Origin of the sequence: Methylobacterium sp. NPDC097929 (assembly GCF_049543375.1) — a bacterium.
In the GTDB taxonomy this organism is placed as follows: Bacteria; Pseudomonadota; Alphaproteobacteria; order Rhizobiales; family Beijerinckiaceae; genus Methylobacterium.
Window position 1 is genome coordinate 1 of record NZ_JBMVEP010000010.1, and the last position, 111,764, is coordinate 111,764.

The 111,764-nt window shown below is 69.8% G+C and carries 104 protein-coding genes, 1 pseudogene and 2 riboswitches (1 of these 107 running past the window's edge); of the genes and pseudogenes, 63 read left to right on the plus strand and 42 right to left on the minus strand.

The features are described from left to right. Positions 1 to 464: 464 nt before the first annotated feature. The 5 genes from nikR to ACPCJR_RS19800 all read left to right on the plus strand — a co-directional run bounded on the left by nikR (position 465) and on the right by ACPCJR_RS19800 (position 4,784). Positions 465 to 938, plus strand: coding sequence for a nickel-responsive transcriptional regulator NikR (gene nikR / locus ACPCJR_RS19780; RefSeq protein ID WP_391514619.1), 474 nt, complete (start codon positions 465 to 467; stop codon positions 936 to 938). A 128-nt stretch (positions 939 to 1,066) separates the two neighbouring features. Beyond that, entirely contained in the window at positions 1,067 to 1,549 is a 483-nt protein-coding gene (locus ACPCJR_RS19785; RefSeq protein WP_391514617.1) for a MarR family winged helix-turn-helix transcriptional regulator, read from the plus strand. Continuing rightward, positions 1,546 to 3,585 (plus strand): FUSC family protein, encoded by a 2,040-nt coding sequence (locus ACPCJR_RS19790; protein WP_391514615.1) that lies wholly within the window; start codon positions 1,546 to 1,548, stop codon positions 3,583 to 3,585. Before ACPCJR_RS19785 ends, ACPCJR_RS19790 begins: the two co-directional genes overlap by 4 nt. Next, positions 3,582 to 3,791 carry a DUF1656 domain-containing protein gene (locus ACPCJR_RS19795; RefSeq protein WP_110353597.1) on the plus strand — a complete coding sequence of 70 codons (210 nt, stop codon included), beginning with the start codon at positions 3,582 to 3,584 and terminating at the stop codon, positions 3,789 to 3,791. The genes ACPCJR_RS19790 and ACPCJR_RS19795 overlap by 4 nt, the downstream gene beginning before the upstream one ends. A 48-nt stretch (positions 3,792 to 3,839) precedes the next feature. Next, positions 3,840 to 4,784, plus strand: coding sequence for an efflux RND transporter periplasmic adaptor subunit (locus tag ACPCJR_RS19800; RefSeq protein ID WP_391514613.1), 945 nt, complete (start codon positions 3,840 to 3,842; stop codon positions 4,782 to 4,784). Positions 4,785 to 4,937: 153 nt separating this feature from the next. Here ACPCJR_RS19800 and ACPCJR_RS19805 read toward each other — a convergent pair whose 3' ends face one another. Both ACPCJR_RS19805 and ACPCJR_RS19810 read right to left on the minus strand, forming a co-directional pair. Next, positions 4,938 to 5,567: a trimeric intracellular cation channel family protein gene (locus ACPCJR_RS19805; protein WP_391514612.1), complete on the minus strand. Its 630-nt coding sequence runs from the start codon at positions 5,565 to 5,567 to the stop codon at positions 4,938 to 4,940. 12 nt (positions 5,568 to 5,579) lie between these two features. Next, entirely contained in the window at positions 5,580 to 6,314 is a 735-nt protein-coding gene (locus tag ACPCJR_RS19810) for a L,D-transpeptidase (RefSeq protein WP_391514610.1), read from the minus strand. A gap of 348 nt (positions 6,315 to 6,662) precedes the next feature. Continuing rightward, positions 6,663 to 6,752: riboswitch (glycine riboswitch) on the minus strand. 109 nt (positions 6,753 to 6,861) lie between these two features. Between ACPCJR_RS19810 and ACPCJR_RS19815 the strand changes: the two are divergent. The 10 genes and pseudogenes from ACPCJR_RS19815 to ACPCJR_RS19860 all read left to right on the plus strand — a co-directional run. Continuing rightward, positions 6,862 to 7,131: pseudogene (locus tag ACPCJR_RS19815) on the plus strand (putative sulfate exporter family transporter); the annotation flags it as partial. A 294-nt stretch (positions 7,132 to 7,425) separates the two neighbouring features. Continuing rightward, positions 7,426 to 8,886, plus strand: coding sequence for a helix-turn-helix transcriptional regulator (locus ACPCJR_RS19820; protein WP_391514608.1), 1,461 nt, complete (start codon positions 7,426 to 7,428; stop codon positions 8,884 to 8,886). A gap of 97 nt (positions 8,887 to 8,983) precedes the next feature. Next, complete coding sequence (locus tag ACPCJR_RS19825; RefSeq protein WP_391514606.1) at positions 8,984 to 9,148, plus strand: CsbD family protein; 165 nt, start codon at positions 8,984 to 8,986, stop codon at positions 9,146 to 9,148. A gap of 64 nt (positions 9,149 to 9,212) precedes the next feature. Beyond that, the gene (locus tag ACPCJR_RS19830) at positions 9,213 to 9,560 is read left to right on the plus strand and encodes a CsbD family protein (protein WP_391514604.1); all 348 of its coding nucleotides are present in this window, start codon (positions 9,213 to 9,215) and stop codon (positions 9,558 to 9,560) included. Positions 9,561 to 9,607: 47 nt separating this feature from the next. Beyond that, on the plus strand, positions 9,608 to 10,528 hold the full coding sequence (locus tag ACPCJR_RS19835) for a PhnA-like protein (protein ID WP_391514602.1): 921 nt from the start codon (positions 9,608 to 9,610) through the stop codon (positions 10,526 to 10,528). A 101-nt stretch (positions 10,529 to 10,629) separates the two neighbouring features. Beyond that, positions 10,630 to 10,833 carry a CsbD family protein gene (locus ACPCJR_RS19840; RefSeq protein ID WP_391514600.1) on the plus strand — a complete coding sequence of 68 codons (204 nt, stop codon included), beginning with the start codon at positions 10,630 to 10,632 and terminating at the stop codon, positions 10,831 to 10,833. Between the two features lie 75 nt (positions 10,834 to 10,908). Then, positions 10,909 to 11,292: a CsbD family protein gene (locus tag ACPCJR_RS19845; protein WP_391514598.1), complete on the plus strand. Its 384-nt coding sequence runs from the start codon at positions 10,909 to 10,911 to the stop codon at positions 11,290 to 11,292. Between the two features lie 328 nt (positions 11,293 to 11,620). Beyond that, positions 11,621 to 13,900 carry an ATP-binding protein gene (locus ACPCJR_RS19850; RefSeq protein WP_391514596.1) on the plus strand — a complete coding sequence of 760 codons (2,280 nt, stop codon included), beginning with the start codon at positions 11,621 to 11,623 and terminating at the stop codon, positions 13,898 to 13,900. Between the two features lies 1 nt (position 13,901). Next, entirely contained in the window at positions 13,902 to 14,363 is a 462-nt protein-coding gene (locus tag ACPCJR_RS19855) for a response regulator (RefSeq protein WP_391514595.1), read from the plus strand. Further along, positions 14,360 to 16,084: a response regulator gene (locus ACPCJR_RS19860; RefSeq protein ID WP_391514593.1), complete on the plus strand. Its 1,725-nt coding sequence runs from the start codon at positions 14,360 to 14,362 to the stop codon at positions 16,082 to 16,084. The genes ACPCJR_RS19855 and ACPCJR_RS19860 overlap by 4 nt, the downstream gene beginning before the upstream one ends. 60 nt (positions 16,085 to 16,144) lie before the next feature. Here the strand turns inward: ACPCJR_RS19860 and ACPCJR_RS19865 are convergent, their stop codons facing one another. The 6 genes from ACPCJR_RS19865 to ACPCJR_RS19890 form a co-directional block, all read right to left on the minus strand. After that, positions 16,145 to 16,372: a DUF6894 family protein gene (locus tag ACPCJR_RS19865; protein WP_391514591.1), complete on the minus strand. Its 228-nt coding sequence runs from the start codon at positions 16,370 to 16,372 to the stop codon at positions 16,145 to 16,147. Positions 16,373 to 16,718: 346 nt separating this feature from the next. Continuing rightward, positions 16,719 to 17,195, minus strand: a complete 477-nt coding sequence (locus ACPCJR_RS19870; protein WP_391514589.1) for a VOC family protein — start codon at positions 17,193 to 17,195, stop codon at positions 16,719 to 16,721. A 48-nt stretch (positions 17,196 to 17,243) separates the two neighbouring features. Beyond that, positions 17,244 to 17,708, minus strand: coding sequence for an SRPBCC family protein (locus ACPCJR_RS19875; RefSeq protein WP_391514586.1), 465 nt, complete (start codon positions 17,706 to 17,708; stop codon positions 17,244 to 17,246). 77 nt (positions 17,709 to 17,785) lie between these two features. Continuing rightward, positions 17,786 to 18,202 carry a VOC family protein gene (locus tag ACPCJR_RS19880; RefSeq protein WP_391514584.1) on the minus strand — a complete coding sequence of 139 codons (417 nt, stop codon included), beginning with the start codon at positions 18,200 to 18,202 and terminating at the stop codon, positions 17,786 to 17,788. Between the two features lie 84 nt (positions 18,203 to 18,286). Continuing rightward, the gene (locus tag ACPCJR_RS19885) at positions 18,287 to 19,549 is read right to left on the minus strand and encodes an RNA polymerase sigma factor (RefSeq protein WP_391514582.1); all 1,263 of its coding nucleotides are present in this window, start codon (positions 19,547 to 19,549) and stop codon (positions 18,287 to 18,289) included. Beyond that, on the minus strand, positions 19,546 to 19,920 hold the full coding sequence (locus ACPCJR_RS19890; protein ID WP_391514580.1) for a YciI family protein: 375 nt from the start codon (positions 19,918 to 19,920) through the stop codon (positions 19,546 to 19,548). The genes ACPCJR_RS19885 and ACPCJR_RS19890 overlap by 4 nt, the downstream gene beginning before the upstream one ends. Before the next feature lie 269 nt (positions 19,921 to 20,189). Between ACPCJR_RS19890 and ACPCJR_RS19895 the strand changes: the two genes are divergently transcribed. The 3 genes from ACPCJR_RS19895 (at position 20,190) to ACPCJR_RS19905 (ending at position 22,382) form a co-directional block, all read left to right on the plus strand. Further along, positions 20,190 to 21,311 (plus strand): NAD(P)-dependent alcohol dehydrogenase, encoded by a 1,122-nt coding sequence (locus ACPCJR_RS19895; protein ID WP_391514578.1) that lies wholly within the window; start codon positions 20,190 to 20,192, stop codon positions 21,309 to 21,311. 124 nt (positions 21,312 to 21,435) lie between these two features. Continuing rightward, positions 21,436 to 22,146 (plus strand): Crp/Fnr family transcriptional regulator, encoded by a 711-nt coding sequence (locus ACPCJR_RS19900; RefSeq protein WP_391514576.1) that lies wholly within the window; start codon positions 21,436 to 21,438, stop codon positions 22,144 to 22,146. A 2-nt stretch (positions 22,147 to 22,148) separates the two neighbouring features. After that, positions 22,149 to 22,382, plus strand: a complete 234-nt coding sequence (locus ACPCJR_RS19905) for a DUF6894 family protein (protein WP_391516817.1) — start codon at positions 22,149 to 22,151, stop codon at positions 22,380 to 22,382. A gap of 7 nt (positions 22,383 to 22,389) precedes the next feature. On the opposite strand, the gene ACPCJR_RS19910 is transcribed toward ACPCJR_RS19905, so the two are convergent. Next, complete coding sequence (locus ACPCJR_RS19910; RefSeq protein ID WP_391514574.1) at positions 22,390 to 23,106, minus strand: Crp/Fnr family transcriptional regulator; 717 nt, start codon at positions 23,104 to 23,106, stop codon at positions 22,390 to 22,392. Between the two features lie 538 nt (positions 23,107 to 23,644). Here ACPCJR_RS19910 and ACPCJR_RS19915 point away from each other — a divergent pair. The 8 genes from ACPCJR_RS19915 (at position 23,645) to urtA (ending at position 31,624) form a co-directional block, all read left to right on the plus strand. Further along, a complete protein-coding gene (locus tag ACPCJR_RS19915) occupies positions 23,645 to 24,691 on the plus strand; it encodes a DUF2778 domain-containing protein (RefSeq protein ID WP_391514572.1) in 1,047 nt (348 codons plus the stop codon). Between the two features lie 205 nt (positions 24,692 to 24,896). Further along, positions 24,897 to 25,361, plus strand: coding sequence for an urease accessory protein UreE (gene ureE, locus ACPCJR_RS19920; protein WP_391514570.1), 465 nt, complete (start codon positions 24,897 to 24,899; stop codon positions 25,359 to 25,361). Between the two features lie 4 nt (positions 25,362 to 25,365). After that, on the plus strand, positions 25,366 to 26,046 hold the full coding sequence (locus ACPCJR_RS19925; RefSeq protein ID WP_391514568.1) for an urease accessory protein UreF: 681 nt from the start codon (positions 25,366 to 25,368) through the stop codon (positions 26,044 to 26,046). A 13-nt stretch (positions 26,047 to 26,059) separates the two neighbouring features. Then, positions 26,060 to 26,755, plus strand: coding sequence for an urease subunit gamma (locus tag ACPCJR_RS19930; RefSeq protein ID WP_391514566.1), 696 nt, complete (start codon positions 26,060 to 26,062; stop codon positions 26,753 to 26,755). A 212-nt stretch (positions 26,756 to 26,967) separates the two neighbouring features. After that, on the plus strand, positions 26,968 to 28,680 hold the full coding sequence (ureC, locus tag ACPCJR_RS19935; protein ID WP_391514565.1) for an urease subunit alpha: 1,713 nt from the start codon (positions 26,968 to 26,970) through the stop codon (positions 28,678 to 28,680). Continuing rightward, positions 28,677 to 29,321: an urease accessory protein UreG gene (gene ureG / locus ACPCJR_RS19940; RefSeq protein ID WP_391514563.1), complete on the plus strand. Its 645-nt coding sequence runs from the start codon at positions 28,677 to 28,679 to the stop codon at positions 29,319 to 29,321. Before ureC ends, ureG begins: the two co-directional genes overlap by 4 nt. After that, positions 29,321 to 30,193, plus strand: a complete 873-nt coding sequence (locus ACPCJR_RS19945) for an urease accessory protein UreD (protein ID WP_391514561.1) — start codon at positions 29,321 to 29,323, stop codon at positions 30,191 to 30,193. The genes ureG and ACPCJR_RS19945 overlap by 1 nt, the downstream gene beginning before the upstream one ends. Positions 30,194 to 30,382: 189 nt before the next feature. Then, entirely contained in the window at positions 30,383 to 31,624 is a 1,242-nt protein-coding gene (gene urtA / locus ACPCJR_RS19950) for an urea ABC transporter substrate-binding protein (protein ID WP_391514559.1), read from the plus strand. Between the two features lie 246 nt (positions 31,625 to 31,870). Here urtA and ACPCJR_RS19955 read toward each other — a convergent pair whose 3' ends face one another. Further along, a complete protein-coding gene (locus ACPCJR_RS19955; protein ID WP_391514558.1) occupies positions 31,871 to 33,025 on the minus strand; it encodes a DUF1624 domain-containing protein in 1,155 nt (384 codons plus the stop codon). Between the two features lie 2 nt (positions 33,026 to 33,027). Beyond that, on the minus strand, positions 33,028 to 35,163 hold the full coding sequence (locus ACPCJR_RS19960) for a TonB-dependent siderophore receptor (protein ID WP_391514627.1): 2,136 nt from the start codon (positions 35,161 to 35,163) through the stop codon (positions 33,028 to 33,030). Positions 35,164 to 35,374: 211 nt separating this feature from the next. Then, a riboswitch (cobalamin riboswitch) is annotated at positions 35,375 to 35,584 on the minus strand. 300 nt (positions 35,585 to 35,884) lie between these two features. On the opposite strand from ACPCJR_RS19960, the gene ACPCJR_RS19965 reads away from it, so the two are divergent. Further along, positions 35,885 to 37,027, plus strand: coding sequence for a DUF2778 domain-containing protein (locus ACPCJR_RS19965; RefSeq protein ID WP_391514556.1), 1,143 nt, complete (start codon positions 35,885 to 35,887; stop codon positions 37,025 to 37,027). 62 nt (positions 37,028 to 37,089) lie between these two features. Here ACPCJR_RS19965 and ACPCJR_RS19970 read toward each other — a convergent pair whose 3' ends face one another. Together ACPCJR_RS19970 and ACPCJR_RS19975 are read right to left on the minus strand one after the other, a co-directional pair. Continuing rightward, positions 37,090 to 37,452, minus strand: a complete 363-nt coding sequence (locus tag ACPCJR_RS19970; protein WP_391514554.1) for a YybH family protein — start codon at positions 37,450 to 37,452, stop codon at positions 37,090 to 37,092. 42 nt (positions 37,453 to 37,494) lie between these two features. Next, positions 37,495 to 37,938, minus strand: a complete 444-nt coding sequence (locus tag ACPCJR_RS19975; RefSeq protein WP_391514552.1) for an OsmC family protein — start codon at positions 37,936 to 37,938, stop codon at positions 37,495 to 37,497. A 159-nt stretch (positions 37,939 to 38,097) separates the two neighbouring features. On the opposite strand from ACPCJR_RS19975, the gene ACPCJR_RS19980 reads away from it, so the two are divergent. Then, entirely contained in the window at positions 38,098 to 38,547 is a 450-nt protein-coding gene (locus tag ACPCJR_RS19980; protein ID WP_391514550.1) for a PAS domain-containing protein, read from the plus strand. A gap of 108 nt (positions 38,548 to 38,655) precedes the next feature. After that, a complete protein-coding gene (gene frc / locus ACPCJR_RS19985; RefSeq protein WP_391514549.1) occupies positions 38,656 to 39,906 on the plus strand; it encodes a formyl-CoA transferase in 1,251 nt (416 codons plus the stop codon). Positions 39,907 to 40,569: 663 nt separating this feature from the next. Here the strand turns inward: frc (ACPCJR_RS19985) and ACPCJR_RS19990 are convergent. After that, positions 40,570 to 41,289: an alpha/beta hydrolase gene (locus ACPCJR_RS19990; RefSeq protein ID WP_391514547.1), complete on the minus strand. Its 720-nt coding sequence runs from the start codon at positions 41,287 to 41,289 to the stop codon at positions 40,570 to 40,572. A gap of 267 nt (positions 41,290 to 41,556) precedes the next feature. Continuing rightward, entirely contained in the window at positions 41,557 to 43,308 is a 1,752-nt protein-coding gene (gene oxc, locus ACPCJR_RS19995; protein WP_391514545.1) for an oxalyl-CoA decarboxylase, read from the minus strand. A 1,051-nt stretch (positions 43,309 to 44,359) separates the two neighbouring features. On the opposite strand from oxc, the gene ACPCJR_RS20000 reads away from it, so the two are divergent. Next, positions 44,360 to 45,400 carry a P63C domain-containing protein gene (locus ACPCJR_RS20000; protein WP_391514543.1) on the plus strand — a complete coding sequence of 347 codons (1,041 nt, stop codon included), beginning with the start codon at positions 44,360 to 44,362 and terminating at the stop codon, positions 45,398 to 45,400. 100 nt (positions 45,401 to 45,500) lie between these two features. Here the strand turns inward: ACPCJR_RS20000 and ACPCJR_RS20005 are convergent, their stop codons facing one another. After that, the gene (locus ACPCJR_RS20005; protein WP_391516815.1) at positions 45,501 to 46,106 is read right to left on the minus strand and encodes an SCO family protein; all 606 of its coding nucleotides are present in this window, start codon (positions 46,104 to 46,106) and stop codon (positions 45,501 to 45,503) included. After that, on the minus strand, positions 46,099 to 47,217 hold the full coding sequence (locus ACPCJR_RS20010) for an MBL fold metallo-hydrolase (RefSeq protein WP_391514539.1): 1,119 nt from the start codon (positions 47,215 to 47,217) through the stop codon (positions 46,099 to 46,101). The genes ACPCJR_RS20005 and ACPCJR_RS20010 overlap by 8 nt, the downstream gene beginning before the upstream one ends. 552 nt (positions 47,218 to 47,769) lie before the next feature. Between ACPCJR_RS20010 and mdcA the strand changes: the two genes are divergently transcribed. The 7 genes from mdcA (at position 47,770) to ACPCJR_RS20045 (ending at position 54,031) form a co-directional block, all read left to right on the plus strand. Next, complete coding sequence (mdcA, locus tag ACPCJR_RS20015; protein WP_391514538.1) at positions 47,770 to 49,416, plus strand: malonate decarboxylase subunit alpha; 1,647 nt, start codon at positions 47,770 to 47,772, stop codon at positions 49,414 to 49,416. Between the two features lie 153 nt (positions 49,417 to 49,569). Next, positions 49,570 to 49,878 carry a malonate decarboxylase acyl carrier protein gene (gene mdcC, locus ACPCJR_RS20020; protein WP_391514537.1) on the plus strand — a complete coding sequence of 103 codons (309 nt, stop codon included), beginning with the start codon at positions 49,570 to 49,572 and terminating at the stop codon, positions 49,876 to 49,878. 1 nt (position 49,879) lies between these two features. After that, positions 49,880 to 50,812 carry a biotin-independent malonate decarboxylase subunit beta gene (locus ACPCJR_RS20025; RefSeq protein WP_391514535.1) on the plus strand — a complete coding sequence of 311 codons (933 nt, stop codon included), beginning with the start codon at positions 49,880 to 49,882 and terminating at the stop codon, positions 50,810 to 50,812. After that, complete coding sequence (gene mdcE / locus ACPCJR_RS20030; protein WP_391514533.1) at positions 50,799 to 51,545, plus strand: biotin-independent malonate decarboxylase subunit gamma; 747 nt, start codon at positions 50,799 to 50,801, stop codon at positions 51,543 to 51,545. The genes ACPCJR_RS20025 and mdcE overlap by 14 nt, the downstream gene beginning before the upstream one ends. Then, positions 51,538 to 52,209 carry a malonate decarboxylase holo-[acyl-carrier-protein] synthase gene (gene mdcG / locus ACPCJR_RS20035; RefSeq protein WP_391514531.1) on the plus strand — a complete coding sequence of 224 codons (672 nt, stop codon included), beginning with the start codon at positions 51,538 to 51,540 and terminating at the stop codon, positions 52,207 to 52,209. Before mdcE ends, mdcG begins: the two co-directional genes overlap by 8 nt. Then, positions 52,206 to 53,081, plus strand: a complete 876-nt coding sequence (gene mdcB, locus ACPCJR_RS20040) for a triphosphoribosyl-dephospho-CoA synthase MdcB (RefSeq protein WP_391514530.1) — start codon at positions 52,206 to 52,208, stop codon at positions 53,079 to 53,081. Before mdcG ends, mdcB begins: the two co-directional genes overlap by 4 nt. Then, positions 53,078 to 54,031 (plus strand): acyl transferase, encoded by a 954-nt coding sequence (locus ACPCJR_RS20045; RefSeq protein WP_391514528.1) that lies wholly within the window; start codon positions 53,078 to 53,080, stop codon positions 54,029 to 54,031. Before mdcB ends, ACPCJR_RS20045 begins: the two co-directional genes overlap by 4 nt. Before the next feature lie 285 nt (positions 54,032 to 54,316). Here the strand turns inward: ACPCJR_RS20045 and ACPCJR_RS20050 are convergent, their stop codons facing one another. Further along, positions 54,317 to 54,553 (minus strand): hypothetical protein, encoded by a 237-nt coding sequence (locus ACPCJR_RS20050; RefSeq protein WP_391514527.1) that lies wholly within the window; start codon positions 54,551 to 54,553, stop codon positions 54,317 to 54,319. Positions 54,554 to 54,853: 300 nt separating this feature from the next. Beyond that, positions 54,854 to 56,236: an SLC13 family permease gene (locus tag ACPCJR_RS20055; protein WP_391514525.1), complete on the minus strand. Its 1,383-nt coding sequence runs from the start codon at positions 56,234 to 56,236 to the stop codon at positions 54,854 to 54,856. Positions 56,237 to 56,441: 205 nt separating this feature from the next. On the opposite strand from ACPCJR_RS20055, the gene ACPCJR_RS20060 reads away from it, so the two are divergent. The 4 genes from ACPCJR_RS20060 (at position 56,442) to ACPCJR_RS20075 (ending at position 60,552) form a co-directional block, all read left to right on the plus strand. Beyond that, positions 56,442 to 57,089, plus strand: coding sequence for a GntR family transcriptional regulator (locus ACPCJR_RS20060; RefSeq protein ID WP_391514523.1), 648 nt, complete (start codon positions 56,442 to 56,444; stop codon positions 57,087 to 57,089). A gap of 317 nt (positions 57,090 to 57,406) precedes the next feature. Further along, a complete protein-coding gene (locus ACPCJR_RS20065) occupies positions 57,407 to 58,066 on the plus strand; it encodes a TerC family protein (protein ID WP_391514521.1) in 660 nt (219 codons plus the stop codon). Positions 58,067 to 58,492: 426 nt separating this feature from the next. Beyond that, positions 58,493 to 58,984 carry a hypothetical protein gene (locus ACPCJR_RS20070; RefSeq protein WP_391514520.1) on the plus strand — a complete coding sequence of 164 codons (492 nt, stop codon included), beginning with the start codon at positions 58,493 to 58,495 and terminating at the stop codon, positions 58,982 to 58,984. A gap of 11 nt (positions 58,985 to 58,995) precedes the next feature. Beyond that, positions 58,996 to 60,552, plus strand: a complete 1,557-nt coding sequence (locus ACPCJR_RS20075) for a hypothetical protein (RefSeq protein ID WP_391514518.1) — start codon at positions 58,996 to 58,998, stop codon at positions 60,550 to 60,552. Positions 60,553 to 60,840: 288 nt separating this feature from the next. Here the strand turns inward: ACPCJR_RS20075 and ACPCJR_RS20080 are convergent, their stop codons facing one another. The 4 genes from ACPCJR_RS20080 to oxlT (ACPCJR_RS20095) all read right to left on the minus strand — a co-directional run bounded on the left by ACPCJR_RS20080 (position 60,841) and on the right by oxlT (ACPCJR_RS20095) (position 65,180). Beyond that, positions 60,841 to 61,506: a Crp/Fnr family transcriptional regulator gene (locus ACPCJR_RS20080; RefSeq protein ID WP_391514516.1), complete on the minus strand. Its 666-nt coding sequence runs from the start codon at positions 61,504 to 61,506 to the stop codon at positions 60,841 to 60,843. A 472-nt stretch (positions 61,507 to 61,978) separates the two neighbouring features. After that, on the minus strand, positions 61,979 to 62,215 hold the full coding sequence (locus ACPCJR_RS20085) for a DUF6894 family protein (protein WP_391514514.1): 237 nt from the start codon (positions 62,213 to 62,215) through the stop codon (positions 61,979 to 61,981). 89 nt (positions 62,216 to 62,304) lie between these two features. Continuing rightward, entirely contained in the window at positions 62,305 to 63,630 is a 1,326-nt protein-coding gene (gene oxlT, locus ACPCJR_RS20090) for an oxalate/formate MFS antiporter (protein WP_391514512.1), read from the minus strand. Positions 63,631 to 63,884: 254 nt separating this feature from the next. Continuing rightward, the gene (gene oxlT / locus ACPCJR_RS20095; RefSeq protein ID WP_391514510.1) at positions 63,885 to 65,180 is read right to left on the minus strand and encodes an oxalate/formate MFS antiporter; all 1,296 of its coding nucleotides are present in this window, start codon (positions 65,178 to 65,180) and stop codon (positions 63,885 to 63,887) included. A gap of 427 nt (positions 65,181 to 65,607) precedes the next feature. On the opposite strand from oxlT (ACPCJR_RS20095), the gene ACPCJR_RS20100 reads away from it, so the two are divergent. The 4 genes from ACPCJR_RS20100 to ACPCJR_RS20115 all read left to right on the plus strand — a co-directional run bounded on the left by ACPCJR_RS20100 (position 65,608) and on the right by ACPCJR_RS20115 (position 68,681). Further along, positions 65,608 to 66,015, plus strand: coding sequence for a CBS domain-containing protein (locus ACPCJR_RS20100; RefSeq protein WP_391514625.1), 408 nt, complete (start codon positions 65,608 to 65,610; stop codon positions 66,013 to 66,015). 129 nt (positions 66,016 to 66,144) lie between these two features. Then, complete coding sequence (locus tag ACPCJR_RS20105; RefSeq protein ID WP_110353392.1) at positions 66,145 to 66,438, plus strand: hypothetical protein; 294 nt, start codon at positions 66,145 to 66,147, stop codon at positions 66,436 to 66,438. 21 nt (positions 66,439 to 66,459) lie between these two features. Further along, entirely contained in the window at positions 66,460 to 68,274 is a 1,815-nt protein-coding gene (locus tag ACPCJR_RS20110; RefSeq protein WP_391514509.1) for a hypothetical protein, read from the plus strand. 239 nt (positions 68,275 to 68,513) lie between these two features. After that, the gene (locus ACPCJR_RS20115; protein ID WP_391514507.1) at positions 68,514 to 68,681 is read left to right on the plus strand and encodes a hypothetical protein; all 168 of its coding nucleotides are present in this window, start codon (positions 68,514 to 68,516) and stop codon (positions 68,679 to 68,681) included. On the opposite strand, the gene ACPCJR_RS20120 is transcribed toward ACPCJR_RS20115, so the two are convergent. Both ACPCJR_RS20120 and frc (ACPCJR_RS20125) read right to left on the minus strand, forming a co-directional pair. After that, the gene (locus ACPCJR_RS20120; protein ID WP_391514505.1) at positions 68,663 to 68,872 is read right to left on the minus strand and encodes a hypothetical protein; all 210 of its coding nucleotides are present in this window, start codon (positions 68,870 to 68,872) and stop codon (positions 68,663 to 68,665) included. The two genes, ACPCJR_RS20115 and ACPCJR_RS20120, sit on opposite strands and share 19 nt — an antisense overlap. A gap of 134 nt (positions 68,873 to 69,006) precedes the next feature. Beyond that, positions 69,007 to 70,284 (minus strand): formyl-CoA transferase, encoded by a 1,278-nt coding sequence (gene frc, locus ACPCJR_RS20125; RefSeq protein ID WP_391514504.1) that lies wholly within the window; start codon positions 70,282 to 70,284, stop codon positions 69,007 to 69,009. A 382-nt stretch (positions 70,285 to 70,666) separates the two neighbouring features. On the opposite strand from frc (ACPCJR_RS20125), the gene ACPCJR_RS20130 reads away from it, so the two are divergent. The 4 genes from ACPCJR_RS20130 (at position 70,667) to ACPCJR_RS20145 (ending at position 74,885) form a co-directional block, all read left to right on the plus strand. Then, positions 70,667 to 71,350 (plus strand): GntR family transcriptional regulator, encoded by a 684-nt coding sequence (locus ACPCJR_RS20130; protein WP_391514503.1) that lies wholly within the window; start codon positions 70,667 to 70,669, stop codon positions 71,348 to 71,350. A gap of 313 nt (positions 71,351 to 71,663) precedes the next feature. Further along, positions 71,664 to 72,758 (plus strand): glycosyltransferase family 4 protein, encoded by a 1,095-nt coding sequence (locus tag ACPCJR_RS20135; RefSeq protein WP_391514501.1) that lies wholly within the window; start codon positions 71,664 to 71,666, stop codon positions 72,756 to 72,758. Between the two features lies 1 nt (position 72,759). Then, the gene (locus ACPCJR_RS20140) at positions 72,760 to 73,839 is read left to right on the plus strand and encodes a glycosyltransferase (RefSeq protein ID WP_391514499.1); all 1,080 of its coding nucleotides are present in this window, start codon (positions 72,760 to 72,762) and stop codon (positions 73,837 to 73,839) included. Beyond that, positions 73,836 to 74,885: a glycosyltransferase gene (locus ACPCJR_RS20145; RefSeq protein ID WP_391514498.1), complete on the plus strand. Its 1,050-nt coding sequence runs from the start codon at positions 73,836 to 73,838 to the stop codon at positions 74,883 to 74,885. The genes ACPCJR_RS20140 and ACPCJR_RS20145 overlap by 4 nt, the downstream gene beginning before the upstream one ends. Before the next feature lie 185 nt (positions 74,886 to 75,070). On the opposite strand, the gene ACPCJR_RS20150 is transcribed toward ACPCJR_RS20145, so the two are convergent. The 5 genes from ACPCJR_RS20150 to ACPCJR_RS20170 form a co-directional block, all read right to left on the minus strand. Continuing rightward, positions 75,071 to 76,468, minus strand: a complete 1,398-nt coding sequence (locus ACPCJR_RS20150) for an FAD-binding oxidoreductase (protein ID WP_391514496.1) — start codon at positions 76,466 to 76,468, stop codon at positions 75,071 to 75,073. Between the two features lie 17 nt (positions 76,469 to 76,485). Further along, a complete protein-coding gene (gene serA, locus ACPCJR_RS20155; protein WP_391514494.1) occupies positions 76,486 to 77,736 on the minus strand; it encodes a phosphoglycerate dehydrogenase in 1,251 nt (416 codons plus the stop codon). A 284-nt stretch (positions 77,737 to 78,020) separates the two neighbouring features. Beyond that, the gene (locus tag ACPCJR_RS20160; RefSeq protein WP_391514493.1) at positions 78,021 to 78,872 is read right to left on the minus strand and encodes a glycosyltransferase family 2 protein; all 852 of its coding nucleotides are present in this window, start codon (positions 78,870 to 78,872) and stop codon (positions 78,021 to 78,023) included. Positions 78,873 to 78,951: 79 nt separating this feature from the next. Further along, positions 78,952 to 79,689 carry a PIG-L deacetylase family protein gene (locus ACPCJR_RS20165; RefSeq protein WP_391514491.1) on the minus strand — a complete coding sequence of 246 codons (738 nt, stop codon included), beginning with the start codon at positions 79,687 to 79,689 and terminating at the stop codon, positions 78,952 to 78,954. Positions 79,690 to 79,797: 108 nt separating this feature from the next. Beyond that, positions 79,798 to 80,556 (minus strand): helix-turn-helix domain-containing protein, encoded by a 759-nt coding sequence (locus ACPCJR_RS20170; RefSeq protein WP_391514490.1) that lies wholly within the window; start codon positions 80,554 to 80,556, stop codon positions 79,798 to 79,800. A gap of 103 nt (positions 80,557 to 80,659) precedes the next feature. Between ACPCJR_RS20170 and ACPCJR_RS20175 the strand changes: the two genes are divergently transcribed. Then, positions 80,660 to 81,856, plus strand: a complete 1,197-nt coding sequence (locus ACPCJR_RS20175) for an MFS transporter (protein WP_391514488.1) — start codon at positions 80,660 to 80,662, stop codon at positions 81,854 to 81,856. Between the two features lie 27 nt (positions 81,857 to 81,883). On the opposite strand, the gene queC is transcribed toward ACPCJR_RS20175, so the two are convergent. Together queC and queD are read right to left on the minus strand one after the other, a co-directional pair. Next, positions 81,884 to 82,621, minus strand: a complete 738-nt coding sequence (gene queC, locus ACPCJR_RS20180; RefSeq protein WP_391514487.1) for a 7-cyano-7-deazaguanine synthase QueC — start codon at positions 82,619 to 82,621, stop codon at positions 81,884 to 81,886. A gap of 2 nt (positions 82,622 to 82,623) precedes the next feature. Beyond that, positions 82,624 to 82,980, minus strand: coding sequence for a 6-carboxytetrahydropterin synthase QueD (gene queD, locus ACPCJR_RS20185; protein WP_391514485.1), 357 nt, complete (start codon positions 82,978 to 82,980; stop codon positions 82,624 to 82,626). 88 nt (positions 82,981 to 83,068) lie between these two features. On the opposite strand from queD, the gene ACPCJR_RS20190 reads away from it, so the two are divergent. Beyond that, positions 83,069 to 84,019, plus strand: coding sequence for a hypothetical protein (locus tag ACPCJR_RS20190; RefSeq protein WP_391514483.1), 951 nt, complete (start codon positions 83,069 to 83,071; stop codon positions 84,017 to 84,019). A gap of 11 nt (positions 84,020 to 84,030) precedes the next feature. Here the strand turns inward: ACPCJR_RS20190 and ACPCJR_RS20195 are convergent, their stop codons facing one another. Both ACPCJR_RS20195 and queE read right to left on the minus strand, forming a co-directional pair. Beyond that, positions 84,031 to 84,444, minus strand: a complete 414-nt coding sequence (locus ACPCJR_RS20195) for an ABC transporter ATP-binding protein (protein ID WP_391514481.1) — start codon at positions 84,442 to 84,444, stop codon at positions 84,031 to 84,033. A gap of 183 nt (positions 84,445 to 84,627) precedes the next feature. Next, on the minus strand, positions 84,628 to 85,260 hold the full coding sequence (gene queE, locus ACPCJR_RS20200; RefSeq protein ID WP_391514479.1) for a 7-carboxy-7-deazaguanine synthase: 633 nt from the start codon (positions 85,258 to 85,260) through the stop codon (positions 84,628 to 84,630). A 263-nt stretch (positions 85,261 to 85,523) separates the two neighbouring features. On the opposite strand from queE, the gene ACPCJR_RS20205 reads away from it, so the two are divergent. Together ACPCJR_RS20205 and ACPCJR_RS20210 are read left to right on the plus strand one after the other, a co-directional pair. Beyond that, positions 85,524 to 87,044 carry a D-alanyl-D-alanine carboxypeptidase family protein gene (locus tag ACPCJR_RS20205; protein WP_391514477.1) on the plus strand — a complete coding sequence of 507 codons (1,521 nt, stop codon included), beginning with the start codon at positions 85,524 to 85,526 and terminating at the stop codon, positions 87,042 to 87,044. 62 nt (positions 87,045 to 87,106) lie between these two features. Beyond that, positions 87,107 to 88,219, plus strand: coding sequence for a CobW family GTP-binding protein (locus ACPCJR_RS20210; RefSeq protein ID WP_391514475.1), 1,113 nt, complete (start codon positions 87,107 to 87,109; stop codon positions 88,217 to 88,219). A 6-nt stretch (positions 88,220 to 88,225) separates the two neighbouring features. On the opposite strand, the gene ACPCJR_RS20215 is transcribed toward ACPCJR_RS20210, so the two are convergent. The 5 genes from ACPCJR_RS20215 to ACPCJR_RS20235 all read right to left on the minus strand — a co-directional run bounded on the left by ACPCJR_RS20215 (position 88,226) and on the right by ACPCJR_RS20235 (position 92,355). Next, on the minus strand, positions 88,226 to 88,549 hold the full coding sequence (locus tag ACPCJR_RS20215; RefSeq protein ID WP_110353347.1) for an HPr family phosphocarrier protein: 324 nt from the start codon (positions 88,547 to 88,549) through the stop codon (positions 88,226 to 88,228). 146 nt (positions 88,550 to 88,695) lie between these two features. After that, positions 88,696 to 89,097 carry a PTS sugar transporter subunit IIA gene (locus tag ACPCJR_RS20220; protein WP_391514473.1) on the minus strand — a complete coding sequence of 134 codons (402 nt, stop codon included), beginning with the start codon at positions 89,095 to 89,097 and terminating at the stop codon, positions 88,696 to 88,698. A 125-nt stretch (positions 89,098 to 89,222) separates the two neighbouring features. After that, complete coding sequence (locus ACPCJR_RS20225; protein WP_391514471.1) at positions 89,223 to 89,747, minus strand: HPr kinase/phosphorylase; 525 nt, start codon at positions 89,745 to 89,747, stop codon at positions 89,223 to 89,225. Then, positions 89,744 to 91,606 (minus strand): stimulus-sensing domain-containing protein, encoded by a 1,863-nt coding sequence (locus ACPCJR_RS20230; RefSeq protein WP_391514469.1) that lies wholly within the window; start codon positions 91,604 to 91,606, stop codon positions 89,744 to 89,746. Before ACPCJR_RS20230 ends, ACPCJR_RS20225 begins: the two co-directional genes overlap by 4 nt. A 32-nt stretch (positions 91,607 to 91,638) precedes the next feature. Continuing rightward, entirely contained in the window at positions 91,639 to 92,355 is a 717-nt protein-coding gene (locus ACPCJR_RS20235) for a response regulator transcription factor (RefSeq protein ID WP_183570320.1), read from the minus strand. 325 nt (positions 92,356 to 92,680) lie between these two features. Between ACPCJR_RS20235 and ACPCJR_RS20240 the strand changes: the two genes are divergently transcribed. The 6 genes from ACPCJR_RS20240 (at position 92,681) to ACPCJR_RS20265 (ending at position 101,130) form a co-directional block, all read left to right on the plus strand. After that, a complete protein-coding gene (locus ACPCJR_RS20240) occupies positions 92,681 to 93,520 on the plus strand; it encodes a HugZ family protein (RefSeq protein WP_391514466.1) in 840 nt (279 codons plus the stop codon). A 160-nt stretch (positions 93,521 to 93,680) separates the two neighbouring features. Continuing rightward, a complete protein-coding gene (gene lepA / locus ACPCJR_RS20245) occupies positions 93,681 to 95,486 on the plus strand; it encodes a translation elongation factor 4 (protein ID WP_391514465.1) in 1,806 nt (601 codons plus the stop codon). A gap of 436 nt (positions 95,487 to 95,922) precedes the next feature. Continuing rightward, the gene (locus tag ACPCJR_RS20250) at positions 95,923 to 97,176 is read left to right on the plus strand and encodes an efflux RND transporter periplasmic adaptor subunit (RefSeq protein WP_391514463.1); all 1,254 of its coding nucleotides are present in this window, start codon (positions 95,923 to 95,925) and stop codon (positions 97,174 to 97,176) included. Between the two features lie 91 nt (positions 97,177 to 97,267). Further along, positions 97,268 to 100,432 carry an efflux RND transporter permease subunit gene (locus tag ACPCJR_RS20255; protein WP_391514462.1) on the plus strand — a complete coding sequence of 1,055 codons (3,165 nt, stop codon included), beginning with the start codon at positions 97,268 to 97,270 and terminating at the stop codon, positions 100,430 to 100,432. Positions 100,433 to 100,525: 93 nt separating this feature from the next. Continuing rightward, on the plus strand, positions 100,526 to 100,669 hold the full coding sequence (locus tag ACPCJR_RS20260) for a hypothetical protein (protein ID WP_391514461.1): 144 nt from the start codon (positions 100,526 to 100,528) through the stop codon (positions 100,667 to 100,669). 128 nt (positions 100,670 to 100,797) lie between these two features. Beyond that, the gene (locus tag ACPCJR_RS20265; protein WP_391514459.1) at positions 100,798 to 101,130 is read left to right on the plus strand and encodes a BrnA antitoxin family protein; all 333 of its coding nucleotides are present in this window, start codon (positions 100,798 to 100,800) and stop codon (positions 101,128 to 101,130) included. Positions 101,131 to 101,267: 137 nt separating this feature from the next. Here the strand turns inward: ACPCJR_RS20265 and ACPCJR_RS20270 are convergent, their stop codons facing one another. Beyond that, complete coding sequence (locus ACPCJR_RS20270; RefSeq protein WP_391514457.1) at positions 101,268 to 102,251, minus strand: LacI family DNA-binding transcriptional regulator; 984 nt, start codon at positions 102,249 to 102,251, stop codon at positions 101,268 to 101,270. A 191-nt stretch (positions 102,252 to 102,442) separates the two neighbouring features. Between ACPCJR_RS20270 and ptsP the strand changes: the two genes are divergently transcribed. From ptsP to ACPCJR_RS20290, 4 genes are all read left to right on the plus strand, one after another. Next, the gene (ptsP, locus tag ACPCJR_RS20275; protein ID WP_391514455.1) at positions 102,443 to 105,010 is read left to right on the plus strand and encodes a phosphoenolpyruvate--protein phosphotransferase; all 2,568 of its coding nucleotides are present in this window, start codon (positions 102,443 to 102,445) and stop codon (positions 105,008 to 105,010) included. Then, on the plus strand, positions 105,007 to 105,954 hold the full coding sequence (pfkB, locus tag ACPCJR_RS20280) for a 1-phosphofructokinase (RefSeq protein WP_391514454.1): 948 nt from the start codon (positions 105,007 to 105,009) through the stop codon (positions 105,952 to 105,954). The genes ptsP and pfkB overlap by 4 nt, the downstream gene beginning before the upstream one ends. Before the next feature lie 48 nt (positions 105,955 to 106,002). Further along, complete coding sequence (locus ACPCJR_RS20285) at positions 106,003 to 107,727, plus strand: fructose-specific PTS transporter subunit EIIC (RefSeq protein ID WP_391514452.1); 1,725 nt, start codon at positions 106,003 to 106,005, stop codon at positions 107,725 to 107,727. A gap of 164 nt (positions 107,728 to 107,891) precedes the next feature. After that, on the plus strand, positions 107,892 to 109,394 hold the full coding sequence (locus ACPCJR_RS20290) for a carbohydrate porin (RefSeq protein ID WP_391514450.1): 1,503 nt from the start codon (positions 107,892 to 107,894) through the stop codon (positions 109,392 to 109,394). 240 nt (positions 109,395 to 109,634) lie between these two features. Here ACPCJR_RS20290 and ACPCJR_RS20295 read toward each other — a convergent pair whose 3' ends face one another. Both ACPCJR_RS20295 and ACPCJR_RS20300 read right to left on the minus strand, forming a co-directional pair. Further along, complete coding sequence (locus ACPCJR_RS20295; protein ID WP_391514448.1) at positions 109,635 to 110,696, minus strand: hypothetical protein; 1,062 nt, start codon at positions 110,694 to 110,696, stop codon at positions 109,635 to 109,637. Between the two features lie 48 nt (positions 110,697 to 110,744). Further along, a protein-coding gene (locus tag ACPCJR_RS20300) for a penicillin-binding protein 1A (protein ID WP_391514446.1) crosses the window boundary here: on the minus strand, positions 110,745 to 111,764 show its final stretch. 1,989 nt of this gene lie beyond the right edge of the window; the window shows 1,020 of its 3,009 coding nt (coding positions 1,990–3,009); the start codon falls outside the window, past its right edge; it ends in the stop codon at positions 110,745 to 110,747.

The following is a 111,764-nucleotide window of genomic DNA, read 5'->3' on the forward strand; positions in this document are numbered from 1 at the left end:
TTGCAAAGCTGGAGGTGATGCCGGCGAGCAGCGTCAGGCGCGGCTGCGGGCTGGTGAAGATCGCGGGCGGCCGAAGCCGAGACCGACGAGCCGAAGTTGAAGATGCTCTCGCTGGTGCCGACGGAGGCGGGATCGGCCGGCGGGATGGGCATGAGGCCCGGCGGCGCCCTGGGCTCATCCGAACGTTCGAACAAGGAGTAGGCACAAGCTGCGCATTTTTCATACTCCCTGGCGCCCTGACGCCGTCCCCTCGTCCCGTTGTTCCCTTGCACTGCAGACCCTCTCTCGGCCCGCAATGCCCGGGCGCGCCCGACCGGTCGCGGCGTTTTCAAGATCCGTGCCGATCGGGAAGAGGCACCGGACTTGCGGCGGCGCCGGGCCGGGCCGACACTGTCCGCAGGGATGCCGAGCGAACCCCCGGGACCACGCGCCCCGGCCGGTCGCCGGCAGGGCCGGAGTCCTCCATGCAGCGCATCACCATCGCCATCGATGACGACTTGGCCGCCGCGCTGGACGCCTACATCGACGGAACGGGGGCGGCGAGCCGTTCCGAGGCCATCCGCGACCTGATGCGGCGCGGCCTGTCCGCCCGGCCCGAGGCGCCGGTCGACGCGCCGTGCTTCGGCATCGTCAGCTACACGATCGACCAATCCGTGCGGACGCTTGCCACCCGGGTGCCGCAGGGTCGGCTCGACCGGCACGATCAGGCGGTCGCCTCCCTGTCCGTCCCGCTCGACCACACGACCTCGGTCGACGTGACCGTAATGCGCGGCCCTGCGGGCGATGTCTCGGCCTATGCCGAGAGGCTGTTCCTCGAACGCGGGGTCATGCACGGCACGCTCAACCTGATCCCTGTGGCCCACGACACGCATGTGCATGCGCACGAGGACGGCGCGGCCGGAACCCACACCCATCTGCGCGTCCGCAGCGGCTTCTGACGGCCCGCGCAGGTGCCGACAGGCCGCGGGCCCGGACTTGTCCGATCCCGCCAAAATAGATAGCATACTATCTTTATGGCCGTGTCGCCGTCGGAAACGTTCCTCATCGTCGCTGTGGGAAGAATGCGTTGGCCGCCAAGGACCGGACCCGGCTGCATCGGGACTACACCCAGACCCTTCTTCTCACGGGGCGTCAGTGGCGCCGCCTCGCCGACACGGCGACGGATGCGCACGGCATCTCCGACGCCGCCGCCCTGCCGCTGGTGATGATCCGGCGCATGGAGGGCGAGCCCCGCCAGAACGCCCTGGCCGAGGCGATCGGCATCGAGGGGCCGTCGCTGGTGCGCCTGCTCGACGGGCTCTGCGCAGCGGGGCTGGTCCAGCGGCAGGAGGATGCGACCGACCGGCGGGCCAAGGTGCTGAGCCTGACGCCGGCCGGCGAGGCCTTGGTCGCGAAGATCGAGGCCGATCTCGACCGGTTGCGGGAGCGCGTCTTCGCCGGGGTGAGCGAGGCCGACCTGGAGGCCGGCCTGCGGGTCTTCCGGGCCGTTCAGGAGTTCGGCCGCGACGCGCCCGCGACCGAGCCCTCGAACGGGGAAGCCCGCGAGTGACGCTCCCCGGCTGGCGCGACTGGGCCTTCTCGATCAAGACCTTCGGGGCCGGGATGCTGGCCCTGTACCTCGCGTTCTGGATCGACCTGCCCAAGCCCTATTGGGCACTCGGGACCGTCTACATCACCAGCCAGGTGCTGGCGGGCGCCACCCGCTCCAAGGCGCTCTACCGGGTTCTCGGCACGGCGCTCGGCGCGGTGGTGACGGTCGTCCTCGTGCCCAACCTCGCGAATGCGCCGGAACTGCTGACCGTCGCCATCGCGCTCTGGGTCGCCGTCTGCCTGTACGTCTCGCTGCTCGACCGCACGCCGCGCAGCTACCTGATGATGCTCGGCGGCTACACGGCCGCGCTGATCGGCTTCCCGAGCGTCGGCGATCCCTCGGCGATGTTCGACACCGCCGTTGCGCGGGCGGAGGAGATCACCCTCGGCATTCTCTGCGCCGGCCTCGTCAACACGGTTCTGCTGCCCCGCTCCGTCGCGCCGGTGATCGCGGGCCGACTGGACGCGTGGCTGCGCGACGCGCGCGGCTGGGTCGTGGACGTCCTCGGCCGCGCCCGCACGGCCGAGGACAGTCAGGCCAAGCGCCTGCGGCTGGCGTCGGATGCCGTCGCCTTCGACGCCCTGGCGACACCCCTGCGCTACGACATGACCGGGGCGGAGCGCTCGGTCGAGGCCATGGCGACTTTGCGCCAGCACATGCTGATGTTCCTGCCCATCGCCTCGGCGATCGCCGACCGCATCGGCACGCTGGAGCGGACGGGAGCGCTGCCGCAGCGGCTGCGCAGCCTCCTCGACGACATGGCGGCGTGGCTCACCTCCGGCACCACCGATCCGGTCGAGGCCGCGCGGCTGAAGGCACGCGCAGGCGAGATCGAGCCGAGCCTCGGCGAGCGGGCCGCCTGGGACGATCTCGTGCGCGCGAGCCTCCTGGCGCGCCTGCGCGACTTCATCGACCTGCGCCAGGACGCCCGCCTGCTCCAGCGCCACATCGCCGACGGCACGCCCGTCACCGAGACGCTCGCATTCCGCTACACCGCGGCGGCGCGCACGATCCGCCACCGCGACCACGGCATGGCGCTCCTGTCCGGGATCGGCGTGTTCCTCTCCATCCTGCTCACCTGCGCGATCTGGATCGCGACCGGCTGGCCCGACGGGGCCGGCGCGCCGATGATGGCGGCGGTCGGCTGCAGCTTCTTCGCCGCTCAGGACGACCCGGCGCCGTTCATCGTCGGCTTCGCCAATTCGGCCATCCTCGGTGCGCTGGGCGCGGGCGCCTACCTGTTCGCGGTGCTGCCGCTCGCCACCACCTTCGAGATGCTGACCCTGGCGCTGGCACCCGGCCTGCTGCTCTGCGGGGTGTTCATGACGCAGCCGCGCACGGCGCCGATGGCGATGGGCGCGGCGGTCAACGGCTCGGCGATGATCGCGCTCCAGGGCAGCTACGCGGGCGACTTCGCCGCCTTCACCAACGCCTCGGTCGCCGTCATCCTCGGGATGTGGTCGGCCGCCCTGGTCACGCGCCTCGTCCGCTCGGTCGGGGCCGGCTGGTCGGCCCGGCGCCTGCGCGCCGTCAACCGCCGCAGCCTCGCCGAGGCCGCGGAGCGGCGCGGCGCGCAGGACGGGCTCGAACTCGCCGCGCTCATGCTCGACCGGCTGGGCCTGATCGCGCCGCGCCTCGCGGCCCTGCCGCCGGACGACGCGGAATGGACGGCGGATCTCCTCGCCGAGGTCCGCGTCGGCATCAATCTGGTCGAACTGCGCCGCGACCGGCGGCAGCTCTCAGGCCCGGCAAGGGCCGCGGTCGAGGCGCTGCTGGTCGCCCTGGCGCGCCATTTCAGGAGCGCCGCCGTCCCGCCGCCCGCCCTTCTGGACGCCATCGATGCGAGCCTCGACGCGGTCTCGGCCGATGCCCGGCAGGCGCCCGGCCGAGCCGCGCTCATGGGCCTCGTCGGCATCCGCCGGGGCCTGTTCCCGGACGCCGCTCCCTACCGGGCCGCCACGCCCTCCACCCCCGACGCGGAGCTCGCGGCATGACGGGCGAGTTCGATCTCTACGGCGTCTTCGTGCCCAGCCTCGCGGCCTGGATGCTGCTCGCCCTCCTGATTAGCCTTCCCCTGCGGCGGCTCCTGGCCTGGAGCGGCTTCTACCGCCTCGTCTGGCACCGCCCGCTCTTCGATCTCGCGCTCTACGTGGTGCTCCTCGGGGCCGTGGTCTCGGTCGCGGTTCCCCTCACTTCGTGAAGACCCGGCTCTTGCGCGCCCGCCGTCCCGCCCTTCGGACCTCTTCCCATGCCCCGGTTCCTCGCCCTCTCGTTCCGCCTTCTGGTCACGCTCGGAATGGTCGCGGCCGCCGTCGTCGTCGGCCTCGCGCTGTGGGACTACTACATGGAGGCCCCCTGGACCCGGGACGGGCGCGTGCGGGCCGACGTGGTGCCGGTGGCTCCCGATGTCTCGGGCCTCGTCACGGAGGTTCTCGTCTCGGATAACGGCGTGGTGAAGCGCGGCGACGTGCTGTTCCGGATCGACCCGGAGCGCTTCGCCCTGGCCCTGCGGCAGGCCGAGGCGGTGGTGGAGGGCAAGCGGGCGAGCGCCGAGCAGGCCTCGGCCGATTACGCCCGTTATTCGAAGCTGAGCGACGCCGCCGTGTCGCAGCAGCGGGTCGAGGCGGCCCGGGCCACCGATCTGGAGGCCAAGGCGGCCTACGATCAGGCGGCGGCTGACCGTGATCTGGCCAGGCTCAACCTCGAACGCTCGGCGGTGAAGGCCTCGGTCAACGGGCGCATCACCAACATGGAGCTTCGGCCCGGCGCCTACGTCACCACCGGCCGCGGCGTGATGGCGCTCATCGACAGTGACACGCTCCGGGTCGAGGGGTACTTCGAGGAGACGAAGCTGCCGCGCATCCATGTCGGCGACCGGGCGCGCATCCGGCTGATGGGCGAGGACGCCACGCTGGAGGGTCATGTCGAGAGTATCGCCGGCGGCATCGAGGACCGTGAGCGCACCGCCGGCTCCAACCTGCTGGCCAGCGTGAACCCGACCTTCGCCTGGGTGCGGCTGGCGCAGCGCATCCCCGTCCGGATCAAGCTGGCGGCGGTCCCCGATCGCCTGCGGCTGGTCTCGGGCCGCACCGCGACGGTCGCGGTCGAGCCGAAGGGCGAGACGCCGCATTTCGACCTGTTACGATTCTGGCGCGGGGGCCCGTCCGCCGCTCCGAGCGGCAACGGGCGCTGAGGATCGGGCGTCCTCGCCACACGCTCCGCCCCCCGTCGATTTCGCACGATCCCCGGCCGGGAGCCCCACCCTGAGCCCGTCGCCGCCTAACCCCGACGACGGCCCGGGCGGCCTCCGCGCCCGCGGGCCGAGCGGGCACCGCCCTGCCGCCCGTCAGCCTTGCGGGAGACCGGACCGGGGGCGGTAGCGCGGCAGCGCCCAGCCGAAGCGGAGCGAGGCGGCGCGCACGGCGAGACAGACCAGGAAGCCGAGACCGAGCGCGAGGTCCCGCTCCGCGCCCAGGGCCGTCAGCGCCACGAAGCTGCCCGCGCCGGCCCCTGCGGCCGAGGCGTAGATCTCGCGGCTGAGGATCACCGGGCTCTCGCCGCCGAGCAGGTCGCGGACCACGCCCCCGAAGGTGGCGGTGACGACGCCCATGACGACGGCCACCGTGGCGCTCGCCCCCGCCTGCAGCGCCCGCTCCGCGCCCGCCACCGCGAACAGCGCGAGGCCCAGGGCGTCGAGCCAGATCAGGAAGCGGTAGCGGGATTGCGGGATGTGCGCGGCGAAGAAGACGAGGCACGAGACGAACAGGCAGGCCAGCAGGTAGCTCGGCTCGCGGGTCCAGAACACCGGCGCGCCGAGCAGCAGGTCGCGGATCGTTCCGCCGCCGATGCCCGTCGCCGTGCCGAGCACGGCGAAGCCGACGAAGTCCATCTCCTTGCGGGAGGCGACGAGGGCTCCCGTGACCGTGAAGACGATCACGCCGAGCCAGTCCAGGGTCGCTGTTGCGGTCTCGAACATCGCAAGGGGTCTTTATTTGAAGAGCAGGACTTGGTTGTCGGCGCGCGGGCGTTCGTCCCACTCGCGCTGCACCATCACCTCCGGCTGGGAAGTCTTCACGACGACCGTGGTGCCGAGGGGCACGCGCCCGTAGAGATCGAGGATGTCCTCGTTGAGGAGCCGGATGCAGCCCGAGGAATCCGTGCCGCCCACCGTCCAGGGCTCGTTGGTGCCGTGGATGCGGTAGAGCGTGTCGTGCGCGCCCTGATAGAGATAGAGGGCGCGGCAGCCGAGCGGGTTGTTCACCCCCGGCTCGACGTAGCGCGGGAGATCGGGCCGACGCTTCAGCATCGCCGGCGTGGGCCGCCAGCCCGGCCACTTCGCCTTGCGCCGGACCGCCGCGATGCCCGACCACGTGAAGCCGGCCCGCCCCACCCCGATGCCGTAGCGGAGCGCGGTCCGGCCCTCCAGCACGAGGTAGAGGAAGCGCTCGTGCGTATCGATCACGACGATGCCGGCCCGCTCCGGCCCGTCGTAATCGACGCGTTGCTTGCGGAATTCCGGCGGCACGAGCGCCAGATCGACCTTGGGGATGTTGAACGGCTCGTCCGGGATCTCGCCGATATACCAAGCCTCGCGGTTCGAGGACGGGGCGACGGGCTCCGGCGTCTTCGGCGCCTCGGGCTCGGTGTCCCAGAAGAACGCCTGCGCGCGGCCGGGAGCCAGGACGGCCGCGGCGAGGAGAAGGGATCGACGGGTGGGCAACATCGGATGACATCCAAGCTGTGTTTGGGGGCGGGCTGTGTTCGGAGGCAGGCCGTGTTCGAGGAGACGGCGCGCGTCGGCGCGCCGCGGCAGGCCACGGGCACGCATCGACGGGTCGGCTCGCGGCACGGGCCGGCCGGCTTTCGGACAAGGTGAGGCGGGCGCGAGCCGAGCGCGGCTCGCAGCGGGGCGGACGTTAAGCGGGTGTCATCGTGCAGACCTCCGAGGACGCGTCGCGTGCGGTGTGCACGCAGAGCCCCCTCTGTCATCGGCCTGAGAGTTTCGCCGGAGTCTCGAAAGGCTCGGCTTACACCATCGGCGGGAGCGTCGGCTCCGCTTTCCAGAGTGTCGAACGAACGAGCGGTCCGGGTGCCTGAGAGTTTCCGGGGCGGTTGCTCCTTCGGCGGCCGGTTCGCACCGGCTCTCTCCCGCTCGTCGATGCCCCCGACTTGGCCGCTCGTTTGAGGCCGAATTGTGAGACCAGCCGCATAATTCGTTAGCTTGCGATCAAATAAGTGCGCTGCCGCACGGCTGCGCCTGAACGGCAAGAGCATCCCGCGCCGCCTGGGCCCCGCCGGAGCGCTTTCGTGCCGGCATCGCCTTCGGCGCCGCGCTCAGCCTCGCGACTCTGTGGGCGGCCGGCGCCGGTCTTCTCGTCGGCATCGCCGCGGTCGTGGCGCTCGCCATCGCCGCGACCGTCCCTGTCATCGGCCCGGACGGCGAGGATGTCGCCGCCTCCATCGCCTTCACGGCCGTGCTCGGCGTTCTGGTGGTGCTCGCCCTGCCGTTGCTGGTGCCGCTGCTCGGCCTGTCGCCCGTTGCGCAGCGGGTCGAGGATCACGGCGCGAGAATCATGGCACGGGACACGGATCGATCGCAGTCATCCGACCCTCTGCCGGCGGTTCCGACGCCGGTCCGAAGGCGTCGAAGGCTACTTCGGGGAATGCGCGCCCGAAACACCGCCCCTCACGCTCGGAGCTGGTCGATAACGATCGCGTGTGTGGTGCAAGTATACCAGCGAAACGCGCATTTCCCCTGGAACTCGCTTGCGCACAACCCGTTAGTGGCCCGCTGTCGCACCGGCAGTAACAAAGATTAAGGGCTGTTCCGAGCTGTGACCGCGGATGTCGACAGACATGAACTCCGGCAGATCATCGCCGGGTTGAGCGAGGGGGTGATCCTGGTCGAGCCCGACCAGACCATCGCCTACGCCAACGCGGCGGCCCTGGCGATGCACGGCGCCGAGAGCCTCGACGAGATCGGCGCGACCGTCGATGCCTATCGCGAGCGGTTCGCCCTGCGCTACCGCAACAACCGCCAGCCCGAGACCTACCCGATCGAGCGCGTCGTGGCCGGCGAACAGTTCCACGACGTCGTCGTCGAGGTCCGGCGCGCGGACAGGCCGGATCGGGACTTCGTGCACTCGCTGCGAAGCCTCGTCGCCACCGACCGGCAGGGCAATCCGAGCTGCCTCGCGCTCATCCTCAAGGACGTGTCCGACCAGTTCGAGGCCGAGGAGCGCTTCGAGCGCACCTTCAACGCCAACCCGGCCCCCGCGATCATCACGCGCCTGTCCGACCTGCGCCACGTGAAGGTGAATGCCGGCTTCCTGGAGATGAGCGGCTTCACCCGCGACGACGTGATCGGGCGCAGCGTCTACGAGGTCGACGTGCTGGCCAATGCCCGCAACCGCGACCTCGCCGTGGCCCGCCTGCACGAGGGCGGCACCATCCCGCAGATGGAGGCCTGCCTCGCCCTGCCCGGCGGGGGGAGCCGCTTCGTGATCGTGGCCGGGCAGCCCATCGAGATGGGCGACGAGCCCTGCATGCTCTTCACCTTCGCCGACCTCGAACTGCGCAAGAAGGCCGAGACGGCCCTGCGCCAGAGCGAGGAGCGCTTCGCCAAGGCCTTCCGCCTCACGCCCGTGCCGACCGTGCTGGTGCGGGCAGGCGACATGCACGTCACCGGCATCAACGAGGCCTTCAGCCGCGTCTTCGGCTTCGGCGAGGACGGGATCGTCGGACGCAGCGTCGCCGAGGCCGGTCTCTGGGTGACCGAGGCGCAGCGGGTCGCCTTCGACGCGGCCCTGGCCCGGCAGGGGCACGTGCTGGGGGTCGAGGTCTGCCTGCGGCACGAGAGCGGGACCAACCTCGACTGCCTGATCTCCGCCGAGCGCGTCGCCATCAACGACACCGACTTCGTCCTCCTCGTCCTCCAGGACATCACCGACCGCAAGCATACGGAGCGGGAGCTGTTCGACGCCATCGAGACGGTGATGGCCGACACCTCGTGGTTCAGCCGCGGCCTGATCGAGAAGCTGGCCACCCTGCGCCGGCCCGGCCAGGAGAGCGCCGATGCCTCGGCGCCCAATCTGACGGTGCGGGAGCGCCAGATCCTGAACCTGATCTGCTCGGGGCTCGACGACGACGCCATCGCGCGCAAGCTCGGCCTGTCGCGCAACACCGTGCGCAATCACGGGGCCGCGCTCTACCGCAAACTCGGCGTCCACCGGCGCACCGAGGCCCTGGTCTGGGGCCGGGAAAACGGCTTCCCCTATCCGATATCTGGTAGTTAGCACCTGCTCTACTGGTATTTTCTTACCATTGATCTCTCGCGAAACCCCCACATCTGAGGATCAACCCGGTTTCTCCTCGCACAGGACGCGGTGCCCCATGAGCGAACGAAAGACCGGGCGAGAGAACGAGACCTCCGCCGAGCGCCTGAAGGCTTCGGTGAAGGACGCCATCGGCAAGCTGACCGGCGCGAGCCGGAACGAGGCCGAAGGCCGGCGCAGGGACCGCGCGCCGCCGGGAACGGCGAAGCCGCGCGGGCGCTGAGCGAACCCCATCCGCGGCTCCCGTCCAGGGCGCGGTCATCATCCACCGACGACAGGAGAACGACATGGTCGATATCGACAGGATCACGGGCGCGGCCAAGGAATTCGGCGGCAAGCTCCAGGGCGCGGCCGGCGACGCGACCGGCTCTCGGAGCGACTCTCTCGAGGGCCGCGCCCGCGAGGCGGCCGGGCAGGCCGAGAACCTCTACGGCCAGGCCAAGGACGCGGTCCGGACCGCGGCGGACGAGGCCTACGACTACGCCGAGGACGCCTATGAGCGCGGCGGCCACTACCTGAGCCGGGGCCGGCGCGAGGTCAGCCACGGGGTCGCCGAATACCCGCTCACCTCGCTCCTGATCGCCGGCTTCGTCGGCTTCGGCCTGGGCCTGCTGCTCAACGCGAACCGCGACTGAGCCCCTCTTCAGACTTTCCGACGATCCGAACTGCCCGGAGTCAAAGCGTGACCATTCAGACCACCGTTCCCCCGCTCGCGGCCGACGCGCAAGCCGACACGCGCGCCGTCCTGCTCAACCAAGTGTCGTGGGGCGCCGTCTTCGCCGGCAGCGTCACCGCCCTGGTGACCCAGGTCATCGTCAACCTCGTCGGCGTGGGGGTCGGCCTCGCTTCGGTCGGCACCACCGCCGCCGACAATCCGGAGGCCTCGACCGTCTCGCTCGGCGCCGGGCTGTGGTTCGTGGCCTCGGGCATCGTGGCCTCGCTCGCGGGCGGCCTCATCGCCGGCCGCCTCTCGGGCAAGCCCCTGCCCGGCACGGCCGCGCTGCACGGCCTCGTCTCCTGGGCCGTGACCACGCTCGTCGTGCTCTACCTGCTGACCTCGGCGGCCACCGGCCTCGTCGGCGGCACCCTGAGCTCCGTCTCCGGTGCGCTGGGCGGCGCGGGCAACCTCGTCGGCGGCACGGTGCAGACGGCCGCGCAGGCCGCCGCCCCCTCGCTCTCCAAGATCTCGAACCCGCTCGACGGCATCGAGCAGCGGGTGAAGGAGCAGACGGCCGGCCAGGACCCGCAGGCCGCCCGCGACGCGGCGGTCGCCGCAATCCGCGCCCTTCTTTCGGGCGATGCGGCCGACAAGCAGCAGGCCGAGACCCGCGCGGCCGATGCGCTGGCCCGGGCGCAGAACATCCCGGTCGATCAGGCCCGCCAGCAGGTGCAGGACTACAAGAAGCAGTACGAGCAGGCGGTCGCCACGGCCAAGCAGAAGGCCGAGGCCGCCGCTCTGGCCACGAAGTCGGCCGCGACCCAGGGCGCCTTCTACGCCGCTCTCGCCCTGCTCCTCGGTGCGCTCGCCGCCTATCTCGGCGGCCGCCTCGGCGCCCCGAAGCCGGCGACCCTGGTCGGCGCCTACGACGCCCGCCGCGTCTGACGCCCCCGAACCCGACTCCCGCCGCGCCGTCCCGGCCGGCGGGAGCCTCCCCCGATCGGCCGCACGGGTGACGATCGACCCGCGATGAAGGAGAGAATCCGATGAGCAGCACCACCGACAAGATCAAGGGCCTCGCCAACGAGGCCGCCGGCAACGTCAAGCAGGGCATCGGCCGGGCGACCGGCAACGACAACCTGACGGCCGAGGGCAAGGCGCAGGCGCTGAAGGGCGAGGCGCAGCAGACCGTCGGCAAGGTCAAGGACGGCGCCAAGGGCCTCGCCGACAAGATCACCGGCAAGAACTGAGAAGAACCGAGCCTGCATCGGGAGAGCCGGCCCGTCCGGCCCCGTCGCTCCGACCCACAGCCGAAGGAGAACCGCATGAACCGCGACCAGATCCGTGGTGCCTCCCGTCACCTCAAGGGCCGTGCCCAGACCGCGCTCGGCGGCCTCGCGGGCGATCCCGTCCGCCAAGTGCGCGGCGCCGTGAACCAAGTGGCCGGCGGGGCGCAGTACACCTACGGCCGGGCCCGTGACCGCGCCGAGGATCTCGCCGAGGACGGCCGCCACCTCGCCCACGCCGCCCGCGAGCGCGCCGACGACCTGATCGGCGACGGCCGTCATCTCGCCCACGAGGCCCGCCGCCGCGGCGAGGCCTACGGCCGCCGGGCGATCCGCTACGCCGACAATCATCGCACCAACACCCTCGTCGGCCTCGCGGCGCTGGCGTTCGCCGCCGGCTGGCTCGCCCGCCGCACCCGCTGACGGAGATGTGAATCGTGTTCCGCAAGCTTCTGACGGCCTTCGTCCTGCCGAAGGTCATCGCCTTTATCGGCCGCCGCTACGGTCGCCGCGGCAGACCCCACTGAAGCCCGCGATCCCATCGCGGCCCCCATGGTCGGCGCGCTCCGGGACGGCGCGAGCGTACCGGCCCTCCCCTCGCGCCCGGTCCGGCGCGAGGGGTCATCCGCCGCTCCGCGAGCGAAGCTCAGACCGCCTCCCGCGCCCGATCCTCCGGGCCGCGCCCCGGGTCGCCTTGGCCGCGTCGGCACTGTATGCTCGCCGTGCACGGAGGTGGAACGGGAGATCGGGATTGGGTTCTGGCGCACCGTCGCTGGCAGCGGCACATTTGACGGCCTGCGACCGGGAGCCGATCCACATCCTGGGGACCCTGCAACCACACGGTTTCCTCGTGGCGCTCGACGGCACGGACCTGCGCGTCGTCCAGGCGAGCGCCAACGTTCCCGGCCTGCCCGGACGCCCGGCCGCCGAGATCCACGGCAAACCGCTCGCGCGCGCGCTTCCCGAGGCCGTCGCGGCGGTCGAGGCTTTCCGTCTCGCCCCGGCGGAGCGCGAGGGCGCCCGCTACCTCGCGAGCCTGACGCTCGACACGCAGGAGGGAGCCCGCTCCTACGATCTGGCGGCGCACCGCTCCGCCGACCTCATCGTCCTCGAATTCGAGGAGATCGCCAGCGAGGCGGCCTCCTACCAGAGCCTCGATGCGCTCTACCCGCGCCTGAGCGCGTTCGTGGAGGGTCTGCACGCCGCGGGCTCGGTCGCGGACCTGTGCCGTCTGCTCGCGGCCGACATCCGCCACATCACGGGCTTCGACCGCGCCCTCGTCTACCGGTTCGACCGGGACTGGCACGGCACCGTCGTGGCCGAGGCCGGCAACGGCAGGCTGCCCTCCTATCTCGACCTGCGCTTTCCCGCCTCCGACATCCCGGCCCAGGCGCGCGAACTCTACCGGCGCAACCGCCTGCGCATCATCCCCGATGCCGCCTACGAGCCGGTCCCGATCCTGCCGACGCTCACCCCCGGGACCGGCGCGCCGCTCGATCTCAGCCAGTCGGTCCTGCGCAGCGTCTCGCCCGTCCATGTCGAGTACATGCGCAACATGGGCACGCAGGCCTCGATGTCGGTCTCGATCATCGTGGACGGCGCGCTCTGGGGCCTGATCTCCTGCCACAACAAGGCCGCCCACCGCGTGCCGCTCCAGGCCCGCAACGCCTGCGACTTCCTCACCCGCATCTTCGCCCTGCAGCTCGCCGCCAAGGAGCGCGGGGCGCTGGCCGAGCAGCGCATCCGCCTCGGCGCGATCCAGGCGCGCCTTCTCGGCTACATGGCCGAGGAGGAGCAGTTCATCGACGGCCTGCTCAACCACCCCGCGGACGTTCTCGCCCTGGCCGACGCCGCGGGCGCGGCCGTCGTCACGGCCGAGAGCTGCCGCCTGCTCGGCGCCACGCCGTCCGTCGGCGAGGTGCGCGCCCTCCACGACTGGCTCTCGGGGCAGTCCATGGGCGACCAAGTCTACGTCACCGACGCCCTCGGCGAGGCGTACGCGCCGGGCCGCGCCTTCGCGGACCGGGCCAGCGGCCTCCTGGCGATCTCGATCTCGCAGAAATACGCGAGCTACGTCCTCTGGTTCAGGCCCGAGGTGGTGCAGACGGTGAAGTGGGGCGGCGACCCGACCAAGGCGGCGACCTCCGACCCGGCCGGCGGCCCCGAGCGGCTTCATCCGCGAAAATCCTTCGAGACCTGGAAGGAGACCGTTCAGGGGCGCTCGCTGCCCTGGTCGGCCCCCGAGATCGACGCCGCCAAGGACCTGCGCGCGGCCGTGCTCGGCATCGTGCTGCGCCGGGCCGAGGAACTCGCGGCGCTGAGCGAGGAATTGCAGCGCTCGAACAAGGAGCTGGAGGCCTTCTCCTACTCGGTGAGCCACGACCTGCGGGCGCCCTTCCGCCACATCGTCGGCTATTCCGAGCTTCTGCGCGCGCGCGAGGCCGAGCGCCTCAGCGAGAAGGGGCGCCACTACGTCGACACCATCGCCGAGGCGGCCCTGTCCGCGGGCCGGCTCGTCGACAACCTGCTCAACTTCTCCCAGATGGGCCGCAACGCGCTCAACCGCGTCTCCGGCGACATGGGCCAGCTCGTCGAGGAGGTCCGCCGCCGCATCGCGCAGGACGTGCCCCCGGAGCGGGTCGTCCACTGGCGGATCGGCCCGCTGGGACGGGTCTACGCCGACCCGGTGATGCTGCGGCTCGTGGTCGAGAACCTTTTCTCGAACGCCGTGAAGTATACCCGCGACGTGCCCGAGGCCGTGATCGAGGTCGGCCGCGAGCCCGATCAGGACGGCGAGGCCGTGTTCTACGTGCGCGACAACGGCATCGGCTTCGACATGGCCTATGTCGGCAAGCTGTTCGGCGTGTTCCAGCGCCTGCACCGGGTCGAGGACTTCGAGGGCACCGGCATCGGGCTCGCCAACGTGCGCCGCATCGTCGAGCGCCACGGCGGCCGGACCTGGGCGAACGGCGCCCTCGGCCGCGGCGCGACCTTCCACTTCACACTCCCCTCGCGTGATGGGGCACGCTGACATGGCCGACCTGAAGCCGATCCTCCTCGTCGAGGACAACCCCAACGACATCGAGTTGACGCTGGCGGCCCTGGAGCAGAGCCAGCTCGCCAATGAGATTGTGATCTGCCGCGACGGCGCCGAGGCGCTCGACTACCTGTACCGGCGCGGCGCCTACGACCGGCCCGACCTTCAGGACCCGGCCGTGGTCCTGCTCGACCTGAAGCTGCCGAAGGTCGACGGGCTCGAAGTCCTCGCCGCGGTCAAGCGCGATCCGGGCACGCGGGCGATTCCCGTGGTGATGCTGACCTCCTCGCGCGAGGAGAGTGACCTCGTCCGCTCCTACGAACTCGGCGTGAACGCTTTCGTGGTCAAACCCGTTGGCTTCAAGGAATTCTTCGACGCCATTCAGGATCTGGGCGTGTTCTGGGCCGTGCTGAACGAACCGCCGCCGCACCGGGGAGGCTGGCCATCCAACGCGTGAGCGACGCCCTCCCCGACGGCGCCGAGGCGACGCTGGGCATCCTGCTCCTCGAAGACAGCGACCTCGACGCGGAGCTGCTCGCGGTCGTCCTCGACGGGATCGGCCGGCCCTACCGGCTCGATCGGGTCATGACCCGCGAGGCGTTCATGGCCGCGATGAGCGGCTGCCGCCACGACCTGATCCTGGCCGACTACGTCCTGCCGACCTTCGACGGCCTGAGCGCCCTCGCCATCGCGCGGACGCACTGCCCCGCGATTCCCTTCGTCTTCGTCTCCGGTACGCTCGGCGAGGACGTCGCCGTCGAGGCGCTGAAGAACGGGGCGACCGACTACGTCACCAAGCAGCGGCTCGACCGGCTGCCGCGGGTCATCGTCCGCGCGCTGGGCGAGGCCCGCGCCCATGCCGAGCGGCGGGCGGCGGAGCAGGCCCTGCGCGCGCTCAACGAGACTCTGGAGGCGCGGGTGGCCGAGCGCACCCGCGAACTCGCCGAGGCCAACGTGGCGCTGCAGGGCCAGATCAGCGAGCGCGAGCGCGTCGAGGAGGCCCTGCGGCAGGCTCAGCGCCTCGAAGCGGTCGGCCAGCTCACCAGCGGCGTGGCCCACGACTTCAACAACCTGCTCACCGTCATCGCCGGCAACATCGAGTTCCTGGAGCGCTCGGTCTCGGACGACCGCTCCCGGCGCCGGCTCGACATGATGCGCGGCGCGGCCGAGCGCGGCGCCCGGCTGACGGCGCAATTGCTGGCCTTCTCCCGGCGCCAGCGGCTCGATCCGGTTCCGGTGCGGCTCAACGAAACGGTCGCCTCCATGCGCGACCTGCTCCAGAGTTCCATCGGCGGCGGGGTGCGCATCGAGATGACCCTGCAGCCGGACCTGTGGTCGGCGCTCGTCGACGCGACCCAGATCGAGCTGATCATCCTCAACCTCGCGATCAACGCCCGCGATGCCATGGCGGTGGGCGGCTGCCTCACCATCGAAACCGCCAACGTCCGCCTGACCGCCGAGCCGGCCCACCCGCACGAGCCGGTCCCGGGCGAGTACGCCATGGTGGCGGTCAGCGACACCGGGACGGGCATCCCGCCGGAGGTGATCGCGCGGGTATTCGAGCCGTTCTTCACCACGAAGGAGATCGGCAAGGGCTCCGGCCTCGGTCTCGCGCAGGTCTATGGCTTTGCCAAGCAGTCGGGCGGCGGGGTCCGCATCGACACGCGGCTCGGCGAGGGCACGACGGTGCGGGTCTACCTTCCGCGCGTCGCCGCCGCGTCGCCCGCCGATGCGGCCGAGCCCGTCGCCATCGATTGCGCCAGCGTGCGCTCGCCCGGCGACAGGCCGGTGCTGCTCGTCGTGGACGACGACAGCGCCGTACGGGAGATCACGGTCACCAAGCTGTCCGAGGGCGACTACGTCGTCCGCGAAGCCGGCTCCGGCCTCGCCGCCCTCAACATCCTCGAACACGATCCCTGCTTCGACCTCGTCGTCATGGATTTCGCCATGCCCGGCATGAACGGCGTCGAGGTCGCGGCCGAGATCCGGCGCCGCTGGCCGGGCATCCCCGTGCTGTTCGTGACCGGATACGCCGACCAGAGCGCCCTGACCCGGGAAGGGGTCGGCCAGGACCGGATCGTGCAGAAGCCGTTCCTCGACGGCGAACTCGAACGCAAGGCCGCGGCCGTGCTGGCGGCGTGCTCCGCCCCGAACCTGAAGCTCGTGTCGAGCCGCTGAGGCGCGGTCGGGCAGCCCCGGTCGGACCGGGCAGTGCGCGGCGGCCGTGGCGATCCGCCGTCAGCACTCGACCACGAAGCCGAGACGCACCGTCGCCAGGATGCTGTCGGGGGCATCGCGGATGGCGATGACGACCGCTCCTCCCTCGTCGGCATGGTTCGGACGGGAGACGAAGCCGGCCGCGATCCGCATGGCCTCGAGTTTCGCCGCGACGATGTCGGGAAAAGACTGCCCGACATCGTCCATGATCTCCACGCCGTCATGGACGTCGAAGAAGTAAAGAGGCATCGCGCACCCCCATCAACAGGCGGCAGCGCACGCTTCATACGGACATCGATGCCCGGAAACGTCGGCCCGTGATGACGGAGGCTAACAGACCGTACGATACGGTACAATCGCACAGTTCAACACTGACAAGGTGATCGCTTGGAACGATCATCCTGATTGTCTCGCCGGCGTCGGACGCCGATGGCCGCAAGCCCAAGCCTTCGCTTCGCGCGATGCTTCTCGGGACGTGTGTGCCGAGATGCCCGCTTGGCGCCGCGATGCCGCTCGCGTGGCCTCGCGGAGGTCCCGTCACGTCTTACCAAGCGCTTGAGACGCCAAGCCGGTCCAGGCGTGACAAGCCGAACCGTCACCCGGCGGCGGCGCGCTCCAGGGCGGCGACGTCGAGCCGGATCATCGCCTGCATGGCCGCGAAGACCCGGGCCGCGACGGCGGGGTCCGGATCGGCGAGAAGGCGCGGCAGGATCTCGGGCACGATCTGCCAGGGCACGCCCCAGCGGTCGCGCAGCCAGCCGCACATGATCTCCGTGCCGCCGTTGCCCGTCAGCGCCTCCCAGAGCCGGTCGACCTCGCCCTGATCCGCGCAGGAGACGGAGATCGAGGCCGCCGTGCCGTAATCGGCCGGCACGCCGCCGTTCAGGGCCTGGAAGCTCTGCCCGCCGAGGGTGAAGGTCATCAGGATGACCGCGCCGGCCGGCCCGCCCGGCCAGGGACCCGGCGCGCGCTGGGTGATCCCCAGGCGAGAGCCGGGCACGAGCGAGAGGTAGAAGTGAACCGCCTCCTCGGGACTTTGGGCGAACCACAGGCAGGTGCTGACGGTCGACATCGGGTCCTCTCCATCCTCGTTTCGAGCGGTGTCTTGGACGCGGGCGGGCTACAGGCCGGCAGCCAGTTCCGCGAGCTGATCGGCGCAGCGGCCCCAGCCCTCGTGGAAGCCCATCGCCTCGTGCGCGGCGCAATCCTCCGCCGACCAGTGCCGCGCGCGGGCGGTGTAGCGCGTGGCGCTTCCCTCCGGCTCGAAGGTGATGATGCCGGTGAAGAAGGGCTTGGCCGAGGGCTCCCAGGCGCGGGTATAGGCGTCCGTGAAGACGATGCGCGCGTTCGGGACGAGTTCGAGATAGACGCCGGAACTCGGGAATTCCGTGCCGTCCGGCCCGCGCATGACGATGCAGGTGCTGCCGCCCGGGCGCAGGTCCGTCTCGGCCCGGGCGACGCTGAAGGGCGCCGGGGCGAACCAGCGCCTGATGAGGTCCGGCTCGGTCCAGGCCCGGTAGAGCGCGGCGGGCGAGGCCGGGATCAGGCGCGTCAGGACGAGTTCGTGCAGGTTCGTCTCGGTCATCGTCACACTCGCGGTCGGGTGTCGGGGGGGTTGAGCGGCGCGGCGGCGCGCCGCTCTGGATCGCGGACCGGGCAGGTTCAGCCCTTGGGCTGGTTCATCGCCCAGGTCACGCCGAAGGGATCACGGAGCTGGCCGTAGCGGTCGCCCCAGAACATGTCGGTGGGCGGCATGAGTGCGGTCGCGCCCGCCTCGACGGCACGGGCGTAGCGGGCATCGATGTCATCGACCATCAGGGTCAGGCTGAAGGCCTGCGGCGCTTGGAACGGGTGGCCGTGCTCGGGATAGGCATCGCTCAGCATCAGCGACGAACCGTTCACGTGGAGATGCACGTGGCAGGTCCGGCCCTGCTCGTCGGCCGGCAGCGAAGCGACGGTCTCGGCGCCGAAGGCGCGGGCGTAAAACGCGGCCGCCTTCAGGGCGCCCTCCAGCGTCAGATAGGTGACGAGACCGCCCCTCACCGGCGCGGCGGGAGTCTCGGGATTCGACGGGCTCATGCAGGGGCTCCCCTCTCCGGCCGCCTCCCAATCTCGGCGGCCTCGGCCCAAGGACGTGCAAGCTCGGCGGCATCCGACAACCGCTCAGAGATTTTCTTTCATCCCCTCGCTCAGCCGGTCGAGCTGCATCCGGATATGGGCCGCCTCGGCCGGCGTGCCGGCCAGGGCGATGGCCCGCCCCATCGCCTCCCGCGCCTCCGCGCGCCGGCCGAGCTGCATCAGGAAGGCGCCGCGCAGGCCGTGGAAATGGAAGTATCCGTCGAGACGGTCGCCGAGCGGCTCGACGAGGGCGAGCCCGGCCTCGGCACCCTCCACCTTCCCGACCGCCACCGCCCGGTTGAGGCTCACCACCGGCGAGGGCTGCAGGCGCTCCAGGGCGGCGTAGAGCGCCGCGATCCCGGCCCAGTCCGTCTCCGCGGGGCGCGCGGCGCGGGCATGGAGCGCGGCGATCGCCGCCTGGATCTGGTAGGGGCCGGGTGCGCGGTGGCGCATCGCCTTGTCCACCAGGGCCAGGCCCTCGGCGATCATGGACGCGCGCCAGAGCGCCCGGTCCTGGTCGTCGAGCAGGACGATCGCACCGTCCGCATCGAACCGGGCCGGGGAGCGGGCATGCTGGAGGAGCATGAGGGCCAGGAGCCCCATCACCTCCGCGTCGCTGCCGAACAGGCGCAGCAGCAGGCGTGCCAGACGAATGGCTTCGTCGCAGAGTTCCGCCCGCTCCGAGCCGGTCCCGGCCGAGTAGCCGGCGTTGAAGACGAGGTAGAGCATGGCCGAGACCGCCGCGAGGCGCGCGGCGCGCTCGGCCGGCCCCGGCGTCTCGTAGGGCACCTCGCTGCGGGCGATGCGCACCTTGGCCCGGGTGATGCGCTGCTCCATGGCCGTGTCCGTGACGAGGAAGGCGCGGGCGATGCGCGCCGTGCCGAGGCCCGAGACGATGCGCAGCGCCAGGGCGACCTGCTGCGTTTCCGGCAGATCGGGATGACAGCAGATGAACAGCAGCCGCAGGATGTCGTCGCGGTAGGACGCGTCGTCGAGATGTTCGGCCAGCGGCGCCTCGGCGTCGTCGCGGTCCGACAGCGCCTCCTCCGGCGGCAGCGGCGTCAGCCGGGCGAGGCGGCGCCGACCGTCGAGGGCGGCGTTGCGGCCGACCAGGATCAGCCAGGCCGCGACGGTGCGCGGCGGCCCCGTGCGCGGCCAGGTCCGCAGCGCCCGCAGGCACGCCTCCTGGAAGGCCTCCTCGGCCGTGTCGAGATCGCGGAAGACCCGCAGCAGGGCGGCCAGAACCTGCGGCCGGGCCGCCGTGAGGGCGGCCGCGATCCAGGCGGCGTCGGGCTCGACCCCGCTCATCCGGCGCGCCTCGGATCGGGATTGTAGAGCAGGACCGGGCGCAGCTCGTAGGCACCGCCGGGATTGGCCGCGGCAAGGTCGCGGGCGATCTCCAAGGCCTCGTCGAGATCGGCCACGTCCACGACGTAGAAGCCGAGCAGCTGCTCCTTGGTCTCGGCGAAGGGCCCGTCGATGATCAGCGGCGGCTCGCTCGACTTGCGCAGGGTCGTGGCGGCGGTCGTCGGCAGGAGCCGCAGCGAGGGCCCGAGCTTGCCCTGCGCCTCCAGCCGCTCGTGCACGCGGCCGAGCCGGGCCATGACCGCGGCGTCGTCCGCCTCGCTCCAGGCGGTGACGACATCCTCGTCCTTGTAGCAGAGGATGGTGTAGAGCATGGCGTCTCCTTCTCGGGCCGAACGATCTTGCCAGTGCGCTTTTGCCGAGGCGCTGTCCTCAGGACGCACGGCGGCGCCCGAATCCGACAGCGCGCGGCGGAGATTATCCGCACCGGGTCGATCCGGCGCCCCGCATCGCCTGCCGGAGGCCGGCGCCGGGGCGGAAGATTTGTCCGCACGTACAATCAACTGTGGCGCACGAAGACGCTCGAACAACTTTCCGTCGTCTCGCGAGTTGAGGTTCGGGGGGCCCTGAATGGAGACAGGGCATGAACGGTCAGGCCGAAACCCGTATCACCGAGCGCAACCGAGCCCGCGCGGGGCGCATGAAGGCGGCGATCTTCGTCGAGCCGGGGCGCATCGTGCTGGATGAGAAGCCGGTCCCCGAGATCGGGCCGCTCGACGCCCTCATCCGCATCACCACGACGACGATCTGCGGCACCGACATCCACATTCTCAAGGGCGAGTACCCGGTGGCGCGCGGTCTGACGATCGGCCACGAGCCGGTCGGGATCATCGAGCGGCTCGGAAGCGCGGTCGCGGGATTCCAGGAGGGCCAGCGGGTGGTGGCCGGCGCGATCACGCCGTCAGGGCACAGCGCCGCCTGCCTCTGCGGCTGCCTCTCGCAGGACGGTCCGGACACGAAGTACGGCTTCAAGCCCATGGGCGGCTGGCGCTTCGGCAACACCATCGACGGCTCCCAGGCCGAATACCTCCTCGTGCCCGATGCCATGACGAACCTCGCCCCCGTTCCGGACGACCTGAGCGACGAGCAGGTCCTCATGTGTCCCGACATCATGTCGACGGGCTTTTCCGGGGCGGAGAGCGGCGGCGTGCGGATCGGCGACACGGTGGCGGTCTTCGCCCAGGGGCCGATCGGTCTGTGCGCCACGGCCGGCGCACGGCTGATGGGCGCCACGCAGATCATCGCCGTGGAATGCGTGCCCGAGCGCCAGCAGGTCGCCCGCAGCATGGGCGCGGACGCCATCGTGGATTTCTCCAAGGAGGATCCGGTCGATGCGATCCTGCGGATCACCGACGGCCGTGGCGTCGACGTGGCGATCGAGGCGCTGGGGCGGCAATCGACCTTCGAGGCCGCCCTGCGCGTGCTGCGCCCGGGCGGAACGCTCGCCTCCCTCGGCGTCTATTCGGAGGATCTGCGCATCCCGCTCGGCCCCTTCGTGGCGGGGCTCGGCAACCACACCATCGTCACCACGCTCTGCCCCGGCGGGAAGGAGCGCATGCGCCGCCTGATGTCGGTCGTCGCCTCCGGCCGGATCGATGCCCGCGCGCTGGTCACGCACCGCTTCGGCCTGGAGGCGATCGAGGAGGCCTACGACCTCTTCGCGCACCAGCGCGACGGCGTGCTGAAGATCGCGATCACGCCCTGATCCGCCGCCGCGGGCGGCCGATGCGGGTCGGCACGCGAGAACATGACAGGCAGGAGATCGGTTCCCGAGGGTCCGGGCGCACGGTCGAGAGACCGCGCGCCCTCACCCAGGCCGGAGCCGCATCGTGTCTGAGCTTCAACAATCCAGCGTCCGCAACCGCCTCCTGGCCGCGCTGACACCGGACGATTTCGCCCGGCTCAGCCCGCATCTGGAGGGCGTGCCGGGCCATGTGCGGCAGATCCTGATCGCGGCCGACCAGCCGATCACCCACGCCTATTTCGCGCAGGACGGGTTCGTCTCCCTCGTCGCCGACACCCGGGAGGGCCGCGTCGAGGTCGGGCTGGTCGGCTACGAGGGGATCATCGGAACCTCGCTGGTCCTCGGCACCGATCGCACGCCGCACACCGCGATGGTGCAGGCGGAGGGCCCGATGCTGCGCATCGCGGCATCGGAACTGCGTGCGGCACTCGATGACAGCCCGGCACTGCGGGGCATTCTCGGGCGTTACGTCCAGAGCCTGATCGTGCAGGTCGGGCAAACCGTCTACGCGACGGCCGACTACAACATCGAGGCGCGGCTGGCTCGCTGGATTCTGATGATACAGGATCGCCTGTGCAGGGACGAATTACCGATCACGCACGACTTCATGGCGATGATGCTCGGTGTGCGCCGGCCCGGCGTGACTACGGCGATGCACATCCTTGAGGGCGCCCGGATGATCCGGGCCAAGCGCGGGCGCATCACCGTGCTCGACCGGGAGCAATTGATGGAGTTCGCCGGCGACACCTACGGGCCGGCGGAGACGGAATACGAACGCTCGCTGGCGGAGGCCTGATCCTGCCGCGATACTTCCTCAACATCCGCCGCAACGGCGTGCTCATCCGCGACGGGGAAGGCGACGCGCTGCCCGACCTCGCGGCCGCCCGCGCCCTCGTCCTCGACACCCTGCGCGAGATGCGGCGCCTGCCCCATGTCTACGGCCCGCCGCGGGCGTGGCAGCGCGATGTCTTCGTCATCACCGACGAGGCGGGTGAGGTACTGACCGAAATTCCCTGCGACACGCCGGCCTGACGCGCCGCTACGCGGTTCGGCGCAGGGCCCCGATCAGGCGCTCGTACTCCGCCTCGGCCGGCCCGTAGGCCTCGCCCGCCGCCGCAACGAGGCCGGCGCGGTCGAGAACGAGGACGCGCCCGCGGCGCGCCCTGATCAGGCCGGCCCCCTCCAGCATCTGCAGGGCGACCGTGACGGTCGGACGGCGCACGCCGAGCATGATGGACAGGAACTCGTGGGTGACCGAAAGGTCGTCGCCGTCCTGGCGGTCGTGATACATGACGAGCCAGCGGGCGAGCCGCTCCTCGGCCGGAGCCCGGGCATTGGCCAGGGCCGTCTGGCTGACCTGAAGCAGGAAGGCCTGGGCGTAGAGCAGGAGCAGCCGGCGCAGCGAGGCGCTGGCCTCGATCGCCCGCGTGAGCGCGTCGGCACGGATGCGGTGGCCGCGCCCGCCCACCTGCATGAAGATCTGGTGCGGAATGCGGTCGACCCCCAGGGCCAGGACGACGCCGGCGAGTCCGTCGCGGCCGAACAGGCCGATCTCGATGTGATTCTCACCCTGCGAGGCGACGACGGAGCAGAGCCCGACCTCCGGGAAGTAGGCGTAGGCGATCGGCTCGGACGGCGCGACGAGCACCATGCCCAGCGGCATGTCGAGCGGTTCGAGATCCGGCCGCAGCAGCGCGAGATCCTCCTCCCCGAGGCGGGCCAGCAGATGATTCTTGTAGGTCGGGGAAGCAGACAAGGCCGCGGATCAGGAACGGAGCAAGAGAAGGTTCCTGTCGCATACCGGATTACCTGTCGAAGGCGACTAGATTGTGCATGCGTGCGGAGTAGGGTCTGGAATCAGACAGTTCGAGGCGTGCGAGAAACGAACATGTGTTGCCGCCGCAGCTCTTATTCCACGGGCCGCTCACCGCAACGAGTACGACGCCGTGCAGATCGAAGGCATTTGATTACTTCAGGTGGGGTGTGCAGATTCGCGGCTTCCGTCCCCACCGCGGCGAAGGATGGGATTTCACCGCCCGGGACGGCGATCGGGGCTGCCGCCGGACCCTTGCGGATACGCTGTGCGGGCATTGCGAAAGCTTGAATCGCGGCATCGTTGAGCCCGCGGCCCGAAGGTCGCTCAAGTTTTACCCCGCCCGGACCATGATCTCGCCCCGAAATCGCCGAGCGCCCCCGGCCACTCTGCCGCCGATCGGCGAGTCGGCGCTCAAAGCCCGTCTCGCATCGCATCCGCAGCGGCCGGCAAGGTCGCGCGGGACCCGGGGCGGCGCGACATGGCACATCCTCTTCTCTCGCGGGCACTGCCCGCCGCCGGGTTCCTGGCCGCGGCGCTGACCCTGCACGCCTCCGCGCCTCTCGCGCCCCCGACCGCGCGGCCGGACGAGACGGCCGAGGCGCATCCCGTGACTTGGCCCGAGCCCACGACCTTTGCCGCCATCACCGAGCGGGACATCGATTCTCCGCAGGAGGACACGCGTCCTTCTCCCGACGAGGCGACCGAGCCGCCGGCCGCTCCGCTGGCGGAGTGGACGCCGCGGACCCTGTCCGCTCCGGCCGAGGCCCGGTTCGGCCTGGCGGAGCCGTTCTGGCTGCCGGAGGCCGCGCAGGAGACGGTGCTCCTCGCCCAGATCGTACCCCTGCCCCTGCGGCGCCCGCCGGAACTGACGAGTCTCGGGGCGGCGACGGCTCTGCGGCGGGCGGAGCGGCTGGCCGCGCGCCGCGCGCCGGCGGTGGTCACGCCGGCCGAGGTGGAGGACACCCGCACCTTCTTCGAGAAGTTGCTCGGTGTGGAGAGGCCCGCCGCCCCGGCCCCCGCCCTCGCCTACGCCGCCCTGGAAAACGGCGCCGCCGAGTCGGCCGCCCGCCGACGCCTCGCCGCGCCGGTTCCGCCGGCCGCTCCCGCCGTCGAGGGCGGCATCGCCGTCTACGACATCAGCGCGCAGAGCGTGGTCCTGCCGAGCGGAGAGCGTCTGGAGGCCCATTCCGGCCTCGGCGAGAGCATGGACGACCCGCGCTACGTCCACCTCAAGATGCGCGGCTCCACCCCGCCGGGCACCTACGACCTGACCGAGCGCGAGGCCCCGTTCCACGGCGTGCGGGCGCTGCGCCTCACGCCGCTCGGCGGCAGCGAGGCGATCCATGGCCGCGTCGGCCTGCTCGCCCACACCTACCTGCTCGGTCCGAACGGCGCCTCGAACGGCTGCATCTCGTTCAGGGATTACGACAAGTTCCTGCAGGCCTACCTGCGCGGCGAGATCCGCCGCGTGGTCGTCGTCCCGGGCCGCGGACGCGACGCGGCACCGAGGGTCGCCTCGCGCTGAGGCGCCGTGGATGCAACCCATGATTTCTTTGCGAGAAAATTAAGTTCTCCGCACGCTAGAACTGGCCTGATTCTGGCATCACCCGAAGCGTTGCCGAAGGCCGTCCGGCTCTCGGTGGCCCGGGGGGATTTCCCCCGGCGCGTCGCACCGCCGCCCGAGACCGGGCGCGGTGCGCCCTTCGAGTCTGGCGTCGGAGTCGTGGCGTATGCGTGTGATCCAACGCGTTCTGGGCAGCCGGTCGGAAGCGGGCCTCGCCGGACGCCTGCATCACCTCGAACATCACGGCGTGGTGGACATCCTGCGGGTGGGAAGCGCCGACGTTGCCCGGCGCCGCCTGCGGGCGACGACGGTCGGAGGCGAGGAGATCGCGCTGGCCCTGCCGCGGGATCAGGCCCTGTTCGACGGGGCCGTGCTCGTCCTTGAGGAGGGGCACGCCCTCGTCGCCCGCGTCGGCACGGAGCGCTGGCTGCGGCTGGTGCCGGCTTCCGCCGCGGACGCGCTCGAACTCGGCTACCACGCCGGCAACCTGCACTGGCGGGTCCGCTTCGATCACGGCGCGATCCTCGTCGCGCTGGAGGGGCCGGCCGAGGATTACCTCGTGCGCCTCGGCGCCCTGGTCACGGAGGGCCGCGTCGCCCATTCCGTCGACGCGGCGGCCGAGGAGACCTGAGGCCTTGCTCGCCGCCCTCACCGCGCTCCAACAGGCCGACACGGCCTTCCCGAGCGGCAGCTTCGCCTTCTCGAACGGCCTCGAAGGCCTTGTCGCCGAGACCCCGGCCTTCGACGAGGCGGCGCTCGCTCGCACCGTCGCGGCGGCCCTGCGCTTCCGCTGGGCCGAGACCGACCGGGTCGCGCTGATCCTGGCCCACCGCGCGGGCGGCGCCATCGAGCGCCTCGCGCCCATCGATGCGGTGGTCGAGGCCGCCTCGCTCGCCGAGCCGATGCGGGTCGGCAGCCGCCGCAACGGCGCCTCGCTGCTGGCCTCGCATACCCGCCTCGGCACGCCGGGCGCCGCCGACCTGCGCGCTTCCGTGCGCGCCGGCCGGCTGCTCGGGCACCTTCCCACGGTCCAGGGCGCGCTCTGGCCGGCGCTCGGCCTCGACGAGCGCACGGCCGCGTCCGTCGCGGGCTACCTCTTCGCCAGCGGGCTGACTTCGGCGGCGGTGCGGCTCGCCGCCGTCGGCGCGATCGAGGCGCAGCGGATTTTGAACGGCGCGCTGCCGCTGATCGCCGAATTGCTGGAGCGGCCCGTGCCCGAGCCGGCGGGCACGATCGAGCTCGCCGGCTTCACCCCCCTGATCGAGATCGCCGCGATGCGCCAGGCCCAGGCCGAGCTGCGCCTGTTCGCGAACTGAAGGAGCCGCGCCGATGCTGCTGACGCCGACCGAGATGGAACGGCTCACGATCTTCACCGCCGCCGAACTCGCCCGCAAGCGGCGGGCGCGAGGGCTCAAGCTCAACTACCCGGAAGCGGTGGCGATCATCACCGACGAGATCCTGGAGGGCGCCCGCGACGGGCGCTCCGTGGCCGACCTCATCGGCTGGGGCTCGACCATCCTGACGACCGGCGACGTGATGCCGGGCGTCGCCTCCATGATGCCGATCCTGCAGGTCGAGTGCGTCTTCCCCGACGGCACCAAGCTCGTCACCGTGCACGAGCCGATCCGCGCGGCCGAAGGCGCGGAGCCCGACACGCTGGAGCCCGGCGCCATTCTGCCGGCCGAGGGCGAGATCGAACTCGCCGCCGGGCGACCGCGGGTGAGCCTCGAGGTCGTCAACACCGGTGACCGGCCGGTGCAGATCGGCTCGCATTACCACTTCTTCGAGGTCAACCGGGCGCTGGACTTCGACCGAGCGAAGGCGATGGGCTTTCGCCTCGACATCCCGGCGGGCACGGCCGTGCGGTTCGAGCCGGGCCAGCGCAAGACGGTGACGCTCACGGGTTTCGGCGGCGCGAAGGAACTCACCGGCCTCAACAACCTGACGCAGGGCAAGCTCGACTCGGATGCCGCCCGCGCCGACGCGCTGGCCCGCGCCAAGGCCCGCGGCTTCAAGGGCGCCTGAGGGCCTGTTCGAGATCGAACCGATACCATGCTGCGATGATCCCACCCATCACCCTCTTCCTGAGGTGCCCGCCTCGGCGGGCCTCCAAGGAGGGCTCCGGTTCGCTCAGCGACGTCTGGAGCCCTCCTTCGAGGCTGCTGCGCAGCACCTCAGGATGAGGGGGTGGGGTGGGATGAGCCCGTCGAACAGGTTCTGAGGGAAAGTCACAAAAAATGGTCACGATCCCCCGGCGCGATTATGCGGCCCTCTACGGCCCCACCACCGGCGACGGCGTGCGGCTCGCCGACACCTCGCTCGTCGCCGTGGTCGAGAACGACCACGCGGTCTACGGCGACGAGTGCCTGCACGGCGGCGGCAAGACTCTTCGGGATGGCATCGGGCTCGCGCCCGGCGTCACGGCGGCGGGAGGCGCGCTCGATTTCCTCCTTTGCAACGTCCTCGTCATCGATCCGGTGATCGGCATCGTGAAGGGCGATCTCGGCATCAAGGACGGGCGCATCGTCGGCCTCGGCAAGGCCGGCAACCCGGCGATCATGGACGGCGTCGATCCGCGCCTGATCGTGTCGGCCGGCACCACGGTGCGCGACTGCGAGGGGCTGATCGCGACGCCGGGCGCCATCGACGTGCACGTGCACTTCGATTCCGCCGGCCTGCCCGACCACGCCATCGCCTCGGGCATCACCACCCTGCTCGGCGGCTCGCTCGGGCCGATCACGGTGGGCATCGATTCCGGCGGGCCGTTCAACACGGGAAAGATGCTTCAGGCAGCGGAAGCTTGGCCCGTCAATTTCGGCTTTCTGGGACGCGGCAATACCCACAAGCCGGCGGCCTTGAAGGAACAGCTCGAGACCGGCGTGCTCGGCTTAAAAATTCACGAGGATTGGGGGGCGATGCCGGCGGCGATCGATGCCTGCCTCGGCTTTGCCGACGAATACGACTTCCAGGTCCAGCTCCACACCGACACGCTCAACGAGTCGGGCTTCGTGGAGGACACGCTGGCGGCGATCGGCGGACGCACCATCCACATGTACCACACGGAAGGAGCGGGCGGCGGGCACGCGCCCGACATCATCCGCGTGGCGGGGCTGCCCCATTGCCTGCCCTCCTCGACGAACCCGACCAATCCCTACACGGTCAACACGTTCGACGAGCACCTCGACATGACGATGGTGTGCCACCACCTCAACCCGGCTTTGCCGGAGGACGTGGCGTTTGCCGAGAGCCGCATCCGGGCGCAGACCATCGCGGCCGAGGACGTGCTGCACGATATCGGCGCGATCTCGATGCTCGGCTCCGACAGCCAGGGCATGGGCCGCATCCACGAGGTGATCTGCCGGACATGGCAGCTCGCCTCCAAGATGAAGGACCAGCGCGGCCCCCTGCCCGAGGAGCGGCGGGGCTTCGGCGACAACGCCCGGATCAAGCGCTACATCGCCAAATACACCATCAACGCCGCGCGCACCTTCGGCATCCAGGAGCATATCGGCTCGTTGGAGCCCGGCAAGATGGCCGACATCGTGATCTGGCGCCCGGCCTTCTTCGGCATCAAGCCGGAACTCGTGATCAAGGGCGGCTTCATCGCCTGGGGCGCCATGGGCGATTCCGCGGCCTCGCTGATGACCTGCGAGCCGATGCTGATGCGCCCGCAATGGGGTGCCTTCGGGCTCGCCAAGCAGGGACTGTCGGCTTGCTTCGTCCACCCGCTGGCGATCGAGGGGGGGCTTCGCGAGAGCCTGGGCCTGCGAAAGAACCTGCTGCCGGCCCGCGGCACCCGCCGGCTCACCAAGGCCGACATGCTCTGGAACGACGCCTGCCCGGACATCCGGGTCGATCCGCAGACCTTCGAGGTCTTCGTGGACGGGCAGCTCGCCACCTGCGAGCCCGCGACCGTCCTGCCGCTCGCTCAACGGTACATGCTGCGATGAGTGCTTCCCCCTCCCTCGCTCCGCCCGAATCCGTCACCGCCGCCCGCATCGGCATCGGCGGCCCGGTCGGCTCCGGCAAGACCGCGCTGATCGAGCGGCTGATCCCGGCGCTCCAGGCGCGCGGCGTCGATCTCGCCGTCGTCACCAACGACCTCGTCACCAAGGAGGATGCCGAGCGCCTGCGCCGCTCAGGGCTGATCGACCCGGCCCGGGTCGAGGCAGTGGAAGCGGGCGCCTGCCCGCACACCGTCATCCGCGAGGACCCGACCCTCAACATCGCCGCGGGCGACGATCTCGAGGCAAAGTTTCCGGGGCTTCAGCTCCTGATCTTCGAGTCGGGGGGCGACAACCTCGCCTCGACCTTCTCTCTCGATCTCGTCGATTGGTGGATCTTCGTGATCGACGTGGCGGGTGGCGACGACATCCCGCGCAAACGCGGCCCCGGCGTGCTGCGCTGCGACCTCCTCGTCATCAACAAGACCGATCTCGCGCCGCATGTCGGCGTCGATCTGCCCGGCATGCTGGCGGAGGCCGCGCGGGTGCGGGGCGAGAAGCCCGTGGCCGCCACCAATGCCCGCTCCGGCGAGGGCGTGGAGGCGGTGGCCGACGCGATCTGCCGCGCCGTGCTGTTCGCGCCCTGATGGCCCTGTCGCTGGACGGCCTTCCCGAGACGCCTCCCCCAACCGCGCCGGTCGGGCGCCGGGTGCAGGCCTCCCTCGTCTTCGCCCGCGGCGGCGGCACCACCGTGCTGTCGCGGCAGAGCGTGCCCTACCCGTTCCACATCACCCGCGCCTTCCGGATGCATCCGGAGAGCCCCGACCTCGCAACCCTCTACTTGCAATCGGCCTCGGGCGGCCTCTACGCCGCCGATCACCTCACCCTCGACATCGCGGCGCGTCCCGGCGCGCGGGTCCACGTCACCACGCAGGCCGGCACGGTCGTGCACCGCGGCAGCCCCGAACCCTCACGCCAAGTGACGCGGCTCACGGTCGCCGCGGATGCTTTCCTCGCGCTCAATCCCGATCCGCTCATCCTGTTTCCCGGCGCGCATCTCGCCATCTCCACCGAGATCACCGCCGAGCCCGGCGCCCGCGCCATCGTCAGCGAGAGCGTGGCCTGTCACGACCCCGCGGGCGAGGGCCGTCCGTTCGACCGGCTCGACCTCGGCCTGACGATCCGCACCCCTGAAGGGCGCGCGCTGGTGCGGGAGCGCAGCCGCATCGACGGGACGGCGTTCGCGGCGCCGGATTCGCCGATGGGGCCTCACCGCGCCTACGGCACGATGGTCGTACTCGGCGCGCCCGACGACGCGCGCTTGGCCGGCCTCCGCCTGAGGCAGGCGGCCGACGCAGTCGGCTGCCTGACCGGCTTGAGCCCGCTGCCCAACGGCGCGGGACTCGGCCTGCGCCTGCTCGCCCCGGACGGCGGCGCCCTCTCCGCTGGCATGGATGCGGTGTTCCGGATCGTGTTCGAGGTCCTGAGCGGATGCACGCCGGGGCGACGCAGAAAGTAGAGACCGCCCGCCGCCGCCCAGGCAGGCAGCATATCGCAAGAAATATGGGCAGACCGCACAGCAATTCCCCTTGATGAAATTTGGTTTCTTCAGAAGAAATATGGACGGGGGCACTGGCATCATCTGGCGGCCTGACGGCCGTCATTCGAGCCGATCTGCCGAATGACGTTCGAAGGACTTCGAAGACACATGCGCTCGCGTGACCGAAACGACGCTCATTTTCATCTCCGCCGCCGGCTCCTGCTGGGCCTCGCCGCCTCCCCGCTGCTGGGTGCCCTGCCCGGGCGGGCCTTCGCGCAGGCCGGCGCCAGTGCGCTCGCCGTCACCGACACGGAGGTGACCGTCGGCATCCTGCACTCGCTCACCGGCACCATGGCGATCTCCGAGACCGGAACGACGCAAGGGGAAAAACTCGCCATCGAGCAGATCAACGCGTCCGGCGGCGTGCTCGGGCGTCAGATCAAGATCATCCAGGAGGACGGCGCCTCCGATTGGCCGACCTTCGCCGAGAAGGCGCGCAAGCTCGTCGTCAACGATCATTGCGCGGCGGTGTTCGGCTGCATGACCTCGGCCTCGCGCAAGGCGGTTCTGCCCGTCTTCGAGCAGTACAACGGTCTTCTTTATTATCCGACCTATTACGAGGGCCTGGAGCAGTCCAAGAACGTCATCTATACCGGTCAGGAGGCGACCCAGCAGACATTGGCGGGCCTCGACTGGGTCGGCAAGGAGAAGGGCGCCAAGACGTTCTTCATGGTCGGCTCGGACTACATCTGGCCGCGCACCACCAACAAGATCGCCACCAAGCACATCACCAGCGTGCTGAAGGGCACGGTGGCGGGTGAGGAATACTTCCCGCTCGGCCACACCCAGTTCAACTCGGTCATCAACAAGATCAAGCTGAAGAAGCCCGACGTGATCTTCTCGACCGTCGTCGGCGGCTCGAACGTGGCCTTTTACAAGCAGCTCAAGGCCGCCGGCATCGACCTCAAGAAGCAGACCCTCGTCACGGTCTCCGTCACCGAGGACGAGGTGGACGGCATCGGCGGCGAGAACATCGCCGACGCCTATACCTGCATGAAGTACTTCCAGTCGCTCAAGAACCCGGCCAACGAGAAGTTCGTCGCCGACTTCAGGAAGCGCTGGGGCGAGAAGACCGTGATCGGCGACGCCACGCAGGCGGCTTACCTGAGCCCGTTCCTGTGGAAGGCGGCGGTCGAGAAGGCCGGCTCCTTCGAGATCGACCGGGTCATCGAGGCCTCCCCCGGCATCGAGATGAAGGACGCGCCGGAGGGCTCCGTGAAGATCCACGAGAACCATCACCTCTGGTCGAAGACGCGGGTCGCCCGCGCACGGGCGGACGGCCAGTTCGACGTGGTCTACGAGAGCCCCGAGTTGATCGAGCCGAACCCGTTCCCGAAGGGGTATCAGTAAGCGGCTGTTCCCCCCTCTCCCCGCGCGCGGGGAGAGGCCCGCAGGCACCCTGTCGTGCCTGCGGGAAGCGGAGGCGATAGCCGGAGCGAAGGTGAGGGGGCGGTCACGGAAGAGGCTCATCCTGATGCGCCCCCTCACCTTCGGCTGCCGCCTCGCTTCGGCGACGACGAGGTCGCCGAAGCCCTCTCCCCGCAAGCGGGGCGAGGGGATGCACACGCAACGCGGTCACGTCCCGGATGTCGGCCTTTACAAGTAGCTCAACCCCCGCCACCGGCTGCGCCGCTTCAGCCACACCATCCCGAGACAGGCGGGGTAGAGCGCCAGCGCGAGCGCCGCCGCGATCAGCCAGATCTGGACCGGCGCCCCCACCTCGACCCGGCCCGAGGGACCGGCCAGACCGAGAGCGGCAAGGCCGTCGTGGATGCCGCGCAGGGCCCAGAGATGGGCGAGGTAGAAGAACAGCGGCGCTCCGCCGAAGACGGTGAGCCCGCCGCGGAGGCGAGCCGGCAGGTGCTCGAACCCGGCGAGCAGCAGCAGGCCGGGACCAAGCGTCGCGAGCAGGAAGTCGGCCGAAGGCGGGTACTTGGTCAGGTTGATGAAGGACAGGGCGCTCGCCCCCCAGTCCTTGCCCGCCTGCCAGGGGTGGGGATCGCCGTAGCCGTTGAGGCCGCGCAGGGCCAGGAAGGCGGCAAGGCACGTCAGGCCGAGGGCGACGAGGCGTCGGCGGCGCATGGCCGGATCGATCCCTGCTCCGAAGAGCGGCCCCAGCGCGTAGCCCGCCGCGATCACGCCGATCCAGGGCAGCACCGGGTAGGAGGTGCGCGCCGCGCCCCAGGGCAGCGGGATCATGCCCCGCTGGTGCAGGATCGCCCAGAGCGCGTAGCCCGGCTGGTCGAGGGCCAGCACGATGCGATCGAGCGCGTTGTGCCCGAGCATGATCGCCAGCGCGAGGGCGATCAGCACCGCCCGCGGCAGCCAGAGCAGGGCGGCGAGCGCCACCATGCTGAGCCCGATCGCCCAGATCACCTGCAGGTAGAGAATCGGCGGCAGCAGGCTGCGGGTCCAGGCAAGGTTCACCAGCGTGACTTCGAGGACGATCAGGAAGAGCCCGCGGGTGAGCAGGAAGCGGGCGGTCGCGGCCCGGCCGCCGTGCTTCTGCCCGTAGAGATGCGCCGACAGGCCGGTGAGCAGCAGGAAGACCGGCGCGCAGAGATGCGAGGCGGCCCGCGTCAGGAACAGGCCCGGCGGCGTCGCCGCGAGATTGACCGGGTCGCTCACCTGGGCCTGGAGATAGAAGAACTCGCGCACGTGATCGACGAGCATCAGGAGCATCACCAGCCCGCGCAGGGCGTCGATGCTGCCGATGCGCGCGCGCGAAACGGCGTCCTCCTGCCGAGTCATGCTCAAAACCGCACCGTCATCGTACCGGTGAAGCGGCGCGGCGCGCCGGGATAGACCCGGAAGCGGTTGAGAGAACTCTCGTAATATTCGGTGTCGAACACGTTCTCGACGTTCAGCCCGAAGCGGAAGTTCTCGTAGCGGTAATAGGCCAGCGCATCGACCGCGACATAGGCCGGCAGGACGAAGCTGTCGGCCGCATCCGCCGCCCGCTCACCGACGCCGCGCACGCCGCCGCCGATCCCGAGGCCCTTCCACGGCCCGGCCTGCACCTCGTGGACGGCGAGAAGGCTGCCCGAATGGCGCGGCACGTTGATGAGCGGCGTGCCCACCGGCAGCACGTTGTCCCGCGTCACGACCGCGTCGGCATAGACGTAGCCCGCCAGCAGCTTGATCTCCGGCGTGATCTGGCCGGCGGCGGTCAGCTCGAAGCCCTGGCTCCTCACCGCGCCCGCGGCGAGCGAGAAGGCCGAGTTGTTGGGATCGGGCGTCAGCACGTTCTCCCGGTCGACCCGGAAGGCGGTGGCGGTGAGCGCCAGGGCGCCGCCGAACAGGTCGATCTTGCTGCCGACCTCGTAGCCGATGCCGGTCTCCGGCGCGAACGGGCCGGAGAGCGCCACGGCGGCGGCATCGGGGCCGATATTCGGCCGGAAGCTGGTGCCGACATTGGCAAAAAGCGCGAGTTCGGGCAGCGGCTGGTAGACGAGGCCGGCCCGCGGGGTGGCCGCGAAATAGGTCTGATCCACCTGGGAGCGCGGGATGCGCTCGCGGAACGACTGCTCGAAGAAGTCGAAGCGCACGCCCAGCAACGCCTTCCATTCCGGGCTGAGGCTGATCTGGTCCTGCGCGTAGAGCGCCGTGTTGGTGATTCGCTCCAGGTTGTTGCGCGGGATGGTGAGCGGCGGCAGCGGCTGGCCGTAGCGCGGATCATAGATGTCGATGGCATAGGGGTTCGTGCGGAAGTTCGAGCGCAGGTAGAGCACGCGGCTGTCGGTGCTCTCGCGCTCGAAGCCGAGCAGCACCGTGTGGCCGATGCCGGCGGTGTCGAAGCGCCCGACCACCTCGGCCTGGCCGATCGCCGTATCCCAGCGGTAGTCGCGCACGTTGCGGTCGCGGGAAACGGTGCGGTTGTCGGCGGCGATGGCGCGGATCTCGGCCGACTCGCCCTCCAGCGTGCCGGTGTTGAAGTGGGTGGCGAGCCGCATCTGCCAATCGGCGTTGAAGCGGTGATCGACGCGAACCTGCATCGTGTTGTTGGTCTGATCGGTGCTCTGGCCCGGCTCTCCGAGGAAGCGCGAGATCGGCACGATTCCGAGCCGGCCGTTGATCGCGATGACGCCGCGGTCGAACACGATGCGGTTGCGCAGGAACTCCGTCTCGACGGTGATCCGCGTGTCCGGGGTGATCTGCCAGCTCAGGACGGGGGCGACGAGCAGCCGGTCGCCGTCCACGAAGTCGCGAAAGCTGCCCTGCCGGCCGGCGGCGAGGTTGAAGCGGTAGAGGAGCGTGCCGTCCTCGTTGAGCGCGCCGCCGGAATCCACCGTGCCGCGGAACTGCTCGAACGAGCCCCACAGCCCGCCCATCTCGAGGAAGCGCTCGCGCGTGGGCTGCTTGGTGACGATGTTGACGAGCCCGCCCGGATCGCTGCGCCCGAACAGCCCGCCGCCGGGGCCTTTCAGCACCTCGACGCGCTCGACGTTCTGCGTGTCCGGCGGGGGCGGCGTGCCGCGGTTCAGGGGAAAGCCGTTCTTGTAGATCTCGGAGGTCGTGACGCCGCGGATGGCGTAGCTGAACACCGACAGGCCGCCGAAATTGTTCTGCTGGGCCACGCCCGGCGTGTAGTTGAAGACGCGGTCGACGCGGGTGGCGGCGAGATCCGTGATGACCTCGCGCGGGGCCACCGTCACGATCTGCGGCACGTCGCGCTGGGGCGTGTCGGTCTTCGTGCTGCTCACCGCGCGGTCGGCGCGGTACCCCGGCGTCGGGCCGATCAGGCCGATCGTGCCGGCCGCCGCCGTCCCGCCGGCCGGCGCCCCGTTGCCGACGCCGCGGCCGGAGGCCTCACCCTCGACCGCGAGTTCCTCCAGCGTCACCGATTCCTGCGCGAGCGCGCCGGAGCCCGGCAGCAGCGCAGCGAGCAGAACCGCCGGCCACCGGTGGAGGATCGCGGCGCGGGCCGGCCGCGCAAGGCGGCGTGCCTGCGGGCCTTCCTCGCCGACAATCAGGTTCGTCCGGACTCTCACGATGCGCGCTCGGGGCTGTTCGGAGGGGAGCCGCGGCGCGTGCCCGGCCGACGGTGCGCGAAGACGCGCGCTCGCCGCTCGGGCACACCGCCGGAACACCCCGTCCGGGGAACATGGTCGCGCCGAGGCAGGTCTCCTGGCTCACGGGTCGACACCCCCCTCGGCCTTCCCGATGCACGGGGCACCAGTGACCGTTTACGACGGGGGCTTACCGCTCACAGTTGCGGGGGCAGCTCCGGCTTTGCCCCGAAGGACGGACCGAATTCCCTCTTAGCCCGCGGGCGACGCGTCCGCGGGAACCTTGGCCGCACCACCTTCGCTGCAATGCGGCACCCGGTCAACGACCGGAGGAGCGAAACGTAACAACATAACATTCTCTGTGTCCGGCCGGACACGGCGCCCTTTACCCTCAGCGACATGGAGGCCGGTCGCGGGCGGCAGTGACCGACGATTTCGCGGCACGCTTTTAGGCAAGATTAACCAAGATCCCGTTCAATGACGAAGGCTTAAGGTTGATCCTTCCCTAAACGGCGAAGCCATCCCGTGCGCCATTTCCGTGCATCTGCCGCGGGAATGACGGTGGGAGCCGTGCGGGATCCGCGTACCGAGTACCGCCTCCATGGACATCGCCGAGCTCGTCCAGAACCGTTCCGCCCGGCCTGTCCGCCGTCGGCGTCGGCTGCCGGTCGCGGCGCTCGCGCTGACCGCCCTCGGGGGGCTGGCGCTCGCCGGCCTGCTGCAGCCGCAGGATGCGGCGGCGCCTGCCGCGATGGACGGGGCGCAGGCATCGGGCGGCACCGAGCGGGCAGAGACCGATCAGGCGGCCGCCCTGGCCTGGATGCTCGATCCCGCCCCCGTTCTCCAGACGGCCAGCCGCGGCTTCACGCGGGCAGCGCCGCGCACTGTGGCCCCGGTGCCGGCAGCCGCGGCGCCCGCCGCGCCCCTGGCCGCCCTCCCCGCGGCCGAACTGCCCGCCCCGGCCCTGGCCGCCCGCCCCGCCCCGCCCACCGCGGCCCGCGTCGCGCTCACCGTTCCGCTGCCCGTGCGCCGGCCCGAGGCGTTCCGCTTCGAGCCTCGGATGCAGACGGCGCGCCTCGGCAGCGCCCGCGTCGCGGCGGCGTCCTCGCCCCGCGCGGCCGAGTCGACCCGCAGCGTGTTCAGTGCCGCGGTCACCGACGACCGCTCGTTCTTCGAGAAGATGTTCGATCTGCCCGCCTCGCCCGCCGCCCCGGCCCAGGAAAAGGCGATGGCCTACGCGGCGCTGGACAGCGGCGCCGTCGATTCGGCGGCCCGGCGGCGGCTCGTTCCGGGTCCGGTCGCGGAGCCCGGCGTGGCCGTCTACGACATCAGCGCGGCGACCGTGACGCTGCCGAGCGGCGAGGTGCTGGAAGCCCATTCGGGCCTCGGCGTCGCCCAGGACAATCCGGACTACGTCCACGTGCGGATGCGCGGCGCCACCCCGCCCGGCGTCTACGACCTGAGGGAGCGCGAGGCGCTGTTCCACGGCGTGCGGGCGATCCGCCTCAACCCGGTGGGCGGCTCGCGCGCCATCCACGGACGCGATGGCATCCTGGCCCACACCTACATGCTCGGCCCGAGCGGCGCCTCCAACGGCTGCGTGGTGTTCAAGAACTACACCCGCTTCCTGCAGGCCTATCTGCGCGGCGAGGTCCGTCGCATCGTCGTCGTGCCGGGCACCGCCCCGGGCGTCTTCGCCAATCGGCGCGGCACCGCGTCCCGCCGCTCGGCTTCCGCCGAGTGACCGGATCTCCCGTCCCCGCGCCGTGACGAGAACGGGCGCCCGGCAGCCGGGCGCCCGAAACGTCAGCCCTTGGAGACGGGCTTGATCTTGAGCTGGTCGATCGCCCAGCGCCAGGTGCCGTCGCTCTGGCGGCGCGCCGCCTCGACGGAGATCGAGCCGTTCGGCAGGCGGGCGAAGGTGAGCGCGAGATCCCCCTGGCGGATCGCGGGCAGCGTCTCCGGCTCGGGGAAGTCGGATTTCCGCGCCAGCAGGTCCGTGTAGAAGCGGCGAATCTCCTCCGTGCCCGTCGCGACGACATCGCCCGCAGCCAGCACCGCCTGCGGCTCGTAGAGAGCCACGAGGCCCTCCGCGTCGCCCGCATTGGCCCGGGCGTGAAAGAGCCGAGCCAGATCCTCCGGCTCTCTCGCAGGTTCCCGATCGCTCATCGCTCGTCTCCTCCCGTTCGCGTGGCTGTCACGTCAGGCGCTTCACTCGAGGCGCTCGCCCCGCCCGTCCCGCACCGCGACGGTGACCGGGATGCCGGCCTTGACGCTCTCGGAGACGGTGCAGAACCGTTCGAATTGTTCGAGCACCCGGTCGAGCCGGTCCATCGATCCGGCCTCCGCCCCGACGGCGATGTCGACCTCGATGCCGACGAGGCGCAGGCGCCCCTCGTCGTTGCGGGCGACGCGCCCGATCGCCTCGGCGCTCACGCCGCCGCCCTCCTGCCGGTACTTGCCGAGCGCGAAGACGAGACTCGCGCACAGGCAGTTGCTCACCGCGGCGATCAGCACCTGCTCCGGCGAGGGACCGGTCCCGCCGCCGATCGGCACGGGCTCGTCCGTCAGCAGCGGCACGAAGGCTTCGCCGAAGTCGACCCGGAAGGCATAGGCCTCGACCTGCCGGATGCGGATGCTGTGCTTGTCCGACATGCTGGGCTTCCTCCCCCTCCCTAACGATCGAGGCCGGATCTCGTTCGCGGCGTCGTGCCTGCCTTGACCTTCTAATCGTATTTGGTATACCAGATGCCAATCGATGGGCCACCGTAAAGAGCGGCCTCGACCGGGGAAGCCAAGGAGGCAGCCGCCGATATGGAACAGGCCCAGGCCTTTGACATATCCGGCCTCGTCGCGGCGATCGGCGACGCGGTCGTGATTTCCGATGCGGACGGACGGATCGTCACTTGGAATCCGGCCGCCGAGCGGATCTTCGGTTTCACGCAAGCCGAGGCTCTTGGCGAGAGTCTCGACCTGATCACCCCGGAGCGTCATCGCCGACGCCACTGGGACGGCTACGCCAAGACGATGCGCACGGGTGAGACCCGCTACGGCACGTCGCTGCTCAAGGTCCCGGCCCTGCACAAGGACGGTCGGTCCCTCTCCATCGCCTTCACCGTCGCGCTGCTGCACGACGCGGAGGGCGCGGTCACCGGCATCGCCGCGATCATCCGCGACGAGACCGAGCGCTTCCAGGAAGAACGCAACCTCCGCCGCCGCGTGGCGGAGCTGGAGGAGGCTCTGGGCACGCTCGTCTGCGCCTGAGGCCAAACGAAGTTTCAGCCATTCATTCAGGGCATATTCCGCAAGTCATATTTTTCGATCTTCACAAACGAAGACCCGAAACAAAGTCTCAATAGGGAGAAAACCGAGATGACTCAGCCGCTCGACGGGATCAAGATCATCGACTTCACGCACGTCCAGGCGGGTCCCGCCTGCACCCAGCTCCTCGCGTGGTTCGGGGCCGACGTGATCAAGGTCGAGCGCCCGGGCTCCGGCGACGTGACGCGGAACCAGCTTCGCCACGTCGAGGACGCCGACGCCCTCTACTTCACGATGCTGAACTCCAACAAGCGCTCGCTGACGCTGGACACCAAGACCCAGCAGGGCAAGGAAGTCCTCGAGAAGCTGATCCAAGATTCCGACGTGATGGTCGAGAATTTCGGCCCCGGCGCGCTCGACCGCATGGGCTTCACCTGGGCCCGCATCCAGGAGCTCAACCCGGGCATGATCCTCGCCTCGGTGAAGGGCTTCTCCGACGGCCACCACTACGAGGACCTGAAGGTCTACGAGAACGTGGCCCAGTGCGCGGGCGGTGCCGCCTCGACCACCGGCTTCTGGGACGGCCCGCCCACCGTGTCGGCCGCGGCGCTGGGCGACTCCAACACCGGCATGCACCTGGCCATCGGCATCCTCACGGCGCTGCACGCCAAGAACAAGACCGGCAAGGGCCAGAAGGTCGCCGTGTCGATGCAGGACTCGGTGATCAACCTCTGCCGCGTGAAGCTGCGCGACCAGCAGCGCCTCGACGCCATCGGCTACCTCGAGGAATACCCGCAGTACCCGCACGGCGAGTTCTCGGACGTGGTGCCGCGCGGCGGCAACGCGGGCGGCGGCGGCCAGCCGGGCTGGGTGCTCAAGTGCAAGGGCTGGCAGACCGACCCGAACGCCTACATCTACTTCACCATCCAGGGTCACGCCTGGGCGCCGATCTGCAAGGCCCTCAACAAGCCCGAGTGGATCGACGATCCGGCCTACAACACCGCCCGCGCCCGCCAGGACAAGATCTTCGAAATCTTCGCCTTCATCGAGGATTGGCTGTCCGACAAGACCAAGTTCGAGGCGGTCGACATCCTGCGCAAGTTCGACATCCCGTGCTCGCCGGTTCTCTCCATGAAGGAGATCGCCGCCGATCCGTCGCTGCGCGCCAGCGGCACCATCGTCGAGGTGCCGCACCCGAAGCTCGGCTCGTACCTGACCGTCGGCTCGCCGATCAAGTTCTCGGACACGAAGGTCGACATCAAGGCCTCGCCGCTGCTCGGCGAGCACACCGATGAGGTCCTGAAGGATCTCGGCTACTCCCCCGAGCAGATCGCCGCGATGCACGAGGCCCGCGCGGTCTGACGGGTGAAGAGCGGCGGCCCCGGCTTTCGGGACTGCCGCGCATGATGGTCCGACCCGTTCGGCCATAGACCTTCCCGGGACGAGGCATCGCCCCGGGACGCTTGACCGGGCAAGGCGCCCGGGGTTCTTTTCCTCCTCCGATGACTTGACCGGGCCGCATCGTCGGCCCGGTTTTTTGCTGTTTTTCCCGAGCGTGCTTCGTGCGAGCGCGCGTGTCCGGCACGGCGGCCGCGCCGCCGACGCGATCGCGGACTTATACGGCTTCCGGCTGATCGCTTCGGTCTCTTCCTTCGTCCTTGCGAGGCTCAGCGAAAGCAATCCAGGGCTCCGCACTTTTCGGACAGGTCGCGCGCTGGGTCGCTTCGGCTCCGCCTCGCGATGACGGGGCGGGACGAAGGCCGAGGCGATCATCCGAAGATCGTATTACGGGCCAGATCGTCGGCTCGCCGCTCACGCACCGCCGATCCTTGAGGGCAAGATGCCCCCGGCCCCGGTGGGACCGGAGGGTCGCTCCCTCAGCGTGTCGTCTCGCTGCAAGACCCGACGCAGCCGGCCGGGACGGCTAGACCATCGTGCCGGATATCGTATCCGGCACGAGGTTCGAGCCTCTTGTTTCGCATCGTCTTTTTCCGAAAGCCGGCGACCACCTTTCGGGACGATGCTCTATCCGAAGAAATCGCCGAGGAAGAAATCGACTGCCTGGGCCACCACGTCCGGGTTGTAGGCGTGCGGCCCGTCATACTCGACATAGGTCAGGTCGTAGCCGGCCTCGCGCAGCAGCCGGGCGTGCCGGCGGGCGCTGCGGTCGATCGGAATCTGCTCGTCGCGCGTGCCGTGCGACAGGAAGATCTTCGGGGCGCCCGCCTGGACCTGTACCGACATGAAGCCGGCCGAGGACACGATCAGGTGGCTGACCCGGTCGCCGTTGGTGAGGCCGAGCGAGAGCGCGTAGCTGCCCCCGTCGGAATGGCCCGCGAAGGCGAGATGGCGCGGATCGATCAGGAAGCGGTCGGCGACCTCGGCGAGCGCCCGGTCGAGCCGCTCGCGGTCCGGCCCGTTGCCGACGATCACGAGATCCCAGGTCGGGTGCAGCGACTGGGGCACCAGGAGCAGGAAGCCGCGCTTCTGCGCATGCTCCTCCAGCATCGGCAGGATCTTTTCCGCGTAGCCCCCGCCGCCGTGGAACAGCACGACGAGCGGCGTCGGCAGGCGCGGGTCGATGTGCTCGGGCACGCGGATCAGCGCGTCGCGGGTCTCGAACAGACCGAGCGCGTGGCGCCCCGGCGGCAGCGGTTCCTTGCTCGGCAGACGCGGCAGGAAGGCGAGCCGGCCGGCGAGCCGGGGATCGAGGGCGACCGAGGGATCGAACGGGGACGAGGCCATGGAGCGTCTCGCTGAGGAAGCGCAACCCGAGCCCCTGATACCGGGATGCCCGCGACGGCGGGCCTCGAAGCAGCCCGGAACGCGTGATCCTCCCCGGTGTCCGGAAAGGCTGTCCCGGGGTTTTCGTCGCGCGTGCTTCGAGGCTTCGCGTCGCTCCGCACCCCAGCATGAGGGACGAACGTGCGTGCCGGACAAAAAAGGACCGCGGCGCCCATTTCGGGCACCGCGGTCCGGCTCAGTCGAAGCGGTGGGAGGGCAGTGCCCGCCTCACTTCTTCTTCAGGGTGCTCTGCGGGTTGAGGCTGCCGATGTTGCCGCTCTCGCTGCCGGCGGCCGGGTCGATCTCCGCATTGATGAGGGTCGGCTTGCCGGAATTCATCGCCTCGTCCACGGCCCGCTTCAGCTCGTCCGGCGTGGTGACGTTCACGCCGACGCCGCCGAAGGCCTCCATCATCTTGTCGTAGCGGGAGTTCTTGACGAAGACGGTGGTGCCCGGATCGCGGCCGGTCGGATCGGTGTCGGTGCCGCGATAGATGCCGTTGTTGTTGAAGATCACGATGCAGACCGGCAGCTCGTAGCGGCAGATGGTCTCCACCTCCATGCCGGAGAAGCCGAAGGCCGAGTCGCCCTCGACCGCCAGCACCGGCTTGCCGGTCTCGACGGCCGCCGCGACGGCGAAGCCCATGCCGATGCCCATCACGCCCCAGGTGCCCACGTCCAGGCGCTTGCGCGGCTGGTACATGTCGATGATGCCGCGGGCGAGATCGAGGGTGTTGGCGCCCTCGTTGACGAGGATCGCGTCGGGCCGCTCCTTGATGACGGTGCGCAGCGCGCCGAGCGCCGAGTGGAAGCACATCGGCGAGGAGTTCTTCATCAGCTTCGGGGCCATCTTGGCGATGTTGGCCTCGCGCTTGCCGCGCAGCGTCTCCAGCCAGGCCGAGGGCGCGCCCTTCCAGTCCTTGCGGATGCCCTCGAGCAGCGCCTCGACGCAGGAGCCGATATCGCCCACCACCGGCGCCACGATCTCGACGTTCGAGTCCATCTCGCGCGGCTCGATGTCGATCTGGATGAAGCGCTTCGAGCCGGGCTCGCCCCAGCTCTTGCCCTTGCCGTGGGAGAGCAGCCAGTTGAGGCGGGCGCCCACCAGCAGCACCACGTCGGAATCCTTGAGCGCGGTGGAGCGGGCCGCACCGGCCGAGAGCGGGTGGGTGTCGGGAAGGAGGCCCTTGGCCATGCTCATCGGCACGTAGGGGATGCCGCTCTCCTCGACGAGCGCGCGCACCGCCTCGTCGGCCTGGGCGTAGGCCGCGCCCTTGCCGAGGATGATGAGCGGACGCTCGGCCGACTTCAGCACGTCGAGCGCCCGGGCGATGGCGGCCGGGGCCGGGATCTGGGCCGGGGCCGCGTCGATCACCTTGACGAGCGACTTGGCGCCGAGGCTCGCGTCGATGACCTGCGAGAACAGCTTGGCGGGCAGATCGAGATAGACGCCGCCCGGACGGCCGGAGACGGCGGCGCGGATCGCGCGGGCGACGCCGATGCCGATATCGGCGGCGTGCAGCACGCGGAAGGCGGCCTTGCACAGCGGCTTGGCGATGGCGAGCTGGTCCATCTCCTCGTAGTCACCCTGCTGCAGATCGACGATCTCGCGCTCGGAAGAGCCGGAGATCAGGATCATCGGGAAGCAGTTGGTGGTGGCGTTGGCCAGCGCGGTCAGGCCGTTGAGGAAGCCCGGCGCCGAGACGGTGAGGCAGATGCCCGGCTTCTTGGTGAGGAAGCCGGCGATCGCGGCGGCGTTGCCGGCGTTCTGCTCGTGGCGGAAGGAGATGACCCGCAGACCCTCGGCCTGGGCCAGACGGCCGAGATCGGTGATCGGGATGCCGGGCACGTTGTAGATCGTCTCGATGCCGTTGAGCTTGAGCGCGTCGATGACGAGGTGGAAGCCGTCCGTCAGCTCCGGCTCCTCGTGGGGCATCGCGCCCGCGGTGATCGCGTCGATGTTCTGGGCCTGGACGGTCATGCGGCGTTCTCCCTCTTGTCTGGCTGTCGTGTCCCCGCGCGGGGCCCGATGGCGTCGGGCCGATGCGGTGCGATGGCGTGCGCGGTGCCCTTGCGCCGTACCTTGGCGCTCGGCGCGCGGACCGTGCGTCGGACGGCCGGTCTTGTTGCGACCCATCTGGCATACCAAATACCAAATGGTCGGTCAAACGAAACGCATGCCATTGTTCCCGCACGCCTTGGGCGCCGGGATGAGACAGGGGACGCGGGGTGCCGTGGGTTCCGGGATTTTGCTTGACGCGTCGGGAGTGGATCCCCCGGCGCCCCGCGGCCGGCGCTCCCGAAGCGGGAAGCGGCGGCCGATTTGTCGTCAGCGGTTTCGGGTTACGCTCGGCACGGTCCTGAAGCGCGACCCGGCCTCGTAGTGGGCCGGCGGCCAGAGTGGCATCGAGCCCCTGCCCGCGACCGGATCGCCCGGTGCGGACAAAAGGCTCTTGCCCGTGCACGACGCCCGGGGCACGGCGACCGACCGTGACGCGGGAACCGCCTCCTCCGCCCGTGAGCCCGTCGCGGCCGGTCACCTCCGCGAAAAGCCCCCTGTCGTGGACACCGGCCCGGCTCCTTGCGGAAACCGAACCCGTGCCGGCGGCGAGCCCGCGAGAACTAGGAATTTTTTACTAGTTTGTCAAGTCTTTTCCCATGCCCGGATCCCGAGCGCCTGCCCGATGCGGCGCCCGTTCGACGGCCCCGGCCGTCACCCCGGGTCGTCATCGCGAGCGACAGCGACGCGATCCAGCGGCGCGGGCTCTCCGAATCGTGCGGAGCGCTGGATGGCTTCGGCTCCGCCTCGCCATGACGATCCGAAGCGATCACGGGGCAACGGGTCGTGTCTCAGTGCGATTTGCGGCGATGACACATGAGCATCGGCCTGAGATCGCGCGAAAGGCGGCAATGAAGCGGTGGTCAAGATCAAGCACGCATTCGCTTTCAAAAGTTAAACCTGAATGCGTGCTTGATAGCGATATCAGCACGCATATAATCATCCATACGCCGCACGCATGGAGTGATTCGCCATGGCTCGTAAAGCGACGCCCCAAAGCCAGGGCGGAATTGCCAGATCTCAAAAATTAACTCCGGAAGAGCGGAGTCGCAGCGCTCGCGAGGCGGCAAAGGCTCGTTGGGCCAAAATCGCAGATCCAAATCGTCTGCCAATCGCTACTCACGAAGCGCCATTGAAAATCGGCGCTGTCACCGTTGATGCTTATCGATTGGATGATGGCCGGCGGATGATTTCCAAAGCAGCAATGGCTGCTGCTCTGGGACTCAAATCAACCGGCGGCAGTGCGTTTCTGCGTTCGATGACCCGGCCGGCAATTAGGTCGAGAATCAACGATGATCTGTGGCATGTCATTGATAATCCGCACCATTTCCGCCCGGTCCCCAACGACTCGACGCCACAAGGTCTCGTCATTGATGGGTATGAAGGCGAAGTATTGATTGATGTATGTTCCGTATTAATCGACGCCGGAAGAGCAGGAACGCTCAATAAATCTCAGGAATTTCTTGCGAAAAATGCTGAGATTATTCAGAGATCAGCGGCAAAACTCGGAATAATTGGACTAATCGATGAGGCGGTCGGCTTCACAGACCGAGCAAAAGACGAGTATAGAGAGCTGTTCCAGCAGTTTGTAGTCAATGAGTGGTCTAAATGGGAAAAGGAATTTCCAGACCAATTTCCTGACATGCTGTACAGGCTATATGGCATGAAGCGGTTTGACTCCACGTCATCAAAGCACCCTCGTTTTTTCGCAAAGTTCACCAGAAAATTTATCTATCATCCACTTGCAAACAGCAAAGGAAAGATATTAGAAATGTTAGATGAAAAAAATCCCGTAGTTTATGCAAATGGCGGGCGAAGATACAAATTATTCCAGTTCCTTTCAGAAGAGGTTGGCATGCCAGCGATACGCGCCCATCTGTGGCAAGTAGTCGGCATAGGCAATTCATCGAAGAACATAAAGCAATTTGAACGAGGGTTTTTTCGAGCATTTCCAGAAGCAACGCCGATCGGGCATCAGTGGGGTCTTCTGGACGATATCGATGACGATGCTTGAAGCCAAGCATGAAATCCAAGCACTAGCGTCGTGAACAAGCTGCCCCTCGCGAAGCTCGTCCAAATCCTAAGCATATTCTGCGAGGACTGCGGCTCCGCCGTCACGGCGCAGCGAGATGCGGCCGGATAATCGTCAGCATGCGCTCGGCCGAGGTGCCCGGCGGAAAGAAGCCGAGATAGGCACCCGAGCGGTCCATGAGATAGACGAAGGCCGAGTGCTCGATCGTGTCCTCGCCATCGGAGCGCGGCACCCGCCGGTAGAAGACCTTGTAGGCGTCGGCCGCTTGGCCGATCGCCGCCTCGGAGCCGGTCAGGCCGATCAGGCGCGGATGGAAGCTCGGCACGAACTCCTTGAGCAGGTCGGACGTGTCGCGCGCGGGGTCGAGGGTGATGAAGACGGGCTGGATCGCCTCGCCCGCCGCGCCGAGCAGGGTCAGCGCGCGGGCGATCTCCATGAGATCCGTCGGGCACACGTCGGGGCAACTGGTGAAGCCGAAGGTGAGGATCACGAGGCGCCCCCGGAAATCCGCCTCGGTGCGGGGGCGCCCGTCCTGATCGACCAGCGCGAACGGCCCGCCGACCGGCTCGCGGTTCCACATCAGAACGTCCATCAGCTCCGCGGCCGAGCGGCGCGGAGGTGCCTCGGCCCTGCTTGAGCCGATCGCCGCGAGCCCGAGCAGCAGCGCGGCTGCCAGCCGTCTACGCACCGAAGGTGAGCCGGCTGCCGGTGGTTGGGACGATGACGTTCCCGGGCATCTGCGCCTGCGCTTCGAGGGCGAAGTTCAGGCCGCTGCAATGCATCGGGATCACCACGTCGGGCTTGAGCGCGCGGATCTCGGCCACGACCTGGGTCAGGTACTCCTTCGGCGCCGGGCCGAGATGGAAGCCGCCGACGATGGCGTGGACCCGCTCGACGCCGGAGACCTCCTGCGCCTGCCGCACCGAATTGACGATGCCGACATGGCCGCAGGACGAGATCACCACGAGCCCCTTGTCCTTCACGTTGAAGCAGGTGGCGTGCTCGTGGACATGCTCGTCGGGAATGATCTTCCCCTGGAGTTCGGCCGCGGAGTAATGGGTCGCGTCGCAGCCGAGCCCGTCCTTGATGCCGCGCTCGACGAAGGTGTTGGGCAGGATGCGCTCGGACGAGGTGCGCTTGATCTGGCCGGTGGTGAAGGCGTGGCCGGCCACCACGGTCGGCGCCTCGCACAGCACCGTCGCGATCCGGCGCGCGGCGAGTTCGCGCCGGTCGAGCTGGCCGAAATCGGTGAACTGGCCGGTCGTGCCGACCGGGCTCAGGCGGTGGCAGAAATTGTCCTCGCCGCCGGCATAGAGCTTCAGGTCGGGCGAGAGCGCGTCGCGGTACCGATCGAGGAAGCCGTTCAGGCCGCCGTAATGGTCGTGGTGGCCGTGGCTGACGATCAGCGCGTCGAGCTTGGTCGGATCGACCTTCAGGATCTCGATGTTGTTGAGCAGCGCCTCGGGGCTGTAGCCGAAATCGAGCAGGATCGTGCGGGCCTCCCCCGCCGCCTTCGATTCCGCGAAGAGCGACAGGCCCCACTGGTTGTGCAGCACCTTGCGGTAATCGGCGCCGCGGCCGTTACCGGGCGGCTGATGCCGCACGCCCTGAACGGTCTCGGGCTTCAGAAACTGGTCGTGCGCGGAATCGATCAGCACGCGCAGGCTCAGACTGTCGACGCTGGGCACGGCGAGGGGCGCGGCGCGCGCGACCTCGACGCAGGAGAAGCCGGCCGCCGAGCCGGCGGCGAGCGCCGCGGACAACTTCAGGAAGCCGCGCCTGTCGATGGATTCGACCATGTCACCCACTCCCGCCCTGCATCTTGTATGCACTCTATAGCAAAGCTCGACCGAAATTATCTTCTTTCTTCGGGGTATTGATCGGAAAGATCTTACGCCGATGCGCTCGGACCATGAAAGATCTCCGTTCGGGCGCCGACGTGATCGATCGAAGGGCGAGAGCCCCGCGCCCCCTCCCTCACGACGGCCCGCCGGCCGGACGCGACGCGCTCGCATGGTCCGCGACGGAGCGGCCGAGCGCCCGCCGGTTCGGATGCGTCCGTCACCCTCGCCCGTCCGATTCACCGCGGCAACGGCGGCTCGGGACGGCCGTCGCTGCGGGCGTCGGCCTTCGCGGGCCGGGGCCCAGGCCGGCATCGGTGCTTGCGGCCGCCATGAGGCAGCGGGCCTTCCGTTGCCGACATGATACGAAACAGCCTCGATCGTATACAAAAACTTGACTTACACATACGCCGGGATACAAAAAGCCGATCGTCCCGCCGCAGCGAAGACGGCGACGGTTGGATCCCCGCCCGCCGCGGACGCAGCGGGGCCATCACAGGGAGCGGACCGATGAGCGGCTGGCGTCAGGAGCGGGCAGTCCGCGACGCGCGGATCGAGGCGGGCCGGGCGCATGCCGCGGGCAAGGTCGTGGCGGCCGAGCACGCCGTCGCCCTGCTGGAAGCGATCCTCCGGCCCGGCGACCGGGTCTGCCTTGAGGGCGACAACCAGAAGCAGGCGGATTGCCTCGCACGTGCCTTGAGCGCCTGCGACCCGTCCCGCGTGCACGACCTGCACATGGTTCAGTCCGGCATCGTGCTGCCCGAACATCTCGACATCTTCGAGCAGGGGATCGCCCGGCGGCTCGACTATTCCTATTCGGGGCCGCAGGGCGGGCGCATCGCCCGCATGCTCTACGGCGGGCAGATCGAGCTCGGGGCGGTTCACACCTACCTGGAGCTGTTCGCCCGCTACTTCATCGACCTCACCCCGAACGTGGCGCTGATCGCGGGCGTCTCGGCCGACCGGGAGGGCAACCTCTATACCGGGCCGAACACCGAGGACACGCCGACCGTGGTGGAGGCCACCGCCTTCAAGAACGGCGTCGTGGTGGCGCAGGTCAACGAGATCGTCGAGCGCGTGCCCCGGGTCGACATCCCCGGCGACCGGATCGACTTCGTGGTCGAGGCCGACCGGCCCTTCTACGTCGAACCGCTCTTCACCCGCGATCCGGCAGCGATGACCGAGACGCAGATCCTGATGGCCATGATGGCGATCAAGGGGATCTACGCCGCGTACGGCATCCGCCGCCTCAACCACGGCATCGGCTTCGGCACGGCGGCGATCGAACTCCTGCTGCCGACCTACGCCGAACGGCTCGGCCTCAAAGGTCAGATCGCCACGCACTGGGCGCTCAACCCGCACCCGACCCTGATCCCGGCGATCGAATCGGGCTGGGTGAAACAGGTGCACTGCTTTGGCTCCGAAGTGGGCATGGACCGCTACATCCGCGAGCGCTCCGATATCTTCTTCACCGGCGCGGACGGTTCGCTCCGCTCCAACCGGGCCTTCTGCCAGACCGCCGGGCTCTACGCCTGCGACCTGTTCATCGGCTCGACCCTGCAGATCGACCTCAACGGCCATTCCTCGACGGTGACGCAGAATCGGGTGGCGGGTTTCGGCGGCGCGCCCAACATGGGCTCGGACCCGCACGGGCGGCGCCACCCCTCCGACACCTGGATGAAGGCGGGGCGCGAGGCGCAGGTGACCGGCGATCCGGCCCTGATGCGCGGGCGCAAGCTCGTGGTGCAGATCGTCGAGACCTTCGGCGAGGGGCTGGTGCCGGCCTTCGTGGAGCGGCTCGACGCCCTGGAGCTCGCCAGGAAGATCGGCTTGGAGCTCGCACCGGTGATGGTCTACGCCGACGATGTCACCCACATCGTCACGGAAGAAGGCATCGCCAACCTCCTGCTCTGCCGTGACCCCGACGAGCGCGAGCAGGCGATCCGCGGGGTGGCCGGCTACACGGAGATCGGGCGCGGACGCGACCGGGCCATGGTCGAGTCGTTGCGCCAGCGCGGCATCGTGCGCCGACCGGAGGATCTCGGCATCGAACCCCTCGACGCCGACCGCTCGCTGCTGGCGGCGCGCTCGATCAAGGATCTCGTGCACTGGTCGGGCGGGCTCTACGAGCCGCCGGCCAAGTTCCGGAACTGGTGAGGCCGCGATGCCGCCCCGTCATTGCGAGCGGAGTGAAGCAATCCCGTGCGCCGCTCGATCCGGAAAAGTCGCGCCGCTGGATTGCTTCGGCCTCGCCTCGCAAGGACGACCTAAGTCGATCCGAGAATTGGACGCCCGAACGGAGCCGTCGCCATGGAATCCCTGACCTTCCGACACACCACGCAAAAGGCCCTGCCCGGCGCGAAGGCGCAGGCCATCACCGGCGTCGTCGCCTCCGGCAACCTCGAAGTGCTCTTGGAGCGCGCCCTCGCCCCGACCGAGTGCACGGTCGAGATCGAGACGCCGATCCGCGGCTACGGCGAGGTCTGGGCGGCGGTGGTCGCCGACTTCGTCGCCCGCGCCCAGCCCGGGGGCCTGCGCATCACGGTCAACGACGGCGGCGCCCGCCCCGACACCGTGTCCCTGCGCCTGATCCAGGGCGCCCGGCTGATGGAGGTCTGACATGGGCGAACGGATCATCGATCCCGCCACCAAGGGCTGGGCCGCGAGCTGGTACGAGGCCAGCGCCCGCGCACGGCTCGACGGACTGCTCGACGCCGGCACGTTCCGCGAGGTGATCGGCCCCGAGCAGCGCCGGATGAGCCCGCACCTGCCGCTGTTCGACCTGCCGCGCGCCTTCGACGACGGCATGATCGTCGGCTCGGGCCGCCTCGACGGCCGGCCGGTGCTCGTCGCCGCGCAGGAGGGCCGCTTCATGGGCGGCGCCTTCGGCGAGGTGCACGGCGCCAAGCTCGTCGGCCTCCTTCGCGCCGCCCTGGCGCTGAAGCCCGAAGCCGTGCTGATCCTGTTCGACACCGGCGGCGTGCGGCTCCAGGAGGCCAATGCCGGCGAGACCGCCATCGCCGAGGTGATGCGGGCGATCACGCAGGTGCGCGCGGCCGGCGTTCCGGTGATCGGCCTGATCGGCGGACGAGCGGGCGCCTATGGCGGCGGCGGGCTGATCGCGGGCACCTGCTCGCGGCTCGTCGTCTCCGAGGGCGGGCGCATCTCCGTCTCGGGACCGGAGGTGATCGAGACCAACCGGGGCGCGGAGGAGTTCGATTCCCGCGACCGCGCCCTGGTCTGGCGCACCATGGGCGGCAAGCACCGCCGGCTCACCGGCGGCGCCGACGCCTATGCCGACGACACGGTCCAGGCCTTCCGGCAGGCGGCTCTCGAGGGGATCGCACGGGCGCCGGCCTTCGATCTCGCCACCCTGGAGGCGGAGCAGGCCCGGCTGGAAGAACGCCTCGCCCGCTTCGGCGATTGCCGCGACGCGACCGAGATCTGGGGCCGGCTCGGCGTGAACGATCCGGCGGCGGTGCCGGCGCTGACCACGGCCGAGTTCGACGCCCTGCTCGCCGGTCTCGGGGAGACGACCCATGACGCCCGATAAGATGACGCGCGCTAAGACCACGCTTTCCGAAATCCTGTCCTCGCTCTTCCCCGAGGGCCATGCGGTCACCGTCACGGATGGCCTCGTCGGCGGCGAGGGTCCGTTCCGGGGCGGGCGGCTCGCGGTGATCGGCATCGACGGCGACGTGCCGCTCGGCGTCGAAGGCGCCTGCCGGCTCGCCGCCGATGTGCTCGAGGTCGTGCGCCGGGGGAATCGCACGCCGATCCTCGTGGCGATCGATTCCGACAGCCAGCGCATGAGCCGGCGCGACGAGTTGCTCGGCCTCAACGAGTATCTCGCCCATCTCGCCAAGACGCTGCTGCTCGCCGACGCCCAGGGCCACCCCACCGTCGGGCTGATCTACGGGCACTCGGCGGCGGGCGCCTTCATCGCCACGGCGCTCGCCACCCGCGTCCTCGTCGGCCTGCCGGGAGCGAATCCGAGCGTGATGGACCTGCCCTCGGTGGCGCGCGTGACGAAGCTGCCCCTCGACCGGCTGGAGGCGATGGCCCGGGACACGCCGGTCTTCGCGCCGGGCCTCGACAACATGGTGCGCACCGGCGCGGTGCAGGCGGTGCTCGAACCCGCGCGTCCGCTGGCGGAGCAGATCGCCGCCGTGATCGACGCGCTGCCCGCGGACGATACCCGCGACCGGGCCGGGCGCGAGCGCGGCGGCCGGCCGGTGGCGGAGGCCGTCGCCGCGCAGGTGGTGCGGGACGCAAGTCTTGGCTGAGGCCTACCGCCGCCACGATCTCCTCGACGTGGAGCCGGACGCTTGGCGCGCGGTGATGGCGGATCGCGCGGACCTCGCGGGCGTGCCGCACGTCGCGGCCTGGATCGAGAACGGGCACCCGCTCATCCTGCGCCGCTCGCATCCGGGGGAGGAGCCGGGACGCGTGCCGCTCGGGCTGCCCCTGCCGCCCCGGGACGGCAAGCGCCGCATCGGCCTCGCACTGCCGCCCGAGGCGGTCCGCTCGCGCCGCCCCGTCCGTCTCTCGGACGCGCGCGGCGCCTGCCCGCCGGCCTGGACCGGGACGGTCGAGGCGGTGCTCGCGCTCGGTGAGCAGCACGGCCTCGCGCCGCGCCCGTTCGGAAGCCTGCTCTGGCAGAGCCTCACCGGCCTGCCCTACCTCTCGGACAGCTCGGACCTCGACCTGCTCTGGCCGATCTCCGGCGCGGTGCCCTCCGGTCTGCTCGACGGGCTCGCGGCGATCGAGGCCGGCGCGCCGATGCGCCTCGACGGCGAGATCCTGCTGCCCGGCGGCGGCGGGGTGAACTGGCGCGAATTGCACGCCGCCGGCCCGAGCGACGACGTTCTGGTCAAGGACCGCGACCGCCTCGTCCTGCGCGCCGCCGCCGCGGTGCTCACGGGCGAACCGGCGGGGGCGGCGGCGTGAGCGCAAGTCCGGCCCTGTTCGCTCCGGCGCCCGACGATCGGCGCGACCTCGCCGCCGAGCGGATCGCGCGGGCGGCGGCGCAGGCCCTGCGGCTCGAACTGGAGACCTATCCGAAGCCGGGCCTCGTCAGCCACGTCGATTCCGGCAGCCATGCCGACATGGACGCGGGCACCTTCCGGGCGAGCACCGGGGCGATCGCGCCCTTCTTCCAGAGTCTCGCCCGCGCCGGGGCGGCGGGCGCGCCGATGCCGGCCCTGCGCCGCATCGGCCTGGAGGCGGAGGCGGCCATGCGGGCGGCGACCGGCGGCGTGAACACCCATCGCGGCGCCATCTTCGGGCTCGGCCTCCTCTGCGCCGCCGCCGGCGCCCTGCCGCGGGCCGGCGCCGGGGCGCTCGGCAGGCTCGTGCATGCGCGCTACGGCGCGGCCATCCTCGACGGTCCCGTGCTGCTCCACGCACCGGGCGCGCGGGCGCGGCGCCGGCACGGCGTCGGCGGCGCCCCGGCCGAGGCCGCCGCGGGTTTCCCGAGCCTCTACCGCGTCGGCCTGCCGGCCCTGCGCCGGGGCCGGCAGGCCCGCCCCGGCGATGCCGAGGCCGCTCGGGTGGAGGCCTGCCTCGCCCTGGTCGCGCATGTCGAGGACACGAACCTGCTGCACCGGGGCGGGCCTGCGGGTTTCGCTTTCGCGCGCGCGGAGGCGGCACGGTTCATCGCCGAGGGCGGCGTGGCTGAGCCCGATTGGCGCGAGCGCGCCGAGGCCCTGCACCGCGCCTTCGTCGCCCGCAATCTCAGCCCCGGCGGCGCGGCCGACCTGCTCGCCATGACGCTGTTCGTGGACGGCATCGAGGGGGACGGCCCGGAGGGGACGCCGTGACGCTCGCGGTGCTCCTCTCCGGTCAGGGCGGCCAGCATCCCGGGATGTTCGATCTCACCGCGGACTGGCCGGCCGCCGCGCCGGTCTTCGCGGCGGCCGAGCGCCTGCTCGGCCGCGACCCGCGGGACCTCGTCCGCGCGCCGGGCGCGGACTTGCCGGGTGCGGACTTGCCTGGCGCGGATTTGCACGACAACCGCACGGGGCAGATCCTCTGCTGCGTCGCTGCGCTGGCCGGCTGGACCGTGGTGGAGGCGGCGCGCCCGGCCCGCGTCGTCGTCGCCGGCTACAGCATCGGCGATCTCGCCGCCTGGGGCTGCGCCGGCCGCTTCGACGTGGAGACAATCCTGCGCCTGGCCGCCGCCCGGGCCGAGGTCATGGATGCGGCGGGCGGCGAGGGCTTCGGGCTGGCGGGTCTGCGCGGCCTGCCGCTGGCGCGGATCGAGAGGCTGGCCGAGCGGCACGGCTGCCATCTGGCCATCCGGAACGCGGCCGACAGCGCGGTCGTCGGCGGTGCCCGGGCGGCGCTCGAGGCTCTGTGCACCGAGGCGCGGGCGGCCGGCGCGCTGCGGGCCGTCATCCTGGCCGTCCGGACGCCCTCGCACACGCCGCTGCTGGCGCAGGCGAGCCGGCGTTTCGATGACATCCTGAGGCGCGAGACGCCGCAGCGTCCAAAACCCGGTGCCCCCCGGCTGATCAGCGGCCTCGACGGCGCCCCCGTCTTCGACACCGAGGCCGGTCTCGCCAAGCTGACGCGCCAGATCGCGCACACGATCGACTGGGCGGCCTGCCTGGAGGCCTGCCGGGAATTCGGAAGCGACACGGTGCTGGAACTCGGCCCCGGCCACGCGCTGTCAACCATGGCCCGGGATCTCACGCCGCAATGGCGGGTGCACGCCCTCGACGAATTCCGCTCCGCCGCGGGCGCCGTCGCGTGGATCGGGAGCGCCTGACGAGCGGGGGCTGCGCGGATGCTGCCCCGGTCACGGCCATCGATGTCACGGCCATCGATCCGGACAGGGCCGCCGGACGGCATGAGACCGTGACCGGTTGATCACTTTCGGATGTTGCCGAACGCCGTCATCGCGAGCGAAAGCGAAGCGATCCAGGTCGCGACGTCTCCGGACGGGTCGCGCCCTGGATTGCCACGGCTTCGCCTCGCAATGACGGCGTCGTCATCGTACGGCGGCCGCATGAGGCCGCCGATGCGGCCTCCTGCGCCGGTGAGCCGTCATCCCTTAGCGGTGGAACGACCAGCCGTTCAGGCCCCAGCCGTCGCCGCCGAAGGGGAGGTCGGCCGGGCGCCGGCGGTAGTGACGGACCAGAAGCTCCGCCTCCTGCGCGCGGCTGGCCAGCAGGGTGGCCGCGAGGCCGGGGCGGCCCTTGGCGCGGGAGAGAGCCTTCCGCTGCGCCAGGCGAGCCGTCCGGCGCTGAAGGCCCGCGAGCGAGCGATCGAGAAGAGCGGTGATGGTCAAGGACAGGATTCCTTTGCGGAACGTGGCAATCCTTGAGCGTTTCCTTTCCCGATAGATGGCCCCGTGCTTGGCCTTTCAGAATGGCCGGGACTGCATGTTCGACATGCGGCGCGTACATGTGAATCGCCCGGCACCCGCGCGAACGAGAAGGGGGCGAGGGTCTGCACCCCCGCCCCCCTCGCTTCGGCCTGCCGCGATCGCGCTTTGCAGCATCGTCCCGACAAGTGGCCGCCGGCTTTCGGGACGATGCGAGACAAGAGACGAGACCATCGTGCCGGATACGATATCCGGCACGATGCTTCAGAGCACGACGAACAGGGCCCAGACCACGATCGGCGCCAGCAGCGTGACGATCGCGCCGTAGGCCATCAGCTTGCGGAAGAAGGCCTCGCGGTCGACGCCCTGGGCGTTGGCGAGAACGAGGGCGCCGTTGGTCGAGAACGGGCTGACATCGACGATGGTCGAGGCGACTGCCATCGCGGCGATGAAGCCGACCGCGCTGACGCCGGTCCCGGCCTGCAGGAACGGGACGGCGAGCGGGATGAGCGATCCCAGCACCGCCGTGGAGGAGGCGAAGGCCGAGACGACGGCACCGATGAAGCAGAGCAGCAGCGCGGCGAGCATCGGCGAGGCGAGGCCGGCCACGCTGTCGCCGACGAAGGTGATGGTGCCCATCTTCTCCAGCACGACGACGTAGGTGCTCACACCGGTGATCAGCATGATCTCGGGCCAGGCCACCTGCCCCATCGCGCGCTTCTGGAGGTTCGGCGCGATCAGGGACAGGATCAGGCCGATCGTGATCGCCACGAAGCCGATGTCGAGGTTGAAGGCGAGGACGAGAACCGCGAGCGCGACGAGGCCGAGCAGCGTGACGATCTGGTACCAGTTGCCGTCCCCGCTCGTCGACGCGTCGCCCGGCCGGTCGACCACCGAGCGCCCCGGCTTCTGCCCGGTCTCGAGGGCGATCTCCTCGCTCAGCGCCTCGGCCTCGGCATCGCCGTAGACCTGCGGGCCGGATTGCGGCGACGCGATCTCGGCATGGGGAACGGTGAGCGCCGGCGCGGCCGCGGCCTTCGCCTGCAGGAGCTTGCGGCCGCCGAGCGCGAAGAACAGCAGCACCGCGACGGCGAAGTTGACGCTCAAGCTCGCCAGGAAGGTCGTCATCTCGCTCAGCGGAAGGCCGGCCTTGGCGACCACCCGGTTGGTGATGCCGCCGTAGATGCTGATCGGCGAGAAGCCGCCCGCCTGCGCGCCGTGGACCACCATGAGGCCCATGAGCAGGGGGGAGATGCTGTACTTGAACGCGAAGCCCAGCGCGATCGGCGCGATGATCGCGACGGCGCCCGGGCTCACGGCACCGACCGAGGTCAGGACGGCGGAGATCGCGAACATGATCCACGGGATCGCGGCGATCCTGCCCCGCACGGCCCTCACCGCGAGCCGCACCAGCCAGTCGATCGTGCCGTTGTTCTGCGCGATGGCGAAGAGGAAGGTGATGCCGACCAGCGTCAGGAACAGCCCGCCGGGAAAGCCGGCGATGATGGCGTTCGTGGTCTGGCCGGCGACCAGGGTGCCGACCAGGAAGGCGCCGACGAAGGCCAGAACGCCCATGTTGACGGGCAGGATCGTGGCGACGACGAACATCGCAACGAGGGCGTAGATCGAGATCAGCTGTGGTGACACGGCACCCGCTCCTCAGTTTCCTCCCTGCGTCGTGCGGACGAGCGGCGTCACGCCGGTCGCCGGGGATTGCGCAGGCGAATCCCTCGTTTTCTTTCGTTCACGAAATACCCAGCGACGCATCCATGGTCAACAATCTTGTATACAATAATCGGCTTGAAAAATCATGCTCCGGCGTTCTAGGATGCGTGCAGATGAGGCGCAGGCCATGAGACGAGCTCAGACTCTCCGAGACACGCTCGAGCAGGAGATCATCACCGGCACGCTCCGTCCGGGGGACCGGCTCGACGAACAGCGGCTAGCGACCCGATTCGAAGTGTCCCGCACGCCGATCAGGGAAGCGCTCATGCAACTGGCCTCGACAGGACTGGTCGAACTGCAGGCGCGGCGCGGCGCGTTCGTGGCGATGCTCAGCTTCAAGGATGTGGTCGAGCGCTTCGAGGTGATGGCCGCGCTGGAGGGCATGTGCGGAGCCCTGGCCGCGCGCCGGATCACCACATCGAAGCAGCGCGAACTCGAACAGGCGCACGAGGCCTGCATCCAGGAGGCGTCCGAGGAGAATGCGGACGCCTATTACTACGCGAACGAGCGCTTTCATCACCTCATCTACGAGGCCTGCCAGAACACGTTCCTGACCGAGCAGGCGTCACAGCTCCATGCTCGCCTGAAGCCGTACCGCCGCCTGCAGCTGCGGGCGCGAAGCCGGGTGGCGAACTCCCTGGCGGAGCATCAGAGCATCGTCGATGCGCTTCGAGACGGCGACAGCGAGCGGACCGAACACTTGCTGCGCGAGCACATCCTGATCCAGGGGGAACGCTTGGCGGATTTCATCGCGACGTTCGAGCGCGCGGCCTAGAGCATCGTCCCGAAAGGTGGCCGCCGGCTTTCGGAAAAAGACGATGCGAAACAAGAGGCTGGAACCTCGTGCCGGATACGATATCCGGCGCGAGGTTCCGGAGCGCCCGCTGGAATGGCGCAGAGGGGCGCGGAACGACAAGGAGCCGGCGGCGGGACCGGGCACGGCTCCGGAGCCTCGACCGGCAGGCTCTCCTTTGGGGAGCCGACAAACGACCTTTCGAGACGACGCGGCCACCGGCCGGGCGTTCGAAGCGATCGCCCGACATCAACGGGCTGTGTTCAAGGGGAGAACGCGATGACCTGGGGGCCCAAGCCATGAGCGAACTGCTGACCACCGAGGTCCTGACGGCCTTTCTCCAAGTCATCATGATCGATCTCGTCCTGGCCGGGGACAACGCCGTGGTGATCGGTCTGGCCGCGGCCGGATTGCCGAAGGATCAGCGCAACAAGGCGATCCTGATCGGGATCATCGCGGCCACGGTCCTGCGCATCGTCTTTGCCAGCCTCACGACCCAGCTCCTGGAGATCGTCGGCCTGCTCCTGGCCGGCGGCATCCTGCTGCTCTGGGTCTGCTGGAAGATGTGGCGGGAGCTGCGGGCCGGCCATGCGGAGCAGGCCCTCGAAGCCGAGGAGGCGCTGGAAGACCGCGACCTCGATCAGGACGGCCAGATCGCCGAGCACGCGCCGCGCAAGACCTTCGCCCAGGCCGCATGGCAGATCGTGATCGCCGACGTGTCCATGTCGCTCGACAACGTGCTGGCGGTGGCCGGCGCGGCGCGCGAGCACCCGATCGTGCTGATCTTCGGCCTGGGCCTCTCGATCGCCCTGATGGGCATCGCCGCGAGCTTCATCGCCCGCCTGCTCCAGAAGTACCACTGGATCGCCTATGTCGGTCTGGCCGTCATCCTCTACGTGGCCGGCGAGATGATCTACCGCGGAATCCTGGAGGTCTGGCCTGTCATCCAGGGAGCTTAGCCACGCATCCAGGCTCCATGCCCGGCCGGCCCTCCGATCCGAACTATCGGGGGGCCGGCGGGGCCAAACCGTCCAGGGTCCGGATTCGATTTTTTGCCGACAGATGTTTGCGGGTTGTAGAGGAACTGTCTTTTCCCCGCTGTACTTTCTACAATGCGATAACCTTGCAGCCTATCCACCCTTGGAAGGCGTGTTCTCATCGCATATTTAAGCCTCCACAATAGCCTCATTGAAAAATTTTCAGGAGTCCGAATCATTTATCGCATCAATCAAATCCTATACTTCGTAAAACAGACTTACTCTATGAACACAAGCACACATTTCTACTTTAGTGCCCGGAAAGACAAATAGGCCCTCGCGCGAACGGCGCTTGAAGTCGTCGCGGACAACTTCCAATATGATGATTGAAAGAACCCACCCGAATCAATGAAATCTCAAAAAAATTGGGATGTTTTGATGCTACATGCTTCAACCGTTTGGGACGCAATCATCGCAGGGGCTGCTATCTCGTCAAGCGAGGCAGTGAAACTTGCAACTAAAGAAGCTTACACGGCCATCAAGAACGAGGTCGTTGAAATATGGGGACGTCAAGCTTTTCGCGCTATAGTCAAAGTTGAGGCCAACCCGAACTCCAGCGACGCAATAGAGGTATTGAAGGATGCCATACCATCAATATCTGCCGAAGATACAAAGACAATGATTGTTTTGCTAAGAACACTGGACAAAAAAATAGCGCAAGATGTCGATGCACAAACAAAAATGAGCCAAGCCCAAGTACGCTTTAAGCTCGTTATCGAAAGAAAGGCCGTGATCGGCGAGATCGTGAATGCCCAATCCGTAGATATTGACGCAAAAGCTGGCAGCTTTGAATCTAAGAAAATTTCTATGACCTCCACAAAATCACAGGGAAATCATTAGACACACCATCATTGGCCCAAGCTGGTGTGTTAAAGGACTCGGGGCTCGAAAAGCTCAATATACGCGTAGAAGCGGGCGGTGACGCGAGTGTCGGCGCAATTACCACCAACAATCATCATAATTATTTCTTTGTCGGATTCGGCCCGGATGATCACATTGACGAGATAGTCCGAAATGTTGAGGTCTCAAACGAAATAAGAAAACTTCTCAATTGTAACTTCACTCAGCGAGATGGATATTTTTTGAGGGGGGCATTCCGTCAGGCACTTAGAAATGAAGCAGTCTACGTGCAGCCTGAGGAATTCAAGCTGATCAATAAACAGTTCTCCGCTGGCCTTTCTCACGGAAAATTCAACAATGATTTAGGCCTTAAGCAAGCTTTCGCAAATTGTTCGCAGCTTGTAAGTCTAGAGCAGCGCCGCGAAATCTGCTGCGATGCCGACAGGCGGCGATGGAGTGTCGATGCCGGCTTGGCAAATCAAATCGCAAATCGCTCCTACAATGACTGCAGCTTGAAAGCGATAAGAACTACCCCAGGGATAAATGACGGCACTCTAGCAATTATGGAGTCAATTGAATATTATATTAGCGGGGACAACGTAAATATTCAAGACAATACAACGCGGCTGCTGCTCGCATTCAATTGCTCGGACAGCGAATACTCTAGAGCGCTAATTTTAAATCGCTTGATTGTCAACGCAAATCTTCTTTCAGATTTCAGCATTGTGGAAAATTACATAGATAAAATCGATTTTGACGATATTCAAGACACTAACCTTACAGCGAAGATACTCGATGCGTACGCAACCCTGACCTTTAACAGATTATCGGACAAGGAGTTTCCCTGCTTCGAGGGTGCCGACCTCACAAAAATAATCGACGCCTGGAACACGCGAGGTGTTATAGTTGGCGATGCCGATCTCGACAAAGAGTATATTGAGAGATTCGGACTGCATATTTTTACTATTCAGCAAATGAGATATTTCCATACCTGCGCAAGTCTTGATAGAAGCGCAGACAATTTTTCCAGCTTCCGCAATTTGCGCGCTCAAATGATTGAAAATTTTTTAAAATCAATCGATCTTGCTGAAAAACTCCCCGAGCATCATAATATCGCGAAGGATTTTTTTGGATCTCTTCAAAGGCCAGCCTTCCATGCTCTTCTTTGTCGTGATTTCGATCACTTGACTGAAATAATGAATATTTATTTCGGTCGGAATGGTTACGGCATCAGTTCGGCGTTAGATAATGCAAGAACTGAAGTTTTGAAAACGAAGGGCCTCAACCGCCAGTGGATGACATTGCTGGACATAACTTCAAAAATTTCTTATAGGAAAGAAGAAGCAATTTTACAATTTGAGCAGTTTGTAAAAGACTATTTGATTACATCAAAAAAACCACTCGCAAGAAACCACGTCATCTTAAATATTTTGCCGTATGTTGCTCAAGCAATAGGATTCGATGGATCTAGGCTCACCAAAGAGAGTGCCGCCATCAAATCATCCATGATATCAAAGCAGACACTACATCGAGCTTACGGACTGGCCATAGTCAATAATCTGCGCTAAATATGGAAAGCACTACACATGACACTGAATACGGCTCATATGAATACGACTTGAGATTTTCGATCATCCTCGACCTATTTCCAGAAAATATTCTCAATCGTTCGTTTGAAGCATGCTGGAACGAGTTCGCCTATGCTGGTTGCAGGTCTCTGCCAAATTCATCAACTGAAAATGGACCATCACAGAAGCTGCCCAAGGTCGAGAGCGCCCCCTCGCGCGGTCAAGCTGCTTGAGTTCTGACCTCAAAGCGGCGCGGAACGGACCACTGTCACGACGTCGAGCCCGCCCCTACCCGTCGAGGTGCAGGTAGTCCGGCCGGAACTCGGCGACCTCGATCAGGCGGGGCAGATCGAGAATCGTCAGGCGCTTGCCCGTGCGCTCGATCAGCCGCATGCGCCGCAACTCGCCCAGCGAGCGGTTCACGTGGACGGGCGTCATGCCGGTGGTGTCGGCGAGGTCGATCTGCGTGATCGGCAGCAGGTAGCTCCGCTTGTCTGCCCGTCCCACGGCACGCAGGCGCAGGTACAGCTCGCAGAACAGGTGCGCGAGGCGCTCCACGGCCGAACGGCGGCCGATATTCACGATCCACTCGCGCAGGATCGCCTCCTCGGTCAGCGCCGCCATGCGCAGGGTGCGGGCGAAGGAGGGATGACGCTGCAGCTCCCGGACCTGTTCGGGCGGGAGGCGCCCGACGCTGCAGGTCGAGAGCGTGCCGATTCCGTGATCCATCCGCTGAAGCAGGGAGCCGTCGAGGTCGCACAGATCGCCCGGGAGAAGGAAGGACAGGATCTGGCGTGCCCCGTTCTCCCGCAGCTTGTAGCGGCAGGCGAAGCCGTCGAGGAGCACGAACAGGCCCTCGGGCCGTTCGCCCTCGCGGATCAGGTCGGTGCCGGAGGGCAGCGTTCGCGCGCCCAGATCGAGGACGGTGAGGGGGCCCGGTTCGGAAGCCCGCATCGGCGGGACTTGCAGCGAGCCGTACGCCGAAGATCGATCCAAGGCAGATCCGTCGATCGTCATCGTTCCCCCGTCCCGGACGCACGGCAGGTTCCCCGATCTTTCGACCATACCCGGGCTGCGATCAATCTAAACAGCGAAGCATCTCGACCGAACTACATAGGTAGGGTTGGACACCGCATAGGATATTCGCCGCCACCGCCCCAAATCCGAAACCGCCGATGAGGACAGGGGGCGAACTTGGTTACTTCCCGTTCATCGTGCAATGACAGGCCGGCACCCCGAACGATTGCATCGCTGTCGTCACTTACGCTCAACCGTAAGGATTGACGCGCGCCGCCCGGCCCCGTTCGTCATGCGATGTCTGGAGGAACGTGATGCGCGGCGACGCGTGCCAGTCCGGATACCGGCCGAACACCGCAAACGACGCGATCGTCCCCGTCGGCGGTCCAGGCCCCGGAGCAGGGTGCGGTCAGGTCAGCCGGAGCACGTCCTTCAACCGCACGATCTCCAGCAGCGCGCCCGCCGCGTCCCTGATCTCGATCTGCTGACCGTCGAGCAACTCGCCGGCCCGGACCATGCCGGCCATGATGTCGCGCGCGGCCTCCCGCGCCTCGGCCCGCGCGGCGTTCAGATCCGGCAGTTCCGACCCATCGGGATCCTCCATCAGCTCGGTGCCGTCACGAAGGTGCAGAAAGAAGCGTGCCATGACCGGAAAACCGTGGCCGGACCGACGGGTTTCGCGGGAATTGGCCGCCGCCGCGACGCGGATGTCGCGGCGGCGGTCGTCTTATGCCCTCAAGCGAGTTTGACCTTGCGTGCCTCGATCGCGTCGGCGATCTCGGCCTCCGCGGCGAGGTAGCGCCGCCGCATCGGCTTCAGCACGAAGACGGCCAGGGCCGCGGCCGAAATATTCAGGACGATGATCAGCCCGAACACCGCCGACCAGCCATAGGCCGACGAGAGAACGCTGGCCAAGGGCACGAGGAAGGCCGCCGTTCCCTTGGCCGTGTAGAGAAGCCCGGCATTGCTCGCCGCGTACGTCGAACCGAAGGTGTCGCCACAGGTCGCCGGGAACAGCGAGTAGATCTCGCCGAACACGGCAAAATACATCGCCGTGCTCAGCACGAACACGACCGGGTTGCGCCCGTAGCCCAGCAGCAGGATGCAGGCCGTGGCCGCGATGGTGAAGGCGATGAACATCGTGTTCTCGCGGCCGATGTTGTCCGAGACCCAGCCGAAGAACGGCCGGCCGAACCCGTCGAAGATGCGGTCGAGCGAGATCGCCAGCGTCAGCGCCGCCATCTGCAGCCCGAACAGGCTCATCGTCACCCCGGCCACATGGAAGTCGTGGGCGATCGGGGCGATCTGCGCCGCCGCCATCAGGCCGCCGGAGGCGACCATCACGAACAGGGCGTACATGGTCCAGAACACGGGCGTGCGCACCGCCTCGCGCGGGCTGCGGTCGATCTTGGTCTGGGGCAGGCGCAGGTTCTTGCGCCGGATCGGCACGGCGACGGTGGGCTTGCGCAGCAGGAACGAGAGCAGGACGACGACGAGCCCTTGCCCGAGGCCGAAGACGAGGAAGGCCTGGGCGTAGCCGCTCGACGCGATCATGTTGGCGATCGGGATCACGGTGATCGCCGCGCCGGCGCCGAAGCCCGCCGCGGTCGCGCCCGCGGCGAGGCCCCGGCGATCGGGGAACCACTTGAGGGCGTTGCCGACGCAGGTACCGTAGACAGAGCCCGCGCCGATGCCGCCGATCACGGCGGCCGCGTAGAGCAGGAAGAGGGAATCGGCGTAGGCGTTGAGGGTCCAGGACAGGGCGATCATCACGCCGCCGAAGCAGACCACGACGCGCGGTCCGTAGCGGTCGACGAACCAGGTCTCGATGGGCACGAGCCAGGTTTCGGTGGCCACGAAGATGGTGAAGGCGAACTGGATCGCGGTGCGGCCCCAGTGGTGCTGAGCGTCGATGGGATCGACGAACAGGGTCCAGCCGTACTGGAGGTTGGCGATCATGGCCATGCACAGCACGCCGAAGGCGAGTTGCCACCACTTGGCGGAGGGCGCGTCGACGGGCGCATCCTGGCGCGCCTGCGGCTCGGCCGGTTGGTAAGCCATCCGGTTACTCCTTAAAATGTCTGTGATGCCTGCCCGCTCGCTCGGCGAATCCGGCAGGACGCTCTCTCAAGGTGACGAGAAGAGGATCTCGGGCGCGCGGCGGCGCGACCCTCCACGGAGGGCGAGCGCGGCGGCGGGAGCCGTCCGATCCGTCGGGCGGGGTCGGGGAACGGGCCCCGTGCCGGACGCGGTCCGGCACGGGTTGTCGATCCGTGGGAGATCGGCCGGACGAGCGGTCCGGCCGAGGGCCGTTCTCAGTGGGCGGCGGCCGGCTTCGGCTCCGCCGCCGGGGTCGCCGGAGCCCGGGTATAGGCCTGCCGCATCGGCTTGAGGACGAAGATCGCCATCAGCGCCGCGAGGATGTTGAGCGCGGCGGCTGCCAGGAACACGGCGTGCCACGAGCCCGTCATCGTGGTGAGGATGCTGGTATAGGGCACGATCAGGGCCGCGGTGCCCTTGGCCGTGTAGAGCAGGCCCGCATTGGTGGCCGCGTACTTGGAGCCGAAGGTGTCGCCGCAGGTCGCCGGGAACAGCGAGTAGATCTCGCCCCAGGCGAAGAAGACGAGACCGGTCAGGATCACGAACATGATCGGGTCCTGGCCGAACTGGCTCAAGAGGTAGATGCCCACGCCCTCGATGCCGAAGGAGAGGAACATCGTGTTCTCGCGGCCGATATGGTCGGAGATCCAGCCGAAGAGCGGACGCGTGACGCCGTTGAGCACGCGGTCGATGGTGGCTGCGAAGGTCAGGGCCGGCAGGGTGATGCCCATGAGGCTGACCGGCACGTCGGCGATGTGGAAGTCCTTGGCGATGGGGCCGAGCTGGGCGGTGGCCATCAGGCCGCCGGCCGCCATCATCACGAACATCGCGTACATCACCCAGAAGATCGGCGCGCGCACCATCTCCCCGGGGGTGAAGTCGCGCTTGCTCTGGCTGACGCGGGCGATCTCGGGCACCTGGCCCTTCTTCGGCGCGAGCAGGAACAGGGCGATCAGCATCACGACGAGGCCCTGGCCGATGCCGAACCAGAAGAAGGCGTGCTCGTAGCTGTAATGGTGGATGACGGCCTGGATCGGCACCACGGTGAGCGCCGAGCCCGCGCCGAAGCCCATGGCGGTGAGGCCGGCGGCCAGACCGCGGCGGTCGGGGAACCACTTGAGCGAGTTGCCGACGCAGGTGCCGTAGACCGCGCCCGCGCCGGTGCCGCCGATGACGGCGCCGAGATAGAGCATGGTGAGCGTGTCGGCGTAGGCGTTGATCACCCAGGCCAGCCCGCACATCAGGCCGCCGGCGAGCGTGACGACCCGCGGGCCGTACTTGTCGACGAACCAGCCCTCGATCGGAACGAGCCAGGTCTCGGTGACGACGAAGAGGGTGAAGGCGACCTGGATCGCGGCGCGATCCCAGCCGTGCCGCTCTTGAATCGGGTTGACGAAGAACGTCCACCCATACTGCATGTTGGCGATCATGCACATGCAGATGATGCCGAACAGCAGCTGCAGCCAACGGCTTGTGGGCGCCGAAGCGCCCTTTGTCGATAGATCGGTCATGGACGTATCTCCAGAATAGCTCGATTGTTCGAGCTTTTTTGATCGTGTTTTTGTCGAACTGATCCCCTGCCATCGCGGACGTTGCCGGATGCTTGCAGAGGACTGAAGCCTGCGGACGGCTCGAAGTGCAGTCTGTCGTCAGGTCGTCTGTCCTGACATCACCTCCCTCGTCGATGCCGGCCGCTTCGCGCCGGTGGAATCACGGGACGGGCACCGGACCCTGAACGGGAGGCCGGATCGTGCATGATCGGGCCTGGCGTGGAGAGAACGGGCGGACGGGCGGGTCGATCCTGCAGACCACCCGTCGGCGGGTGGCACCATAATTCAAAATCCAGAATTGACAACAGGTATGCTGTATACCAACCTCCTTTCATGAGCGCGCCCCGGCCGAGAGGCGCGCCGTTGGAGGAGCGCCGTGTTCACGACGATGCGCCGAAAACCGGACGCGGACGGCGTCCGAACCATTCAGCGGGACCGCTCCGTGGCCGAGGCCACGCAGCTCCTGGCCGAGCCGGGCACGGGCGCGCTCCTGGTCGTCGAGGACGATGCCGAGGCGAGCGTGGTCGGGCTCCTCACCCAGCGCGACATCTTCCGCGCCGTGGCCGCCGAGGGTCCCGAGGTCTACAGCCGCTCCGTCTGGCTCATCACCGACCGGGATTTTCCCGCGATCGACATCACGGCCTCCGCGCAGGAGCGGCTGCAAACCTTCTGCGAGCGGCGGGTCGATCACATCGCGCTCATGGAATCGTGCCGCGTCAGCGCGATCCTGAGCATCTGGGATTGCGCGGGCGAGGCGCGGATGGCGGCCAGCCCGCCGGCTCCGCCACGGCCGTGAGAGTGAGAGTTCGCGCCGGGTTGCCGAAGGTGATGGCAAGGCCGGCGGGAAGCGTGCAAGGTGCGCCGAGCGTCGTGAGCGAGATCTCCGCCGCAGGCCGGAAGAACGAGTCCGTAGAAGGCGTCCGCCATGGAAACCCCCTTGAAGCATCTGACCGTCGTCGAGTGCCCGGTCGTTTTCCCCGGGGAGAACGAATTCGGCTCGTCGAGCATCGACATGCTGCCCCGCCTCGGCATCGCCGGCGGCCTTGAGAGCCGGCACATCCGCGTCCTCGACGAGCGGATCATCGCCGTGTGCATCTGGCGCAGCGCGTTCTGCGCCAAGCTGTTCTTCGACGCCGCGTGGCACGAGCGGGCCGCAACCCTCTGGGGCGAGGCCTACCAGCTCCGCTTCGAGGAGATCGAGAACGCCTCCGCCGCCTGAGCCGAGCGGGAGGGCGGCGCGATGGAACCGGCCGCCCCACCGTCGGTCGAGGCGCGGGACGCGCCGGCCTTCCATGCCTGGAATCCGGGCCTCGAACCCGGCCTGCCGCGGGCCATGCGCCCGCTGGCCACGGTGTTCCGGCCCGAGAACGTCGCGCTGCCGCTGGCCGAGATCCTCGAACTCTCGGATCTGAGCGGCCTGCCGGCCACGCAGCTCGCCCCCTTCCGGGCGGAGCGGCTCGTGGTGCACGAGACCCTGATCCGGGTGATGGCCGACATCTCGGTCCCCGTGGGCGAGGTCTATGCCGATCTCGGCCTGAACTTCCGGCGCATCGTCACCACGCTCCTGCGCGAGGGCGTCAACGCGCGGCTCGCCGCGGTCTCGGCCGAACTCGAGGCGGTGCGCGCCGAGGCCGACGCCGTGCTGGAGCGCGAACTCGCGGCCCTGTTCGACGAGCCGCCCGCGCCCGCGGCCGAGCCCGCCAGCGGCTGGGGCGGGCTGCGGCGCCTGCTCGGCGGCCGCGAGGCCCCCTCCCCCACCCCGTCGGGCGACTTCCAGGGCCGCGTCCTCGCGCGCCTGGAGGCGCGCTGCGGCGCATCCCACGAGACCGAGAGCCTGGAGAGCGCCGCCCGCGAGGCCCTGCGCACGGTGTTCGGCCACGTGATCGCCCGCCAGGGCATGCTGATCCGCGACCGGGCGCTGCTGCGCCGGCTCGCCGGCATCCTGGTCACGAACCGCTGCGGCAGCGACCGGATCGGCGCGCTGATCGCGCCCTGGATCGAGGCGGTGGCCGAGGCGCAGGGCTACCACCGGCCGGCACCCCAGGGGCGGCCGGTCGTGATGAACGTCAAGGGCGCCTCGGCCTCGGGCAAGAGCACGATCCGCCCCTACCAGCGCGACCTCGCCGGGCGGATCGGCGCGGACTGGCAGGACTTCGCCGTCGTCACCCCCGATGTCTGGCGCAAGTTTTTGCTCGACTACGACAGTTTAGGACCGGCGCGCCGCTATGCCGGGCCGCTCACCGGCCACGAGGTCGAGATCGTCGATGCCAAGCTCGACCGCTACATCACCCGCAAGGCCGCCGCCGGCCGCCTCTCGCACCTGCTGATCGACCGCTTCCGCTTCGACAGCTTCTCCACGGAGGCCGACGGCGCCGGGCAGCTCCTGACCCGGTTCGGCCAGCACATCCACCTGCAATTCATGGTCACGCCGCCGGAGGAGACGGTGGAGCGCGCCTGGAAGCGGGGCGAGGAGTTCGGGCGCTACAAGGCGGTCGAGGATCTGCTGGCGCACAACGTCGAGGCCTTCACGGGCATGCCGCGGCTGTTCTTCACCTGGGCCCTTCGGCGGGACCGGACGGTGTTCTTCGAATTCCTCGACAACAGCGTGCCGAAGGGCGCGCGCCCGCGCACCATCGCCTTCGGCACGAACGGCGCGATGACGATCCTCGACGCCCGCGGCCTGCTGGCGATCGAGCGCTACCGCCGGATCGACATCCGAGCCCACGCGGCGACCGAGGTTTATCGCGGCGTCGACGGGACCCCGGAGACGGAGGCCGGCTTCCTGCGGGAAGTCCTGCGGCGGCTGGCGGTGGTGCGCTTCGCGCGCCGCGAGACGGGCCGCGTCTTCGCCCGCTTCGAGGGCGGGCGCCTCGTCGCCCTCGACCGGGCGGGCCTGACCGAGGCGCTCGGCGAGCCGGAGAGCGCCGGAGCGCTGGGCACGGTCGGCCTCGGCCCCGAGACCGGCGATCTGCCGGAGATCGACGAAACCCTCGTGCCGTCGGAGACCTCGACGCTCGGCGCGTGGGGCGAGCAAACCGTCCGCGATCCGTCCTGACTGGCCGGAAATGCTGCGTCGCGAGATCGTCGTGAGATGGAGAGCCGGATCGGGCCTCCGGCTTGGAAGGCGAGGAAAGGATCGCGTTTCGCCTTCAGCGCAGCGCGCGACCTTTCTGAACGCGTGCGAAGCGCGCGTCTCCATCTGGTATTTTGTACTTCACGACCCGCGCGGGCTGACATAGGCTGGCGATGTTTGCACGGCACCATCGTCGGCGCAGCATCGCTTCGGAGACATCCATGCTCGCCACCTGGCTCGCCGCGCTCCTGTTCCTCGTCGCCCTGCAGGCCCTGCTCGTCGTCAAGCTGGCCGACCGGCTGACCGACTCGGACCTCGCCCGGGACCATGCGGCTCAACCCGGCCGCGCGGCGACGGGTGCGAACGGCCGCTACGCCCAGGCTGCCTGAGACACGCTCCGCTCGGCCTGTCGCGCCGAGGCGGGATCGGTCTGCACCGAGCCCGTTGCGGCGATCCGGGCGGTTCCGGCCGGATCGAGGAGGGTCACGGCACAGGGCGGCGCGTCACGAAAAGCCTGACGCTCGGCGTCGGAGACTTCTCCGAACGCTTCGGCGAGAAAGGCCAGGGCGTCATCGGCCATCACCGTTTCCTCCGCTTGCCGACGCGAACTTCGAAAGGTGCCGCATCCCGTCCGATGGGCATTGGTATCTGGCATACCAAATTTCGGAAATCAAGTTCCGACCGGCCCGGGTGACAGCACGATCGTGCCGCAATTTATTCCGCCGCGTAGCGCTGCACGGCGCCGACGGCGCCAGAACCGAAGATGTCACCGATCTCGGCATCCGAGCATCCCAGCACCTCGCGCAGGATCTCGTCGGTATGCTCGCCGAGCAGGGGCGCCCGTGTCACTTCCGTGGCGCTGGCGGAGAGCTTGATGGGATTGCCCACCGTCAGGTAGGCGCCCCGGGTCGGGTGCTCGACCTCGACCACGGTGCCGCTCGCCCGCAGGGTCGGATCCTCGGCGATCTCCTTCATGGACAGGATCGGCCCGCAGGGAATCTCGTAGGCGTTGAGGATGTCCATCGCCTCAAACTTCTCGTGCTTCATCGTCCACGCCTCGATGCGCGTGAAGATCTCGTTGAGGTGCGGCAGGCGGGCCTTCGGCGTCGCGTAGGCCGGATCGGTCTTCCAGTCCGGCTCGCCGATGATGTCGCAGATCGCGCCCCAGACCGCGCCCTGCGTGATGAAGTAGAGGTAGGCGTTGGGGTCCTGCTCCCAGCCCTTGCACTTGAGGATGCGCCCGGGCTGGCCGCCGCCGGAATCGTTGCCGGCCCGCGGCACCGCCTCGCCGAAGGGGACGCCCTCGCCGTACTGGCTGTACTCCATGAGCGGGCCGTGGCCGAGGCGCTGCTGGTCGCGCAGCTTGACCCGGCAGAGGTTGAGCACCCCGTCCTGCATGGCGCAATCGACCCGCTGGCCCTGCCCCGTCTGGGTGCGCTGGTAGAGGGCGGTGACGATGCCGAGCGCCAGATGCAGGCCCGTGCCGGAATCGCCGATCTGGGCGCCCGAGACCATCGGCACGCCGTCGCGCCAGCCCGTCGTGGAGGCCGCGCCGCCGACGCACTGGGCGACGTTCTCGTAGACCTTGCAATCCTGGTAGCGCCCGGGACCGAACCCCTTCACGGACGCCAGGATCAGGCCCGGATTGGCCGCCTGCAGCCGCTCCCAGGTCAGGCCCATGCGGTCGAGGGCGCCGGGCGCGAAGTTCTCGACGAGCACGTCGCACTCGCCGATCAGCCGCCAGAGCACCTCGTTGCCCTTGGGGTTCTTGGCGTCGAGCGTGATCGAGCGCTTGTTGTGGTTCAGCATCGTGAAGTAGAGGCTGTCCACGCCGGGAAGGTCTTGGAGCTGCTGGCGCGTCGCGTCGCCCGCGCCGGGCCGCTCGACCTTGATCACGTCCGCCCCGAACCAGGCCAGCAGCTGCGTGCAGGTCGGCCCCGATTGCACGTGCGTGAAGTCGAGGATGCGAACGCCTTCGAGAGCCTTGCTCATCCGCCGGTCTCCTCCCCAGGAGAATGGAGTGTCCGCGTGCGCGTGACCCGTCCGATGGCGTCGGCCGAGGGCGCCGGGAAGAGCGTGGCGGTGTCTGGAAGCTCCCGCGAGCCAGGGCGCGTTCGTCGAGAAACTGCCCTGCGCCCGGCGAATACCCGCCGGCATCGACTCTTCCGATGTAATCTGGCATACCAGATGCCAGAGGTCAATAAATTGGGGATGGGCCGGCGCCGCATGGGGACGTGAGCGAAATTCGGGGCAGAACCCGGACGCATGAGCGAGGCCGCCTTGCCTTCTGCCAAGCTAGGCGCCATGCTCTCACGGCACGATGCTTCCACCTCCGGACTCGTATCTCCGTCGGCATCAAGGTCGATCCGAAGCGATGGAAAATTTCTCGATCAAGCCGATCGTTCCGGCAACGAGCCTGCGGACCCTGGCCTACGAGGCCCTGAAATCCGCCATCACCAACATGGACATCTACGGCCAGACCGGGGATGTCCGCCTCGACGAGCGCGGCCTGTCGCAGACGCTCGGCGTCTCCCGCACGCCGATCCGCGAGGCGCTGACGGTGCTGGAGCAGGAAGGCTTCGTGCGCAACGAGCCCCGGCGCGGCGTCTTCGTCGTCAAGAAGACCAAGCGCGAGATCGTCGGCATGATCCAGGCCTGGGCAGCCCTGGAGAGCATGGCCGCGCGACTGGCCTGCACGAATGCCTCGGACGAGGATCTGGCCTGCCTGCGCCGCTCCTTCCCCGAATTCTTCGAAGGCAGCCCCTCCGACCACCTCGACGAGTACTCGGAAGCCAATATCCGCTTCCACCAGAAGATCATCTCGCTGGGCCACAGCGAGGTGATCAAGGACCTGACCAGCAACCTCCTGATGCACGTGCGCGGCATCCGCAACACGGCGATGCGCCAGGGCGACCGCGCCTCGAAGTCGATCGAGGAACACGTGCAGATCATTGAGGCGCTGGAGGCCCGCGACGCCGAGCGCGCCGAGCGCCTCGTGCGCGACCATGGGCTCGGCCTCGCCGCCCACGTGCAGCGCTACGGCAACCACCTCGACTGATGTCGTCGCAGCGGGAGGCCGGCGGTCGCCCGGCCTTGCGCTGCGCACCGTCGGATGGCCGGCGTCCCACCCGGTGCCCGGCCGCGCGACGACGCTGTGGCCTGTCCCCTCTCCGTGCGCCGTCGGGCGAGGCAGCCGCACCGTGACGTGGCGTCACACGCGGCCCGAAGCGACCTTTAATTCCATGCCTCTCCGGTTCCTGAAGGGTTCGTTCATCGGGCGTTCCTAGAGCCTCGGTGATGGTGCGGGCTTCAAGCCTGGCCGTTGGACCCCTCCCCCGGGTCCTCCACGCCGCCGACGCCGGACAACGCCCTTGAAGATCGCCGTCATCGCCCATCTCAAGTTCCCGATCGGCCAGCCGTACCTCGGAGGGCTGGAGATGCACACGCATCATCTGGCCGGGGCACTGCGCCAGCGCGGCCACCGGGTCACCCTGTTCGCCTCGGAAGGCTCCGATCCGGCCCTGGTCCCGCATCCCGTCTGCCCGCCGACCGGCGACGCGCTGGGCGATCCGGTGCTGTGCGAGCGGATCGAGCGCGCCGAGTTCGAGGCCTACGAGCGCATCATGGAGGCGGTGGCCCGCGGCGGCTTCGACATCGTGCACAACAACAGCCTGCACGACCTGCCGCTCCGGGCGAGCAACGCGCTCGCCACGCCGATGACCACGGCCCTGCACACGCCGCCCTTCGAATCCCTCGCCGCGGGCGTGCGGGCAGCCAAGCCGGGCATGATCTTCGCGGCCGTCTCGCCCTCCCTGGCGCAGGAATGGCACGACCTCGTGCCGGAGGCCCGCATCGTCGGCAACGGCATCGACCTCTCGACCTTCGCCTTCAGCCCGGAGGCGGACCCGGCCGGCTACGTGTTCTGGAGCGGGCGGATCGTGCCGGAGAAGGGCACGCATCTGGCCATCGACGCCGCCCGCCGCGCGGGGCTGCCCCTGCGCTTTGCCGGTCCCAAGCCCAATCCGCGCTACTGGGACGAGTGGATCGCCCCGCGGCTCGGCGAGGACGTCGCTTACGTCGGTCATCTCTCCCATCGCGAACTGGCCCGCCAGCTCGGCGGGGCGCGGGCCGCCATCGTCTCCCCGCGCTGGGAGGAGCCCTTCGGCCTCGTCGTCGCCGAGGCCCTGGCCTGCGGCACGCCGGTCGCCGCCTTCGGCCGCGGCGCGATTCCCGACATCGTCGACCGCCATTCCGGCGCGCTCGCCCCCGCCGACGACGTGGCGGCCCTGGCCCGCGCGATCACCCGCGCCGTCGGCCTCGACCGCCGGGCCTGCCGCCGCCGGGCCGAGACGCTCTACGACGCGCAGGTGATGACCGACGGCTACGAGGAGCTCTACCGCGAGGTGCTGGCCGGCGCCCCCGCCAACAGCACCCGCGCGCCCGTCTTCGAACGCCCGGCGGCCTGAGATGAGCGCCGGCCCGGCCGTCGTCTGCATCCCGGCCCGCAACGAGGCCGAGCGCCTGCCGCGCCTGCTGCGCGGGCTGGCGGCGCAAGAGGGTTTCTCGGCGGCGGCGCCCCTGCGGGTCGTCGTCGTCGCCAACAATTGCAGCGACGGCACGGCCGAGAGCGTGCGCGCCCTCCAGGCGTCCGGCCGCGCCGACGGCCTCGCGCTTCGCCTGATCGAGATCACGCTGTCCGGGGCCGAGGCCCATGTCGGCACCGCCCGACGCCGCGCCCTCGACGCCGGCGCGGCGTGGCTGGAGGCGGAGGGCCACCCCGACGGCGTGCTCCTCACCACCGATGCCGATGCGCGGCTCGCGCCCGGCTGGGCCGCGGCGAACCTGCGCGCGCTTCAGGGCGCCGAGATCGTCGGCGGGCGGCTCGTGATCGACGACGAAGGCGCGGCCGATCCCATGCTCGCCGCCTTCCACGCCCGGGTCGAGCGCTACTGGTCGGGCGTGCGCACGCTCGAAGACGCCCTCGATCCGCCGCCCCACGACCCCGCCCCCCGCCACGGCGACCACACGGGCGCAAGCCTCGCGCTGCGCGCCTCGCTCTACCGGGCGGTGGGCGGCCTGCCCGCCCTTCCCCGCGGCGAGGACAACGCCCTCGTCGCCGCCGTCCAGCGGGCGGGCGGGCGCCTGCGCCATTGCCCGGCGGTCTCGGTCCTCGTCTCCGCCCGCACCGCCGGCCGGGCAGAGGGCGGCATGGCGACCGAGATGCTGCGCCGCGCCCGCGTGGTGCGCGCGGGCGAGGCCTACCGGCTGCCGGTGGCCGCCCATTGGCAGCGGGTGATCCTGCGCCGGGCCGCCCTGCGCCGCGTCTATCGCGAGGGAGCCGCGCCGGCGGCGCTGCAGGCGCTCGGCCTCGCGGCGGAGGATCTGGCCGCCATCGACCTCGCCTCCTGCCCCAACGACATCGCCTTCGTCGAGCGCGCCCATGCCCGCCTGGAGGCGCGGGACGGACCCGCGCCCGAATGCGGCCTCGACGCGGCGCTCGCCGATCTCGACGCGCTCGCGGCCGCCCTGAGGCGGGACGCGGCGTGACGCGGCCGGTCGGCTACTACGTCCACCATCAGGGCGCGGGGCACTGGCAGCGGGCGGTGGCGGTGGCCAGGGCTCTGGAGACGCTCGGCCGTCCCTGCACGCTGATGGGCACCCTCGCGGGCCTCGACACCGCGGCGGCGCCGGGCCCCGTCCTCGACCTGCCCGACGACCGCCTGGACGCCGGCTTCGACGGCCGCGACGGCGCCGCCGAACGACCCGAATGCCTGCATTACGCGCCGCTCGGGCATCCCGGCATCCGGGCACGGATGGGGCGGATCGCAGCCTGGGCGGCACGGCACGATCCGGCCCTGATGATCGTCGACGTCTCCGCCGAGGTGGCGCTCCTCGCCCGGCTGCTCTCGGTACCGAGCCTCGTCGTGCGCCTCTCCGGCACCCGCACCGACCGCCCCCATCTGGAGGCCTTCCGGGCCGCCTCGCGCCTGCTCGCGCCCTTTCCCGAGGCCCTGGACGGCGGCGCGGTTCCGGATTGGGTGCGCGAAAAGACCCTCTACGGCGGCTTCCTCGAAGCGGCCCCCGCGACGGCGGCGACGGACGAGGATGGACGCATCGTCGTGGTCTTCGGCCGCGGCGGCGAGGGCGGCGCCCTCGGCCCGCTCGTGCAGGCGGCCGCGGCCGTGCCCGGGCACGACTGGCACGTGCTCGGCCCCGTGAGCGGCGCCGGCGCGATCCCGGCCAACCTGCATCTTCACGGCTGGGTCGCGCAGGTGCGCCCGCATCTGGCATCGGCCGCCCTCGTCGTCGGCGGGGCCGGCGACGGGCTCGTCACGGCGGTGGCGGCCCTGGGCAAGCGCTTCCTCTGCCTGCCCGAGCCCCGCGCCTATGCCGAGCAGGAGGCCAAGGCCGAGGCCCTGGAGCGGCTCGGCGCGGCCATCGTCCATCGCGGCTGGCCGGACGCCTCCGCGTGGCCCGGCCTCGTCGCCCGCGGCCTCGCCCTCGATCCGGGCCGCGTCCGGTCGCTGGCGCAGCCCGATGCGCTCGCGCGCACGGCGGCGGCCATCGAGGCGATGTGCCGGGAAGCGGGCTGATCCGCCCGCGCGGGGGCTTCGGACGCTTTTTTCTGGATCGCCCCGGCCGTCCCCCTCTCCGTCATCGCGAGGCGAAGCCGAAGCGACCCAGCGCGACCGGTCCGGAAGGTTCGGAGCCCGGGATTGCTTTCGCTGAGCCTCGCATGGACGAGGGAAGAGACTGAAACGATCGACCGGAAATCGTATCAGGCCCGCAGCACCTTGCCCGGATTGAGCAATCCCTCGGGGTCGAGCGACCGCTTCAGGCGATGGGCCAACGCCATCTCCTCGGGCCGGCGGCGGCGGGCCAGTTCCTCGACACGGTACTGGCCGATGCCGTGCTCGGCGGAGATGCTGCCGTCGAACCGGGCGACCACGTCGTGCACGAGGCGGTTGATCGCGGCGCCGTCGTGCTCGGGCCCGACCAGCACGTTGTAGTGCAGGTTGCCGTCGCCCATGTGGCCGAACACGTTCGGGACGGTGCCGGGCGCGCCCTCTGCCAATGCCCGGTCGGCGGCTTCCAGGAAGGCGGGGATCGCCGGGATCGGCACCGAGACGTCGTGTTTCACCGACTTGCCCTGGTGCGCCTCGCACTCGGTGATGCGCTCGCGCAGGGACCAGAGGCCGCCCGCCTGCGCCTTCGATTCGGCGAGCACGCCGTCCAGCGCATCGCCCCGCTCCAGCACCTCGCCTAGCGTGCCCTCGACCGCGTCGCGCAGCCCCGACAGGCTCGATCCCGCTTCGAGCAGGATGCACCAGGGGGAGGCGGGCAGCGGACTGGCCATGCCGGCATGGCGCTCAAGCAGGTCGAAGGAGCAGCGCGAGATCAGCTCGAAGGCCTGGATCGTGTCCCCGAGCCCCTCCTGCGCGGCGGCCAGGACGCGGAGCGCCGCCTCCGGGTCGGGCACGGCCAGGAGCGCGGTCTCGGTGTGGCGCGGCCGGGGCACGAGGCGCAGCACCGCCGCGGTGACGATGCCGAGCGTTCCCTCGCTGCCGATGAAGAGCTGCTTCCAGTCGTAGCCGGCATTGTCCTTGCGCAGGGCGCGCAGGCCATTCACCACGCTGCCGTCGGCCAGCACGACCTCGAGACCGAGCACGAGGTTGCGGGTCATGCCGTAGCGCAGCACGTTGATGCCGCCGGAATTGGTGGCGATCATGCCGCCGACCATGGCCGAGCCCTCCGCCCCGTAGCTCACCGGGAACAGCCGCCCGGCGGCCTCCGCCGCCGCTTGCGCCGCCTGCACGACGCAGCCCGCCTCGACCTCCATCGTGAGGCCGACCGGATCGACCGCGCGGATTGCGTTCATCCGCGCCAGAGAGAGCACGATCTGGCGGCCCGAGGCGTCGGGCGTGGCCCCGCCCGCGAGCCCGGTATGCCCGCCCTGGGGCACCAGCGCGATTCCGGCCTCGCGGCACAGGCCCACCAGAGCGGCGACCTGCTGCGTATTCGCCGGCCGCGCCACGGCGGCGGGCCGGCCGGGGAAGAGGCGGCGCCAGTCGATGCCGAAGGGTGCGCAATCGGCCTCGTCCGTCAGCAGGCCGCCCGGGCCCAGCTGGGCCTCGAGCCGGGCGAGAAGGTCGGACGGCAGGCCGGTCGCGCTCATGACGTGCGATAGATCCTTCAGGCGATCCGGGCCTGGATCAGGCGGGTGCGCACCGTGCCCTCGATGGCGTCGAGCTCGGCGAGGATGCCGGAGCGGTCGGCGGGGGCGGCGTCGGCCTCCACCACCACGTAGCCCAACTCGCCCTCGGTCTGAAGGTACTGCGAGGCGATGTTGACGTCGCGCCGGGCAAACGCCTGGTTGACGTGACCGAGCACGCCGGGAACGTTCCGGTGCACGTGCAGGAAGCGCACGCCGCCGACGCGCGGCGGGATCTGCACCTGCGGGAAGTTGACGGCACCCAGCGTCGAGCCGGTCTCGATGTAGTCCACGAGCTTGCGCGCGACCTCGGAGCCGATGCGGTCCTGCGCCTCCTCGGTCGAGCCGCCGATATGCGGCGTGAGGATGACGTTGGGGATGCCCTGAAGCGGGGAGACGAAGCGCTCGTCGTTGGAGCGCGGCTCGACGGGGAACACATCGACCGCCGCACCCCGCAGGCGGCCTTGCCTGAGGGCGGCGGCGAGCGCGTCGAGATCGACCACGGTGCCGCGGCTGTTGTTGATGAGGTAGGCGCCCGGCTTCATCCGGCCGATGCGCTCGGCGTTCATGAGCCCGTGGGTCAGCGGGGTCTCCGGCACGTGCAGGCTCACCACGTCGCTGGCGGCGAGCAGCGCGTCGAGGCTGTCGGCGGGCTCGGTGTTGCCGTGGCGCAGCCGGTCGGTGAGATCGAAGAAGATCACCCGCATGCCCATCGCCTCGGCGAGGTTCGAGAGCTGCGCGCCGATATTGCCGTAGCCGACGATGCCCAGCGTCTTGCCGCGGACCTCGTAGGAGTTCTCCGCCGACTTGTCCCAGCCGCCGAGATGGGCCTCGTGGGAGCGGGGCGTGATGCGGCGCAGCAGCATCACGATCTCGCCGATGGTCAGCTCGGCGACGCTGCGGGTGTTGGAGAAGGGTGCGTTGAAGACCGGGATGCCGCGGGCGCGGGCCGCGTTGAGATCGACCTGGTTGGTGCCGACGCTGAAGCAGCCGACCGCGACAAGGGCGGGGGCGGCGTCCAGCAGGCCGGTCGTGACCTGGGTGCGCGAGCGGATGCCGAGGACGTGGACGCCGGCGAGCGCTTCGGCATCCGCCGAACCCACGGCGCGCGGCAGGCGCCGCACGTCGCGGATGCCGGCCCGCGCGAGAACGTCCGCTGCCGAGGGCGCGATGTTTTCGGCCAGGACGATGTTGACCTGATCCTGGAGCGTGAAGCTGTCCGTGCCCGGCATGGTTTCGCCTGCGCCTGTCGTCGGTGAGCGCCCGCCATTGCACCAATGTTGCAGTGCGGCAATCGCCGGACGGCCGCCGTAGGCGACGCCTCGCGCGATTTGTGACGCGGTTCTCACAAGGCCGGGTGGCAGAACGATGGTCTGCGGCTTCCGCGTTCTCACCCGCCGCCCCCCGGCCGAGCCGGGACCTTCCACCATCCCCCCTAGCCGCAGCAGCGCCGACCACGTCGCCCAGCCGCCGAGGCGCGACGCGTCGCGTGCCCCTTCGGGACCCGCCCCGCGTGTCAGAACGGCCGCTCCGGCGGAACCCGGGCGGCGGCGATCTCGTCGGCCGTGGGGGTGCGCAGGAGGGTGAGGTCGGGCTCGCGGCTCTCGCCGATCAGGCCGAGCCGGGCGAAGGCGTCGAGCCAGCCGTCCATGGGCCAGATCCCGTGCCGGGCACGGAAGCGGCGGGCGTTGCGCACGATGTCGGCGAAGTGCTGGAGCGGCGGGTCGCAGGAGAGGTGGTGCTGGTGGAAGGCGGGCGGCGCGCCCGCGAGCAGCACCGGCACGCCGAGCGCGGCGGCGCGGAAGGCGAGGTCGGTGTCCTCGGCGCCGTAGCCGTCGTAGCCCTCGTCGAAGCCGCCGAGCCGGTCGTAGGTCGAGCGCCGCACCGCGAAGGCGAGCGACCAGAACAGGCCGGGGTTGTCGGTTTGCGCCACGCCGCCCTGCGGGAAATCCCGGGCCGGATGGAGGATGCCGGCCTGCATGAGGTCGGCTTCGCGCCAGCCGTCGCGCACGGCGCCGGCCGGCAGGTAGCGGATCGGTCCGCAGACCAGGGCGTCGTGTTTGGAGGCCGCGGCGGCCAGCGCCGGTACGAGGCCGGCGGAGGGAATGCAATCGACATCGAGGAAGACGAGGATGTCGCCCCGCGCCGCCGCCCGGCCGGCATTGCGCGCGGCGGCGAGCGGCAGGCCCGCGCTCGGGAAGTCGACCCGGCGCAGCGGGAACGGCGTCTCCGGCAACGGCTCGGGGGCGGGTCCCATCTCGACCACGACGCACTCGGCCGGAGCCGGTCCGCGGGCGAGCCCCTCGATCAGGCGCGCGAGGTGGGCGTCGCGCCCCTTGTTGAGCGTGACGACGCTGGTTGTGCTCACAGGTCTTGGTCCGGGGCCGCGCTTCGTTCGCGCCTCTCCTGACAGCCCCAACCTGAAACCCGGATGAAGGCGGCGCCCGTCAGCGCAGGGCGATGTACCACTCGTGGGGACCGCAGAGCCGGTCGATCATCGCGGGCTGAAGCTGGAAGCCGGAGGGATCGTCCTCGATCAGGCCGGAGACCTGCGAGGCGTGCGCCTCAACCGCCCGGCGCTTGGCCGCGCGCTCGTCCTCCACGGCAAGGCGAAAACCCTCCGGCGCAGGCCCGACCTCGCGCTCCGGCGGCAGGGTCCAGCCCCAGACCGGGTAGGCGTAGGCCACGACACCGGGCAGCCGGGCGCGGGCGAGATCGACGAGGGCCGCCGAGGCGGTGTGGTCGCAATGCGGATCGTGCCGCCAGGTCACGAACAGGGCGCCGGCTCCCGCCTCTCGGGTGATCCGCGCGATCTGATCCGCCGCCGCCTCGGCCTGCGCGCCCTCGCTCGGCACGCCGCCATCGGGCAGGCGCAGGAAGCGGACATGCTCGGCGGCCAGTCCCAGTTCGGCCATGGCCGCCACGGTTTCGGATTCGCGCAAGTCCCGCAGGCGGTCGTGGGGATAGGCCTTGGAGTTCGGGTGCGAGCCGCAGCCGTCGCTGACGATGACGACGCGCACCGCGCGGCCGTCCCTCAGCGCCTGCACGATCAGCCCGCCGCAGCCCAGGCTCTCGTCGTCCGGATGCGGGGCGACGACGACGAGGCCGCGCCCCTCCGGCACGAGGGTGGCGAGGGGGGCGACGGGAAGGGCCTTCACGGCCTCGAGGAAGGCGTCGGCGCGCATGGCTCCTCCTGGATTCGAGATGCGGTGGACTCGAAGTCCGAACGCGCGGGAGACCGCTATCGACCCGGCCCGGCCGGAGCAACCGACAAAACGACCGGCCGGCGACGCTCACTCGCCCGGTGACGGCTCCGGCAGCAGGGCCTCCGTCCGGCCCCGCAGGGCCTGGATGCTGCGGTAGCCGACCGAGGCCGCCACGTGGCGCGGCGCCCATCCGTCGGCGGCGAGCGCGAGCGCCCGCACCACCCTGGCCCGCGCCCGCCACTGCCCGAAGGTCAGGCCCGTCTCGCGGCGGAAGCCGCGCGTGAGGGTGCGGCGGCTGAGGCCGGCGCGGTCGGCCCAGGCGTCGAGGTCGAAGGCCGTGGCGGGGGCGTCGATGAGGCCGAGGCAGATCCGGCGCAGGCGCGCGTCGCTCGGCAGGGGCAGGGTGAGCTTGGTCTCCGGCGCCCGGCGGATCTCGTCGAGCACGAGCGCCGCCAGGTGGCCGCCGCGCCCGGCCTCGTCGTAGAGCACCGGCTCCCCCGTGAGGGCCGCCAGCGCGGCGGCGAGCAGGGGCGAGACCTCGATGACGCGGGCGCGGGTGGGAAAGCCGGCGATCGCCTCGAGCGCGAGATAGGCCGAGCACATCGCGACCGCGCCGTGCATGGCCACCGCGTGCGGCAGGCGCGGCGGGATCCAGAGTGCGTGGCCCTCCGGCACGACCCAGGTACCGTCCTCGGCGGTCGCCATCATCAGGCCGGCGGTGGCGTAGAGCAGCTGCGCCCGCGGGTGGAAGTGCCGCTCCGTGCGGCTGCCCGCGGCGAAGGTCTTGGGCATCACCGCGACCGCGCGGGGAACGTCCTGGTAATCCTCGGCCCGGATCGAACGCATGGGGCTGCCCGTCCACTTTGGCCCGATCGCGTACACCTTCGGCCCGACGGCGTGCAACGGGTCAGGTTAGGGAAGAGGCAGGCCAACGGAGATGCCTGCCCCGATGGACGCCGAAACCCTGTCCCGCCGCACCCTGCGCTTCGTCAACGTGGCGCATGCCCTCGACCATTTCGTCCTGCTCATCTACCCGACCGCCGTCATCGCCATCGCGGCGCAGACGGGCCTGAGCTACGGCGAACTGATCGGGCTGGCGACCGGGGCCTTCGTCGCCTTCGGACTCTGCTCGCTGCCGATGGGCTGGCTCGCCGACCGGTTCGGCCGGCGCAACCTCCTGGCGGTCTTCTTCTTCGGCTACGGCCTGTCCTGCCTCGGCGTGGCGAGCGCGGCGAGCCCGACCGCCTTCGCGGTCTGGCTCTGCGTGCTGGGGCTGGCCTCGGCGATCTACCATCCCGTCGGCTCGACCATGCTGGTCACCCATGCCCGCCGGCTGGGCCGCGACCTCGGCGTGAACGGCGTCTGGGGCAATGTCGGCGCGGCCACCGCCTCGGGCGTCACCGCCGGGCTCGCCTCCGGCTTCGGCTGGCAGGCGGCCTTTCTCGTGCCGGGCCTGTTCTGCCTTGCCTGCGGCGCCGCCTTCGTGGCGATGGTGCCCGGCGACGGCGAGGGTGCCGGCAGCCGGGCGGGAGGCGCCCCGCTCATCGCCGTGACGCGCCCGCTCCCCCTTCTCGTCGTGTTCGCCTTCGCCATCATCGCCGGCGGGATGACCTTCAACATCACCACCATCGCCCTGCCCAAGGTCGTGGACGAGCGCGTCGGCGCGGCGCTTCCGCTCACCCTGATCGGATCGGTGGCGACCCTGGTCTTCGCCTTCGGCGCCCTGACCCAGCTGGCGATGGGGCGGCTGATCGACCGCTACAGCCTGCCGACCCTGTTCCTGGCCCTCTCCGTGCTGCAGCCGCTCGGCCTCGGGCTGGCGGCGGCGAGCACGGGCCTGCCCTTGCTCGCCGGCCTCGTGCTGACGATGGCGGCGCTCTACGGGCAGGTCGTCATCAACGACGCGATGGTGGCCCGCTACGTGCCCGCCGCCTACCGGGCCAGGGCCTACAGCGTGCGCTACTTCCTCGGCTTCACGGTGAGCGGTTTCGTGGTGCCGATGATCGCCGTCCTGCACGATCGCGGCGGCTTCGGGCTCGTGCTCGGGATCGCGGCCGCCTTCGGCGCCGTCATCGTCGCAGCGGCGCTGGGCTTCTTCGCGCTCACGCGGGGGGACGCGTCGCGGTCGCTCGTTCCCGCGGAGTAGCCTGAGAGGCCGCGACGCCGGCCGGGATCACCCCGCGCGGGCGGCGCGATAGCGCGCAAAGCCCTTGGCGCGCAGGTCGCAGGCCGGGCAGGTGCCGCAGCCGTAGCCCCAGTCGTGGCGCTGCCCCCGCTCGCCGAGATAGCAGGTGTGGCTCTCCTCGACGACGAGATCGACGAGGACGCGCCCGCCCAGTTCCTCGGCCAGCGCCCAGGTCTGCGCCTTGTCGATCCACATCAGCGGCGTGTGCAGCACGAAGCGGCGCTCCATGCCGAGGTTGAGCGCGACCTGCAGCGCCTTCACCGTGTCGTCCCGGCAATCGGGATAGCCGGAATAGTCGGTCTCGCACATGCCGCCGACGATGTGGCGCAGGGACCGGCGATAGGCGAGCGCGGCGGCGAAGGTGAGGAAGGCGAGGTTGCGGCCGGGCACGAAGGTGTTGGGCAGCCCGTCCCGGGTCAACGCAATCTCGCTGTCGCGGGTCAGCGCCGTGTCGGAGATCGCGCCGAGCGCGGCCAGCGAGAGCGTGTGGTCGGGTCCGAGCCGCCGCCCCCAGGCCGGGTCGAGCGCGGCCATGCCCCGGCGCAGGCCCTCGCGCCGGTCAAGTTCGACCCGGTGGCGCTGGCCGTAATCGAAGCCGATCGTCTCGACGCGGGGGAAGCGGTCGAGCGCCCAGGCGAGGCAGGTGGCCGAATCCTGGCCGCCGGAGAACAGCACCAGGGCGCCGGAATCCCGGTCCGCCTCCGCCGCCTCGCCCGCTTCCGGCATGGTCAGTCGCCCTCGTACTCGGCCCAGGAATAGGGCGTCTCGAAGATCCGCACGCGCGAGAGCCCCGGAATCGCCGGCTTGGCCCGATGCCAGATCCAGGCCGCGATGTGCTCGGCGGTGGGGTTTTCGAGCCCCTCGATCTCGTTGAGGCAATGGTGGTCGAGCCGCTCTAGGAGCGGCGCGAAGGCGCTCTCGATGTCGTAGAAATCGACCACCCAGCCGCTCGTCGGATCGACCGCGCCGGAGACCGTCAGCTCCACGCGGTAGGAATGCCCGTGCATGCGGTGGCAGCGATGGCTCTGCGGCACGTTCGGCAGGCGGTGGGCCGCCTCGAAGGTGAAGGCCTGGGTGATCTTCATCGCGTGATCTTCACGGGGTGCGGAACGGTCCCGCCGCGCACAGCGCAGCGGGTTGACGGCGGCCGGCGGGCGCACCGAGATCGTGGATATGTCACCACATCGGCCGAAATGCACCCTCTATCCGGTCTTTGCGGCCGCGAGCCCGCGCGCGGTGATCTACCGGCGCGGCCCCTCGAACCGGACCTGCCTCATCGCCTGGGACCGCTCGGACGATTCCTTCGAGATCGGGCAGTGGTTCAAGGGGACGGTGAAGCCGGGCTGGGGCGGGCTGTCGCCGAACGGCGCATGGCTCGTGAGCTTCCTGGCCAAGTACAGGGGGCCGTTCGCGACCTGGACGGTGCTATCGCGCCCGCCCTTCCTCACGGCGGTGGCGCTCTGGCCGAAGGGCGACGCCTGGGACGGCGGCGGCTTCTTCCTTTCGGACGACACGCTGGTGCTGACCCACGGCGAGGGGCCCTACGACATCGCCCCCGGTCACGCGCCGCCGCCGGGGCTCACGGTGCTGCCCTTCACCCGCGCGACCGCGCCGGGGCTGACGAAGCGGGCGCAGAGGGCCCCGGCGGCAGCCCGCTGGCGGCCGGATCCCGAGCGGCAAGGCTGTTGGGTGCTCGCCGCCCCGCAGGGCCACGCCCGCCTCACCACGGCCAGCGCGTTCACGGCCGACCCGCGCCGGTCGCTGCCCGAGAGCGTGCGCCACAGCCTGCACCCGGAGCAGGGTCCGCCCGTGCCGCTGCCGGTCTCCGGCTGGGCCGCCTTCGACGGCAACGGCGACCTGCTGTTCTCGCAGGGCGGCACGCTGTTCCGGCTCGGTGCGGCGGAGATGACCGGACTCGAATCGACGGAGGCGCTCCTCGCCCGCGCCCGTCGCCTCGCCGATTTTACGGATCTCCGCTTCCGGCCGCTGGCAGCGCCCTACGCCGCGCCGAGCGCGGACGAGGGGGGCGGCTTCGCCCCGGCCCTCGACCGGGTGAGCCGGGAGGACCGGCGGCGGCGCCGGCCGATGCACGAGGCGCGCTGGCGGATCGACGGGTCCGGCTGACGGGTGCCGGCTCAGCGTGGACGGATGGGCCGGAGCGGACCGTTGAAGGGGCCCGGCTTCATGCCGTGTTGGCGGGCGCGCTCCCCGATCAGCGCTTGGCCGCCCAGCAGGGAGGCGATCGGCGCGGACTGCATCTCGACGCTGTTGAGGGCCCGCCCGATCTGCCGTCCCTCCCACCAGAACTCGGCAAAGAGCAGGGCAAGAAGCCCGATCAGCCCCCAAGTCATGAGATCCCAGCCGAGAATGTAGACGCCGTAGGGCGGCGACAGGGCGGTCCCGAGACGCCCGAGGCCGATCGCCGCCGCGAATCCGAGGACGAGGATCAGGGGCAGGCGGATCGTCAGGCGCCGGTAATGGCGCAAGGCGAGGTTCAGATCCTCGATCGAAGAGTGATCGAGGTTGAGCGGCGCGGGGCTGTGCGTCACGGGCGGGTCCTTCGGCACGTCCGGGCGGGCAAGTCCGGGCGGGCAAATCCGGGCGGCCTGGATCGACTCGGCATCGCCCGCGCGGGACCGTGGCCGAAGGCTGGGGCGGAGGCAACCGCCGGCCCGCTCCCTCTGGAACATCGTCTTTTCCGAGAGCCGGCAGCCACCCTTCGGGACGATGCTCTAAGGAATCCCGATGATCTTGTGCGTCTGGAGCGAGAGGCGCCAGCGGGCGTCCCCTCGGCAATAGGCCACCGCGGCGGCGGTGTTGGCGGCGGCCTGCGGGCCGTCCATCGGCTGCAGGAAACGATGCCGGAAGGGCAAATCCGAAAACCGCTCCGGTGGGGCGTCCGCCTGCGGATAGACGAGCTTCAGCTCGTGGCCGGAGGTCTGGACCAGCCGGTTGCCGGCCTTGGGGCTCACGCAGATCCAGTCGATGCCGGGAGGGGCCGCGAGCGTGCCGTTGGTCTCCACCGCGATCTCGAAGCCGTTTGCGTGGACCGCCGCGATCAGGGCCTCGTCGAGCTGCAGCAGGGGCTCGCCGCCGGTGAAGACGACGTAGCGGTTGGCCGCCCCCCCGGCCCAGGTCGCGGCGATGGCCCCGGCCAGCGCCTCGGGATCGGGGAAGCGCCCGCCGCCCTCCCCGTCCAGCCCGACGAAGTCGGTGTCGCAGAAGCGGCAGGCGGCGCCCATTCGGTCCTCCTCGCGGCCCGACCAGAGATTGCAGCCGGCAAACCGGCAGAACACCGCCGCCCGGCCCGCCTGGGCGCCCTCCCCCTGAAGGGTGTGGAACAGTTCCTTGACCGCGTAGGACATCGAATTTCGTTTCGCGTACCGTGCCTTGCCCTTAACCCGAGTGATCCGCCGCGCCAATGCGACCGGTTTTTCTCAAGGCCAACCGCCCGCCGCGGTGCCGATCCCGCCGCCTTTGCCATGCTCTCGCCACGGAGGGCACGTTGATGGCGTCGTATCCTCGATCCGAACCGGCCGGGCGCTTCGCTCCAGGAACCTCCGGCCGCGGCACCGAAATCCCTCCTCTGCGGCGTCCCGCGCCCTCACACCCTTTCGAGATTGGCCCGATGGCGATGCGTGTTTGGGGACGGCTGATCGGCTCGCTGGCGGCCCTCGGCCTGATGGCCGGGACGGCGGCGGCGGTGACCGCGCCGATCCTCGTGGTGGAGGCCGAGTCCGGCAAGGTGCTCTACAGCCAGGGCGCGACCGACCCCTGGTACCCGGCCTCGATCACCAAGCTGATGACGACCTACGTCGCCCTCGACTTGGTGCGCCAGGGCAAGATCTCCCTCGACACGCTGCTCACGGTCTCGCCGTCGGCGGCGGCCGAGCCGCCCTCCAAGATGGGCTTCAAGCCCGGCACCCAGATCACCCTCGACAACGCCCTCAAGATCATCATGGTCAAGTCGGCCAACGACGTGTCCTGGACGATCGCCGAGGGGTTGGCGGGCTCCGTCGAGGGCTTTGCCGACATGATGAACGAGACGGCCCATCGCATCGGCATGCGCGAGAGCCGCTGGTACAATCCCAACGGCCTGCCCGAGCCGCGGCAATGGACCACCGCCCGCGACATGGCGATCCTGGCCCGTGCGCTGATGCGCGACTTCCCCAACCAGCAGGCCCTGTTCTCGATCTCGGCGATCCAGTTCGGCAAGTCGGTGATGGCCAATCACAACGGCCTGCTCGGGCGCTACGCCGGCGCCGACGGCATGAAGACCGGCTTCATCTGCTCGGGCGGCTTCAACGTGGTGGCGAGCGCGACCCGGGGCGGACGCCGGATCATCACCGTGGTGATGGGCCAGCCGAGCGCCCGCGAGCGCGACATCAAGGCCGCCGACCTGTTCGATTACGGCTTCGGCCAGTCCGCGGGATGGACCGCGCCGACGCTCGACGCCCTGCCGGCCTCCAACATCGCCGCGCCGCCGGACATGCGGCCCTACATCTGCGACAAGCGCAAGCCGATGCCGGTGGACGAGGGGCCGGGCGCCCTGACCGCCAGCGGCCCGACCATCGACGGCGCCGCGACGCGGCTGCTCGGCTCGGCCACGCCGGACGCTTCCAACCTCGCCTTCGCGGCGCTCAGCAGCGCCAACGTGCGCGGGCGGACCCTGCCGCCGCGGGCTCCGCTCCAGCCGGTCGCGGTCTGGATCGGCGCCAGCCCCACCGAGGGCGCGATGGCGCTGGCCCGGGAGGAGCAGGAGGCGCAGGCCTCGAAGCAGGCGGCTAGGCAGGCCGCCGCGGAGGCCGCCCAGCGCAAGCGCGCCGAGGCCAAGGCGGCCAAGGACGCCGCCCGCGAGGCCAGCAAGCAGGCGGCCGCGGAGAAGGCCGCCAAGGCCCGCGCCGCCGCGGTGACCGCACCCAAGACCGCCGCGAAGATCGCCGGCAAGGACAAGGCAGGCGACAAGGGCGTGCCGGCCGCGACCAGCGCCTACACCTCGGTCGACTCGGCCGCCAAGCCCGCCGCGAAGCCGACCGCCAGGAAAACGGAAGCCAAGAAGCCCGAAGCGAAGAAGCCGGAGGCCAAAAAGCCGGAGCCCAAGCCCGCCGCCAAGAAGGCGGACAAGAAGGGCAAGAACGACGAGTCGTAAGGGGTTTTTTCGGGCGGCCGGCACCGTCATATCGGTGCCGAGACACAGATTGCGACCCGACGATGCCCCAGACCGAACCACCCGGCCGCCCCGAGCCGATCCCGCTCACCGTGCTCACGGGCTTCCTCGGGGCGGGCAAGACCACCCTGCTCAACCGCCTGCTTGGCGATCCGGCGCTCGCGGACACGGTGGTGATCGTCAACGAGTTCGGCGAGATCGGCCTCGACCACCTGCTGATCGAGACGGTCGACGAGGGCATGATCCTGCTCGGCGCGGGCTGCCTGTGCTGCACCGTGCGCGGCGACCTGATCTCGACGCTGGAGGATCTCCTTCGCCGCCGCGACAACGGGCGGATCGGCCCGTTCCGCCGCGTCGTGATCGAGACCACGGGGCTCGCCGACCCGGCTCCGATCCTCCACGCGCTGATCTACCACCCCTATCTCGCGCTCCGCTTCCGGCTGCAGGGCGTCGTGACGGTGGTCGATGCGGTGAACGGCTCCGGCACCCTCGACGCCCACGGCGAGGCCCTGCGGCAGGCGGCGGTGGCCGACCATCTCGTGCTGACCAAGGCCGACCTGCCCGGCGCCGCGCCAGTGGCCTTGCGCCGACGGCTCTCCGGCCTCAACCCGGCGGCCGCGATCCACGGGCCCGACGTGCCGGCCGAGCGCCTGCTCGGCGGCCTGTTCGGCCTCGACGGCAAGGGGGCGGACGTGCGGGCCTGGCTCGGCGCGCCCGACCATGACCATGGGCACGACCACGCGCACGGCCACCACCACGATCACCATCATCACGACGTGAACCGGCACGATGCGGCGATCCGCGCCTTCCATCTGACGAGCGACGAACCGGTGCCGCGCCCGGCCTTCGAGATGTTCCTGGACCTGCTGCGCTCGGCGCACGGACCGAAGCTCCTGCGCCTCAAGGGTCTCGTGGCGCTCGCCGAAGATCCCGAGCATCCGGTCGTGGTGCACGGGGTGCAGCACGTGGTCCACGCGCCCGTGACGCTGCCCGCCTGGCCCGACGCGGACCGCCGCTCGCGGCTGGTGCTGATCGTGCGCGACCTCGATCCCGCCTTCGTGCGCCGGATCTGGGACGCCTTTCTCGGCAAGCCGGCCCTGGACACGCCGGACCGGGCCGCACTCACGGACAATCCGCTGGCGATCCCGGGGGGTTAGTTCCGCCTACTCGTCCTCGCCGAACCGGTCGGCGAGCAGCGCCTGAATCGCGTCGAGGGCGGGCTCCGCGTCGTCGCCCACGGCGACCACGGCGATGGTGGTGCCCTTGGCCGCGCCGAGGGTCAGCAGGCCCATGATCGAACGCCCGCCCACCGTCTCGCCGGCGCGCGTCACCGTCACGGCGGCGCCGAAGCGCTCCACGGTCTGCACGAACTTGGCCGAGGCGCGGGCGTGCAGGCCGCGGCGGTTGACGATCGGCAGGATCCGCACGAGGCCGCCCTCGGGGATCTCGGGTTGCGGTTCGACCTCGCCGTCCAGGCTCTCGCTCATCGTCCCTCGCGCTCGCTCCCCTGACGATTCGCCGGCGACGGCCGCCGTGAGAGGCGCGCATCGTCCGGGTCGGGGACGGACGTGGTTAAGCCGTGAGCGGGGCGAAGGAAAGGCGGGGCGGCGGCGCGAAGGAGCCGACTCGTCGGCTACTTGCCCGCAAGAACCCGCGAGGCGACGTTGATGTACTTGCGGCCCGCCTCCTGCGCGTGGAGCACGGCGTCGCCGAGGCTCTCGGCGTCGCGCACGCTGGCGAGCTTGATCAGCATCGGCAGGTTGATCCCGGCCACCACCTCGACCTGCCCGCCATTCATGCAGGACAGCGCGAGGTTCGAGGGCGTGCCGCCGAACATGTCGGTCAGCACCACGACGCCCTTGCCGGAGTTGACGCGGCAGACCGCGGACATGATGTCGCCGCGGCGCACCTCCATGTCGTCCTCCGGGCCGATCGTGATCGTCTCGATCTGCTTCTGAGGGCCGACGACGTGCTCCAGGGCGGCCTTGAACTCGGTCGCCAACAGGCCGTGGGTGACGAGCACCATTCCAATCATCGAAGCGTGGTCCAACGCCCTGTGAGCGGAGACGCCATCTTGTGCAGCGCAAGGTGAAGCGCAAGCGGATCGCGGCGTTTTGCGTAACGCGACGGCCTCACCATGACATGGCGGTGGCAGCCGCGCTACACGTCGCGGGTCACACCGGGCACGAGAGCCGCCGGGTGCGTCCGCATTGCCACGCCGGCTTCGAGTGCCTCGCGAATCAGGTATTCCCGGGGATGGCGCGGATCAAGGGTGAGGCGCGGGACTGCGACGCCGAGGAGCAGAGCCGTCTGGCCAGGGCCCGGCAGGCGCTCGGCCTCCGCCGCGAGATCGACCACGAGGCGCAGCACCGCCACCGGAGCGTGGCGTGAGAGGCGGCGAATGCCGTGGCCGCGGATCTCGATCAGCCCGGCCAGCGCCGGATGGGGCCGGGCGATCAGGCGGCCGTGGCGCGCCTCGAGCCGGATGCGGTCGTCGCCGACGAGGCGGGCGTGGCGACCCTCGAGGCCGGCGCGGTCGAGCAGGGCGAGGCAGAGGGCGGACTTGCCCGACCCCGGCGCCCCCCGGACCAGCACCCCGGCCTCGTCGAGGAGCACGCAGCTCGCATGCACCGTCTCGTGCTCCACCTCTCGCCGCGGCGCGCCGCAGGGCGCCTCGTCACTCATGCGGCGAGGTCGTCGCCGTAGCGGTCGGCCCGGGGGGCCACGGGCAGGCGCACGATGAAGCGAGCGCCGCGCACGGTCGGATGCCCCTCCTCGTCGGCCGGGCCGGGGCGGTTCTCGGCGCGGATCGAGCCGCGATGCGCCTGGATGATCTGCCGCGAGATCGACAGGCCGAGCCCGGAATTCTGGCCGAAGCCCTGCTCCGGCCGGTCGGTGTAGAAGCGCTCGAAGATCCGCTCCAGGGCGTGTTCGGGGATGCCCGGCCCCTCGTCCTCGACCACGAACTCGACCTCGTTCTTGAGGCGGCGCAGGGCCACCCGCACCTTGGCGCCGGGCGGCGAGAACGAGCGGGCGTTGTCGAGCAGATTGTTGACGACCTGCCCCAAGCGGCTGTCGTGGCCGATGATGCGGAACGGGTCCTCGATGTCGCCGGCCGGCCGCTCGATGTCGAACTGGATCACGGCCGCGTTGGCGCGCCGCCGCTCGTTGGCGACGGAGGTCACGGTGGTGAGCAGCTTGCCGAGATCGACCCGGCGCGCCTCGGCGCGGGCGAGTTCGGCGTCGAGGCGGGAGGCGTCGGAGATGTCGGAGATCAACCGGTCGAGGCGCTTCACGTCGTGCTGGATGATCTCCATCAGCCGGCCGCGCGACTCGTCGTTGCGCGCCAGCGGCAGGGTCTCGACCGCGCTGCGCAGGGAGGTCAGCGGGTTCTTCAGCTCGTGGCTGACATCGGCCGCGAAGCTCTCGATGGCGTCGAGCCGCCGGTAGAGCGCCTGGGTCATGTCGCGCAGCGCGCCGGAGAGATGGCCGATCTCGTCGGTGCGGTTGGTGAAGTCCGGGATCTCCTGGCGGGACTTGATGCCCCGGCGCACCCGCTCGGCGGCATCCGCCAGCCGCCGCACCGGCCCGGCGATGGCGCCCGCGAGCAGGATCGACAGGACCAGCATCACCGCCGCCGCGACGAGGAAGACCTGGAGCAGGCCGAAGCGCTCCGAGGCGATCACCCGGTCGATGTCGCCCCCTTGCGTCGAGACCATCAGCACGCCGCGCACCGAGCCCGCCCGCTGGATCGGCACCGCCACCGAGACGATGGTCTCGCCGCGCTCGTTGCGCCGGGAGATCGTGCCGCGCGAGCCGTTCAGCGCCGCCTGGACCTCGCGGAAGGCGCGCCCGTCCTGGGGACCGGCATCCTCCTGCCCGTCGCGCTCGCTGACGACGAGGCCGAGAATGCGGGTGCCGAAGGTGTCCCAGATCCGCTCCAGCACGTTGGGCTTCGGGGGCCGCACGGCGCCGGGCTCGCCCCGGGCGATGTCGCCGCGGGCGTAGAGCGAGCGGGTGTCGAACAGGAGGCTGCCCTCGCGGTCGTAGACCCGGGCACGGTTGCCCGTCGGCGTCACGAGGCGCCGCAGCAGGGGGGCCACCTTCTCGGGGTTGAGCGAGAAGGCGAGCGAGGCGGGGTCGTCCTCGAAGTCCCGGCCCTCGCCCGCCTGCTGCTGCAGCAGCTTGTCCGGATCGACCCGGATCGTGTCGGTGTCGACGGAAGCCTGGGCGGCGATGGCGCCGGCGATGATGTCGCCCTGGATCAGCAGGCTCTGGACCCGCGCCTGGATCAGGCCCTGGCGGAACTGGTTCAGGTAGAGGAAGCCGAACAGCAGGACGATGAGCCCGACGAGGTTGAGCACCACGATGCGGCGCGTCAGGCTCGACGAGGCGCGCTGCCCGACCGCGTTCCACAGGTCGCGCGGCCAGGTCAGCGGCGATCGCTTCAGGGAACGGACGAGGCGCGAGAAGAAGCGCGAGAGGAAGCCGCGGCGGGCTCCGTTGCCCTCCGAGTCGGACGGGCGGAACAGGGGGGCGAGCATCGCTGGACGGGGGATTTTACGGATGCCGGCTCCTAGCCTTCCTTGAAGCGGTAGCCGACGCCGTAGAGCGTCTCGATCATGTCGAAGCTCTGGTCGGTCACCTTGAACTTCTTGCGCAGCCGCTTGATGTGGCTGTCGATGGTGCGGTCGTCGACGTAGACCTGATCGTCGTAGGCCGCATCCATCAGCGCGTTGCGGCTCTTCACGACGCCGGGGCGCTGGGCCAGCGCCTGCAGGATCAGGAACTCGGTGACGGTGAGCGTCACCGGCTCGCCCTTCCAGGTGCAGGTGTGGCGCTCGGGGTCCATCATCAGCTGGCCGCGCTCCAGGGAGCGCGCGGCGGCGTCGGCCTCGCTGCGGGCGGCCCCGCCCGGGGTGGCGTCCTTGGGGGCGAAGCGGCGCAGCACCGCCTTGACGCGCTCGACCAGCAGGCGCTGCGAGAACGGCTTATGGATGAAGTCGTCCGCGCCCATCTTCAGGCCGAACAACTCGTCGATCTCCTCGTCCTTCGAGGTGAGAAAAATCACGGGAAGGTCCGATTTCTGCCGCAGGCGCCTGAGAAGCTCCATCCCGTCCATGCGCGGCATCTTGATGTCGAAGATGGCAAGATCGGGCGGGGAGTGGCGCAGGCCGTCGAGCGCCGAGGCGCCGTCCGTGTAGGTCTGGATGCGGTAGCCCTCGGTCTCCAGCGCGATCGAGACGGAGGTCAGGATGTTGCGGTCGTCGTCGACGAGGGCGATGGTGGGCATGCAGTTTCCCTGACTTGACGGCGCGGCACGTGTGCCGCCCCTGGCGCGGCCCGCGACGGCCGAGCACGGCACCCGCCATCCGGGTGGCCGCCATCTGTCGCGGAGGGTCTCGTCCTTTACGACCATCGTTCGAAAAAAGCGAGCGGGCGGTTAAGCTTGGCCGTATTGGGCCCCCGAAGCCGAAGGCTCGGGAGGGGACGCGTGTGGACAACGCGCCGCGCCCCTTCCGTCTCCCTGCCCGCCCGCTTGCCCTCGTGCCGGGGGCCCGCGCCGGGCTATGCTCGGACCGCGATTCCGGCGCGACGTCCGGATTGGGGAGCCTATCATGTCGAACGCCGAGACGCCGCCCGCCCAGGAACGGCGCGGGCCGGCCCAGCCGCTGCCCGCGGCGCAGGCGCCCTTCGACGCCATCGGGCTCGCGCGCCAGCTCCTGCGCGGCGTGCGCTCGGGCGCGCTCGCCACGATCGACGCGGCCGACGGCACGCCCTTCGCCTCCCTCGTCACCCTCGCCACCGACAGCGACGGCACGCCGCTGATGCTGCTCTCGCGGCTCTCCGCCCACACGCGCAACCTGGACAAGGACCCGCGCGCCTCGCTGCTGTTCTCGGTGGGCGGCAAGGGCGACCCCCTCGCCCATCCCCGCCTGACCGTGACGGGCCGCGCCGCGCGCTCCGAGGAGCCGCGCATCCGCGAGCGCTTCCTGGCCCGCCACCCGAAGGCGAAGCTCTACGCGGACTTCCCCGATTTCGGCTTCTTCGCCCTTGCCCCCACCGCGGGCCACCTCAATGGGGGTTTTGCCAAGGCGGCGACGCTCACGCCGGCGGAGCTGCTCCTCGACCTGACCGGCGCCGAGGCGATCGTCGCGGGCGAGCGCGGCGCCGTCGAGCACATGAACGCGGATCACGCCGACGCGCTCGCCCTCTACGCGGCCGGCGCGGGCGAGGCCGGCAGCGGCTGGCGCCTGACCGGGCTCGACCCGGAGGGGCTCGACCTGATGGCCGGCGAGCGCACGGCGCGGGTCACCTATCCCGAGCCCGTGCGCGACATGGGCGCCTTGCGAAAAAGCCTCGTGGCGATGGCCGCCGCGGCGCGGGCCGGCGCCGCGCAAGGGGATGCGCAAGGGGACGCGCACAGCGCCGCAGCCCGGCCCGACGAACCGGCCTGAACCCTTTCGGGGGAGCGCAGCGCGAGGACGGAGGCTTCCGCGGCGTCCCCCCGCCTTGGCGCGACCGCCCGCCGCTGCTATCTCCCGGCCCGGCCAATCCCGATAAACCTGCCGTGCGCCGCGTCAGCCCCGCGACGGGACCGCCGTGCCGGAGACCCCGATGACCACCCGCACCATCGACAACATCCGCAACTTCTCCATCGTCGCGCATATCGACCACGGCAAGTCGACGCTCGCCGACCGGCTGATCCAGACGACCGGCACCGTGGCCCTGCGCGACATGAGCGAGCAGATGCTCGACTCCATGGATATCGAGAAGGAGCGCGGCATCACCATCAAGGCCCAGACCGTGCGGCTCGAATACCGCGCGGAGGACGGCAAGGATTACGTCCTCAACCTGATGGACACGCCCGGCCACGTCGACTTCGCCTACGAGGTGTCGCGCTCGCTCGCCGCCTGCGAGGGCTCGCTGCTGGTGGTCGATGCGAGCCAGGGCGTCGAGGCGCAGACGCTCGCCAACGTCTACCAGGCGCTCGACGCCAACCACGAGATCGTGCCCGTCCTCAACAAGGTCGATCTGCCGGCGGCCGAGCCCGACCGGGTCAAGGAGCAGATCGAGGAGGTGATCGGTCTCGACGCTTCCGAGGCCGTGCCGATCTCGGCCAAGACCGGTCTCAACATCGAGGCGGTGCTGGAGGCCATCGTCCGGCGCCTGCCGGCCCCGAAGGGCGACCGCGAGGCGCCGCTGAAAGCCCTGCTGGTCGATTCCTGGTACGACGTCTATCTCGGCGTCGTCGTGCTGGTGCGCATCATCGACGGCGTGCTGAAGAAGGGCATGACCATCCGCATGATGGGGGCGGATGCCGCCTACGGCGTCGACCGCATCGGCGTGTTCCGCCCGAAGATGGCCGATATCGGCGAGCTCGGCCCCGGCGAGGTCGGCTTCTTCACCGGCTCGATCAAGGAGGTGGCCGACACCCGCGTCGGCGACACCATCACCGAGGACAAGCGCCAGACCACGCAGATGCTCGCGGGCTTCAAGGAGGTTCAGGCGGTGGTGTTCTGCGGCCTGTTCCCCGTGGACGCCGCCGACTTCGAGTCCTTGCGCGGCGCCATGGGCAAGCTGCGGCTCAACGACGCCTCGTTCTCCTACGAGATGGAAACCTCGGCGGCGCTGGGCTTCGGCTTCCGCTGCGGCTTCCTCGGCCTGCTCCACCTCGAGATCATCCAGGAGCGGCTGGAGCGCGAGTTCAACCTCGACCTGATCTCGACGGCGCCGTCGGTCGTCTACCGCCTGATGATGCGCGACGGCGAACTCAAGGAGCTGCACAACCCGGCCGACATGCCCGATCCGATGAAGATCGAGACGGTCGAGGAGCCGTGGATCCGCGCCACCATCCTCACGCCCGACGAGTATCTCGGCGGCGTGCTGAAGCTGTGCCAGGACCGGCGCGGCATCCAGATCGACCTCAACTACGTCGGCAAGCGGGCCATGGTCGTCTACGACCTGCCGCTCAACGAGGTCGTGTTCGATTTCTACGACCGCCTGAAGTCGATCTCGAAGGGCTACGCCTCGTTCGACTACCACGTCTCCGACTACCGCGAGGGCGACCTCGTGAAGATGTCGATCCTGGTCAACGCCGAGCCGGTGGACGCGCTGTCCATGCTCGTCCACCGCACCCGCGCCGAGAGCCGCGGCCGGGCGATGTGCGAGAAGCTGAAGGACCTGATCCCCCGCCACCTGTTCCAGATCCCGGTTCAGGCGGCCATCGGCGGCAAGATCATCGCCCGCGAGACCATCCGGGCGCTGTCGAAGGACGTGACCGCCAAGTGCTACGGCGGCGACATCTCGCGCAAGCGCAAGCTTCTGGACAAGCAGAAGGAAGGCAAGAAGCGCATGCGCCAGTTCGGCCGCGTGGAGATCCCGCAGGAAGCCTTCATCGCCGCGCTGAAGATGGACGATTGAGGCGAGCGGGGCCGGAGCGCTTCGCCCGACGGTTCGCGATGGCGGGCGGCACGATCTCCGCCGTCATTGCGAAGCGAAGCTGAAGCAATCCAGCCCACGCCCTATCCGGAAATGTTGCGCGGCTGGATCGCTTCGCCTCCGCTCGCGATGACGCAGAGTGAAGCGGACGGATCGCGAAAACCCCACGCCGCCCGAGGTGGTGCGGAGCCGCCAACGCGTCTGCCACGAACCACGCTCGAAAATTCCCGGGATCGCTTTCAGCCGGCGCGTCTTGTTTCATTTGTAAGAAACCTGTCGCGTCATACCCCCGTCAAGCCGCCACGGTAACGGCGTAATTCGGGAGCTTCGGTTGCGCGCAAGCGAAAGCCGAATCAACCGGCACGCGGCGCGCCCGTCGTGGATCGAGGCGCTGGGTCGAATCGGGATCGAGACGCAAATGGGCGGGGCGCACGAGGAAGATCTGACGCCGCGGGCGGTGCGGCTGCGGACGCAGTTGCTCGTTGCCGCCGTGCTGTGCGCGGGGGCGGGGGCGGCCCTGTGGTACGGGCGACCCAAGGAGGTCGATGCGGCGGTGCCGTCGCCGGCCGCGATCACCACCACGACGCCGGGCCGCTTCGTGCTGAGCGAGAGCCAGCTCGCCACGGTCACCACCGTCGCAGTGCAGCAGCGGTTGTTCTACGAGGACATCGCGACCGAGGGGAAGATCAGCGTCGACGAGTACCGGGCGACGCCCGTGTTTTCGCCCTATGCGGGCCGGGTCATCACCATCTTCGCCCGCTCCGGCGAACAGGTGAAGCAGGGCGACAAGCTGTTCTCGCTCCAGGCCAACGAGATGGTCCAGGCGCAGAACGACTTCCTGGCGGCGCTGAACGTGCTCAACAAGTCGCGCTCGCAGCTCTCCTACGCCACCAACACCGAGAAGCGCCTGCACGACCTCTACGATTCCCGCGTCACCACGCTCAAGGAATTGCAGACCGCGCAGAACGACCTCGCCACCGCGCAGAACGACGCCAAGACAGCCGAGGTCGGCCTGGAGGCGGTGCGCAACCGCCTGCGCATCCTGGGGCTGGCCGACGACGACATGAAGGCCCTCCAGACCAAGGGCGCGATCAACCCCGAGACGACGATCTACGCGCCGCTCTCGGGCACCGTGATCCAGCGCAAGATCGGGCCGGGCCAGTACATCAACACCGGCGGCTCCGACCCCTCCTACGTGATCGGCGATCTCGGCCGGGTCTGGATCGTGGCGCAGCTGCGCGAGACCGACGCGGCCAAGGTCGATCTCGGCGAGCGCATCCGCTTCCGAACCCTCGCCTATCCGAACCAGATGTTCGAGAGCCGGATCAACTACATCGGCGCCTCGGTCGATCCGGCGAGCCGCCGCATCGTCGTGCGCGCCGAGGTCGACAATCCCAAAGGGCTCCTGAAGCCCGAGATGTATGCCAGCGTCCACATCATCAACGAGCGCGAGACCGTCTCGCGCTCGGTGCCGCGGCAGGCGGTGATCTTCGAGGGCGACAAGGCGCGGGTCTGGGTGCTCGGCGCCGGCAACACCGTGGAGAGCCGCCCGGTCAAGGCCGGCCTCGTCGACGGCAACGACATCGAGATCACCGAGGGTCTCGCGGTCGGCGAGCGGGTGATCTCGAAGGGCGCCCTGTTCATCGACGGCATGACCGACCAGCAGGGCTGAGCGAGCCGGCCTTTTCCCGCGAAAAGCACAGATCTCCCGAGCCGGGGCCGTCCCCGGCCGCGCCCGACGGCGCGAGGTTGGAACCGCCCCCATGAACGGCATCGTCGCGCTCGCGCTCCGGCAGCGCCCCCTCGTCCTCCTGGCCTTCGTGCTGTTCGTGGTGGGAGGGCTCGCCGCCTTCCAGAACCTCAACATCGAGGCCTATCCCGACCCGACCCCGCCGATGGTCGATGTCGTGACCCAGACCGACGGCCTCTCGGCCGAGGAGATCGAGCGCTACGTCACGATCCCGATCGAGCGGATCACCTCGGGGATGCCGAACCTCCGCCAAGTCCGCACGATCTCGCTCTACGGCCTGTCCGACGTGAAGCTGCAGTTCGGCTTCGAGTTCGACTACCTCCAGGCCGAGCAGCAGGTGCTGAACCGCCTGCAGCAGCTCGATCCCCTGCCCGCGGGCGCCAAGCCGACCATCTCGCCCATCAGCCCCATCGGCGAGATCTTCCGCTACAAGCTCACGGCGCCCCCCGGCTACTCCGTGCTCGACCTGCGCACGCTCCAGGAATGGGTGCTGAAAAAGCGCTTCCGCGCGGTGCCCGGCGTGATCGACGCCATCGGCTGGGGCGGCAAGACCAAGACCATCGAACTCTCGGTCGATCTCGACCGGCTGATGGCCTACGGCCTGACCCTGTCGAACGTGGTCAAGACCCTCAACGACAGCAACCTCAACGTCGGCGGCAACCGGGTCGCCATCGGCGGCCAGTCGGCGGTGGTGCGCGCCGTCGGCCTGATCCGTGACGTGGACGACATCAACGGCACCGTGCTGACCCAGGTCGGCGGCGCGCCGGTGCTGGTCAAGGACATCGCCACCGTCACCATCGGCCACCAGCCGCGGCTCGGCATCGCCGGCATGAACGACGAGGACGACATCGTCCAGGGCATCGTCCTGATGCGCCGCGGCGAGAAGAGCACGCCCTCGATCGAGGCCGTGAAGGCGGAGGTCGCCAAGATCGAGGCCGCGGGCATCCTGCCGCCGGGCGTGACGATCGAGCGCATCTACGACCGCGCCGACCTCATCGCGGTGACCACCCACACCGTGCTGCACAACATGGTGGTCGGCATCCTCCTGATCCTCGTGATCCAGTGGCTGTTCCTCGGCAACCTGCGCTCGGCGCTGATCGTCGTGGCGACGATTCCCTTCGCCCTGTTCTTCGCCGTCGTCATCCTCGTGGCGCGCGACGAATCGGCCAACCTGCTCTCGGTGGGCGCGCTCGATTTCGGCCTCATCGTCGACGGCACCGTCATCATGGTCGAGGCGATCTTCCGGCGCCTGTCCGGCCACGGCATCCCGGGCTATCCGCCGCCGGGGCTCGACGCGAAATCGGGGCGCATCGCGCTCGCGGCCGGCGACGTCAGCCGCTCGATCTTCTTTGCCGCCGCGATCATCGTCACCGGCTTCCTGCCGCTCTTCACGCTGACCGGCGTCGAGGGCCACATCTTCGGGCCGATGGCGACGACCTACGCCTACGCCCTGCTCGGCGGCCTGATCGCCACCTTCACGGTCACGCCCGCGCTCGCCGCCTACCTGCTGCCGGCCCATATCGAGGAGAAGGAAACGATCCTCGTGCGCTTCCTCGACCGGATCTACCGTCCGGCGGTGCGCGCGGCGCTCGGCGCCCGCCTCGTGACCGCGGCCCTCGTGGTGCTCGTCGGCGTCGGCGTCGGGGTGGCCGCGCGCAATCTCGGCTCGGAATTCCTGCCCAAGCTCGAGGAGGGCAACCTCTGGGTCCGCGCCACCATGCCGGCGACGATCTCGCTCCGGGAGAGCAACGGCTACGTCAACGAGATGCGCAAGATCATCGCCTCGCTGCCGGAGGTCGAGCGCGTGGTCTCCCAGCACGGGCGGCCGGATGACGGCACCGACGCGGCCGGCTTCTTCAACGCCGAGTTCTTCGCGCCGATGAAGCCGCTCGACCAGTGGCGCCCGGGCATGGACAAGGAGAAGCTGACCGAGGAGATGCTGCACAAGCTCCAGGCCTCCTTCCCCGGCGTCGACTTCAACCTGTCGCAGTACCTGCAGGACAACGTCGCCGAGGCCGTCTCCGGCATCAAGGGCGAGAACTCGTTCAAGATCTTCGGCAACGACCTTCAGAAGCTCACCGACAGCGCGAAAAGCGTGATGAAGGTGCTCTCGACGATCCACGGCGTCGAGGATCTGGCGGTGTTCCAGTCGCTGGGCCAGCCGACCATCGAGATCGACGTGGACCGGGTGCGGGCCGCCCGCTACGGCCTGACGCCGGGCGACATCAACACCACCGTGCGCACCGCCATCGGCGGCGACTCGGCCGGCGACCTCTACGATCCCGGCTCCGAGCGGCACTACCCGATCATGGTGCGCCTCCAGCCCCAGTTCCGCCAGAGCATCGAGGCGATCGCCAACCTGCGCATCGCCGGCCAGAGCCCGGCGAGCGGCGCTCCCGTGCAGTTCCCCCTGAGCGCGGTGGCGCGGGTCGAACTCGTCTCGGGCCCCGCCTACATCTACCGCGAGGCCCAGGAGCGCTACCTGCCGGTGAAGTTCTCCGTGCGCGGGCGCGATCTCGGCAGCACCATCGAGGAGGCGCGCCTGCGCGTGGCCAACGAGGTGCAGCTGCCGCCGGGCTACCGGCTGGAGCTCGTGGGCGAGTTCAACAACATGAAGGGCGCGATCGCCCGCCTCTCCGTGACCGTGCCGATCGCGATCGGCATCATCGCGATCCTGCTGTTCATGAACTTCTCGTCGGTGACGGACTCGCTGCTGGCACTGAGCGTGATCCCGATGGCGATGGCCGGCGGCATCCTAGCGCTGTCGCTCACCGGCACCTCGTTCAGCGTCTCGGCGGCGATCGGCTTCATCGCGCTGCTCGGCATCGCGGTGATGGACGGCATCATCGTGCTGTCCTTCTACAACGGCCTGCTGGCGGTGGGGGTCGAGCGCGTGCCCGCGATGCTGCGCACCTGCTACACGCAGATGCGGCCCGTGGTGATGACCTGCGTCGTGGCCGGCGTCGGCCTCCTGCCGGCGGCCTTCTCCACCGGCGTCGGCTCGCAGGTGCAGAAGCCGCTGGCGCTCGTCGTGGTCGGCGGCATGGCGCTGGCGCCCCTGCTGATCCTGCTGGTGCTGCCGGTGCTGATCCTCACCTTCTCGCGCCGCAAGCCCGCGGTGCATTCGGCGGCCTCGGACCGGGTCGCGGCGGCGCAGGCGCCCGCAGGGGCGCGTTGAGGCCGAACCCGATCGTCGCTCTTCCGCGCCCGCGCGAATCGCACTTACGTCGAAGCCCTTGCTCCGCCGCTTTAATGTACGTACAAAAATTCCGTGCCGATCACCTTCGATCCCGCCAAAAGTGAATGGAACCGCCAAGAGCGTGGCATGCCCTTCACCATGGCGGAGCGATTCGATTTCGACACGGCTCTCGTGCGCGAGGACGATCGCGACATCTATCCGGAGAAGCGCTTTTAGGCGCTCGGCAAGATCGGCCGCGAGGTGGTCCTGCTGGTCTTCTCGCCGACGGAGGACGGCTTTCGCGTCATCTCCCTTCGCAAGGCGACAAAGCAGGAGCGTTCGCTGTGGCTCGCAAGGCATCCGTGATGATCGACGATGCGCCTGAGCTGACCGAGGCGGAGTTCGCCGAGATGCGTCCGGCCCGCGCGGTCCTGACGCCCGAGCAGTTCGCGGCCGTCGCATCCGTGCGGCGCGGGCGCCCGAAAGCCAGCGCGCCCAAGGTCCCGGTGACGATCCGGCTCGATGCCGATGTGGTCGAAACCTACAAGGCGACGGGCGAGGGCTGGCAGACACGGATGAACGAATGCCTGAGCCGCGGTGCAAAGGCGCTTCGTGCGGCGCCGCGATCGCCCTCGCGGGACACCGGCAAGGGCGCGGGCGCGAAGGCCCGCGTCAGTGACAAGGCGAAAGCCGGATAGAGCATCGTCCCGAAAGGTGGCCGCCGGCTTTCGGAAAAAGACGATGCGAAACAAGAGGCTAGACCGTCGTACCGGATACGATATCCGGCACGATGGTCTAGTCCGCGACCCTGTCGCTCGCCGGTCGAGGAGAACGCCTATCCCCGCCGCGTCGAGCCGCGCAGCACCGCCCGCCCGCTCAAGGTCACCTTGCGCACCGGCTGACCCGGACTCTCGATGCGCTCGAACAGCAGGCGCATCGCCTGCGCGCCGATCTCGGCCACCGGCTGCTCGATCACGGTGAGGCCGGGCTCGACCAGATCGGTCCAGGGCTCGTTGTCGAAGCCCGCGAGCGCGAGGTCGGCGGGGACGGCGAGACCGAGGCTGCGCGCCGCGCGCACCGCCCCCATCAGGATCAGGCCGTTCGAGAGGATCAGCGCCTCGGGCCGGTCGGCTTGCGCGAGCCAGCGCGCGGCTTCCGCTTCCGCCGCGGTCGCGTTCGGGGCCACGGAGCGGGCGAGCGGGGGGAGGCCGGAGCGGGCCATGGCCGCCTCGTAGCCGGCTTGGCGCTCCCGCGCCGTGGAGCTGGTCGAACCGAACAGGCCGCCGATGCGGGTGAAGCCCTGCGCGACGAGGTGCTCGACCAGGGCCGAGGCCGCGGCCGGGTTGTCGAGCACCACGCTGTCATGGGCGCCGGGCGGCCCCGAGCGGTCGATGAACACCGTGGGAAAGGACAGGCTGTCCGCCCTGAGCCCCTCCGCCGTCGCGCGGGTGGGCGCGAAGATCACGCCGGTGACGCGCTCCTCCTCCATCAGGCGCAGATACATCGCCTCGCGGGCCGGGTCCTCGTCGGTGTTGCACAGGATCACCCGCATCCCGGCGGCATAGGCCGCGTCCTCCACCGCCCGGCTCACCGCCGTGAAGAACGGGTTGCGGATGTCGGCCACGATCAGGCCGATGGTCTGCGCCGCCTTCGAGCGCAAGCGGCGGGCCGAGAGGTTGGGCCGGTAGCCGGTGGCGCGCACCGCCGCCTCGACCTGCTCACGCACCGCGTCGCTCACGGGGCCGCGCCCGAGCGCGCGCGAGACCGTCGCCGTCGAGACGCCCGCGGCGCGGGCCACGTCGCGGATTCCGATGCTCATCGGGAGGGAAACGTTTTCATCGTCATGGCGCGGTTCTGCCACTGTCGAGCAGATCCGACAAGACAGGATCGGCACTTTGATGCCGAAGGCTGATTGACATAAGCTGTGAAAACGTTTTCATAGGAACACCACAGCACATCCCGCACCCGGCGCATCGATCGGGGCGACCTCGACAGGGAGGAGAGCACGCCATGCTCGCGCAGACGCCGACCTTCGCCAACCCGCGCACCGGGCCCCGCCTGCTGGTGCGCCTCGCCGCCGCTCCCGCGAGCAAGGAGGCCGCGATCCGCGAGGCCGCCGGGCTGCTCACCGCCGCCGGCTGCATCGACGGGGCCTACGGCGCCAGCATGCTGCGCCGGGAGGGGGTGGCGAACACCTATCTCGGCCACGGCGTCGTCATCCCGCACGGCATGGTCGACGACCGCCACCTCGTGCGCGAGAGCGGGCTCGCCGTGCTCCAGATCCCGGGCGGCATCGAATGGCACGACGGCCAGACCGCCCATCTCGTGGTCGCCATCGCCGCGCAGTCGGACACGCACATCACGGTGCTGCGCCGCCTCACCCGCCTGATCCAGGACGAGGCGCGCCTCGAAGGGCTCCGCACCACGGGCAGCGAGGCGGACATCGCCGCGGCACTGACCGAGGACGCCGCCGCGCCGACCGCCGCCGGCCCCGTCACCGACCTGCGCCAGCGCTTCGACTGGACCGTCGATTACCCGACCGGCCTGCACGCACGGCCCGCCGCGCACTGGGTCGAGACCGCCCGCTCGCTCCCCGCCCGCATCCAGGTGCGCCACGGCGATGGGGTGGCGGACGCCAAGAACCTGATCGCGCTGCTGCAGCTCGGCCTGCGCTGCGGCGACGAGGTGACGATCTCGGCCGAGGGCGACGACGAGGCCGGGGCGCTCGCCAGGATCTGCGCCGCGGTGACGTCTCTGAGCGCCGGCGAGAAGGCCGCCGCCCAGCGGGCGGCGGAGGCCGCGGCGAAGGCCGCCGCCCCGGTGGCCGGCTGGAACCCCGCCGAGAGCCTGCGGGTGATGGCCGGCATCGGCGCCAGCCCCGGCATCGCCATCGGCCCCGTGCACGTGCTGGCGGCGGCCGAGATCAGCGTCCCCGACGAGCCCGAGCCGCTGACCTCCGGTGCCGACCGGCTGCACCGGGCGCTCGCCGCCACGGGCGGTCAGCTCAGGGCGCTCGCCGACGACACCGAGCGGCGCCTCGGCAAGGCCGATGCCGGCATCTTTTCCGCGCAGGGCGAGCTGATCGCGGATACCGACCTCATCACGCTCGCCTGCCAGCTCATGGTCGAGGGCCACGGCGTGGCCTTCGCCTGGAACGCCGCGGTGGAGCGGATGGCGGGCCGGCTCGCGGCGCTCGGCAACCCCGTTCTCGCCGCCCGCGCCGCCGACCTGCGCGATGTCGGCCGCCGGGTGCTGGCGCAGATCGACCCGGCCCTGAAGAGCGGCCACGACCTGCCGGACGTGCCCTGCATCCTGATCGCCCCCGACCTCGCCCCCTCCGACACGGCAGGGCTCGACCCGGCCCGCGTCATCGGGCTCGCCACAGCGCAGGGCGGGCCGACCTCGCACACCGCGATCCTGGCGCGCACGCTGGGCATCCCGGCCGTGGTTGCGGGCGGGCCCGGCCTGCTGGCGCTCGCCAACCGCACGCTCGCCATCCTCGACGGCACCACCGGCCGGCTCTACCTCGATCCCAGCGAGACCGACATCGCCTCGGCGAAAGCGTGGCAGGCGCGCCAGCGCGAGCAGGCCGAGGCCGAGGCGCGGGAGCGGGCGATGCCGGCGCAGACCCGCGACGGCCACCGCATCGCCATCGGCGCCAACGTCAACAATCCCGAGCAGGTGCCGCTGGCGCTCGACCAGGGCGCGGAGGGCGTCGGCCTGATGCGCACCGAGTTCCTGTTCTTGGAGCGCGGCGACACGCCGTCCGAGGACGACCAGTACGCGACTTACTCGGCGATGCTGAAGGCGCTCGGGGGCCGTCCGCTCATCGTGCGCACCCTCGACATCGGCGGCGACAAGCAGGTTGCCCACCTCCACCTGCCGAAAGAGGAGAACCCCTTCCTCGGCGTGCGCGGCGCCCGCCTGCTGCTGCGCCGGCCCGACCTGATGGAGCCGCAACTGCGCGCCCTCTACCGCGCGGCGAAGGACCACGTGCCGGCCGATGCCCCCAAGGGCAAGGACGCGCCGCTCTCGATCATGATGCCGATGATCACCTCGGTTCCCGAGGTCATTCGCCTGCGCACGATCTGCGAGGAAATCCGCGGAGAGATCGGCGCGCCGGAGGTGCCGCTCGGCATCATGATCGAGGTGCCGGCCGCCGCCATCCAAGCCGACGTGCTGGCCCGGCACTGCGACTTCTTCTCGATCGGCACCAACGACCTCACCCAGTACACGCTCGCCATCGACCGCCAGAATACCGACCTCGCGCCCGAGGCCGACTCGCTCCACCCGGCGGTGCTGCGGCTGATTCGCCTCACCTGCGAGGGCGCGGCCCAGCACGGGCGCTTCGTCGGCGTCTGCGGCGGCATCGCGGGCGACCCGTTCGGCGCCAGCCTGCTCGCGGGTCTCGGCGTTCACGAACTCTCGATGACGCCCCGCGACCTGCCCGGCGTGAAGGCGCGGCTGCGGGCCTGCGACCACGCCGAGCTCAAGGCCCTCGCGGCGCAGGCCTGCGCCGGGGAGGACGCCGCCGCCGTGCGCGCCCTCGATACGTCCTCTGCGGGAGAGCGCGCATGAGCCTCGTCACCCTCACCCTCAACCCGGCGATCGACCAGACCGTCACCCTCGACGCGCTGACCCCCGGCAGCGTCCACCGCGCCCGCTCGGTCTGGGCGGATGCCGGCGGCAAGGGCGTCAACGTCGCCTGCTGCCTCTCCGATTGGGGCCTGCCCGTCGCCGCCACCGGCGTGCTCGGCCAGGACAACGCGGCGCCCTTCGCACAGCTTCTCGCGGCTAAGGGGATCGACGACCGCTTCGTCTGGATCCCCGGCGAGACGCGCACCAATCTCAAGCTGCTCGACGCCGCGAGCAGCGACACCACCGACATCAACCTGCCGGGTCTCGAGTTCGGCCCCTCCACGGTCGAGGCGGTGCGCGCGGTGCTTGCCGAGCTGACCGGCCCCGGCAGCCTTGCGGTGCTGGCCGGCAGCCTGCCGCGCTCGGTGCCCATCGACACCTATGCCCGCCTCACCGCCGAGCTGAAGCGGCGCGGCGCCCGCGTCGTCCTCGATGCCTCCGGGCCGGCGCTCGCCGCCGCCCTCGCCTCGGGGCGGGACAGCCTGCCCGACGCGATCAAGCCGAACCGGCACGAGCTGGAGGAATGGGCCGGGCGCGCGCTTCCCGCGATCACCGACGTGCTCGACGCTGCGCGAACGCTTCAGCGCGGCGGCATCGCCCTGGTCTGTGTCTCGCTGGGCGCGGAGGGCGCGCTGTTCGTCTCGGCCGAGGGCGCGCTACGGGCGCTGCCGCCGCCGACGCGGGTGGCGAGCACGGTCGGCGCGGGCGACGCCCTCGTCGCCGGCCTCGTCGCCGGGCTGCACGACCGCCTGCCCCTGCCCGACCTCGCCCGCCGGGCGCTGGCCTTCGCCGCGGGCAAGCTCAGCCGGACAGGGGCGAACCTGCCAGGACGGGACGAGGTGGCGGCGCTGGCCGCCGAGATCCGGGTCGAGCGGCTCGACTGAGCCCGCGGCCAGCCCGAACGACCAAACAAAAATCCGAGGAGGAAACCCATGGCACAGCTTCTGGCCGTGGTGGGAGGCGGAGACCTCTCCACCCACGCCGTCCTCGCCGCCGAGGCCCTGCGCAAGGCGGCCGGGCGGCGCAACACGCCGATCACTCTCGAACTCCGCGGCAAGGGCGCCAGCGGCAACCCGATCCCCGATACCGCTATCGCCGGGGCGTGGGCGGTGCTGCTCGTCGGCGAGGGCGATCTCGGCGAGGGCCGCTTCGGGGCGCTGCACCGGGCCCGCGCGGCAATCGAGGACGTGCTCACCGACGTCAACGCCGTGTTCGACCGCCTGAGCGCCGGGACGGAGGCCCCCTCCCCCGCCGCCTCCGCGGCGGCAAGCCCGAAAAAAATCGTGGCGATCACGTCCTGCCCCACCGGCATCGCCCACACCTTCATGGCGGCCGAGGGCATCCAGGCGGCGGCCCAGGCCCTCGGCCACGACGTCCGCGTCGAGACGCAAGGGTCGGTCGGCGCCCGCGACGCGCTGACCGCAGCCGAAATCGCGGCGGCCGACATCGTGCTCATCGCCGCCGATACCGGCGTCGATCGCGCGCGCTTTGCCGGCAAGCGGGTCTACGCCACCAACACCAAGGCGGCGATCCGCGACGGCAAGGGCCTGATCGCCACCGCGTTCGCCGAGGCGCAGATGCAGGCGGCGGGCAGCACCGAGGCGCGGGCCGACGGTCCCGCCCGCCCGGCGGCGGCGGAAAAGAAGGCGGGCGCCTACAAGCACCTGATGACCGGCGTGTCCTTCATGCTGCCCTTCGTGGTGGCGGGCGGGCTCCTGATCGCGCTCGCCTTCGCCGTCGGGGGCATCGACGCGATGAAGCCGGAGAATGCCGGCACGCTCGGCTACGCTCTGGCCGAGATCGGCGCCAAGGCGGCCTTCGCCCTGATCGTCCCGGCGCTGGCCGGCTACATCGCCTACTCGATCGCCGACCGGCCCGGCATCGCGCCCGGCATGATCGGCGGCATGCTCGCCGCCAATCTTCAGGCGGGCTTTCTCGGAGGCATCGCGGCAGGCTTCATCGCCGGGTACACGACGGCTTTCCTCAACCGGCACATCCGCCTGCACCGGAACCTGGAGGGCTTGAAGCCCGTCCTGATCCTGCCGCTGCTGGCCACCGCCGTCACCGGCCTGCTGATGGTCTACGTCGTTGGCGTGCCGGTGGCCGCGATCCTCGCCGCGCTCACCGACTGGCTGAAGGGCATGCAGGGAGCGAGCGCGCTGGTGCTCGGCCTCGTGCTCGGCGGGATGATGGCCGTCGACATGGGCGGGCCGATCAACAAGGCGGCCTACGCCTCCTCCGCGGCGCTGCTCTCCTCGGGCGTCGATGCGCCGATGGCGGCGGTGATGCTCGGCGGCATGACGCCCCCGCTCGGGATCGCGCTCGCCACCCGCCTGTTCCCGTCCCGCTTCACCGCGCCGGAGCGCGAGGCGGGCGGCGCGGCGGCCGTGCTCGGCGCCGCCTTCATCACGGAAGGGGCGATCCCCTTCGCCGCGGCCGATCCGCTGCGGGTGATCCCCTCCATGGTGGCCGGCTCCGCGGTCGCCGGGGCCATCGCCCTGACCTCGGGCGTGACCCTGAAGGTGCCCCATGGCGGCCTGTTCGTGCTGCCAATCCCCAATGCCGTGACCAACGTGACGGGCGCGCTGATCGCGCTCGCCGCCGGCACCCTGGTGACGGGCCTGCTGGTCGGCCTTCTCAAGAAGCGCGCGGCCTGAACGGACGGTCGGCGCCAGGGCCTCCGGCGCCGCCGGGCCAACGACCGACCGCGGCCGCTCCCGCTTCGTCCCGGATCGCGGCCCATCATACAACCTTTGATCAGTAAAGTGTCAGCGCCCGAGCAATCGGGCCGGGAAGACGTCGAGAGAGAGGGGGCAACGAGATGAAGGCTGGAAAGGTCGCATGGGCCGCGCTCGGCCTCTGCACGGCGCTCGCGGGCGCGACCGCGGCCGAGGCGCAGGAGCCGCCCGCGCAGCCGGGTCTCGCCGGGCTCCCGATCGGCGCGCCCGCCACGATCCGCCGCCCGGCCCTCAGGCGGGTCGCACGGCGCGTCCCGCCGCGCCGGAGCTTCGGCGATGATGGCAGCGCGGCGGCCGCCGCCGACGTGCTCGGCCAGTCGGCCACGCCCCCCGCCCTGCCGCCCGGCACCTTCGATCTCGGCAACGGCCTCTCGTTCCTGCTCAATTACACCGGCCAGGCGGCAGCCAACCCGAGCGGCGGCATCCGGCAGGGTTCGGCCTACGCCGGGCAACTCTTCTTCGGCATCGACGCCGACCTGCAACGGCTTGCCGGGATCGAGGGCGGCTCGGTCCACATCGCGGTCACGAACCGCCACGGCCGCAACCTCGCCGACGACTTCATCGGCAACAACACCAGCGTGCAGGAGATCTTCGGCGGCGGCCAGACCACGCGGCTGACGCTGCTCTCCTACCAGCAGAAGCTGTTCGACAACCGGCTCGACATCGAGGTCGGGCGCTTGGTCGCCAACATCAACTTCCTCAATTCGCCGATCTACTGCAACTTCCAGACGAACTCCGCCTGCGGCAACCCGACCTTCGTCTTCAAGACCTCGAACTTCACCTTCTGGCCGGTGGCGAGCTGGGGCGGGCACGCCAAGGCGTGGCTGACCGACCGGGTGTTCTTCCACGTCGGCGCCTACGAGGTGAACCCGCTGCACCAGCAGCCCGGCGACAACGGCCTCGACTTCTCGACCAAGGGCGCCACCGGCGCGATCGTGCCGTTCGAACTCGGCTATTCCACCACCTTCGCCAACGACGCCCTGCCCCGCAACTACGGCATCGGCGGCTGGGTCGACCGCTCGGACTACCCGGACCCGGTGCGGGACGTGGCGGGCGGGCGCGCGGTGTTGACCGGCCTCACTCCCGCGACGCGCTTCGGCCGCTCAGGGATCTACGCCCGCTTCGACCAGATGGTCTGGCGCCCCGATCCAACGGGCATCCAGGGACTGACCCTGTTCGGCGTCGCCATGGCCGGCACCGGGGGCCGCCTGATCGAGGACTACTTTCTCGAGATCGGCGCGCTCCAGACCGGCACCTTCGCGGGCCGGCCCTACGACACGGTGGGCTTCGTCATCAACACGCAGGCCTTCAGCCCGCTGGCGCTCTCCAACATCGAGGCGGCCCAGGCCTCGCTCGGCCTGTCCCGCGCGATTCCGCGGCAGCAGATCATGATGGAGCTGAACTACGGCATTCAGGTCACGCCCGCGATCCGGCTGACGCCGAACCTGCAGTACATCGTCAACCCGGACCAGACCCGCTTCCCGTACTACCGCAAGAACATCCCCGACGCCTTCGTCATCGGCGCCAAGCTCTCGGTGGACCTGTTCACCCTCGCCGGCCTCGCACGCGGGCCCGGCGGCCCGTGAGGAGCGCCCAACGAAAAAGCGGCGCGCCTATGGAGGGGCGCGCCGGCTGAGGTGACTCGCGGTCTCAGGAACGAGTCGAGACATATTATCCAATATACCAGATTGTGTCTGTGGCCTTCCGGCGACAGCGACAGAATGGCTCACAGGTTCGTGAGGATGAAGTCGGCGCGACGGTGTTTTGCGTGAGGGTTCCGCTGCGGGGCGCGTGCCGATTCTCGACCTCGCGTTCGGGCGAAAAAATCAGTTCTTCGCCAGGGCGTCGGCGAAGGCGACGATGCGGTTGCGGGCGTAGGTGGGCACGCCCGCGCTGATCGAGCTGCCGGTGTTGAACGAGGAATTGCCCATCAGCACCTGCACCGGCAGCAGGTTCTTGAGCACCGGCACGCGGGCATATTCCTGCTTGCGGTCGAGCACGTCGGCCTTGATGGCGAGCGCCATGGTGGTCGTCACCACGGTGCGGTTGGGATCGTTCGGGTCCGGCTGCATCACCGCCAGGAACTTGCCGAAGCGCAGGATCTGATTAACCCAGAAGATCGTCTGTTCGAGCCCGCCGGCCACCGGCGTCTCGATCTTGGTCAGCGCCGAGAGGCCCGCCGCCTCGGCCGGCGGCAGCACCCGCAACTCGCTCTGGAACGAGACGAACTCGGCGATCTTCTTCGAGGTGCCGAGTTCGAGCCGGTTGGCGAGCTTCACGCCCAAGGGGAGCTTGCCTTCGAGATCGTAGCGCGACTCGATGCAGACGCCCCCCGCCCCGCACCAGGGCCGGTCCGGGCGCCGGGCGAAGGCGGCGGCCGGGTCCTTCGTCGGCGTCGCGTCCGCCGGGTCGAGCCGCTTGTGGCGGATCACCGGGTCCATCTTGGCCAGGAAGTCGATGCCGGCGAAGGCCGAGAGGTCGATGGCGGAGGGCGGCTTGGCGACGACGAAGCGGCCTTCCGCGACGTAGACCTTGAGCGTCTCGTGGCGGGGCTTGGCGACGCCGTTCACGGTCTGGGTGTAGTCGGGCTCGGTGTAGCCGGGCCAGGGGCTCAGCGCGGCGGCTTCCGCCGCCCGCGCCTTGCGCCACGCGTCGAAGGCGATCAGCCCGCTCTCCGGATTGGTCGAGGCGGCCTCGCGGTGGTCGCTGAACAGCACGGTGCCGGGCTGGAGGCCGGCGACATCGCCCGGCTTGAGGGCCGGCACGTCCTTCACCCGGTCGGAGACGATCGCCGTCGGCTTGGGAAGATCTTTGGCGGCGTCCTGCGCGCGGGCCGGCGCGGCCAGCGCGAGCGCGGCGAGGAGGGCGGCCGGAAACTGCCTGGGCAAAGCGGACCTCGGATGCGTCGATGGGAGGCGGCGTGAAGGGGCGCGGGCTCAGTAGCCCGGGTCGTCGCCGAAGAGGTAGTCGGGGTCGCGGCGGCGCTGGCGGGAGCGCCGGTCGCCGTCGTCGTCGAAGGGCGAGCCGAACGGCACCGGGTTGACCTGACCGTAGCGGTCGCGGCCGGGCCAGGCCTGCGGCTCCTCCCTACGGTCGCGGCGCAGGCCCCAGGGATCGTCAGGCTCGGCGCGCCGCTGGGCGTAGGGGTCACCCCCATCGCGGCGCCCGCCGGGCAGGTTGCCGAAGAGGTCGCCGGCCACGTCCGCCCCGTCCTCGGAATTGGCGTAGTCGCCGTCCTCGGCGTCGGGACGCATGGCGTAGAGCGTCTCGCGGGGCACCAGCGCGTATTGCGTGTCGGCGACCCGACCGTCCTTGAGGCGGAAATGCTCGATGAAGCCGCCGCCGGCCACGCGCTGGCCGCTGCGGGGCTCGATCGGCAGGTCGGCGATGAGCGCCTTCGCCTCCGGGGACGGGGGCGCGAGCGGCGTGCGCGGCACGCCGTTGGCCCAGGCGGCCTGAAAGACGGCCTTCGCGATCGGCACCGAGACGTGGCCGCCGGTCTGGCCGCGGCCGAGCGTGCGGCGCACGCCGTCGGCGTTGTCGTAGCCGGCCCAGACCACCACGGTGATCTCGTTGGTGAAGCCGGCGAACCACGCGTCGTTCTCGTTCTCCGAGGTACCGGTCTTGCCCGCGACGTAAGCGGAGAGGCCCGAGAGCGCCGCGGCCGTGCCGTGCCGGGTCACGCCCTGGAGCATGGTCTTGAGCTGGTAGAAGGCGACCCGGTCGGCCGAGCCGATCCGCAACGGCGCCTTGTCGGGCCGGCTGTAGACGGGCTTGCCGTCGCGCTCGATCGCCTCCAGCGCGTAGGCGCTCGGGCGCGCGCCCTCGTTGGCGATGGCCGCGTAGAAGCTCGCCAGATCGATCATCCGCACGGCTTGCGCGCCGAGCACGAAGGGGTAGTAGCGCTCGCACTCGGCGTAGAGCTGCGCCTCCAGTGCGATGTCGCAGACCCGCTG

What these genes read in the sequence shown, in the direction of transcription:
- nikR (WP_391514619.1), top strand. Translation starts at nt 465, where the DNA reads ATGCAGCGCATCACCATCGCCATCGATGACGACTTGGCCGCCGCGCTG.
- ACPCJR_RS19795 (WP_110353597.1), top strand. Translation starts at nt 3,582, where the DNA reads ATGACGGGCGAGTTCGATCTCTACGGCGTCTTCGTGCCCAGCCTCGCG.
- ACPCJR_RS19800 (WP_391514613.1), top strand. Translation starts at nt 3,840, where the DNA reads ATGCCCCGGTTCCTCGCCCTCTCGTTCCGCCTTCTGGTCACGCTCGGA.
- ACPCJR_RS19805 (WP_391514612.1), bottom strand. Translation starts at nt 5,567, where the DNA reads ATGTTCGAGACCGCAACAGCGACCCTGGACTGGCTCGGCGTGATCGTC.
- ACPCJR_RS19810 (WP_391514610.1), bottom strand. Translation starts at nt 6,314, where the DNA reads ATGTTGCCCACCCGTCGATCCCTTCTCCTCGCCGCGGCCGTCCTGGCT.
- ACPCJR_RS19825 (WP_391514606.1), top strand. Translation starts at nt 8,984, where the DNA reads ATGAGCGAACGAAAGACCGGGCGAGAGAACGAGACCTCCGCCGAGCGC.
- ACPCJR_RS19830 (WP_391514604.1), top strand. Translation starts at nt 9,213, where the DNA reads ATGGTCGATATCGACAGGATCACGGGCGCGGCCAAGGAATTCGGCGGC.
- ACPCJR_RS19840 (WP_391514600.1), top strand. Translation starts at nt 10,630, where the DNA reads ATGAGCAGCACCACCGACAAGATCAAGGGCCTCGCCAACGAGGCCGCC.
- ACPCJR_RS19845 (WP_391514598.1), top strand. Translation starts at nt 10,909, where the DNA reads ATGAACCGCGACCAGATCCGTGGTGCCTCCCGTCACCTCAAGGGCCGT.
- ACPCJR_RS19855 (WP_391514595.1), top strand. Translation starts at nt 13,902, where the DNA reads ATGGCCGACCTGAAGCCGATCCTCCTCGTCGAGGACAACCCCAACGAC.
- ACPCJR_RS19865 (WP_391514591.1), bottom strand. Translation starts at nt 16,372, where the DNA reads ATGCCTCTTTACTTCTTCGACGTCCATGACGGCGTGGAGATCATGGAC.
- ACPCJR_RS19870 (WP_391514589.1), bottom strand. Translation starts at nt 17,195, where the DNA reads ATGTCGACCGTCAGCACCTGCCTGTGGTTCGCCCAAAGTCCCGAGGAG.
- ACPCJR_RS19875 (WP_391514586.1), bottom strand. Translation starts at nt 17,708, where the DNA reads ATGACCGAGACGAACCTGCACGAACTCGTCCTGACGCGCCTGATCCCG.
- ACPCJR_RS19880 (WP_391514584.1), bottom strand. Translation starts at nt 18,202, where the DNA reads ATGAGCCCGTCGAATCCCGAGACTCCCGCCGCGCCGGTGAGGGGCGGT.
- ACPCJR_RS19885 (WP_391514582.1), bottom strand. Translation starts at nt 19,549, where the DNA reads ATGAGCGGGGTCGAGCCCGACGCCGCCTGGATCGCGGCCGCCCTCACG.
- ACPCJR_RS19890 (WP_391514580.1), bottom strand. Translation starts at nt 19,920, where the DNA reads ATGCTCTACACCATCCTCTGCTACAAGGACGAGGATGTCGTCACCGCC.
- ACPCJR_RS19895 (WP_391514578.1), top strand. Translation starts at nt 20,190, where the DNA reads ATGAACGGTCAGGCCGAAACCCGTATCACCGAGCGCAACCGAGCCCGC.
- ACPCJR_RS19915 (WP_391514572.1), top strand. Translation starts at nt 23,645, where the DNA reads ATGGCACATCCTCTTCTCTCGCGGGCACTGCCCGCCGCCGGGTTCCTG.
- ureE (WP_391514570.1), top strand. Translation starts at nt 24,897, where the DNA reads ATGCGTGTGATCCAACGCGTTCTGGGCAGCCGGTCGGAAGCGGGCCTC.
- ACPCJR_RS19930 (WP_391514566.1), top strand. Translation starts at nt 26,060, where the DNA reads ATGCTGCTGACGCCGACCGAGATGGAACGGCTCACGATCTTCACCGCC.
- ureC (WP_391514565.1), top strand. Translation starts at nt 26,968, where the DNA reads ATGGTCACGATCCCCCGGCGCGATTATGCGGCCCTCTACGGCCCCACC.
- ureG (WP_391514563.1), top strand. Translation starts at nt 28,677, where the DNA reads ATGAGTGCTTCCCCCTCCCTCGCTCCGCCCGAATCCGTCACCGCCGCC.
- ACPCJR_RS19945 (WP_391514561.1), top strand. Translation starts at nt 29,321, where the DNA reads ATGGCCCTGTCGCTGGACGGCCTTCCCGAGACGCCTCCCCCAACCGCG.
- urtA (WP_391514559.1), top strand. Translation starts at nt 30,383, where the DNA reads ATGCGCTCGCGTGACCGAAACGACGCTCATTTTCATCTCCGCCGCCGG.
- ACPCJR_RS19955 (WP_391514558.1), bottom strand. Translation starts at nt 33,025, where the DNA reads ATGACTCGGCAGGAGGACGCCGTTTCGCGCGCGCGCATCGGCAGCATC.
- ACPCJR_RS19965 (WP_391514556.1), top strand. Translation starts at nt 35,885, where the DNA reads ATGGACATCGCCGAGCTCGTCCAGAACCGTTCCGCCCGGCCTGTCCGC.
- ACPCJR_RS19970 (WP_391514554.1), bottom strand. Translation starts at nt 37,452, where the DNA reads ATGAGCGATCGGGAACCTGCGAGAGAGCCGGAGGATCTGGCTCGGCTC.
- ACPCJR_RS19975 (WP_391514552.1), bottom strand. Translation starts at nt 37,938, where the DNA reads ATGTCGGACAAGCACAGCATCCGCATCCGGCAGGTCGAGGCCTATGCC.
- ACPCJR_RS19980 (WP_391514550.1), top strand. Translation starts at nt 38,098, where the DNA reads ATGGAACAGGCCCAGGCCTTTGACATATCCGGCCTCGTCGCGGCGATC.
- frc (WP_391514549.1), top strand. Translation starts at nt 38,656, where the DNA reads ATGACTCAGCCGCTCGACGGGATCAAGATCATCGACTTCACGCACGTC.
- ACPCJR_RS19990 (WP_391514547.1), bottom strand. Translation starts at nt 41,289, where the DNA reads ATGGCCTCGTCCCCGTTCGATCCCTCGGTCGCCCTCGATCCCCGGCTC.
- oxc (WP_391514545.1), bottom strand. Translation starts at nt 43,308, where the DNA reads ATGACCGTCCAGGCCCAGAACATCGACGCGATCACCGCGGGCGCGATG.
- ACPCJR_RS20000 (WP_391514543.1), top strand. Translation starts at nt 44,360, where the DNA reads ATGGCTCGTAAAGCGACGCCCCAAAGCCAGGGCGGAATTGCCAGATCT.
- ACPCJR_RS20010 (WP_391514539.1), bottom strand. Translation starts at nt 47,217, where the DNA reads ATGGTCGAATCCATCGACAGGCGCGGCTTCCTGAAGTTGTCCGCGGCG.
- mdcA (WP_391514538.1), top strand. Translation starts at nt 47,770, where the DNA reads ATGAGCGGCTGGCGTCAGGAGCGGGCAGTCCGCGACGCGCGGATCGAG.
- mdcC (WP_391514537.1), top strand. Translation starts at nt 49,570, where the DNA reads ATGGAATCCCTGACCTTCCGACACACCACGCAAAAGGCCCTGCCCGGC.
- ACPCJR_RS20025 (WP_391514535.1), top strand. Translation starts at nt 49,880, where the DNA reads ATGGGCGAACGGATCATCGATCCCGCCACCAAGGGCTGGGCCGCGAGC.
- mdcE (WP_391514533.1), top strand. Translation starts at nt 50,799, where the DNA reads ATGACGCCCGATAAGATGACGCGCGCTAAGACCACGCTTTCCGAAATC.
- ACPCJR_RS20060 (WP_391514523.1), top strand. Translation starts at nt 56,442, where the DNA reads ATGAGACGAGCTCAGACTCTCCGAGACACGCTCGAGCAGGAGATCATC.
- ACPCJR_RS20065 (WP_391514521.1), top strand. Translation starts at nt 57,407, where the DNA reads ATGAGCGAACTGCTGACCACCGAGGTCCTGACGGCCTTTCTCCAAGTC.
- ACPCJR_RS20070 (WP_391514520.1), top strand. Translation starts at nt 58,493, where the DNA reads ATGAAATCTCAAAAAAATTGGGATGTTTTGATGCTACATGCTTCAACC.
- ACPCJR_RS20080 (WP_391514516.1), bottom strand. Translation starts at nt 61,506, where the DNA reads ATGCGGGCTTCCGAACCGGGCCCCCTCACCGTCCTCGATCTGGGCGCG.
- ACPCJR_RS20085 (WP_391514514.1), bottom strand. Translation starts at nt 62,215, where the DNA reads ATGGCACGCTTCTTTCTGCACCTTCGTGACGGCACCGAGCTGATGGAG.
- oxlT (WP_391514512.1), bottom strand. Translation starts at nt 63,630, where the DNA reads ATGGCTTACCAACCGGCCGAGCCGCAGGCGCGCCAGGATGCGCCCGTC.
- oxlT (WP_391514510.1), bottom strand. Translation starts at nt 65,180, where the DNA reads ATGACCGATCTATCGACAAAGGGCGCTTCGGCGCCCACAAGCCGTTGG.
- ACPCJR_RS20100 (WP_391514625.1), top strand. Translation starts at nt 65,608, where the DNA reads ATGCGCCGAAAACCGGACGCGGACGGCGTCCGAACCATTCAGCGGGAC.
- ACPCJR_RS20105 (WP_110353392.1), top strand. Translation starts at nt 66,145, where the DNA reads ATGGAAACCCCCTTGAAGCATCTGACCGTCGTCGAGTGCCCGGTCGTT.
- ACPCJR_RS20110 (WP_391514509.1), top strand. Translation starts at nt 66,460, where the DNA reads ATGGAACCGGCCGCCCCACCGTCGGTCGAGGCGCGGGACGCGCCGGCC.
- ACPCJR_RS20115 (WP_391514507.1), top strand. Translation starts at nt 68,514, where the DNA reads ATGCTCGCCACCTGGCTCGCCGCGCTCCTGTTCCTCGTCGCCCTGCAG.
- ACPCJR_RS20120 (WP_391514505.1), bottom strand. Translation starts at nt 68,872, where the DNA reads ATGGCCGATGACGCCCTGGCCTTTCTCGCCGAAGCGTTCGGAGAAGTC.
- frc (WP_391514504.1), bottom strand. Translation starts at nt 70,284, where the DNA reads ATGAGCAAGGCTCTCGAAGGCGTTCGCATCCTCGACTTCACGCACGTG.
- ACPCJR_RS20130 (WP_391514503.1), top strand. Translation starts at nt 70,667, where the DNA reads ATGGAAAATTTCTCGATCAAGCCGATCGTTCCGGCAACGAGCCTGCGG.
- ACPCJR_RS20140 (WP_391514499.1), top strand. Translation starts at nt 72,760, where the DNA reads ATGAGCGCCGGCCCGGCCGTCGTCTGCATCCCGGCCCGCAACGAGGCC.
- ACPCJR_RS20150 (WP_391514496.1), bottom strand. Translation starts at nt 76,468, where the DNA reads ATGAGCGCGACCGGCCTGCCGTCCGACCTTCTCGCCCGGCTCGAGGCC.
- serA (WP_391514494.1), bottom strand. Translation starts at nt 77,736, where the DNA reads ATGCCGGGCACGGACAGCTTCACGCTCCAGGATCAGGTCAACATCGTC.
- ACPCJR_RS20165 (WP_391514491.1), bottom strand. Translation starts at nt 79,689, where the DNA reads ATGCGCGCCGACGCCTTCCTCGAGGCCGTGAAGGCCCTTCCCGTCGCC.
- ACPCJR_RS20170 (WP_391514490.1), bottom strand. Translation starts at nt 80,556, where the DNA reads ATGCGTTCGATCCGGGCCGAGGATTACCAGGACGTTCCCCGCGCGGTC.
- ACPCJR_RS20175 (WP_391514488.1), top strand. Translation starts at nt 80,660, where the DNA reads ATGGACGCCGAAACCCTGTCCCGCCGCACCCTGCGCTTCGTCAACGTG.
- queC (WP_391514487.1), bottom strand. Translation starts at nt 82,621, where the DNA reads ATGCCGGAAGCGGGCGAGGCGGCGGAGGCGGACCGGGATTCCGGCGCC.
- queD (WP_391514485.1), bottom strand. Translation starts at nt 82,980, where the DNA reads ATGAAGATCACCCAGGCCTTCACCTTCGAGGCGGCCCACCGCCTGCCG.
- ACPCJR_RS20190 (WP_391514483.1), top strand. Translation starts at nt 83,069, where the DNA reads ATGTCACCACATCGGCCGAAATGCACCCTCTATCCGGTCTTTGCGGCC.
- queE (WP_391514479.1), bottom strand. Translation starts at nt 85,260, where the DNA reads ATGTCCTACGCGGTCAAGGAACTGTTCCACACCCTTCAGGGGGAGGGC.
- ACPCJR_RS20205 (WP_391514477.1), top strand. Translation starts at nt 85,524, where the DNA reads ATGGCGATGCGTGTTTGGGGACGGCTGATCGGCTCGCTGGCGGCCCTC.
- ACPCJR_RS20210 (WP_391514475.1), top strand. Translation starts at nt 87,107, where the DNA reads ATGCCCCAGACCGAACCACCCGGCCGCCCCGAGCCGATCCCGCTCACC.
- ACPCJR_RS20215 (WP_110353347.1), bottom strand. Translation starts at nt 88,549, where the DNA reads ATGAGCGAGAGCCTGGACGGCGAGGTCGAACCGCAACCCGAGATCCCC.
- ACPCJR_RS20220 (WP_391514473.1), bottom strand. Translation starts at nt 89,097, where the DNA reads ATGATTGGAATGGTGCTCGTCACCCACGGCCTGTTGGCGACCGAGTTC.
- ACPCJR_RS20225 (WP_391514471.1), bottom strand. Translation starts at nt 89,747, where the DNA reads ATGAGTGACGAGGCGCCCTGCGGCGCGCCGCGGCGAGAGGTGGAGCAC.
- ACPCJR_RS20230 (WP_391514469.1), bottom strand. Translation starts at nt 91,606, where the DNA reads ATGCTCGCCCCCCTGTTCCGCCCGTCCGACTCGGAGGGCAACGGAGCC.
- ACPCJR_RS20235 (WP_183570320.1), bottom strand. Translation starts at nt 92,355, where the DNA reads ATGCCCACCATCGCCCTCGTCGACGACGACCGCAACATCCTGACCTCC.
- ACPCJR_RS20240 (WP_391514466.1), top strand. Translation starts at nt 92,681, where the DNA reads ATGTCGAACGCCGAGACGCCGCCCGCCCAGGAACGGCGCGGGCCGGCC.
- lepA (WP_391514465.1), top strand. Translation starts at nt 93,681, where the DNA reads ATGACCACCCGCACCATCGACAACATCCGCAACTTCTCCATCGTCGCG.
- ACPCJR_RS20250 (WP_391514463.1), top strand. Translation starts at nt 95,923, where the DNA reads ATGGGCGGGGCGCACGAGGAAGATCTGACGCCGCGGGCGGTGCGGCTG.
- ACPCJR_RS20255 (WP_391514462.1), top strand. Translation starts at nt 97,268, where the DNA reads ATGAACGGCATCGTCGCGCTCGCGCTCCGGCAGCGCCCCCTCGTCCTC.
- ACPCJR_RS20265 (WP_391514459.1), top strand. Translation starts at nt 100,798, where the DNA reads ATGATCGACGATGCGCCTGAGCTGACCGAGGCGGAGTTCGCCGAGATG.
- ACPCJR_RS20270 (WP_391514457.1), bottom strand. Translation starts at nt 102,251, where the DNA reads ATGAGCATCGGAATCCGCGACGTGGCCCGCGCCGCGGGCGTCTCGACG.
- ptsP (WP_391514455.1), top strand. Translation starts at nt 102,443, where the DNA reads ATGCTCGCGCAGACGCCGACCTTCGCCAACCCGCGCACCGGGCCCCGC.
- pfkB (WP_391514454.1), top strand. Translation starts at nt 105,007, where the DNA reads ATGAGCCTCGTCACCCTCACCCTCAACCCGGCGATCGACCAGACCGTC.
- ACPCJR_RS20285 (WP_391514452.1), top strand. Translation starts at nt 106,003, where the DNA reads ATGGCACAGCTTCTGGCCGTGGTGGGAGGCGGAGACCTCTCCACCCAC.
- ACPCJR_RS20290 (WP_391514450.1), top strand. Translation starts at nt 107,892, where the DNA reads ATGAAGGCTGGAAAGGTCGCATGGGCCGCGCTCGGCCTCTGCACGGCG.